The organism is Kitasatospora sp. NPDC059827, assembly GCF_042731675.1.
GTDB lineage: Bacteria > Actinomycetota > Actinomycetes > Streptomycetales > Streptomycetaceae > Kitasatospora.
The window spans coordinates 1-115,343 of sequence record NZ_JBHWIV010000017.1 but is presented as its reverse complement, the minus strand read 5'-3'; the positions used below and the strand labels follow the sequence as shown (position 1 = coordinate 115,343).

Below are 115,343 nucleotides of genomic sequence, written 5' to 3'. Positions count from 1 at the left end.
CAGGACGGTGTCCGGGACGCACCGGGCGTCCCCGCGCTCCCGGACCCAGAGGCGCAGCTGGTCCGCCGTCACCCGGGCGCGCGGAGCCACCGCGACGGCGGCGTGGACGCGTTCCAGGCGGTCCGGGTCGGTGCTGGTGAACATCACCGCCTCGTGCACGTCCGGATGGCTGCGCAGCGGCTCCTCGACCTGGTGGGGGAACACATTGTGCCCCTCGACAACGGCCATCGCGTCCCGTCGGCCCGCCACCGTCAGATAGCCCGCCGCGTCCAGGCTGCCCAGGTCCCCGGTGTGCAGCCAGCCCTCCCGCAGCACCCGCGCGGTCAGCTCCGGGTCCCGCCAGTACCCGGCCATCGCGGTCGGGGTGCGGACGCAGATCTCCCCGGTCCGGCCCGGCGGCAGCGGCGCGCCCTCCTCGTCCAGGATCCGCACCCCGGTGTCCGGGTACGGGCGCCCGGCGGTGGTCAGCAGCCTCGGGTCCAGGTGCTCGTCCGGGCTCAGCCGGGAGACCGGCCCGCACTCCGTCAGGCTGTACGTCTGGTGCAGCACCCGGCCCAGCCGCCGGGTCGCCTCCGCCAGCCGGCGCGGCGAGGGCGGACAGCCGGTGTAGCCGACCCGGCGCAGGCTGCCGGTGTCCGTCCCGGCCAGCAACGGGTGGTCCAGCAACCGGTAGAGCAGGTGCGGCGGCAGGTACACCCGGGACACCCGGTGCCGCTCCACGGCCGCGAGCACCTCCTCGGCCGCGAAGCCCTCCTGCAGCACCACCGTGCCCCCGGCCGCCAGGGCGAGGTCCGCACTCGTGCCGCCGCCGTGCGCGAGCGGGGTGCAGAGCAGGAAGGACGCCCCGGACAGCAGCGCGGGCCGGGGCGGACGGGCGAAGCGGCGCAGCACGCCCTTCGGCCGGCCGGTGGTGCCACTGGTGAACCGGATCGCCATCACGTCCTCGGGGCGGCAGCGCGGCTCCAGCGGGGCGGCGGAGCAGGCCGCGGCGAGCTCGACGAGGTCCGTGCCGAAGGCCGTCGGGCCGAGGGCGAACACCCCCGCGGCGGGCAGCGCCCGCGCCACCGCCCCGGCCACCGCGGCGTACCGGAGGGGGTCGAAGACCAGCGCCGCGGTCTCGGCGAACCCGGCCAGCGCCACCACGTCGGCGACCGGGAGGTCCGGGCCGGGCATCGCCACCCGGCAGCCCAGCAGGTTGGCCGCCAGCCGGACCAGCACCGCCTCCGGGGTGTTCCCGGCGAGCACGGTGACACCGTCCCCGCGCCCGAGCCCGGCCCGGTCCAGCGCGCGGGCCGTCCGGAACACCGAGTCCAGGCACTCCCGGGCGGTCAGCGCCGTGGTGCCGCGGGACAGGGCCGTCCGCCCCGGATCCCGCGCCAGCCCGTCCAGCACCAGCCCGGTGTACGTCCCGCCGGCCTCTGTCATGCCCACCCTTCCGCTGTCTGACGATGCGTCAGTCTAGGGTGCGGCGCCACCACGGGTGCCCGGTGGGTGGGGCCGGCTCCGTGCGACGGTGCGGGCGCCCGGCTTGTTAGGGTCGGCGGTCGATCGGACAGGGAACAGGGGAGCGGTGGACAGCGGCGAGTCGGGGACGGCGGGGGCGACGGGGACGGCAGGGGTGGCGGGTGCGGCGGTGCTGGCGCCGCGTGGGGTGCTGGACCTGCGGGGTGCGGCCGGGGAGCGGTTCGTCGTGGAGTACCCGGCCGGGGCCGTGGTGGTGGTGTCGGGCCTGCCCGGGGCCGGCAAGAGCACGCTGCTGCGCCGCTGGTCGGCCGGTGGTGGGGCCGCGACGGTGGACCCGCGGACGGTGCACGAGGCCTGCGAGGCGGTGATGCCCGCGCGCCTGCCGTATGCCGTCTACCGGCCGTGGGCGCGACTCGAGCACTTCCGGCTGCTGCGGAGCTCGGTGCGGCGCGGTGGACCGCTGCTGGTGCACGACTGCGGCAGCCGCGCCTGGATGCGTCGCTGGCTCGCCCGGGAGGCCGGCCGGCAGGGCCGCGAACTGCACCTGGTGCTGCTCGACGTCGGCGCCGCCACCGCCCTCGACGGCCAGCGGGCCCGCGGACGGCACGCCTCCGCCCGGGTGTTCGCCCGGCACCACCAGGGCCTGGCACGGCTGTCGGCGGCGTTCACCCGGCACACCCGGTCCGGCGGACCGCCGCCGACCCCGGAGGCGGCCTCCGTCCTGCTGCTGGACGCCGTCTCCCGGTCGAGGGCGGAGACGGTCGCCTTCGGGGCGGGCGGCATGATGGCCCGGAACCGGTGAAGGGGTGGCGGATGGTGGAGGACGGGGAACGGGGCGTTCCCGAGTGGGTGTCAGCGGCCGAGCGGGGCGCCGCCCGGCTGGGGTTCGGGAAGAGCTGCACCCGGGAGGTCGGCCGGCTGCTGGCGTTCGCCGCGGCGGCCAAGCCGGGCGGGACGGTCGCCGAGAGCGGCACGGGTGCGGGCGTCGGTACGGCCTGGCTGCGCAGCGGGCTCGGCCTCGGGGCCCGGCTGGTCACCGTCGAGCGGGACGGGCAACTGGCCCGGGAGGCCGCGGCCTTGTTCGAGGGGGACGACCGGGTGCGGGTGCTGCACGGGGACTGGCGGCTGCTGGAGGAACACGCGCCGTTCGACGTGTTCTTCTGCGACGGCGGCGGCAAGCGCGACGACCCCGACCGCGTGGTCGACCTGCTCGCCCCCGGCGGCCTGTTGCTCCTGGACGACTTCACGCCCTCGCCGCACTGGCCGCCCCGCTACGGCGGCGAGGTCGACCGGCTGCGCTTGCACTACCTGACGCATCCGGCGCTGGCGGCGAGCGAAGTGCTGACCACGCCCGGCAGTTCGGCCGTGCTGGCGGTGCGACGGGCCTGACCCCGGCTCGGTGGCGGGGATGAACGGGGGGATGATGGGCGGATGGTGACGATCGAGACCTCCCGGCTGATCCTGCGGCGCTGGCGCGAGAGCGACGTGCCGGTGATGGGCGAGGTGCACGCGGACCCCGAGGTGATGCGGTGGATCGGCGACCGGCGGGTCCTCAGCCCGGAGCTGAGCCGGGCGGCGATCGAGCGGTGGGAACGGGCCTGGGAGGACGAGGGTTTCGGCCTGTTCGCGGTGGAGCTGCGCGAGACCGGTGAACTCGCCGGGTTCGCGGGCCTGGCGGTGCCGCTGTTCCTGCCCGAGGTGCTGCCCGCCGTCGAGATCGGCTGGCGGCTCGGCCGGTCGTTCTGGGGCCGGGGCATCGCCACCGAGGCGGCGACGGCGGCGCTGCGGTTCGGCTTCGAGGACTGCGGGTTGGAGCGGGTCGTCAGCATCGCCCAGATCGGCAACACCGCCTCCGAGCGGGTGATGGCCAAGCTCGGTCTGCGGGTCGAGCGGGAGACCACCGTCCCCGGCAACGGCAACGCCGTCCGGGTCCACGAACTGACCCGCGCGCGGTACCTGGCCCGGGAGTCTGACCGGGAGTCCTGACCGGGAGTCCTGCACCGGCCCCGGGCTCTCGGTCGGGGCGCTGGCGCGGTACGAGCCGGAGGACCTGCTGACCGTGGGCGTCCCGCAGTTCACCGTGGCGGCCGAGCACGATCTGCTGGCCCGCAAGGAACTCTTCGGGCTGACGACGCTCAGCACCCCGTCCGCGACGGAGGACCGGCTGCCCGGCCTCCAGGTCGGCGGGCTGCCGCTGTTCGCCGACAGCGCGCGCCAGAAGGCCACCGCGACCTTCGGCGCCCGCGGGTTCCGGGCTTCCGCGGTGACGGCGATCGGGATCGCGGCGGGCGGCGCGGCCGTGTCGCGGCCGCCGTTCCTGCAGCGCCACGTCAGCGTGGAGTTCGGCGGCCCGTTCGGCTTCCTCGCCGTCCACCGGCTCTCCCGGCTGGTGCTGGCGGCGGGCTGGGTGACCGAGCCGGACGCGGCGGTCGACCCCTGGGCGGACCGGTCGGAGGAGGACGAGGACTGGTGAGGACGGGCGGGTGTCGGTGCGGTGTCCGGAGTGGCGGAATCCGGGTCGCCCGCCGTAACCGCCCCCGGTGGTGCGGGTGCACTGCGAGACTGGGGTGAGCAGAGTCCGTCACGGAGAGAGGTCACACCCCGCATGCCCAGCAGCGCAGCCGTCGACAACCCGTGGTTCCGCCGGTTCAACCCGTCCGACTTCGCTCCCGCCCGGATCGTGATCTTCCCGCACGCCGGCGGATCGGCCAGCTACTACATGGACTACACCAACGCGCTGGCGCCGTACGCCGACGTGCTGGCCGTCCAGTACCCGGGTCGGCAGAACCGCTACGCGGAGCCGACGATCGACTCGGTGCCGGAACTCGCCGAGCAGGTCTACCAGGAGCTGCGCGGCTGGATGGACCGCCCGGTCGTGTTCTTCGGGCACAGCATGGGCGCGGCGGTCGCCTTCGAGGTCACCCGCCGCTTCGCCCGGGACGGCCTGGCCGGGCCGGAGCGGCTGTTCGTCTCGGCCGGCCGCGCGCCGTCGCTGCCCCGGGACAGCGCGGTGCACCTGAGGTCGGACGACGGCATGCTGGAGGAGATCGTCCGGCTCGGCGGTACGGACGAGCGGATCCTCGACGTGCCGGCCCTGCGCGAGCTGATCATCCCGGCGCTGCGGGCCGACTACACCGCCATCGAGACCTACCTGGCCGCGCCGGACGCCGTCGTCCCGCAGCCGATCACCGCCCTGGTGGGGGAGACCGACGCCAACGCAACGGTGGAGCAGGTCGCCCAGTGGGAGCGGCACACCACCGGGGGGTTCAGCCTGCGGGTCTTCCCGGGCGGGCACTTCTACCTGGCGGAGCAGATCGACGCCGTGGTGCGGCTGCTCACCGCGCACCTGCGGGGCTGACGGTACGTCGCGTTCCTGTCCCGGCCCTGGTTCCGGCCCCGTCCCGAGGGGGAGCGGGGCCGGGCCGGGACGTACCGGGCCGTCAGGTGGTGTAGGCGGAGTTGAGCCGGACGTACTCCTCGGTGAGGTCGCAGCCGTAGACGGTGAAGGCGCCGTCGGCGACACCCAGGTCGATCCGGATCACCACCTCGTCGCCACCGAGGTAGCGGCGGGCCGCTTCGAGCAGGGCCTCGCCCGGCTCCTCCGGGTACATCGGGAGCTCGTCGAAGCCGATCCGGACGGCGGCCGGGTCGATGTCGGTCTCGTCCCTGAGCTTGCCGACGGCCATGGTGATGCGGCCCCAGTTCGGGTCGGCCCCGTGCACGGCGGCCTTGACCAGCGGGGAGTTGACCACGCTCTTGCCGACGCGCTTGGCCTGGGCGGCGTCGCGGGCGCCGGTCACCCGGACCTCGATCAGCTTGGACGCGCCCTCGCCGTCCGAGGCGATCGCCCGTACGAGGTGCAACGCGCACTCGTCCAGCGCCTGTTCGAAGGCGGCCGGGTCGACCGGGCCGGCCAGTCCGTTGGCGAAGAGCGCGGCGGTGTCGCTGGTGGAGGTGTCGGTGTCGATGCTGAGCGCGTTGAAGGTCCGGTCCATGACGCGGCGGAACAGGGCGTCGAGCCGGTCGGCGGGGAGGTCGGCGTCGGTGAAGAAGAAGGTCAGCAGGGTCGCCATGTCGGGTTCGATCATGCCGACGCCCTTGGCGATGCCGACCAGTACGGCGTCGCCGCAGCGGACCCGGACCTCCTTGTGGTGGGTGTCCGTGGTCATGATGGCCTTGGCCGCGGCGGTGTAATCGGCCTCCGGGAAGGGCCAGTTCAGGGCGGAGAGCCCGGCGCGGATGCCGTCCATGGGGTACGGGCGGCCGATCACGCCGGTGGAGGCGATGACGAGCTCCTTCGGGGGGATCCCGACGATCCCGGCGACCCGGTCGCGCACCTCGGCGGCGTTGTCCGCCCCGGTGCGCCCGGTGGCGACGTTGGCGTTGCGGGACAGCACGACCATCCCGCGACAGGCCCCCAGGGCGGCCGCCCCGCGGCTGAGCAGGACGCTCGGGCCGGCGAAGCGGGAGCGGGTGAACACCGCGGCCGACCGGCAGGGGACTTCGGAGACGACGGCCGCGAAGTCGTCCTCGACGTCCTTGAGGCCCATGTTGGTCGTGACGGCGCGGAAGCCGCGGGGTGCGACGGGCTGCATGGTGGATCGATCCCTCTCCGAGTGGTCCCGGTGCGGCGCGCGGTGGGCGACCTCGAGCCGGGAGTCGGTGAATAGATTTGCGGAGAACTGAATACATCAAACATCTCGGCATGGTCAATGAGTTATCTCGGTGCATGACTATGCGAACGGGTTCGATGGTCGGAGCGGCCCGCACGAGGGCCCCGCGTTCCGTCGCGTCCGGCCCCTGCCGGTGGCCCGGCGGCTCGACTACTGTGCCTGGTTGATGGACCGTCAACGGATCGTCAGCGGATCGTCGACAGAGCCAGGGAGGCCGCCGCATGCGCCGGATCGCCGTCGTCGGAGCGGGCCAGGCCGGCCTCCAGCTCGCGCTCGGGCTGCTGGCCGACGGCTGCGAGGTGACACTGGTCGCCGAGCGCACCCCGGACCAGCTGCGGGACGGGCGGGTGCTGTCCACCCAGGCGATGTTCGGCCCGGCGCTGCGGATCGAGGCGGCGGCCGGGCTCGACCTGTGGGCGGCCGAGGCCCCGGCGGTGCACTCGGTGGACGCGGCGCTGGTGGTGCCGCCGGGCGTCCGCGCGCTGGAGTTCACCATGACCCTCGACGAGCCGGCCCGGTCCGTCGACCAGCGGATCAAACTGTCCCGCTGGCTGGAGCTGTTCGCCGAGCGCGGAGGCCTGGTCGAGTACCGCTCCCTGGACCGCGCCGGACTGCACGAACTGGCCCGCCGGCACCAGCTGACCGTGGTCGCGACCGGCCGCGGCGAGCTCGCCGGGATCTTCGAGCGCGACCCCCGTCGCTCGCCGTTCGACCGGCCGCAGCGCGCCCTGTCCTGCCTCTACGCGCACGGCGTCGGGGCGCCCGACCCGGCCGCCGGGCCCAGGGCCCGGATGCACGCCCTGCCCGGCCTGGGCGAGCTCTACCTCCAGCCGGCCCTGACCCGCACCGGCCCGTGCGACATCCTGCTCTGGGAGGCGCTGCCCGGCGGCCCGCTGGACGTGTTCGGCGACGGGCCCGCGCCCGACGTCCACCTCGACCGGATCCGCGCCCTGCTGGCCGAGCACCTGCCCTGGGAGGCGGAGCTGTGGCGGGAGGCCGAGCCGACCGACGCCGGGGCCGGGCTGTGCGGCGCTGTCACCCCGACCGTCCGCCGGCCGGTGGCCGAACTGGGCTCGGGCGTCGACGCCGTGCACGTGCTGGGCGTGGGCGACGCGGTGGTGGTCAACGACCCGATCACCGGCCAGGGCGCCAACGGCGCCGCCCGCGCGGCGCAGGCGTACCGGCGGGCGATCCGCGAGCACGGCGACGCCCCGTTCACCGCGGACTGGATGTGCCGCACCGCCGAAGGGTTCTGGCAGCGGCACGCCCGCCACGCCGTCGACTTCACCACCGCCCTGCTGACCATGCCGGACCACCTCCAGGGCGTCTTCGCGGCCGCGGCGGAACACCCGGAGGTCGCCTGTCGGCTGGCCAACACCTACGCCGAGCCGAGCGACCACGCCGCCTGGCTGGCCACGCCCGAGCTGACCGCCGGGTACCTGGCCTCGGTCGGGCGCTGAGCGTCCATACGGGCGGGGGGAGGACCCCGCCCGGGCCGGGGGAGCGTCAGACCAGGTCGAAGCGGGTCGGGCCGCCCTGCGCCCAGATGCCGCGGGAGGCCTGGTCCGGGTAGCGGACGGTCTCCGAACGGGCGCCCAGGACCCGGGTGAGCTGCTGCTCCGGCTCGTGGGCGGCCCAGCCCGGGTCGCCGGTGCCGACGAAGCGGACCCAGGCCTGCTGGAGCTCCCGGGAGACCGCGACGGCCTCCGGGGCGGGCGGGTCGCCGAGGAAGTGCCGGCCCATCGGGCTGTCCAGGGAGCCGAAGGCCAGCGGGACGTCCAGGCCGTGGCAGGCGCCGAACACCCCGCCCAGGGCGGGGGCCGGGTAGGCGAGTCGGAAGAGGTGGGAGGTGCCGCCGGCCGCCGTGTTGCCCTCGGCGAGGTGGAGCGAGGGGATCCGGAACAGCGCGTCGGAGAAGACGGCCTCGACCAGGGTGTCGGGCGTGGCGCCGGGGAAGGCGGCGCGGTAGGCGTCCGGGCCGCCCGGGTGCGGGGCGAGCAGCGCCAGCGCGGTGCGGGCGTCCTCCTCGGTGAAGGCGCCGTGCCGGCCGGCCAGGACGGCGAACAGCCGGAACTCCTCCCGGGCGTGACCGACCAGCAGCTCGATGCCCTCGGCCCGTCCGGCGGCCAGTGCCGTCCAGGGCTCCTCGGTGAGGAGCTCGCCGTCGACCACCGGCACGGTGGGGACGCCGGTGTGGGCGAGCCGGCCCCAGCGCGCGAGGTGCCCGGGGAGGGCCGCGCCGAGCCCGGTGACGGCCTCGGCCAGCTGCCAGGGGTCGGTGGCGGCGAGGCCGGCCGCGGTGGGGGCGGTGCCGAGCCGTTCCGCCAGGGCGGCGGTGATCTCGGCGGCCAGCGCGGGGGTGGCGAGGTTGCCGCCGACGGAGTGGGCGATCGCCCGGTGGAACAGGCCGCGGGCCCGCGGCACGGCCAGCAGCGCGGCCACCGAGGAGGCCCCGGCCGACTGGCCGGCGACGGTGACCCGGGCGGGATCGCCGCCGAACGCGGCGATGTTGTCCCGCACCCACTCCAGGGCCGCGATCTGGTCGAGGAAGGCGCGGTTGGCCGGGGCGCCGTCGAGGAGGGCGAAACCCTCGGCGCCCACCCGGTAGTTGACGGTCACCACGACCAGGCCGGCCCGGGCCGGCTCGGTCGGGTCGTACAGCGGGTCGCCCGCGGTGCCGGAGATGAAGCCGCCGCCGTGCAGCCAGACCAGCACCGGCAACCCGGCCGAGTCCGGGTGCGGGGTGCAGACGTTGAGCGTCAACCAGTCGGTGCCGGTGGTCGGTTCGGCCTGGAGGGGGCCGGACTGGGGGACGACGGGGCCGTACGCGACGGCCTCGCGGACGCCGTCCCAGGGCTCGGGCGGTACGGGGGCGGCGAAGCGGAGCGGGCCGACCGGGGGCCGGCCGTAGGGGATGCCGCGGAAGGCGGCGAGGCCGCGGTCCACGAAGCCGCGGACGGTTCCTGCGGTGGTGCGGGCGACGGGCTGCACGAGCACGGGACGCTCCTCCCTCGGAATGCCTCCGGCGTTGTCGGTCAGTTGTACATCAGCCGGATGGGCGCTGCGTACGTCCTGGAGGCGCTGTACGACGAGGAGGTCCGGCCGGCCCGTGGCGGCGTGGCAGGCTGGGCGGGTACTGCCGCCGCACGGCACCGCACCAGCCCGGCACCGCACGGCGCGAGCCAGGCCCCAGCCCCGCGACCAGGAGCACCCGCATGGACCGATCCGCCGCCCTCCGCCTCGACGCCACCGCCTCCGGGCACCCGGCCGGCATCCTCGACGCCGCCGAACAGGCCGAACGCCGGGGCATGGACCGGCTGGTGGTCGCCGAGACCGCGTACGACCCGTTCCTCCAGCTCGCCCGCGCGGCCGACCGCACAGCGTCGATCGAGCTGGCCACCGGCATCGCGGTGGCCTTCGCCCGCACCCCGATGACGCTGGCCTACCAGGCCTGGGGGCTGCACGCGGCCTCCGGCGGACGGGCCGTCATCGGGCTGGGCTCGCAGGTCAAGCCGCACATCGAGAAGCGCTTCGGGATGCCCTGGGACCGGCCGGCCGCCCGGATGCGGGAGTACGTGCACGCGGTGCGGGCGATCTGGCACAGCTGGCAGACCGGTGAACGGCTGCGGTTCCGGGGCGAGTTCTACACCCACACGGTGATGACGCCGGTGTTCTCGCCCGACCCGGTCCCCTCCGGGGTGCCCCGGATCCTGCTCGCGGGCGTCGGGCCGCTGATGACCCGCACCGCCGGGGCGGTGGCGGACGGCTTCCTCGCGCACCCGTTCTCCTCCACCGCCTACCTGACCGAGCAGGTGCTGCCCGGGCTGGTCGAGGCGCGGGCGCGGGCGGAGGCCGAGGGGGCGGAGTGGACCGGGCGGCCGTTCGAGACCGTCGGCAACGTGCTCACCGCCACCGGCCGGACCGAGGAGGAGCTGGCGGCCAACCGGGCGGGGGTGCGCGAGCGGCTGGCCTTCTACGCCTCCACCCCGGCCTACCGCCCGGTGCTGGCGCAGCACGGCTGGGAGGGGTTGCAGGAGGAGCTGCACACCCACTCGGTGCGCGGGCGCTGGGCCGAGATGACGGCGCTGATCTCGGACGAGGTGTTCGACGCCTTCGCGGTCTCCGGCACGGTCGAGGAGGCCGCCCGGGAGATCCACCGGCGGTACGCGGGCCTGGTCACCCGGCTGTCCGTCAACCTGCCCGAGGACGCGGATCCGGCGCTCGGCCTGGACGTGCTGGCGGCGGTGCGCGCGCTGGGCTGAGCGGAATCGGTCCAGGAACAGCCGTGGAGGGGCGGCACTCGGTCGTGAACTGATCAAGATGCGTCACATTCGGGCAAGCCGCCCTCGGTGCTCCGCCCGGGAGGGAGGATCACGCTGAGCAGGCGGACCGTGTCCGATGGGCAGCGGTCTGTCATGTCTTGGCCATCCGCTCCTGGCCGTCCGCCGACGATCCCGGGGGTGCCCGCGTGTCCGTGTCCGACGATCGCACCGCAGCCGACGACCCGTACGGGCCCTGGGGGCCCGCCGAGGAGGACGAACTCGCCGACCTCGACGAGTTCCTGCGCGTCAGCGCCGAACTCACCGGCTTCGACGTCCCCGAACTCCGCGCCACCGGCATGGCCGACGAACACCACCGCACCACCCTGGCCCACCGGGTCCGCGACGAGCACGCCCTGGTCCACCTCTGGTACGTCGGCGCCTGGCCCGGCGAGGCCCCGAGCTCCACCCGCGCCCACGACCACGGACTGGTCTGGCGGACCTTCCGGGGCAGCCCGCCCGGCGCCGCCGCCCCCGGGTACGGCAGCTGGGCCGAGGCCCCGTCCGGCAGTGCCGCGTCCGGAGGCGCCCCGTCCGGCAGTGCCCCGTTCGGCGGCGCGTCGTCCGGAGGTGAGCAGCGGTGAGCGCCCACTGGGACGCCGTCGTGGTCGGGGCCGGCTTCGCCGGCAGCCTGGTCGCCCAGCGCCTCGGCGCCCGGGGATGGCGGGTCCTCGTCCTGGAAGCCGGCCGGACCGCACCGGGCAGCGCCGACACCTCCGCCGCCCACCGCGCGGCCGGCGGCGGCCCGCCCACCTCGCCCTACCCGCACAACCCCGACGCCCCCTCACCCGACGTCACCGACCTCACCGGCCACCCGGACGGCGGCTACACCGCCGACGGGCACCTGCGCCAGTACGGCCCGCTGCCCTACGCCAGCGGCTACCTGCGTGCCAACGGCGGCACCGGACTGCTCTGGACCGGCCTCACCCCGCGCATGCACCCCGAGGACTTCCGCACCGGCGACCTCGGCCGCGGCCGCAGCTGGCCGATCGGCTACCACGACCTGGAACCCCACTACCGCGACGCCGAACAGGAACTCGGCGTCGCCGCCGACGCCGAGGAACAGCGCCGCGCCGTCGGCCTGCCCCTCCCCGCCGGCTACGCCTACCCGATGCGGGCGATCCCGGCCAGCCACCTCGACCGGCAGCTGGCCCGCGCCCTCGACGGCCGGACGGTGCGCGACCCCGCCATGACCGACCCGGCCCGGCTCGCCGTCACCCGCACCCCGCACGCCCGCAACGGCCTGCCCACCCGGCCCGGCACCGGCCACGGCGCGCCCTGCGCCGGGAGCGCGAGCTGCGTCCCCGCCTGCCCGGGCGGCGCCAAGTACACCCCGCTGCGTACCCAGGCCCGCTGGGCGCCCGCCGTCGAACTGCGCACCGAGGCCGTGGTCAGCCGGGTGCTCGCCGACCCGGGGACCGGACGGGCCACCGGGGTCGAGTACCTGGCCGGCGGCACGGCGCACCGGGTGACCGCCGACCTGGTGGTGATCGCCGCGCACGCGATCGAGAACGCCCGACTGCTGCTGCTGTCCGGCCTGGCCAACCGCAGCGACCAGGTCGGCCGGAACCTGATGGACCACCCCGCGCTGCTCACCTGGGGGCTGATGCCCCGCCAGGTCGGCCCCTACCGGGGGCCCGGCTCCACCAGCGGACTGGAGGCCTTCCGCTTCGGCGGGGCCCGCCGGTACCGGGCGCCGTTCCGGATCGAGATCGGCAACTGGGGCTGGTCCTGGGCCGGCGGCGACCCGGCGACCGAGGCCGTCGCGCTGCTCGCCGCCGGGCTGCGCGGCAAGGAGCTGCGCGAACGCCTCGGCGACCGGCTCGGGCGGCAGTTCTCGCTCCAGTTCGAACTGGAGCAGCCCGCCGACCCGGCCAACCGGGTCACCCTCGACCCGCAGCGGCGCGACCCGCTCGGCCTGCCCGCCCCCGCGATCCACTACGACCTGGACGGCTACGTCCGCGAGGGCATGGCCTCCGCCCGGGCCGTCTCCGACCAGCTCTTCGCCCTGCTGGGCGCCGAGGACCACACCGCCTACCCGGGCGCGGGCTGGCCCGGACGGCTGGAGCACCGCGGCGCCGTCCACGGCTACCGGGGAGCCGGCCACGCCGGCGGCACCCACCTGATGGGCGATTCCCCCGGCAACTCCGTGGTCGACCAGTGGCAGCGCTGCTGGGACCACCCCAACCTGTACGCGGTCGGCTGCGGCTCGATGCCCTCGCTCGGCACCTCCAACCCCTCGCTCACCATGGCCGCCCTCGCGCTGCGCAGCGCCGAGCGGATGCACCAGGACCTGCTGGAGCTGCGGCGGCCGGCCGCCCTCTCCCCGCCCCGCACGCCCGTACCCCCCTCGTTCTCGGAGCCCTCATGACCGGCCTGCCGCTGCCGCCCGTCCCGGAGCCGTACCACCTGCCCTTCCACTACGGCGCCTTGCACAACATCGGCGTCGACTACCTGGTGGACCCGGAACGGGCCCGCCGGCTGCTCGACAAGCGCCACCCCGGGCTGAGCGTCGCGACCTTCGACGGCGGGGCCTGCGTCTCGCTCAACTACCAGCTGTACTTCGCCCAGTACCCGAACGGCGGCGGCATCACCGAGGAGCTGGAGATCAACCTGATCGCCCACCCGGTGTTCGCCGAGGAGCGCATCCCGGTGGTCAACTACGGCCAGTACGCCCGGGGTTACGACCAGACCAAGCTGCTCGGCATCGCCCGGCTGCACGTGCTGTGCGACAACCCGCTCGCCATCGACGCCGGGCGCCGACTGTACGCCGAACCCAAGCACCCCGGCTGGTTCGAGACCACCCTGCCCTCCCTCAACGCGGCCGCCGTGCGCGAACGGTGGAGCATCTCCTGCCGCCGGGGCGAACTCGGGGCGGAGGGGCTGCGCCGCCACCAGGAGGAGATCCTCGCCCTGGACGTCGACCTGGTCGGCCTCACCCCCGAGCCGGTGAACAACACCCCGATCACCGGCTACGGCACCGACGACGAGGGCCGGCTGCTCGCCGGACCGCTCAACGTCCACCAGCCGTACCGCTACTACGCCCTGGACGACCGCACCGCCGACCGGGTCCGGCTCGACCTCGGCAACCCGGCCGAGGAGGCCGCCCGCGACCTCGCCCAGCTGATCGGCGAGGCCCCGGCGGCCGGCGTCTGGACCTACCAGTCCGCGCCGGTGGCCGCGCACCACCGCGCCTACTACGTCCGGTGACGGCACGCCCCTTTCCGGTCGGCAGCACCGCCGTGCGCCGGGACGTCGTGGACGGACGGATCTGGACGGCCATGCCGTACACGGTGCTCAGCACGGCGCCCGCCCGCCGGGAGTGAAATCGCGTCGCGGGTCAGGACGGGCCCCGCTAGTCTCGCGTCCGACATGGACGACACCCACGAGATCGACGGGCTGGGCGACTTCGAGGCGCTCGACCACCTGCACGAGCCCGGGGCCTACCTGCGGCTGGCCCGACGGACCGCCCAGCCCGGGGTGCTGCGCGTGCTGGCCCGGTGCGAGTACTCCTTCGTCTGGCACGAGATCGCCCGTAACTCCGCTGCGCCCGTCGATGTGCTGGTCGCCCTCGCACCCCGGCGGCACGACAGTTGGGACGACAACTGCCTGCTGCGGTTGTTAGCCGCCCGCCCAGAGCTCACCGGCGAGGCCCTGGACGGGGTGGTCGAGCTGGTGGCCGAGCGGCTGCGGGACGGCGAGCGGCCGTACGCCGCGGTGCTGCTGCTGGCCCGGCGGCCGGAGCTGACGGAGGAACGGCTGAGCCGGCTGGGGCACCTGCCCGGTGCCTCCAGCCGGCTCCGCCGGGGGATCAGCCGTGCGCTGGCGGCCCGCCCGCCGGGCTGAGTTCGGCCGTGGGCTGCCCGCCGGCCGCGGCCGGCTCGGGTGCCCGGGCGGCCCAGCGCCCGGCCAGGACGGTGCCGACCACCAGTTGGAGCTGGTGGTAGGCCATCAGCGGCAGCACCATCACCCCCGCCTCCGACCCGAACAGCACGGTGGCCATCGGCAGCCCGTTGGCCAGGCTCTTCTGCGAACCGCACAGCATCGCCGCGATCGCGGCCGGGCGGTCCAGCCCCAGCCCGCGCGCCCCGAGCCCGGTGGCCGCCAGGGTCGCGGCGAGCAGGGCCAGCAGCACCACGACCATGCCGAGCAGGGCGAACGGCGTCGCCTGGTGCCAGATGCCCTGGGCCACCGCCGCGCTGAACGCCGTGTAGACGACCAGCAGGATCGAGCCGCGGTCCACCGGGGTCAGCAGCCGTTTGTGACGGGCCACCAGGCCGCCGATCCACGGCCGCAGCACCTGCCCCAGCAGGAACGGCGCCAGCAGCTGGAGCCCGATCCGCAGCAGCCCGTCCGCCGACAGCCCGGCGTGCGAGCCGAGCAGTCCGGCGACCAGCAGCGGGGTGAGCACCAGCCCGGCCAGGCTGGAGTACGTCCCCGCGCAGATCGCCGCCGGGACGTCGCCCCCGGCGGCGCCGGTCAGCGCCACCGAGGACTGCACCGTGGACGGCACCAGGCAGAGGAACAGCACCCCGGCCTGCAGCTGTTCGGTCAGCGGAACCGGCGTCAGCAGCGCGGTGGCCAGGCCGAGCAGCGGGAAGAGACCGAAGGTGGCGGCGAGCACCAGGCCGTGCAGTCTCAGGTGGCGCAGCCCGGCCAAGGTCTCCCGGGTGGACAGCCGGGCGCCGTACAGGAAGAACAGCAGGGCCACGGCGAGGTCGCAGGCGGTTGCGGCGAACCGGGCCCCGGCGCCGGAGGCCGGGAACAGCGCGGCCAGGCCGACCGTGCCCGCCAGCGCCAGCAGGTACGGGTCGAACCTGCGCCACCACGGTGGGCGCCGGGCGCGGGCCGTCACGGCCCACCTCCGCCGCCGACCGGGCTCCCGGCAAGGCCCCCGGTCAGGCTTCCGGCCAGGCCCCCGACCAGGGACCCGGCGCCGTCGTGGTCGCTGCCCGCGGAGCCGCCGCCCTGCTGGAGGTTGGCCGTGCGGTCGACCTCCAGCCAGGAGTCGGCGTGCGAGTTGTCGACGACCGTGATCAGGCTGCCGCCCGCGGCGGCCGGGGCCGCGCCGACCGCGAGCAGGGCGCACGCCCCGGTCAGCCCCAGGACGGTGGCCCGCAGCGCGGCGGCCGCCGAGGACGGGGCGGGCCGGCGCGGCCCGGGGCTCAAGCCGTCACGTCCGCGAGCCGCCGGGAGCGCGTGATGTTGCGCTCCAGCAGTTCGGTGGACTCCCGCACGCCGACCGGCTTGGCCAGCTCGGCCTGGGAGGGCAGGCGCCCGTCGGCGCTCTTGAGGCCGGTGAGCGCCTCGTCGATCGCCCGGTGGGCCGCGAACAGGCACGGCGTGCTGTAGATCGCGACGTCCACCCCCAGCTCGGTGAGCTCGGTGAGGGACAGCCGGGGGGACTTGCCGCCCGCGATCTGGTTGAACAGCAGGGGCTTGTCGCCGACCTCCTTGCGGATCCGGCGGATCCACTCCTCGCTGCGCACGCCGTCCACCAGGACCACGTCGGCGTCCGTCTCGGCGAGCGCGCGGGCGCGGCGCAGGATGTCCGCCTCCTCGGTGGCGTCGGTGCGGGCGACCACCAGGAGGTCGGTGCGGTCGGCGAGGACGAGTTCGAGCTTCGCCAGGTACTCCTCCAGCGGGAGGACCTGCTTGCCGTCGGCGTGCCCGCAGCGGCGCGGGCGCTTCTGGTCCTCCAGGATCACGCCGGAGGCGCCGATGGCCTCCAGCCGGCGCACCACGTGGCAGGCGACCTCGGGATCGACGTAGCCGTCGTCGATGTCGACCAGAAGGTGGTGCGAGGGGAACGCGCCGCGCAGCCGTTCGACGAAGGCGACCATGTCGGGCCAGGCGATGAAGCCGATGTCCGGCAGGCCGTAGTACGAGGCGGCGAAGCCGAAGCCGGAGACGAACATGCCGTCGTAGTGCTCGGCCGCGATGGAGGCCGAGTACATGTCGTGGACGCCGATCAGGGGCGTGGTGCCCTGGTCCGCGATCGCCGCGCGGAGCCGCTGCCCGGGGCCCGCGGAGGTGGAAGCGTGGAACATGGGTCTCTCCTGACTCGCAAGGATTTTGCCTGAACTTGGCTTTCTCAAGACCAAATCGAGGTGCCATCACTATGCGGTCTTTAAAGGTCCATGGGCAAACCTTTAATAGAGATTCACCCATGTGAGTGAACGAATTTTCGACAATGCGTCAGTCATATGAAGTAAACATTCCGGGTCCGATCTGAGTTCGATCCGAGTCCGGATGACGGCCGGGTGACGGCGGTGCCACGGGCCGCTCAACGGCGCGCGGCGGCGCCGCAACGCGAACCGCCGCCGCAGCGGGCGCTGCGACGGCGGTGGTGGCGGAGGTGGTGGTGGGGCTCCGGCGGGCCCCCGGGACGGTGTCCGGGGGCGTCCGGGGGCGCGTCGGATCTGTCGGGATCGCGCCGGAGCGGGGCCGGGGCCGGGGCTGCTCCGGTGGGGTCAGGCGCTCGGGGTGGGGCGCACGGCGCGGCGTTCGCGCAGGGTGCGCAGGACCCGGCGGGTGGCGCGGGTGGCGACCGGGGGGAGGAGGTCCAGGGCGATCCGGCGGGAGGCCGAGCGCTGGAGCTGGGCGGGCGTCTTGACCTGGTAGTTGAGGCGGAGGACCTGGTGGCCGGCGATGGTGTCCTCGTCGACGGCGTAGTCCTCGGCCCGCCAGTCGCGGGCCAGCAGGGTCCGGCGGGCGGCCGCGGCGTCGCCCCAGGTGCCGTAGAACTTCATCGGGGTGAGCAGCACCGGCTGCAGTCCGCCGGTGAAGACGGCCTCCCAGACGGCGGCGGAGACGCCCGGGGTGTGCTCCGAGCGGTAGTCGTCCAGCGAGATCAGACCGTCCTCGGCGAGCGCGGCCCGGGCCACCAGGATGTCCCCGCTGACGTGCTCGTACAGGTGCGAGGCGTCGACGTGGACGAAGCGGCAGCTGCCCGCCGGGATCCGGCCGTCGGCCAGCACCGAGGTGGGGGCCTGGACGATCTCGGGCAACTCGGCGTGGAAGGCGAGGTAGTTGGACTCGAAGGCGCTGCGGGTCAGGGTCTTGCGGTAGGACATGGACATCTCGGCGGCGTTCTCCGCGTCGGAGGCCTCGGAGTCGAAGAGGTCGCAGACGGTCAGCCGCTCGCCCGGCCGGAGGTGGTCCCCGAGCAGGACGGCGCTGCGGCCGAGGTAGCTGCCCAGTTCCAGGATGTCCCCGCTGACCCCGGCGGCCGTCTGGGCGGACAGCAGATGGGAGAACGCGGCCCGGTCCAGGCCGAAGAACCAGCCCGGGATGTCGTCCCGCCTGAGCGGGGCGGGGCCGGTGGCTGCGGTCTCTTCACTGGGCACGGCTGCCTCCAGGGGGCGGGCGGGGCGCGGTGGTGGATCACGCCGGCGGAGGGTCGCCGTGGTCGTGAGGCAGGCCATCATAGCCACGCCCGGGCCGCCCTGGGGCGGGTTCGGAGGGCGTGGTTCCGCGCCGGGGCGGGGCCGTTCGACGTGCCGTTCGGGCCGGTCGCCCGCGCCCCTTGGGGCGCCCGGGCGGTTCGGGCGCCACCGGTCCGCGGTGAGGCGCTGTCAGGGGGTCACCGCGGACCGGTGCCGCCCGCGGCGCCCTCCAGCCCGGCGATGGTCTCGGCCAGCCAGGCGCGTTCGGCGGCGCCGGAGGCCCGGGCGACCAGCAGCATGCCGCGCCGGAACGGGTTCGGCTCCCGCTCGGCGGTGACCGGTCGGCCGTCCCCGTCGTAGAAGAAGCTGCTCGGCGCCTCCAGGAAGTCCAGTCGGCGCCGGAGCACGGCGGCCTGCCGGGCCGGGTCGGCCAGGTGGTGGAGGAACGCGGCGAGGGTGAAGAAGCGGATCTGGTCGGTGATCTCGGCCTGTTCGGGGTCGGCCAGTCGCCGCAGCAGCTCCGCCCGGCCCTCCGGGGAGAGCTCCAGGGTCTGGCGCGGCGCGGCGCCGCTGCCGGGTTCGGTGCGGCGGTGCAGCAGGGCGGCCTTCTCCAGCCGGGTGATCGCGGGGTAGAGCGCGCCGTCGCTGACCGGACGGACGTGACCGGCCAACCCGGTGATCCGGGACTTGAGTTCGTAGCCGTGCAGGGGCTGGTCGTACAGGAAGCCGAGGATCGCGAGGGTCAGCACGGTCGGAGCCCTTTCGTCGGAGTGCGCCCCATGATGCGCCCCGTACCGCGGATGATGCTACCTCTTGTCGAGGTGCCTCGAATCGATGTATATCCATTCGAGGCAGTCACTCGCTCCGGTGCGGGTGGCGCGACGATGGGGGGACCCGTGCGTGAACAGTCCGTCCGGCTGGCCTTGTTGGCCGGACCGGTCTACGCGGAACTGCTGTCCGGAGTGATCGCCACGGTGATCGGGACGCTCTGGGTGGCCGGCCTCGGCGGGGCCGCCGTCGCCGCCGTCACCCTGGCCGGAACCCTGGAGAACCTGCTGCTCGGACTCGTCCTGGTGGTGTCCTCCGGCGTCAGCGTCCGGCTCGCCCGGGCCCTCGGCGCCGGGGACCGGGACGAGGCCGGGCGGATCACCCGCGCCGCCTGGCGGCTCTGCGCGCTCGGCACCCTCGCCCTCGCCACCCCCGGCTTCCTGCTGCGGGACCGGATCGCGGAGGCCTTCCTCGACGGCGAGGCCGCCGCCAGGGCCGCCGAATACCTCACCGTCGCCTTCCCGGCCTTCGGGCTCTTCTTCGCCCAGCGGGTCGCCGACGAACTCTTCAAGGGCACCGGCGACACCCGCACCCCGATGCGGATCGCGCTGCTCTCCAACGCCCTGCTGCTGGTCCTCGACCCGCTGCTGATCCTCGGCGCCGGCCCGCTGCCCGCCCTCGGCGTGCCCGGCGCGGCGCTCGCCCTGACCGCCTCCCGGGCGATCGCCCTCGCCGTCACCCTGCGCCTGCGGCCCCGGGTCGGCGGGCCGGTCCGGGGCGTCGGCCCGGCGGCCGTCGGCATCCTGCGGGCCGGCGCGCCGTTCGGGCTGGACTTCACCGCCCGGATGGCCGTCGGCACGGCCCAACTCGCCCTGGTCGCGGGCTTCGGGGTGGCGGCGGTGGCCGGGTACGGCATCGGCTACCGGCTGCTGCTCCTGCTCACCATGGCCTTCTACGCGCTGCGCCAGGCCGCCGCCCTCCGGGCCGCCCACCTCGCCGGGGCCGGTGCGCCCGAGCCGCTGCGCGACCTCCGGCGCGCCACCGTCCGGCTCGCCGTCGGGCTGGGCGCCGCGGCGGCGCTGCTGGCGGCGGGCGCGGCCGGCCCGCTCACCGCGCTGTTCACCGACGACCCGGCGGTGACCGCCCAGGCCACGGGGTTCCTCCACCTGACGGCCCTCTACCTGCTGCCGTACGCCCCGGCGGTCGCCCTCGGCGGCTACCACCAGGCGACCGGGGCCGGGCGGGCGTTGGTGGTGTCGGCGGTGTTCGGGCTCGGTGGGCAGTTGGGGGCGGCGGTGGTGCTGTCGCACTGGTGGGGGGTGGACGGGGTGTGGGCCGGCCAGGGGGTGGGCGCGGTGGTGCAGTTGGTGCTGTTGGTGGTGCTCACCCGGCGTCGGGGCAGGGGAGCAGTCCGGGAGGTGCGGGTGGCGCGGGCCCGGGCGCGGGTGTCGGGCCTCCGGGGCAGGTAGGCGGTCCGGTGGTCGGGCGGGGGCCCGGCCACCGGACCCGGGGTGCGGGGCTCAGGACGTCGGGCTCAGGACGTCGGGGTGGTCGCGGTCCGCAGGCGCTCGGCGAAGGCGTGGGCGGCCGCGAGGTCGCGGCTGTCGGGGCGGTGCTTGTTGATCCCGCCGACCAGGCGGAACGGGAGCCAGGTGTCGTGGCCGCGAGCCGTGAAGCCGTCGACGACCCGGAAGCCCTTCGCCGCCAGGGCGCGCTCCGTCGGCCGGGTGAAGGGGCGGAAGCCGGGTTCGGGCAGGCCGCTGGTGGCGAACACGAAGGCCCGGCAGGGGTGTTCGGCGGACGGGAGGACGGACGGAACGGTGCTCACGAAGCGCCGCAGGCGCGGGTGGAGGCGGCCGGTGAAGACGCCCGAGCCGAACCCGACCAGGTCGTAGCCGGTGAGATCGGCCGGGTCCAGCTCCTCCGGTGCGACCACCGGCGCGGCCAGCGGCCGGGCGATCGCCTCGGCGATCCGCCGGGTGTTGCCGTGGGACACCGAGACACACACGATGACGGCCTTCATGGTGAGGACGCTCCCTTCGTTCTTCGTCGTGCAGGTACCGGGTGGACCGGGCAGCGCGGCGGAACGTGACATCGGGGGGTCGTGACATCGGGGGTCGTGAGCCGCCGCGCGGCGCGCGGCCCGGCCCCGGTGCGCCGTCGAGCCCCGTGAGCCGTCCCGAGCCGCCGTGCGCCGTTGCGGAACGCGAGTCCCCCGGTACGGCGCACCACGATGCGCCGCCGGCTCCGGGAACACCGCGCGACACGTCCGAACCACAGGCCCTTTCCTTTCACCTCCGATATCCTCCGTCGCATTTCCGCACAGCCGTCCCGAGCGTCATTGTGGCCACTCTGCGATGTCGGCGGAAATCTGGTTCCGGCCCGTCGGGATCCGACGGCCACGGTTTCGGCCAACCAATTCACAGGCGTCATCAGGGGTTCCGCCCGTGGTCGGGAGCCACATCAGGGATTTCGCCGGTCCGTTTCCCATGAGAATTGCTTTCCGTTCAATCGGAAGGGGTTGCGAGCGGGTGATCCGCCGTGAAGACTGTTCCGCGTTCGTCTTTCGAACGTTCGGTCCGTCAAGGATTGCGCTGTCTCCCGGGGCCGTTGCGGAGAGGGTTCCGCACGGTGGTCGCGGGGGAGGGGCGCAGGGGGGATTGCGATGCCGGGTGGGGCGACCCTGCGGGGTGCGGGCCGACGGGCCCGCAGGCCGGAGTGTCCGGGGTGCCAGTCCGGTCCCGTCGGCCCGGGCCGGGTATTCGGCCGCGCGGGGCTTTCCGGGTAGCGGGAAAAACGGGTCGTATTCGTGCCGTCCGGCCGCCGCGCGCCGTCGTGGCCCGGAACGCCCCCGCGTGCGCCGTCGTCGCGCCGTGTCGCGCCGGGAGGCGCCCCCATTCCCGTTCGTGTCGGGCCGGTTGCTGCCGGACGGCGTTCGGTCGATCGCGGTGTGCGCGCGGTACTTCGCGCTGCGCCGCGCCGCCGGCCGTAAATCCGGCAGAGCGTTCCTCGGCAATCCGGAATTCCTTCACGGGCGCGCCGTCGCGTCCGCACCCGAGAACCAGTCAACGGGAGCCACCGCCCATGCCGTACCCCGTTTCCGCGCCGGTCCGCGAGCGCGTTCCGCAGCTGCTGCGGCGCGAGTTGCAGCACCGGCTCGACACACTCGCGCGCCGCCACCGGGTACCCGGGGCCCAACTGGTCCTGGACACCGGGGCGGAGGTCGTCGCCCTGCACACCGGCGTGGCCGACGCCGCCACCGGCGCGCCCCTCACCGGGGACACCGCCGTGCCGGTCGGGTCGCTCACCAAGCCGTACACCGCGGCCCTGGTGGTGCTGCTCGCCGACGACGGGGACCTCGACCTCGACGACCGGGTCGCCGCGCACCTGCCCGAGTTCCGCCCGCTCCATGATGTGACGATCCGTCAACTCCTTGGCCACACCGGCGGACTGCCCACCGGGCCGGACTCCGACACGGCCGCCCGGAGCACCGCGGCGCACTACCTGGCCGCGGTCTGCACCGCCCGGGACGCGCTGTTCCCGCCCGGGACGGGCTTCTCCTACTCCAACGCCGGCTACGTCGCCGCCGGGCGCCTGGTGGAGACGGTGACCGGGATGCCCTGGCCGGAGGCCGTCGCGACCCTGCTGCTGGAACCGCTGGACACCGTGCCCGCCTTCCTCGGTCCGCTGCCGGCCGGGCCGGTCACGGCGGGGCGCCCGCTTGCCGCCGGACACGCCTTCAACGCCGCGACCGGTCGGGTCCGGCCGGTCCGGCAGAACCTGGCCCCGGTGGAGGCGCCCGCCGGGGCGCTGCTGCTGAGCGCCGCCGACCTGGCCGCGTTCGGCGCCGCCGCGATCGGCCGGGCCAAGGCACTGCCCGCGGACGTCGCCGACGAGCTGCGCCGCCCCCAGCCCGGGGCCCGCCCGGGTGCGCTGGCAGACAGTTGGGGCGCGGGCCTGGCGCTCTACCGGCAGGACGGGCGGCTCTGGTGCGGCCACGACGGCAACGCCATGGGCACCTCCTGCCACCTGCGGGCCGAACCGGACGGCGGGACGGTGGTCGCCTTCACCGGCAACGCGGGCAGCGCCACCGCACTCTGGCGGGAACTCGCGGCAGAACTGGCCGAGTTGACCGGAATCGCGGTGCCCGCCGCGATCGCCCCGGTGGCCGCGGGGGAGCGCGAACCCCGGGGCGTCCCGGCCGAGCCGGCGGAATGCGCGGGCGACTACCGCAACGGCGGGATCCGGTACCGCGTCGAGGCGGCGCACGACGGAGGGCTCACCCTCTCCGTGGACGGCGACCTGCCGCTCCCGCTGCGCTGCTACGCCGACCTGCGCTACGACCTGATCGCGCCCGACACCGGCCGGCCCGAGCCGGGCGGGTGGTTCCACCGCGACCCGGCCACCGGGGTGGTCGACCTGGTGCAGGTGTCCGGGCGCACCGCGCGGCGGACCGGGCCCGCCTGAGCCGCCGCAGGCCGCACCTGCCGTCGCACCGCCGTCGCACCGCCGCCGTACGGCCGCCGTACGGCCGTGCACCCCCACGCTCGCGTACCGCCGCAGCACTGTTCCCGCAGCACCGAGGGCCGGCCTCCGCCCGGGTGCCCGCGCAGCCTCCTCCCCGTCCGGAAGGACCTCCCGCCATGGCCGAGTGGCCCGCCCAGCCCGTGCGTCCGTCCGCCCCGCCGTCGGCCCGCGACACCGCCGGGGCGCCGGACGGCGTCACCGACCCGCGCCCGGCGGGCCGCACCCTCGACGAGCTGTTCGCCGCCCGGGTGGCCGAGGCGCCGCACGCGCCGGCGCTGACCGACGGCTCGCGCACCTGGAGCTACCGGGAGCTGTCCGACCGGGTCGACCGGCTGGCCCGCGCGCTGAGACGGCGCGGCGCGGGCACGGACCGCACGGTGGCGCTGGTGCTGCCGCGCTCGATGGAACTGGTCGCCGCCGAGCTGGCCGTCGCCCGCTGCGGCGCCGCCTTCCTGCCGGTGGACCCGGGCTACCCGGCCGAGCGGCGGGCGCTGATGCTCGCCGACGCCGTGCCCGCCGTGGTGCTGGACGACCCGGACCGGGTCGCCGCGGCGCTGGAGGCGGAGGTGGAGGGAGCTGCGGAAGCAGAGAGAGAAGCCGGAGCCGCCGGGCCCGGCACCGACCACGCGGCGTACGTCATCTACACCTCGGGCTCCACCGGGACCCCCAAGGGCGTGGTGGTCACCCACCGGGGCATCGCCGGGTTCACCGCCGCGGCCGTCGAGCGCTACGCGGTGCGCCCCGGCGACCGGGTGCTGCAGTTCTCCTCGCCCAGCTTCGACGCCTCCGTGCTGGAACTGTTCATCTCCGTCCTGGCCGGTGCCACCCTGGTCGTCCCGCCGGACGGCCCCTGGCTGGGCGCGGAGCTCGCCGCGGTGCTGGACGAGCACCGGATCACCCACGCGCTCGTCCCGCCCGCCGCCCTGGCCACCGTGCCCGCCGGGGCCGGGCGCCACCTGCGCACCCTGATCGTCGGCGCCGAGGCCTGCCCCGCCGAACTGGTCGACCGCTGGGCGCCCGGCCGCCGCATGATCAACTCCTACGGCCCGACCGAGGCCACCATCGTCGCCACCTGGACCGGCCCGCTCGCCGCCGGCAGCGGCACCCCGAGCATCGGCGCGGCGCTCCCGCACGCCCGGGCGTACGTGCTCGACGAGCGGATGCGCCCCCGGCCGGCCGGGACCAACGGCGAGCTGTACCTCGGCGGCGAGGGCGTGGCCCGCGGCTACCTGGGCCGCCCCGGCCTGACCGCCGCGCGTTTCCTGCCCGACCCCTTCGGGCCGCCCGGCGCCCGGCTCTACCGCACCGGCGACCGCGCCCGGTGGACCGCCGACGGACAGCTGGAGTTCCTCGGCCGGCTCGACCGGCAGGTGAAGGTCCGCGGCTTCCGGATCGAACCGGGCGAGATCGAGGCCGCGCTGCGCGCCCACCCGGCCGTCGACCAGGCCGTCGTGGTGGTCCGGGAGGACGAGCCGGGCCGTACCCGGCTGGTCGGCTACGCCACCCCCGCCGACCCGCAGCACGCCCCCGACCCGGCCGACCTGCGGTCCGCGCTGGCCGCCGCCCTGCCGGCCCACCTGGTGCCCTCCGCCGTCGTCGTCCTGCCCGCCCTGCCGCTCACCCCGCAGCTCAAGGTCGACCAGCGCGCCCTGCCCGCCCCCGCCCGCCCCGACACCGCCGAACCGCTCGCCCCGCGCACCGGCCGGGAACGCGCCCTCGCCGCCATCTGGGCGGAGGCCCTCGGCCTCGACACGGTCGGCGTCGGCGAGGACTTCTTCGAGCTGGGCGGCGACTCGATCCTCGCCGCCCGCACCCTGGCCCGGATCGCCGAGCGGCTCGGCGCCCGGCTCACCCTCCGGGACGTCTTCACCGCCCGCACCGTCGCCGCCCTGGCCCCGCTGCTGGACGACCGGCCGGCGGACGCGGCGCCGGAGCCGATCCCGCCCGCCCCGCGCGGCGGTCCGCTGCCCGCCTCCAGCGCCCAGCGCCGGCTCTGGTTCCTCGACGACCTCGACGCCGGCGGCACCGAGTACAACACCGGCGCGGCGCTGCGGCTGCGCGGGGTGCCCGACGTCGAGGCGCTGCGCCGCGCCCTGCACCGGCTGGCCGGCCGCCACGACGCGCTGCGCACCACCTTCGCCACCCTCGACGGCCGGCTCGTCCAGCACGTCGCCCGGACGGCCGAACTGCCGCTGCGCACCGCCGACCTGGCCGCGCTGCCCGCCGAGGAGCGCGCGGCGGCCGCCGAACGGCTGCTGACCGAGGAGCTCGGCCGCCCGTACGACCTGGCGCAGGGCCCGCTCACCCGGGCGCTGCTGGTCCGGCTCGCCGCCGAGGACCACCTGCTGCTGCTCGGCCAGCACCACATCGTCACCGACGGCCGCTCGGTCGCCGTGCTCACCCGCGACCTCGCCGCGCTCTACCGGGCCGAGGCCACCGGCGCACCGGACGGGCTGCCCGAACCCGCCCTCCAGTACCCCGACTTCGCGCACTGGGAGCAGCACCGCCGGGGCGCGGACCCGACCGCCGACCTCGCCCACTGGAAGCGCTGCCTGGCGGACCTCCAGCCGCTCCAACTGCCCACCGACCGGCCCCGGCCCGCGCTGCGCGGCACCGCCGGGGCGGCGCACCGCCACCACCTCCCGGCCGAACTGGTGGCCCGGCTGCGGAACCTCGCGACGGGCCGCGGCACCACCCCGTTCACCCTGTTCGCCGGGGCGTCCGCGCTGCTGTTCTCGCGCTACTCCGGTCAGCGGGACGTCGCCTTCGGGACCGTCACCACCGGGCGCGACCGGCGGGAGCTGGAGGACGTCACCGGCTTCTTCGTCAACACCGTGGTGCTGCGCGCCGACGTGGACGGCAAGGCCACCGTCGACCGGTACGTGGAGGACCTGCGCGCCGTGCTGCTGGACGCCTTCGCGCACGCCGCCGCGCCGTTCGACCGGGTGGTCGAGGAACTCGCCCCGCCCCGGGACCCGAGCCGGACCCCGCTGGTGCAGGTGCTGGTCGTCCAGCAGAGCCCCACCGCCCCGGCCACCGCCGGCGGCCTGCGCTTCGCCGACCACCCGCTGCCCCGCCCGGCGGCCCGGTTCGACCTGGTGCTGGAGTTCACCCCCGACGGGGCCGGCGGCTGCACGCTGACCGTCGAGTACAACACCGACCTGTACGACGGGCGCACGGTGGCCCGGATGAGCCGGCACCTGCACCGCCTGCTGGCCGGCATGGCGGACGGCCCGCAGCGCGTCCTCGACGAACTGCCGATGCTCTCCGAGGAGGAGCAGCGCACCCTGCTCGACTCCTGGAACCCGCCGGCCACCGGCCGGGCCGGGGCACCGGGCGCCGTCCTGCCCGCCCTGTTCGAGGCGCGGGCCGCCGAGGCCCCCGGGCGGACCGCCGTGGTGCACGGACCGGTGCGGCTGGACTACGCGGAGGTCAACCGGCGCGCCAACCGGCTCGCCCGGCTGCTGGTCTCCCGGGGCGCGGGCCCGGAGCGGCTGGTCGCGCTCTGCCTGCCGCGCACGGCCGAACTGCCGGCGGCGGTGTGGGCGGTGCTGAAATCCGGTGCGGCGTACCTGCCGGTGGACCCGGCGTACCCGGCCGAGCGGATCCGGCTGCTGCTGGCGGACGCCCGGCCCGCGCTGGTCCTCGCCACCCGGGAGACGGCGGCCGCGCTGCCCGGGGGGTGCCCGGTGCTGCTGCTGGAGGACTGCGCCGCTGCTCCCGGGGTCGACAGCTCAGGGGCTGACGCGTCAGGGGTTGACGCCTCAGGGGTTGACGCCGACCTGACCGACGCCGACCGGCTCGGCCCGCTGCTGCCGGACCACCCCGCGTACGTCATCCACACCTCCGGCTCGACCGGCCGCCCCAAGGGCGTCGTGGTCACCCACCGCAGCGTCGCCGCACTCGCGGACTGGGCGGCGGAGCGGTTCGGGGCCGACGGGCTGGCGCACGTGGTCGCCGCGACCTCGCTCAACTTCGACGTCTCGGTCTTCGAACTGCTCTGCCCGCTGCTGGTGGGCGGATCCGTCGAGGTGGTCGCCGACCTCACCGTCCTCGCCGACGCCGGAGCCGGACCCGACGGTTCTCGACCGCGCCCGGTCGGCCTGCTCAGCGGCGTGCCCTCGGCGCTCTCCCGGCTGATTGCCGGGGGCGCCGCCCCGGTCGACCCGGACACCGTGGTGCTGGCCGGGGAGGCGCTCTCCGCCCGCGCGGTGCGCGACCTGCGGCGGGCCCTGCCCGGCAGCGCCGTCGCCAACCTCTACGGCCCCACCGAGGCCACCGTCTACGCCACCGCCTGGTTCGCCGGTGACCGGCTGCCGGACCGGGCGCCGCCGATCGGCCGCCCGCTGGGACTGACCAGGGCGTACGTCCTGGACGCCGGGCTGCGCCCGCAACCCCCGGGAGTGGTCGGCGAGTTGTACCTCGGCGGGGGCGGCCTGGCCCGCGGCTACCTGGGGCGCGGCGGGCTGACCGCGGCCCGCTTCGTGGCCGACCCGTACGGCGGGCCCGGGGCGCGGATGTACCGCACCGGGGACCTGGTGCGGTGGAACGCCGACGGGGACCTGGAGTACCTCGGCCGGATCGACCAGCAGGTCAAGGTCCGCGGCTTCCGGATCGAACTGGGCGAGGTGGAGGAGGCGCTGCGGCGCTGCCCCGGCGTGGTCGAGGCGGCCGCCGCCGTCGCGGAGAGCGGCGGCCACCGGCGCCTGGTCGGCTACGCGGTGCCGGGCCCGGCGGGCGGGGTGGAGCCCGAGGCGGTGCGGCGCGCGCTCGCGCTGACCCTGCCGGACCACCTGGTGCCCGCGGCCGTCGTCCTGCTGCCCGCGCTGCCGCTCAACCCCAACGGGAAGCTCGACCGAGGCCGGCTGCCCGACCCGGGGCCGCTCGCCCGGACCGTCCGCCACGTCGCCCCCCGCACCCCCTCCGAGCAGGCGCTCGCCGCCATCTGGACGGACGTGCTGCGGCTGGAGCGGGTCGGCGCGGACGACAACTTCTTCGACCTCGGCGGCGACTCCATCCTCGGCATCCAGGTGGTCGCCCGGGCCCGGCAGGAGGGCCTGCCGCTGACCTCCCGGGACCTCTACCGGCACCAGACCGTCGCCGCGCTGGCCCGCTGCGCGGACGCGGCCGAACGGCCCGCCGCCGTCGTCCCGGTGGCCGCCACCGGGACGGCGGTGCCGACCCCGATCCAGCGCTGGTGGCTGGAACGTTCCGCCGGGCGGGCCGGGCACTTCAACCAGGCGCTGTCGCTGCTGCTGCCCGCGGAGGTGGATCCGGCGGCGCTGGAGGAGGCGCTGAACGACCTGGTCGCGCACCACGACGCCCTGCGGTCCTCGTTCGTGACGACCGGTGGGGCGGAGGCCGTGCACTGGCGGGTCGAGGAGCGCACGCCCCGGCTCCGGCTCGGCCGGCACGCCGGGCCCGACGGTGACACCCCCCACTTCGGTCCTTTCGCGCTGCACGGCGCCGGGCACCGCCCGCTGCTGCGCGCCGTGCTGCACGACCGGGGCGCCGGGCGGCCGCCCGTGCTGCACCTCGCCGTCCACCACCTGGTGGTCGACGGGGTGTCCTGGCGGGTGCTGCTGGAGGACCTCGACACCGCCTACCGGGCCCGCCGCGCGGGCCGGGACGGCGCGGCCGCCCTGCCGCCGAAGTCCACCCCGCTGCGGCAGTGGGCCGAGCGGCTGGCCGGGTTCGCGGCCGCAGGAGGCTTCGAGGACGAGACGGAGTACTGGGCGCGCGCCCTCCCCGCGCCGTCCGCGCACGGCCAGGACCCCGAGCCCTTCCCGGCCGAGGACCGGACGGCCCCCGACGACTACGCCTCGGCCCGCTCGGTGACCGTACGGCTCGACCCCGCCGCCACCGCCGCCCTGCTGCGCACCCTGCCCGAGACCTACCGCACCCGGGCCAACGACGTGCTGCTGTCCGCCCTCGGACGGGCGCTGCGCGGGGCGGGCGGGCCGGCGCAGGTGCTGGTGGACGTGGAGGGGCACGGGCGCGAGGAGCTCTTCGCCGAGCTCGAACTCGGCCGCACCGTCGGCTGGTTCACCACCCGGCACCCGGTCGCGCTGGCCGTGCCGTCCGAGGCCGACTGGGACGCCGTGCTCAAGCAGGTCAAGGAGCAGCTGCGGGCCGTCCCCCGGCGCGGGCTCGGCTTCGACGCCCTGCGCCACCTGGGCCGCCCCGGCACGGCACCGGCCGCGCCCACCGCCCGGATCAGCTTCAACTACCTGGGCCGGATGGATGTTTCGGGCGGAGGTGGCAGCGGTGACGACCGTGCGGACGACGGGGCCGGGCTGCTGCGCGGCACCTTCCGCCCGCTGGAACTGGACGCCGACCCGGGGGTCGAGCGCCCGCACCCCCTGGAGATCGTCGGCCGACTCGTCGACGATGCACTGGAGTTCACCTTCCACTACGCCGAACCCCGGCACCGGAGGGCCACCGTCGAGGCGCTCGCCCGGCGCTACGCCGAGGAGCTCGCCGACCTCGCCCGCTTCGCGGTCGGCCCCGGTGCCGCCGGGCGGACCCCGTCCGACTTCCCGCTGGCCCGGCTCGACCAGGCGGCCGTGGACCGGATCACCGGCGAGGACCCGGGCGCGGTCGCGGACGTCCTCCCGCTGACGCCCACCCAGGCCGGCATGCTCTTCCACGACCTCGCGGACGACGGCGGCGGCGCCTACTTCCAGCAACTGGACTTCGTCCTGGACGGCGTGCCCGACCCCGGCCGGCTGGCCGCGGCCTGGCAGTGGGTCTCCGACCGCACCGAGGTGCTGCGCGCCCGGGTCCGCTGGCAGGACGTCCCCGAGCCGCTGCTGGTGGTGCACCGCAGGGCGGAGCTGCCGGTCACCGAACTGGACTGGCGCGAGGTCCCCGAGCCGGAGCGCGCCACGCGGCTGACCGACCTGCTGGACCGCGACCGGGCCCGCGGCCTCGACCTCGACCGGGCCCCGCTCCAGCGGCTGGCGCTGATCCGGCTCGGCGAGGACCGGGTGCGGGTGCTGTGGTCCTTCCACCACCTGGTGCTGGACGGCTGGAGCCTGTTCCAGGTGCTCACGGACGTCTTCGCCGCCCACGCCGCCCTGGCCCGGTCCGGCCCGGAGGGAGGCGCACTGTCCGGCACCGTCCCGCCCGGCACCGTCCCCGACCGCCGCCCCTACCGTGACTACCTCGCCTGGCTGGCCGGGCGCGACACCGCCGAGGCGGAGCGGCACTGGCGTACCCGGCTGGCCGGGGTCACCGAGCCGACCCCGCTGCCCTACGACCGCGAGCCGCGCGGCAGCCACCGCGCCGAGTCCAGCCGGGCCCTGCCGTTCACCCTGCCCGCCGCCGCGACCCGGGCCCTGGAGGAGCTGGCCCGCGGCGCCGGCCTGACCCTGAACACCCTGGTCCAGGGCGCCTGGGCGATCCTGCTCGGCCGCGGCGCGCACCGCGGCGACGTGCTGTTCGGCACCACCTCCTCGGGCCGCCCGCCCGAGCTGCCCGGGGTGGAGTCGATGACCGGGCTGTTCATCACCACCCTGCCCACCAGGACCGCGGTGCCCGCCGACGGCACCCTGCTGGACTGGCTGCGCGAGCTCCAGCGGGAGCAGAGCGAGGACCGCCGGCACGGCTTCCTGCCGCTCACCCGGCTCCGGGCGGCCACCGGACTCCCCGAGCAGGCCGCCCTGTTCGACAGCATCGTGGTCTTCGAGAACTACCCGGTCGACGACGGCGCGGCGGCCGCCCACGGCCTGCGGCTGCGCGAGCTGGACGGGATCGAGACCACCAACTACCCGCTCGCCCTGCTGGCCCACCCGGGGCCGGAGCTGTCCCTGCGGCTGTGCTACGACCCGCGGCTGTTCGACGCCGGCACGATCCGGCGCACCGCCCGGCAGCTCACCGCCCTGCTGGCCGCGCTGCCCGAGGGCGCCGACCGCCCGCCCGCGCGGATCCCGCTGCTGTCCGCGGGGGAGCGCCGGAAGGTCCTGGTCGACTGGAACGCCACCGCGGTCGAGCGGCCGGAGCGGGACGTCGCCGAGCTGTTCGCCGAGCAGGTGCGGCGGTCGCCCGGGGCGGTCGCCCTGGAGGCGGGCGAGGAGTGCCTGAGCTACCGCGAACTCGACGCCCGCGCGGCCGCCCTGGCCGCCCGGCTGGCGGCGCTCGGGGTCGGCCCGGAGCGTGCGGTCGGGGTCCTGATGGATCGTTCCGTCGCCCTGGTCGTCGCCCAGCTGGCGCTGGTCCGCACCGGCGGGGTGTACGTCCCGCTGGACGGCCGGGCCCCGCGCGAGCGGCTGCACGGGATGCTCACCGCGGCCGGTGCGGACCTGCTGCTCACCGACGCCGACCGGGCCGGCACCGCGGCCGGACTGCGCCCGGACGAGCGGGTGCTGCTGGTCGACGGCGGCCCCGCCGGCCCGGAGCCGGAGCGCTTCGAGCCGGCGCCCGTCCACCCCGACCACCTCCAGTACCTGATGTTCACCTCCGGCTCCACCGGCACCCCCAAGGGCGTCGCGGTGCGCCGCCGGGACGTCGCCGCGCTCGCCCTGGACGGCGCCTTCGCCGGGCACGACCGGGTGCTGGTGCACTCCCCGCACGCCTTCGACGCCTCCACCTACGAGCTGTGGGTGCCGCTGCTGCGCGGCGGCACCGCCGTCCTGGCCCCACCCGGGGACGTGGACGCCGCCGTGGTCCGCCGCGCCGTCACCGAGCAGGGCGTGCGCTGCCTGTTCCTGACCATCGGCCTGTTCCGGGTGCTCGCCCAGGAGGACCCGGGCTGCCTGCGCGGCGCCCGCGAGGTGTGGACCGGCGGCGAGGCGGTGCCGGGCGCCGCGGTGCGCCGGGTGCTGGAGGCCTGCCCCGGACTCACCGTGGTCGACGTCTACGGCCCGACCGAGACCACCACCTTCGCCACCCGCCGGGCCTTCCGCACCGGCGACCCGCTGCCCGCCGTACTGCCGATCGGCCGCCCGCTGGACAACACCCGGGCGTACGTCCTGGACGGCGCGCTCCAGCCGCAACCCCCGGGCACCACCGGCGAGTTGTACCTGGCCGGGGCCGGCCTCGCCCGGGGCTACACCGGCCGGCCGGGGGAGACCGCCGCCCGCTACCTCGCCGACCCGTACGGCCCGCCCGGCGGCCGGATGTACCGCACCGGGGACACCGTCCGCTGGAGCGAGGACGGCGACCTGGAGTTCGTCGGCCGCGCCGACGACCAGATCAAGATCCGCGGGTTCCGGATCGAACCCGCCGAGATCGAGGCCCGGCTGACCGCCCACCCGGCCGTCGCCGAGGCCGTGGTCGGCCTGCGCCAGGACGGCAACGGGCGCAAGCGGCTGGTCGCCCACCTGGTGCTCACCGACACCGTTGGGCACGCCGCGAACGCCGGACCCCCCACCGCCGCCGCCCTGCGCGCCCACCTGGCCGCCGAGCTGCCCGACTACATGCTGCCCACCGCCTTCGTCACGGTGCCCGCACTCCCGCTGACCGCCAACGGAAAGGTCGACCGCCGCCGGCTGCCCGCCCCCGACCGAGCCCCGGCCGACGGCGCCGCCCACCGCGCCCCGCGCACCGACGCCGAACGCGCCCTGGCCGGGATCTGGGCGGAGCTGCTCGGGGTCGAGCGGGTCGGCCTCGACGACGACTTCTTCCTGCTCGGCGGCGACTCCATCCTCAGCATCCAGGTGGTCTCCCGCGCCCGCGCCGCCGGCCTCGCGCTCTCCCCGCGCGACCTCTTCCGGCACCCCACCGTCGCCGCCCTGGCCGCGGCCGCCGGCACCGCCGTGACCGTGGTCGGCACCGAACCGGTCGGCGGCGAGGTCGGCCTGACCCCCATCCAGCACTGGTTCCTCGACGCCGCCCCGGCCGAGGCCCACCACTTCAACCAGTCCGTGGTGGTGGAGACGCCCGGCGCGGTCGACCAGGACGCCCTGCGCCGCGCCCTGGCCGCCCTCCGGGCGCACCACGACGCCCTGCGCTGCCGCTTCACCCCCGGCCCGGACGGCACCTGGCAGCAGCACTGCGAACCCGCCGACGCCACCGCCCCCGCGCTGCTGACGGTCCACCACCGGGACGAGGAGGCGGCCGTGACCGCGGCCGCCCAGGCCGGCTTCCGGCTGGACACCGGCCCGCTGCTCACCGCCCGGCTGTTCCGGCCCGGCACCACCGGCCCGGCCCGGCTGCTGCTCGTCGTCCACCACCTGGTGGTCGACGGCGTCTCCTGGCGGGTGCTGCTGGAGGACCTGGAGACCGCCTACCGGCAGGCCGTCGAGGGCCGCCCGCTGCGGCTGCCCGCCCGCACCACCTCCGTCCGGGAATGGGCCCGCCTGCTGCGCGCCCGTGCCGAGGCCGGCGGCTTCGCCGGGCAGCGCGCCCACTGGGCCGAGGCCGCCCGGGCCTGCGCCGCCCCGCTGCCGGTGGACGGCGAGGGCGCCGACACCGCCGCCGAACTGCGCTCGGTGACCGTCCGGTTGGACCGCGACCGCACCGACCGACTGCTGCGCCAGGTGCCCGCCGTGTACCGCACCCGGATCGACGACGTGCTGCTCACCGCGCTCGGCCGGGCGCTGGCGGACTGGACCGGTCGGCGCACGGTGGCGATCGGCCTGGAGGGCCACGGCCGGGAGGACGGCCTGTTCGAGGGCGTCGACCTGTCCCGTACGGTCGGCTGGTTCACCTCGCTGTACCCCGTCGCCCTGGACGTCCCCGACGCCCCCGGCGGGGACTGGGGCGCCGCGCTCAAGTCCGTCAAGGAGCAGCTGCGCGCGGTGCCGGACCACGGCCTCGGCTACGGCGCGCTGCGCCACCTGGCGCCCGACGGCGGACTCGCCGACGCCCCCGCGCCCGGCATCAGCTTCAACTACCTCGGCCGCTTCGACTGGTCCGCCGAGGGCGCCGCCCTGGTGCGCGCCGTCCCCGGCGGCCTGGGCGGTTCGGAGGCACCCGGCACGGAGCGGCCCCACCTGCTGGACGTGGTCGCCCGGGTCGAGGGCGAGGAGCTGGAGATCGCCTGGTACTACGGCGCCGGCCGGCACCGCGCGGACACCGTCACCGCCCTCGCCGAGGCGATGCTGCGCGCGCTGGAGGGGATCCTCGCGCACTGCGCCGAACCGGGCGCCGGCGGGCGCACCCCCGCCGACTTCCCGCTGGCCCGGCTGGACCAGGCGGCGGTGGACCGGATCGTCGGGGACGGGCGCGAGGTCGCCGACGTCCTCCCGCTGACGCCGATGCAGGCGGGCATGCTGTTCCACAGCCTGCTGGAACCGGCCGGGCGCACCTACGTCAACCAGGTGCAGCTGGTGCTCACCGGGGTCACCGACCCGGGGGCGCTCGCCGAGGCCTGGCAGCGGACCGCGGACGCCAACCCGGTGCTGCGCACCCGGCTCAGCTGGCAGGACACCGCCGAGCCGGTCCAGGTCGTGCGGCGGCGGGCGGTCCTGCCGATCGCCCACCACGACTGGTCGGACCGGCCCGCCGAGCGGGTCGCCCGGGACACCGCCCGGCTGCTCGCCGCCGACCGGGAGGCCGGGATCGACCTGGCCACCGGGCCGCTGCTGCGGCTCTCCCTGGTCCGGCTGGGCGCCGACCGGGTGCGGGTGGTGTGGACCTTCCACCACGTGCTGCTCGACGGCTGGAGCGCGGCCCAGGTCTTCGACGAGGTCTGCGAGCGCTACGCCGCGCTGACCGAGGGCCGGCCGCCGCAGCTCGTCGAACGGGCCCCCTTCGCCGACCACCTGCGCTGGCTCGCCGCCCAGGACGGGGCGCGGGCCGAACGGTACTGGCGCGACACCCTGGCCGGCTTCCCCGCGCCCACCGAACTGCCCCGGGACCGGCGCCCCGCCGGGGCCCACCGGGCCAGCTCCTGTGCCAAGGTGCGGATCGGCCTCGGCGCCGAACTCTCCGAGCGGCTGCGCGACACCGCCCGGCAGGCCGGGCTGACCGTCAACACCGTCCTCCAGGGCGCCTGGGCGCTGCTGCTCTCCCGCTACGGCGGCGGGGACGACGTGGTGTTCGGCACCGTCGTCTCCGGGCGGCCCGCCGAACTCCCCGGCGTCACCTCGATGGTGGGGCTGTTCATCAACGCGCTGCCGACCCGGGCGCGGATCGACGAGCGCCGCCCGCTGCGGGAGTGGCTGCACGCGCTGCAGGGCGCCCAGTCGGAGGCCCGCCGGTACGACTCCGTCTCGCTGGCCCAGCTCCAGAACTGGAGCGAACTGCCCGGCGGGACAGCCCTGTTCGAGAGCATCGTGGTCTTCGAGAACTACCCCTTCGACGCCGGTGCGCTGAGCCGGCACGGCCTGGCGGTGGAGACCGAGAGCGTCCAGGAGCCGACCAGCTACCCGCTCAGCGTGGTGGTCGCCCCCGGCGATTCGGTCGTGATCGACCTCGACCACGACCCGGCCGCCTTCGACACCGCGACCGTCGAGGGCCTCGGGGCGAGCCTGCGCACGCTGCTGGCCGGGTTGGCGGCGGGCCTCGACCGGACCGCCGCCGAACTCCCGCTGCTGGCCCCGGAGTCGGGCCGCGAACTGGTCCGACGCCTCGGCGGCGCGGTGGTCGAGCCACCGGAGCGCACCCTGCCCGAGGCCTTCGCCCGGCAGGCCGCCCGCACCCCCGACGCCCCGGCCGTCCGCTCCGGCGGCACCGTGCTGAGCTACCGGGAGCTGGACGAGCGCTCCAACCGGCTGGCCCGGCTGCTGATCGCGGCCGGGGCCGGCCCCGAGCGCTTCGTCGCGCTCGCGCTGCCCCGCACCGCCGAGCTGGTGGTGGCCCTGCTGGCGGTGCTCAAGAGCGGCGCCGGCTACCTCCCGGTCGACCCCGGGTACCCGGCCGAGCGGATCGCCTACCTGTTCGAGGACGTCCGGCCCGAGGCCGTGATCACCGACTCCGGCGCCGGGCGGCGCCTGCCCGCGGGCGGGTTCACCCGGATCGTGCTCGACGACCCGGACTGCGCCGCCCGGCTCGCCGCCGCGCCCGCCGAGGCGCTGGACGTGCAGGAACGATCCGCCCCGCTGCTGCCCGGGCACCCGGCCTACGTCATCCACACCTCCGGCTCCACCGGCCGCCCCAAGGGCGTGGTGGTCGCCCAGGCCTCCGTGCTGGCCCTGACCGACTGGGCGGCCCGGGAGTTCACCGGCCGCGGCCTGGACCACGTACTGGCCGCCACCTCGCTCAACTTCGACGTCTCGGTGTTCGAGATCTTCTCGCCGCTGCTCGCCGGCGGCTGCGTGGAGCTCGTCCGGGACCTCCTCGCCCTCACCGAGGGCTCCGGGCCCCGGCGGGCCGGGCTGGTCAGCGCGGTGCCCTCCGCCCTCGGCGGACTGCTGGCCGGGAACGCCGTCCGGCTCACCGCCGACACCGTGGTGCTGGCCGGCGAGGCGCTGCCCGCCCGCACCGTACGCCTGGTCCGGGAGGCCGTCCCCGGCTGCCGGATCCTCAACGTCTACGGCCCCACCGAGGCCACCGTCTACGCCACCGCCGCCGACTGCGACCCCGCCGACCCGGCCGACCCCGCTGGCCCCGCTGGCCCGGCCGACCCCGCTGGCTCCGCCGACCCCGCCGACCCCGACCGCGACCCGCCGATCGGCCGCCCGGTCGGCGGCGCCCGGGCCTACGTGCTCGACGGGCGGCTGCGCCCGGTGCCGGTCGGCGCCCCCGGGGAGCTGTACCTGGCCGGCACCGGCGTGGCCCGCGGCTACCTGCGCCGCCCCGGCCTCACCGCCGCCCGCTTCCTGCCCGACCCCTTCGGCCCGCCCGGCGCCCGGATGTACCGCACCGGCGACCTGGTGCGCTGGGGCGCCGACGGCCGACTGCGCTACCTCGGCCGCGCCGACGACCAGGTCAAGGTGCGCGGCTTCCGGATCGAACTCGGCGAGCTGGACGCGGCGTGGGCCCGCCACCCGGTGGGGGCGGCGGCCGCCGCCCGGGTGGTCGAGCAGGACGGCCACAAGCGGCTGGTCGGCTACGCCGTCCCCCGCGACGGCCGGCTGCCCGACCCCGTCGAGTGGCGGGACTTCCTCGGCCGGAGCCTGCCCGACCACCTGGTGCCCGCCCTGGTGGTGCCGCTGGAGCGGCTGCCGCTCGGCGCCACCGGCAAGCTGGACCGGCGCGCCCTGCCCGTGCCGCAGTGGCACACCCCGGCCGACGCCGCCGCGCGGCCGCCCCGCACCGCCGCCGAACGCGCCCTCGCCGCGATCTGGTCCGAGGTCCTCGGCGTGCCCGAAGTCGGCGCCGACGACAACTACTTCGCCCTCGGCGGCGACTCCATCCTGGGCATCCGGATCGTCTCGGCCGCCCGCCGGGCCGGCCTCGCCCTGACCCCCCGCCACCTGTTCGCCCACCAGACCCTGGCCGAACTCGCCCGCGCCGCCGAGGAGTCGCCGAATCCGGGCAGCACCGCCGAACAGGGCCCGGTGACCGGCGACGCCCCGCTCACCCCCGTCCAGCACTGGCTGTTCGACACCCTCGACGGGGACCCGGCCCGGCTCACCCAGTCGCTCGCCTTCCGGCTCGCCCCCGACACCGACGAGCACCTGCTCCGGGCGGCGCTCGCCGCCGTCCTGGCGCAGCACGACGCGCTCCGGCTGCGCTACCGGCGCCGGCCGGACGGCGGGTGGCGGCAGTACGGCAGCGCGCCCGGGCCGGACCCGGAGCTGCGCACCCACCACCTGCCGGGCGCGGCGGAGTTCGAGGCGCTGCGCCGGGAGCTGACCGAGGGCTTCGACCTGGCCGCCGGACCACTGCTGCGCGCCGCCCTCTGCCACCTCGCCGACGAACCCCACCCCGTCCTGCTGCTGGCCGCGCACCACCTGGTGGTGGACGCGGTGTCCTGGCGGCTGATCCTGGAGGACCTGGACACTGCCCACCGCGCCCTGCGCGCCGGGCGGCGGCCCGACCTCGGCCCCAAGACCACCTCCTTCCGCGCCTGGGCCGAACGGCTCGCCGCACACACCGCCGCCGGCGGCTTCGACGGCGAACTCGCCCACTGGCAGCGCCCGGAGGGCGAGGCCGGGGCCGCCCTGCCGACCGACCTGGACGGCGCCGACACCGCCGCCGTCGAGGAGTCGCTGACCGTCGCCCTGGACGCCGAGCGGACCGCCCGACTGCTCCAGGACGTCCCCGCGGCCTACCGCACCCGGATCGACGACGTACTGCTCTGCGCCCTCGGCCGGGTACTGGCCCGCTGGACCGGACACGACCGGGTGACCGTCGCCCTGGAGGGCCACGGCCGGGCGGAACTCCTCGACGGCGTCGACCTCTCCCGCACCGTCGGCTGGTTCACCACGATGTACCCCGTCACCCTGGACGTCCCCCGGGCCGCCGACACCGGCACCGTGCTCAAGGCCGTCAAGGAGAACCTGCGCGCCGTCCCGCACGGCGGCCTCGGCCACGGCGCCCTGCGCCACCTGCGCAAGGCCCCCGGCCTCGCCGGAACCCCGCAGCTCGGCTTCAACTACCTGGGCCGGCAGGACTGGAAGCCCGCCCCCGGCGGCCTGCTGCACTCCCCGTACGGCGCGCTCACCGGCGGGCTCGACCGCACCGCCCGGCGCCCCCACCTGCTCGACGTGCTCGGCCGGGTGGCGGACGGGCGGCTGGAGTTCACCTGGTCCTACTCCCGCGAACGGCACCACCGGGCCACCGTCGACCGGCTCGCCGCCGAACTGCTCGACGAACTGCGGGAGATCGTCCGCCACTGCGCCGAACCCGGCGCCGGCGGCCGCACCCCGTCCGACTTCCCGCTCGCCCCGCTGGACCAGGCCGCCGTCGACCGGCTGGTCGGCACCGGACGGGAGGTGACCGGGATCCAGCCGCTCACCCCCACCCAGACCGGCATGGTGCTGCACGGCCTGGACGAGGCCGAACACGGCCTGTACGTCGAGCAGCTCACCTTCGTGCTGGACGGCGCCCGCGACCCGGAGCCGCTGGCCGCCGCCTGGCAGCAGGTGGTCGACCGCACGCCCGTGCTGCGCACCGCCGTCGCCCTCCACGACGTGCCCGTCCCGCTGCAACTGGTGCACCGGCACGCCACCCTGCCGGTCACCCGGCACGACTGGAGCGGGCACACCGAGCGCGAGCGCACCCGGCGGCTGGAGGCGCTGCTCGCCGACCGGCGCTCCCGCCCGATGGCGCTGGACCGCGCCCCGCTGCTCCGGCTCGACCTGGTCCGGCTCGGGCCGGACAGCATCCGGGTGGTGTGGACCTTCCACCACGTGCTGCTGGACGGCTGGAGCGTCTTCCACGTGCTCGCCGACGTGCTGGCCGCGCACGCCGCACTCCTCGCCGGGCGGGCGCCGGAGCTGCCCGAACGCCGCCCCTTCGCGGACTACGTGAGCTGGCTCGCGGCCCGCGACACCGGCGCCGCCGCCGAGCACTGGCGCGCCGCCCTGGCGGGCCTCACCGCGCCCACCGCCCTGCCCTACCACCGCAGGCCCGCCCCCGGCGACACCGCCCGCTCCGGGCAGTGGCTCTCGCACCGGCTGACCGCGGCCGACACGGCGCTGCTCCAGGCCTTCGCCCGCCGCCACCGGCTCACCCTCAACACCCTGGTGCAGGGCGCCTGGGCACTGCTGCTCGCCCACCGCAGCGGCGACGCCCGGGTGTGCTTCGGCACCACCGTCTCCGGGCGCCCCGCCGACCTGGCCGGCGCGGACGACATCGTCGGCCTGTTCATCACCACGCTGCCCGCGCTGGTCACCGTGGACGGCACCCGGCCCTGCGCCGACTGGCTGCGCGGCCTCCAGGAGGAGCGGGCCGAGGACCGCCGGTTCGAGCACCTGCCGCTCGCCGCGATCCGGGCGCTGAGCGAACTCCCGCCCGGCACCCCGCTGTTCGACAGCCTGGTGGTGCTGGAGAACTACCCCGTCAGCGCGGCCTCGGCCGGCGCCCACGGGCTGCGGATCCGCGACCTGGACGCCCGGGAGGCCACCAACTACCCGCTCACCGTGGTCGTCTCGCCGGGCGAGCGGCTCGCCGTGGAGCTCGGCCACGACCCCCGCCACCTCGACCGCGCGACCGCCGAGAGCCTGGCCGACCAACTGCTGCACATCCTCACCGCGCTGGCCGGCGGCGACGGCGCCGCCAGGCTGGACGACCTCGACCTGCTGCCGCCCCGGGAACGGCGGAGGCTGCTGCACGGACCGGCCCGCCCGGCCCTCGACCCGGTTACCCCGGCCACCCTGCCCGCCCTGGTCGAGGCCGCCGTCGACCGCCGGCCGGACGCGGTGGCCCTGAGCGCCGACGGCTCGGAGCTGACCTACGCCCAACTGGAGGCCCACGCCAACCGGTTGGCGCACCGGCTGATCGCCCGCGGCGCCGGCCCCGGCACCCTGGTCGCCCTGCTGCTGCCGCGCTCGGCGGACATGCTGCTCGCCGAACTCGCCGTCGCCAAGACCGGTGCCGCCTTCCTCCCCGTCGACCCCGCCTACCCGGACGAGCGGGTGGAGGCGATGCTGCGCGACGCGGCCCCCGCGCTGACCCTGGACGCCAAGGAGACCGCCGCCCTGCTCGCCGCCGGACCGGACGGCGGCCCCGAGCACCGCCCCACCGACACCGACCGGACCCGCCCGCTCGACCTCGACGACCCCGCCTACGTCATCTACACCTCCGGCTCCACCGGCACCCCCAAGGGCGTCGTGCTCACCCACCGCGGCCTGGCCGCCTTCGCCGCCGCCGAGGCCGCCCACTACCGGATCGCCCCCGGCGACCGGGTGCTGGCCTTCGCCACCCCCAGTTTCGACGCCTCCGTGCTGGAACTCTGCCTGGCCCTGCCGCACGGCGCCCGCCTGGTGGTGCCCGCCCCCGGGCCGCTGCTCGGCGACCGGCTCGCCGGCCTGCTGCGCGCCGAGCGGATCACCCACACCCTGCTGCCGCCCGCCGCCCTGGCCACCCTGCCCGCCGACACCCCCGGGACCCTGCCGGACCTCAGGACCCTGATCGTCGGCGCCGAGGCCTGCGGCCCCGAGCTGGTCGCCCGCTGGGCCCCGCACCACCGCATGGTCAACTCCTACGGCCCGACCGAGGCCACCGTGGTCGCCACCTGGTCCGCGCCGCTGACGGCGGACGGCGCCGCACCGCCGATCGGCCGCCCGCTGCCCGGCACCGGCGCCCGCGTCCTGGACGCCCGGCTGCGGCCGGTGCCCGACGGCACGCCGGGCGAACTGTGGCTGAGCGGGCCCGGGTTGGCCCGCGGCTACCTCGGCCGGCCCGGACTGACCGCCGCCCGGTTCACCGCCGACCCGTACGGACCGCCCGGCAGCCGGATGTACCGCACCGGCGACCTGGTGCGCCGCGACCACCGGGGCGAACTGCACTTCCTGGGCCGCACCGACCACCAGCTCAAGCTGCGCGGCCACCGGATCGAGGCGGGCGAGGTCGAGGCCGTCCTGGTACGCCACCCCGCGGTGCTGGACGCGGTGGTGAGCGTCCGCGAGGACGAGCCCGGACTGCCCCGGCTGGTCGCCCACCTGCTCGCTGCGCCCGGTGCCGAGCCGCCCACCGGCGCCGAACTGCGGGCGCTGGCCGCCCGCTCGCTGCCCGGCCACATGGTCCCCACCGCCTTCGCCGTCCTCGACCGCTTCCCGCTCACCCCCGGCGGCAAGACCGACCGCGCCGCGCTGCCCGCACCCCGGCCGGTCGAACCGGGCCCCGCCGAGCGGGTGGCACCCCGCACGCCCACCGAGGAGGCGGTCGCCGCGATCTGGGCCGACACCCTGGGCACCGCCGTCGGCGTCACCGACGACTTCTTCCTGCTCGGCGGCGACTCCGTGCGGGCTCTGCTGATCGCCTCCCGCGCCAACGATGCCTTCGGCGTCACGCTCACCCCCCGCGACGTGCTGGTCTCCCGCACCGTGGCCGACCTGGCCGACCTGGTGGAGGACCAGGTGCTGAGCGAACTCGAAGCCGCCGCGTCCGGCGGCCCCGACGATGACGAACGGTGAGGATCCGACGACCATGACGCCTTCGACGCCTTCGACACCCCCGGGGCCCGCACGGCGGGACCGCGCGGCCGCCCTCCCCGCCGACCTGCGGGAAGCGCTCCGGCTCCGGCTGGCCGGGAAGTCCGCCGCCGCCCCGGCGGGCATCCCGCGCGCCGACCGCGACCGGCCGCTGCCGCCGTCCTCCGTCCAGCAGCGGCTCTGGTTCCTGGACCGGCTGCGGCCCGGCGACCCGCGCTACAACAGCGCGCTCGCCGTCCGGTTCACCGGGCCGCTGGACGCCACGGCGCTCAGCGGGGCGCTCGCCGCCGTGGTCGCCCGGCACGAGGCGCTGCGGACCGTCTTCGAGGAGGTCGACGGCCGCCCGGTGCCGACCGTACGGCCGGCCGGGCCGGTGCCGCTGCCGGTCCACGAGGTCGACGGCGCCGACCTCGACGCCCTGCTGCTCGCCGAGTACTCCCGCCCGTTCGACCTGCGGCACGGCCCGCTGCTGCGCGCCCTGCTGCTGCGCGAGTCCGCGCACTCCCACGTGCTCCAGCTGACCGCCCACCACATCGTCACCGACGGCTGGTCGATGGGCGTGGTGCTGGACGAACTGTGCACCGGCTACGCGGCGCTGGCCCGCGGCGAGGCCCCGCAGCTGCCGCCCGTCGCCGTCCAGTACCCGGACTACGCGGCCTGGCAGCGCGAGCAGCACACCGGGCCCCGGGCGGACAGACAGCTGGCCCACTGGAAGGAACGCCTGACCGGAGCGGTGCCCCCCGAACTGCCGCTGGACCACCCCCGGCGCGGCGAGGAGGCCGGCCCCGGCGCCGTCCACCCCTTCACCGTCCCCGCCGCGCTCACCGCCCGGCTGCGCGAGCTCGCCGCCGAGCGGCAGGGCACCCTGAACACCGCCCTGACGGCCGGCGTCCAGGCGCTGCTGGCCCGCTGGTCCGGGCAGGCGGACGTCACCGTCGGCTCGCTGACGCCCGGGCGCACCCGCACCGAACTGGAGCGGGCCGTCGGCTGCTTCGTCAACACGGTCGTGCTGCGCACCCGGGTCGACCCGGCCGGCTCCTTCCACGACCTGCTGACCGCCGCCACCGGGACCGGCAACGACGCCCTCGCGCACGGCGACACACCCTTCGAGCGGGTGGTCGAGGCGGTGGCCGCGCCCCGCGAGGCCGGCCGCAACCCGCTGTTCGACGTCCTGGTGCTGCTGCACCCCGCACCGCCCGCGGCCACCGCCCCGGCCGGCACCGCGATCACCCCGGTGGACGTGCCCCGGCAGGCCGCCACCTTCGACCTCAGCGTGGAGTTCGTCCCCGACGGCGAGGCGCTCACCGGCCTGCTGGAGTACCGCGCCGACCTCATCGACCCGGCCACCGCCCGCCGCACCGCCGACCAGCTGCTCCGCCTGCTGACCGGCGCCGCCGCCGAACCGGACCGCCCGCTCGGCACCCTGCCGCTGCTCTCCCCGGCGCAGACCCGGCAGCTCGTCCACGACTGGAGCGGCACCGGGCTGCCCGTCGAACCCGCCACCCACCCCGACCTGCTGGCGCGCCGGGCCGCCCTGACCCCCGACGCCCCGGCCCTGGTCGCCGGGGGCGAGGAACTCGGCTACGCGGAGCTCAACACCCGCGCCAACCGGCTCGCCCACCAGCTGATCGCCCGCGGCATCGGCCCCGAACAGCTGGTCGCGCTGCACCTGCCGCGCACCGCCGACATGATCACCGCGATCCTGGCCGTCTGGAAGACCGGCGCCGGCTACCTGCCGTTGGACCGCGCGCTGCCCGCCGAACGCGTCGCGTTCCTGCTCGCGGACGCCCGCCCGGCCCTCGTCCTGGACGAGGCGGCGCTGCGCGCGCTGCCCGCCGACGGCCCCGCCACCGACCCCCGCGACGCCGACCGCACCGCCCCGCTCGACCCCGCCAACACCGCCTACGTGCTGTACACCTCCGGCTCCACCGGCCGCCCCAAGGGCGTCGCCGTCCCGCACCGCGCGCTGGCCAACCTGCTCGCCGCCCACCGGGCCGGATTCGTCGCCGAGGCCGGCGGCGGCCCGCTGCGGGTCGCGCTGACCGCCTCGTTCTCCTTCGACACCTCCCTGGAGGGCGTGCTGCTGCTGGCCGACGGCCACCCGCTGCACCTGGTCGACGAGACCACCCGGACGGACCCGGCCGCGCTGGTCGAGTACGTGGTCCGCCACCGCATCGACTTCCTCGACCTCACCCCCTCCTACCTGCGCCAACTGCTGCCCGCCGGGCTGCTCGACGACCCCCGGCACCGCCCCCGGGTGCTGATGCTCGGCGGCGAGGCCGTCGAGCCCCGGCTCTGGCGCGAACTCGCCGCGCACCCGGACGTCGCCGCGTACAACTACTACGGCCCCACCGAGTGCACCGTCGACGCGCTGGCCTGCCGGATCGCCGCCGAGGACCGTCCGCTGATCGGCCGTCCGCTGCCCAACCTGCGGGCGTACGTCCTGGACGACCGGCTCCGGCCGGTGCCGCCCGGGGTCGGCGGCCAGCTCCACCTGGCCGGCGAGCAGCTCGCCCGCGGCTACGCCGGCCGCCCCGGACTGACCGCCGCCCGGTTCACCGCCGACCCGTACGGGCCGCCCGGCACCCGGATGTACCGCACCGGCGACCTGGCCCGCTGGACGGCCGACGGACGACTGGAGTACCTGGGGCGCGCCGACGACCAGGTCAAGGTGCGCGGCCACCGGATCGAGCCCGGCGAGGTCGAGGCGGCCCTGCTGGACCTGCCCGGGGTCGCCGCGGCCGCCGTCGCCGCCGTACCCGACCGGCACGGCCACGCCCGGCTGGCCGCCTACCTGGTGTTCGCCGACGGCGCCGCCCGGACCGCCGCCGACCTGCGGGCGGCGCTGCGCCGCACCCTGCCCGACCACCTGGTGCCCTCCTCCTACACCGCCCTGGACGCGCTGCCGCTCAGCACCAGCGGCAAGCTGGACCGCCGGGCCCTTCCCGCCCCCGAAATCGACCGCACGGAAAGGGAGTTCGTCGCCCCGCGGACCCCCGAGGAGCAGACCCTGGCGGCGATCTGGGCCGAGGTGCTCGGCCTGCCCCGGGTCGGCGTCACCGACAACTTCTTCGAACTCGGCGGCGACTCCATCCTGAGCATCCAGGCCGTCTCCCGGGCCCGCGCGGCCGGGCTGCTGATCGGCTCCCAGGACGTCTTCCGCCACCAGAGCGTCGCCGACCTGGCCGCCGCCTGCCTGGCCGCCGCCGCCCGCCCGGCCGCCGCCACCCCGGAGCGGCCCGCGCCGCGCCGTCCGGACGGACCCGCCCCGCTCACCCCGGTGCAGGACTGGTTCCTCGCCGACCACGGCCCGCTGCGGCACTTCACCATGTCGCTGCTGCTCGACCTGCCGCACCGGCTCGACCGCCCCGCCCTGGAAGCCGCCCTGCGGGCCCTGGTCGCCGCCCACCCGGCGCTGCGTACCCGCTTCACCGACGGCCCCGACGGCCGACGGCAACAGCCCGTGGACACCCCGCCAGACGCCGCACTGCTCGGCACGGCCGACCCGGCCGGCGACCGGGCCGAGGCCGCCGACGCCGCCCGCGCCCGCCTCGACCCGGCCACCGGCACCCTGCTGCGCGCCGTGCTGTTCCCTCCGGCCGACGACGGCGCCCGGCCCCAACTCCTGCTGACCGCCCACCACCTGGCCGTGGACAGCGTCTCCTGGCGGGTGCTGCTCGCCGACCTCGAACGGGCCTACCGGCAGGCCGAGTCCGGTGCCACGCTCGAGCTGGAGCCCGAGCCGGTCCCGTTCACCGACTGGGCCCACCGGCTCGCCGAACACGTCCGCTCGGGCGCGCTCGACCCGGCCCTCCCGTACTGGACGGACCAGGCCGGACAGCCGGCCCGCCCGCTGCCCGTCGACCACCCCGGCACCCCGACCGCCGGCTCCGTCCGCACCCTGCGCACCCGACTGGACGCCGCCACCACCGCGGCCCTGCTGCGCAGCGTCCCCGAGGTCTACCGCACCCAGGTCAACGACGTGCTGCTGAGCGCCCTCGGCCGGGCCCTCGCCGACTGGACCGGCCAGGCGGAGGTCACCGTCGCCCTGGAGGGCCACGGCCGCGAGGACCTGTTCGACGGCCTCGACCTCAGCCGTACGGTCGGCTGGTTCACCACCCGGTACCCCGTCACCCTCGCCCCCGCCGGGACGGCCGACGCCCCCGACTGGGGCGCCACCCTCAAGCGGGTCAAGGAGCGGCTGCGCTCCCTCCCGCACCGGGGCCTGAGCTTCGAGGCCCTGGCCAGGCTGCGCCGGGACGACCCGGCGGCCCGCGCCCTGCGGGACGTCCCGCTGCCGCAGGTCTGCTTCAACTACCACGGCCAGTGGACCTCGCCCGCCGGCGGCGACTTCGCCCCGGCCGGCCCGGCGCCCGGCCGGGAGCTCGCCCCCGGGGAGCCGCTGGACCACCTGCTGGACGTCTCCGCCGTGGTCGCCGACGGCGAGCTGGAACTCACCTGGCACTACAGCGACCAGGTGCACGCGAGCGCCACCGTCCGCGCCCTCGCCGAGGCCACCGCCGCCGCGCTGACCGCCGTCGTCGAGCACTGCGCCCGCCCCGGCGCGGGCGGCCGCACCCCCTCCGACTTCCCGCTCGCCGGGCTGGACCAGGCCGCCCTGGACCGGACCGTCGGCGACGGCCGGGACGTCGAGGACCTGCTGCCGCTCACCCCGCTCCAGGAGGGCATGCTCTTCCACCGCCTGGTCGGCGGCCCCGACGACGTCTACCTCGACCAGGCCGCCCTGCTGCTGGAGGGCGTCACCGACCCGCAGGCCTTCGCCCTGGCCTGGCAGCGGGTCACCGACCGCACGCCCGCCCTGCGCACCTCGGTGGTCTGGGAGGGCGTCCCCGCCCCGCTCCAGCTGGTGCGCCGCGGCGTCCGGCTGCCCGTCACGGTGCACGACCTGCGGGCCCTGGACCCGGCGCAGCGGGCCGAACGCCTGGAGCGGCTGCGCGCCGAGGACCTCGCCCTGGGCCTGGACATCGCCACCGCCCCGCTGACCAGGCTCACCCTGGTCCGGCTGCCGGAGGCCCGGCTGCAGCTGCTCTGGACCTCCCACCACCTGATCCTGGACGGCTGGAGCCTCGCCCAGGTGCTCACCGAGGTGTTCGAGGAGTACGCCGCCGTCACCACCGGCACCGCCCCCGCCCCCGTGGTGCGCCGCCCCTTCGGCGACTACGTCCGCTGGCTGGCGGCCCAGGACGCCGCCGCCGCCCGGTCCCACTGGCGCGGCGTGCTGGCGGGCTTCGCCGGTGCCACCCCGCTGCCCGTCGACCGGGCCCGGCGCGAGGCCCACCGGGCCCGCTCGGCGCAGAGCCACCGCGCGGCCCTGTCCGAGGAGGTCTCCGGGCGGCTCGCCGACACGGCCCGCCGGGCCGGGCTCACCCTCGGCACCGTGGTGCAGGGCGCCTGGGCGCTGCTGCTGGCCCGGTACGCCGGCGAGCCGGAGGTGCTGTTCGGCACCACGGTCTCCGGCCGCCCCGAGGACCTGCCCGGCGTGGAGTCGATGATCGGCCTGTTCATCAACACCCTGCCCACCCGGGTCCGGGTGGAGAGCGGGCGCGCCGCCGCCGACTGGCTGCGCGCCCTCCAGGAGGCCCAGGCCGAGGCCCGGCGGCACGCCGCCGTCTCGCTCGCCGAACTCACCGGGTACAGCGACCTGCCCCCCGGCGGCGCGCTGTTCGACAGCATCGTCGCCTTCGAGAACTACCCCTTCGACGACGCCCGCGCGGCCGGCACCGGGGTGCGGCTGGCGGAGGTCTCCTCCCGGGACGCCACCAACTTCCCGCTGGTGCTGCGCGCCCACCAGGGGGAGCGGCTCGGCCTCGACCTCGGGTACGACCCGGAGCTGTTCGACGCCGACACCGTCCGCGCCCTCGCCGGGCGGCTCTGCCTGCTGCTCGCCGGGCTGGCCGACGGCCTGGACCGGCCGCTGCGCGAACTCGCCTGGACCACGCCCGAGGAGCGCCGCCGGACGACCGGGCCGGTCACCCTCCCGGCCCGGCCCCGGCGCACCCTGGTGGACCGCTTCGAGGCCCAGGCCGCCCGCACCCCGCACGCCCGGGCCGTCAGCCACGGCGCCGAGCATCTCGACTACGCCGAACTGGACGCCCGGGCCTCCCGGTTGGCCCACCGGCTGGCCGAACTCGGCGCCGGGCCCGAGCGGTTCGTCGCCCTCGCGCTGCCGCGGACGGCCGAACTGGTGGTGGCCGTGCTCGCCGTGCTCAAGGCCGGCGCGGCCTACCTGCCGCTCGACCCGGACCTGCCCGCCGAACGCCGCGCCGAACTGCTCGGCGACGCCGCCCCGGTGGCCCTGGTGACGCTCGACCGTACCGACGCGGACGTTCCCGTCCTGGCGCTGGCCGACCCGGCCGTACGCGCCGACCTGGAGCGCCGCCCGGCCGCCCCGCTCGGCCCCCGCCACCGCCCGCTGCCCGACAACCCCGCCTACGCCATCTACACCTCCGGCTCCACCGGCCGCCCCAAGGGCGTCGTGGTGCCGCACGCCAACGTGGTCCGGCTGTTCGACCACACCCGGGAACTCCTCGGCTTCGGCCCGCAGGACGTCTGGACGCTGTTCCACTCCTACACCTTCGACTTCTCGGTCTGGGAGCTCTGGGGCCCGCTGCTGCACGGCGGCCGACTGGTCGTGGTGCCCGCGGACACCGCCCGCGACCCGGAGGCGTTCCTGCGGCTGCTCGCCGACGAGGGCGTCACCGTGCTCAACCAGACCCCGTCCGCGTTCCTGCCGCTGATCCGGGCCGACGCCGAACACCCCGAACTCTCCCGGCGCTTGGCGCTGCGCACGGTCGTCTTCGGCGGCGAGGCGCTGGACGTCACCCGGCTCGCCGACTGGTACGCCCGCCACCCCCAGGACGCCCCGCGCCTGGTCAACATGTACGGCATCACCGAGACCACCGTGCACGTCACCCACGCCCCGCTGGACGCCGCCACCGCCGCCGCGGGCGGCCCGGCCCCGCTCGGTGACGGCCTGGCCGACCTGCGGCTGTACCTGCTGGACGCCGACCTCGCACCCGTCCCCCCGGGCGCGGTCGGTGAGCTGTACGTGGCGGGGGAGGGCCTGGCCCGCGGCTACCTCGACCGGCCCGGGCTGACCGCCACCCGCTTCCTCGCCGACCCCTTCGGCGCCCCCGGCACCCGGATGTACCGCACCGGCGACCGGGCCCGCCGCTCGGCCGACGGCAGCACCCTGCACTACCTGGGCCGGTCCGACCAGCAGGTCAAGATCCGCGGCTTCCGGATCGAACCCGGCGAGGTCGAGGCCGCCCTGCTCACCCACCCCGGCGTCGGCCAGGCCGCCGTGGGCGTGCACCAGGACGCCGCCGGCACCCGCCGGCTGGTCGCCCACGTCGTCGCCGGGGAGGGCGCGACCGAGCCGCCGTCCGCCGCCGACCTGCGCGCCCACCTGGAGCGGCTGCTGCCCGCCTACCTGGTGCCCGCCGGCTACGTCCCGATGGCGGCGCTGCCGCTCACCCCCAACGGCAAGCTCGACCGGCGCGCGCTGCCCGCCCCCGGCCCGGACGGCTACCCGGGCACGGCCGGCCGGGACCGCACCGCACCGCGCACCCCGGCCGAGCAGCTGGTGGCGCGGGCCTGGGCGGCCGTGCTGGACACCGGCGAGGTCGCCGCCGAGGACGACTTCTTCGCGCTCGGCGGCGACTCCATCCTCGCCGTCCGGGCCACCGCCCGGCTGCGCGAGGCCTTCGGGCGGGCGGATCTGTCCCCCCGGGTGCTGTTCGACCACCCGGTGTTGGCCCGGCTCGCCGAGGCCCTCGCCGGCGGCGGGGGAGCGCGGCCTGCCGGAGCCGGCCCGGCGGTCATCCCGGCTGTCATCCCGGTCCTCGCGGACGCCGACGCCGCCGAACCGCCGCTGTCGTACGCCCAGCAGCGGCTCTGGTTCCTCGACCGCTTCCAACCGGGCGGCACCGACTGGACCACGCTGTCCGCGCTGCGGCTGCGCGGCACGCTCGACCGGGGCGCGCTGGGCACGGCCCTGGACGCCCTGGTCGCCCGGCACCCGGCGCTGCGCACCACCTTCGCCGAACGGGACGGCGTGGCCCGGCAGGTGGTCCACCCGCCGTACCCCGTCGAGCTGCCCTGCGAGGACCTCGACCCGGCGGCCCTGGACGCGCTGCTGGAGCGGATCGCCGCCACCCCCTTCGACCTGGCCGCCGGCCCGCTGCTGCGCGCCCGGCTGGCCCGGACGGCGGCGGAGGAGCACGTGCTCGTCCTGGCGGTGCACCACATCGTCACCGACGGCTGGTCGATCGGCGTGCTCGGCCGCGACCTCGCCGAGCTGTACGCCGCCGCGCTCACCGGCCGCCGCCCCGAACTGCCCGAACTGCCCGTCCGCTACGTCGACTTCGCCGCCTGGCAGCGCGGCCGCGGCGACCGCGCCGAGGCGGAGCTCGACCACTGGCGGGAGGCCCTGGCCGAGCTGCCGCCGCTGGAGCTGCCCACCGACCGGCCGCGTCCGGCCGTCCGCGGCACCGAGGGCGCGCTGGTCACCTTCACCCTGCCCGCCGAACTGACCGGGCGGCTGCGCGAGCGCGGCCGGGAGGCCGACGGCACCCTGTACACCGTGCTGCTGGCGGCCTGCCAGGTGCTGCTGGCCCGCTGGTCCGGGCAGCGGGACTTCGCCGTCGGCACCGTCACCTCCGGCCGGGAGCAGGGCGAACTCCACGACGTGGTCGGCATGTTCGTCAACACCCTGGTGCTGCGCGGCAGCGTCCGCCCGGAGGAGCCGTTCCGGGCGCTGCTGGCCCGGGCCCGGGGCACCCTGCTCGACGCCCTGGCCCACCAGGAGGTGCCCTTCGAACGGCTGGTGGACGCCCTCCAGCCGGAGCGGGACACCAGCCGCACCCCGCTGTTCCAGGTCATGGTGGCCCTGCACAACCTCGGCGCCGAGGCGCCCCGGCTGCCCGGGCTGACGGCGGAGCCGCTGACCCCGCCGGTGCGCACCGCCGGCTTCGACCTCTCCTTCGACTTCGTCGAACGCGACGGCGGCCTCACCGGCCACCTGGAGTACAGCACCGGGCTGTTCGACGCCCACACCGCCGAACTGCTGGCCGAGCGGCTGACCGTGCTGCTGACGGCCGTCGCCGACGGCCCGGACACCCCCGTCGGCGACCTGCCGCTGATGACCGCCCAGGAGCGCGAGCGCACCCTGCGGCAGGGGCGCGGCGAACCGCTGCCGCAGGCGCCCGACACCACCTTCACCGCCCTGTTCGAGGCCCAGGCCGCCCGCACCCCGCACGCCACCGCCCTGGTCGCCCGGGACGCCACCCTCGACTTCGCCGCGCTCAACGCCCGGGCCAACCGGCTGGCCCGCCACCTGGTCGCCCTCGGCGCCGACCCCGAGCAGCTGGTCGCGGTCCGGCTGCCGCGCACCTCCGAGCTGGTGGTCGCCCTGTTCGCCGTGCTCAAGACCGGCGCCGCGGTGCTCTTCGTCGACCCGGAGCTGCCCGAGGAGCGCGCCGCCCTGCTGCTCGACGACGCCCGGCCGCGGGCCGTGCTGACCGAACGGACCCTGCGCGACACGGCCTGGCAGGCCCTGCCCGACCACGACCTGACCGACGCCGACCTGACCGACGCCGACCGGATTTCGCCGCTGCACCCGGCCGGCACGGCGTACGTGGTCTTCACCTCCGGCTCCACCGGCCGCCCCAAGGGCGTCGCCGTCGAACACCGCCAGCTGGTCAACCTCTGCCGGGACCACCGGCTCGGCCTGGTCGACCCGCACACCGCCGACGGCGAGCAGCTGCGGGTCGCGCTCAGCGCCTCCTTCTCCTTCGACACCAGCTGGGAGGGCCCGCTGCTGCTCGCCCTCGGCCAGGAGATCCACCTGATCGACGAGGACGTCCGGCTGGACCCACAGGCCTTCTGCGCGCTGGTCGCCGACCGCCGCCTCGACCTGGTCAACGTCACCCCGTCCTTCCTGCGCGAACTCACCGCCGCCGGGCTGCTCGCCCCCGGCCGCCACCACCCCCGGCTGCTGCTGGTCGGCGGCGAGGCCGTCCCCGCCGCCACCTGGCGGCAACTCGCCGCCGCCCACGCCGACTTCGGCGTCACCGCCTACAACGTGTACGGGCCCACCGAGTGCACCGTCGACGCCACCTGGGCCCGCTGCGCCGACCACCCCGAGCGCCCCGTCATCGGCCGCCCCGGCCGGGGCCTGAGCGCCCACGTACTGGACGGCGCCCTGCGCCCGGTGCCGCCCGGCATGCCGGGGGAGCTCTACCTGGCCGGCGCCCAGGTCGCCCGCGGCTACCTGAACCGGCCCGGCCTGACCGCCGCCCGCTTCCTCGCCGACCCGTACGGCCCGCCCGGCTCCCGGATGTACCGCACCGGCGACCTGGCCCGCCGGGACGCCCGCGGCCAGCTGGAGTTCCTCGGCCGCGCCGACGAACAGGTCAAGATCCGCGGCTTCCGGATCGAACCCGGCGAGGTGGAGGCCGCCCTGCTGGCCCACCCCGACCTCGCCGACTGCGCGGTCGCCGCCCGCGAGCACGCCGGGCGCACCGTACTGGTCGGCTACCCCGTCCCGGCCGCCGACCGGGTACCGCCCGCCGACGAGCTGCGGGCCTGGCTGCGCCGCACCCTGCCCGACCACCTGGTGCCCGCCGCCTTCGTCCCGCTGGCCCGGATCCCGCGCACCGTCAGCGGCAAGACCGACCGCCGCGCCCTGCCCGCACCGCCCGCCCAGCCCGACCGCTCCACCCCGTACGTCGCCCCGGCGCCCGGCACCGAGCAGCAGCTTGCCGAGATCTGGGCCCAGGTGCTCGGCGTCGAACGGGTCGGCGCCCGGGACAACTTCTTCGCGCTCGGCGGCGACTCCATCCTGAGCATCCAGATCGTCTCCCGGGCCAGGGCCGCCGGACTGGGGCTGACCACCAAGGACGTCTTCCGGCACCAGAGCGTGGCCGAACTTGCCCTGTTCACCGGTGACCTGACGGAGCGTCAGGTTGACGAGCCGGAGCCCGCCGAGGCGCCGCTCACCCCGATCCAGCGCTGGTACCTGGACGCCCGCCGCCCCGGCGAGCCGCTGCGCTTCACCATGACCCAGCGCCTGGAACTCGCCCCCGGCACCGACCCGACGGCCCTGCGCGCAGCCGTCCACGCCCTGGTCCGGCACCACCCGGCGCTGCGCACCCGCTTCCGCCCCGGCCCGGACGGCTGGCGCCAGGAGGTGGCCGAGCAGCCGCCCGGCGGCCTGTTCACCCACCACCCGGCCGTCGGCCTCGACCCCGCCGCCCTGGAGGCCGAGGTCCAGCGCGCCACCGACGCCGCCCAGCGCTCGCTCGACCCCGTCGAGGGCCGCACCCTGCGCGCCCTGTTCTTCGACCGCGGCGATCGGCAGCCCGGCCAACTCGTCCTCACCGTCCACCACCTGGCCGTCGACGGGGTCTCCTGGCGGATCCTGCTCGCCGACCTGGAAACCGCCCACCACGCCGCCCGCACCGGCGCCCCGGTCGAGCTCCCGCCGGAGGGCACCACCCACGGCCGGTGGGCCGCCCGGCTGGAGCGGCACACCCGCGCGGGCGCCCTGGACGCCGACGCCGCGTACTGGACCCGTACCGGCGCCGCCCCGGCCGGGCTCCCCGCCGGCCGCCCCGGCGCCAACACCCAGGCCGGCGCCGCCACCCTCGCCGTGACCCTGGACCGGGCCACCACCGCGGCCCTGCTGCGCGAGGCGCCCGCCGCCTACCGCACCCAGGTCAACGACGTGCTGCTCAGCGCCCTGGGCCGCACCCTGGCCCGCTGGTGCGGCCGGGACGAGGTGCTGATCGGCGTCGAGGGGCACGGCCGCGAGGACCTCTTCGACGACCTCGACCTCTCCCGCACGGTCGGCTGGTTCACCGCCGAGTTCCCGCTCGCCCTGCGCGTCGACCCGGCCGCCGACTGGCACCACACCCTGCGGGCCGTCAAGGAGCAGCTGCGCGCCGTCCCGCTGCGCGGCCTCAGCCACGGCGCGCTGCGCTACCTCCACCCGGACGGCCCGCTGACCGGCGGCGCCGCCCCGCAGGTCGGCTTCAACTACCACGGCCGCTTCGACCCCGGCAGCGCCGAATCCGGCGGCGGCCCCGGCGCCGACGGCCTGGTCCGTGGCCAACTGCCCCCGGCCGGGCGCGACACCGACCCGGACGAGCCGCGCCCCTACCTGCTGGAGGTCACCGGAGCGGTCCAGGACGGCCGCCTCGAACTGGCCTGGACCTACCCCGCGGAGATCTACGGCGAGGCCACCGTCCGCGGCCTCGCCGAGGAGATGCGCACCGCCCTGCGTGAACTGGCCGAGCACTGCGCCCGGCCCGGCGCCGGCGGGCGCACCCCGTCCGACTTCCCGCTGGCCGGCCTGGACCAGGACCAGTTGGACCGCCTGGTCGGCGACGGCCGCGCGGTCGAGGACGTGCTGCCGCTGACCCCGCTGCAGTCCGGCATGCTCTTCCACGGCCTGGTCGACAGCGACGGCACCGGCGGCACCGATGCCACCGACGGCACCGATGCCACCGACGACCCTGACGGCACCGGCGACGCCTACGTCGACCGGATCGCGGTGCGCCTCGCCGGGGTCGCCGACCCGCAGGCCTTCGCCGCCGCCTGGCAGCAGGTCGCCGACCGCACCCCGGCGCTGCGCTCCGCCGTGCACTGGCGCGGGCTGCCGCACCCCGTCCAACTGGTCGCGCGGCACGCCGAGTTGCCCGTACGGCACCTCGACCTCGGCTTCGACCCGGCCGACCCCGGACAGCTGGCCGCGGTGACCGAACGGCTGCTGGCCGAGGAGCGGGCCACCCCGATGGAGCTGACCACCGCGCCGCTCACCCGGCTCACCCTGGCCGCCCTGCCCGGTGACGAGCTGCTGCTGCTGTGGTCCACCCACCACCTGGTCCTGGACGGCTGGAGCACCGGCCAGCTGCTCACCGAGGTCTGCGAGGAGTACGCCGCGCTCACCGGCGGTCCCCAGGCCCCGCGCCCGGTCCGCCGCCCTTTCGCGGACTTCCTGGGCTGGCTGGCCGAACGCGACCGGCCCGCCGCCGAGGCGCACTGGAGCGCCGCCCTGGACGGCTTCACCGCCCGCACCCCGCTCCCGTACGACCGCCGCCCGGCGCAGGCCCACCGGGCCCGCTCCACCGCCGCCGTCCACCGCGAGCTGGACGAGGCGCTCACCCGGCGGCTGCGCGAACGGGCGGCGGCTGCCGGGCTGACCGTCAACACCGTGCTGGAGGGCGCCTGGGGCCTGCTGCTGGCCCGGCACGGCGGCGGCGAGGACGTCGTCTTCGGCACCACCGTGTCCGGACGCCCCGCCGAACTGCCCGGCGTGGAGGCGATGATCGGCCTGTTCATCAACACCGTCCCCACCCGGGTCCGGCTCGCCCCCGGCGGGGTGCTGCCCTGGCTGCGGGAGCTCCAGGCGCGCCAGAGCGAGGCCCGCGCCCACGACCACCTGTCCCTGACCCGGATCCAGGCACTCGGCGAACTGCCTGCCGGGGAGCCGCTGTTCGACAGCATGCTGGTCTTCGAGAACTACCCCGTGGACGAGTCCGCCGAAGCCCGCACCGGGGTCCGGGTGGTCGAGGTGCGCGCCGACGACGCCACCACCTTCCCCTGGTGCCTGCGCGCCCACCTGGGCGAGCGCCTCGGCCTCGACCTCGGGTACGACCCCGCGCTGTTCGACCACCGGACCGCCGAGGACGCCGCCGACCGGCTCGCCCTGCTGCTCACCGCCCTCACCGAGGCCCTCACCGACGGCCGCGACCTCGACACGCTGGAGCCGCTCACCCCGGCCGACCGCGTCCTGCTGGCCGACTGGCAGGCCACCGCCCGCCCGGCCGTACCCCGCAGCCCGCTGACCGTCCTCGCCGGGCACGTCCGGCGCACCCCCGACGCCCCCGCCGTGCGCGAGGGCGAACACCGGCTGACGTACCGGCAGCTCGACGAGTGGTCCGACCGGCTCGCCGGCCGACTGCTCACCGAGGGGCTGGCCCCCGAGGAGCGGGTCGCGCTGGAGCTGGAGCGCTCGACCGCACTGGTCGTCGCCCAACTGGCCGTCCTCAAGGCGGGCGGCGCCTACCTGCCCGTCGACCTCCGGGCCCCCGAGGAACGCCGTCGCACCCTGCTCGCCCGGGCCGGTGCCACCCGGCGGCTCACCGCCGACCTGGTCGCCGCCGCCCGCACCGACGCCGCCCGCACCGAGGCCACCGGCACCGAGGCCACCGGCACGGCCCTGCCGCCCGCCGACCCCGACCGGCTGGCCTACGTGATGTACACCTCCGGATCCACCGGCGAGCCCAAGGCCGTCGCCGTCCGGCACCGCGACGTGGCCTCGCTCGGCACCGACGGCCGCTTCGCCGACGGCCGCTGCGCCCGGGTGCTGCTGCACTCCCCGGTGGCCTTCGACGCCGCCACCTTCGAGGTCTGGGCCCCGCTGCTGACCGGCGGCTGCGTGCTCGTCGCCCCCGCCGGGCCGGTGGACGCCGCGCTGCTGCGCCGCCTCGCCGGACCGCAGGGCCCGACCGCGCTGTGGCTCACCGCCGGACTGTTCCGGCTGCTCGCCCAGGACGCCCCGGACTGCTTCGCCGGTCTGCGCACGCTGTGGACCGGCGGCGACGTGGTGCCCGCCGCGGCCGTACGCCGGGTGCTCGCCGCCTGCCCCGGGCTGACCGTGGTGGACGGCTACGGCCCCACCGAGACCACCACCTTCGCCACCGCCCACGAACTCGCCGACCCCGCCGCCGTGCCCGACACCCTGCCGATCGGCCGCCCGCTGGACGACCGGCGCCTGCACGTCCTGGACGGCCGGCTGCGGCCCGTCCCGCCCGGCTGCGCGGGCGAGCTGTACCTCGCCGGCGAGGGCGTGGCCCGCGGCTACCTCGGCCGCCCCGGCGCGACCGCCGCCCGCTTCCTCGCCGACCCGTACGGCCCGCCAGGCACCCGGATGTACCGCACCGGGGACGTGGCCCGGCGCCGCCCCGACGGCACCGTCGAGTTCCTCGGCCGGGCCGACGACCAGGTCAAGATCCGCGGCTTCCGGGTCGAGCCCGCCGAGGTGGAGGCCGCCCTCGCCGCCCACCCCGGGGTCACCGACGTGGCCGTGGTCGCCCGCACCGACGGGCCCGGCGCCCGGCGGCTGGTCGCCTACACCGTCGGCGCGGCCGACCCCGAGGGCCTGCGGGACTTCGCCGCCCGCACCCTGCCCGACTACCTGGTGCCCGCCGCCTTCGTCCCGCTCGCCGCCCTCCCGCTCAGCCGCAACGGCAAGGTCGACCGCGCCGCGCTCCCCGCACCGGAGCAGCGGCACACCACCGGAGCCGCCGACCGGACCGAGCCGCGCACCGAGCCGCGCACCGAGGCCGAACGCCGCACCGCCGAGGTCTTCGGCGAGGTGCTGGGCATCCACCCGCCCGGGGTGACGGAGGGCTTCTTCGCGCTCGGCGGCGACTCCATCCTCAGCATCCGGCTCGCCGGCCGCCTCGCCGAGGCTTTCGGCACCGCACTGACGCCCCGCGCGGTGTTCGACCACCCGACCCCGGCCGGTCTCGCCGCACTGCTCACCGGGCGGTCCGGCCCGGGCCGACCGCCCGCCGTCCCCGCCGCCCCCGTGGCGCCCCTGGTCCCGGTCGCCCGGGACGGCGCGGCGCCGATGTCCTACGCCCAGCAACGCCTCTGGTTCCTGGAGGAGTTCGCACCCGGCGGCGCCGAGTACGTGACCGCCCTCGCCCTGCGGCTGCGCGGCCCGCTGGACCTCGACGCCCTCGGCGCGGCGCTGACCGCCCTGGCCGCCCGGCACGAGTCGCTGCGCACCACCTTCGACGGCGTCGACGGCCACGGCGTCCAACTCGTCCACCCGCCGCAGCCGGTGCCGCTGCCCCGCCACGACCTCGCCCAACTGCCGCCCGCAGGAAGGGAGGAGGCCCTGCGCGCCCTGCTCGCCGCCGAACGCGCCCGCCCCTTCGACCTGCGCCGGGGCCCGCTGCTGCGCCCCGCGCTGGTCCGGCTCGCCGACGACGAGCACGTACTCGCCCTGACCCTGCACCACATCGTCACCGACGGCTGGTCCAACGCCGTCCTGCTCACCGACCTGGCCCACCTCTACCGCGCCGCCCTCGACCCGGCCCACCCGCCGCTCGCCCCGCTGCCGGTGCAGTACGCCGACCACGCCCACTGGCAGCGCGCCAACGACGCCACCGACCAGCTCGCCTACTGGAAGGGCCAGTTGGCCGACCTGGACCCCGTCCGGCTGCCGCTCGACCGGCCCCGGCCGACGGTCCGCACCAGCTCCGGGGGCAGCGTCCGGATCGACCTGCCCGCCGACACCGCCCGCGGGCTCGCCCGGGTCGCCCGCGGCGGCGACACCACCCTGTTCACCACCCTGGTCGCCGCCGCCCAGGCCTACCTGGCCCGGCTCGGCGGCGACCGGGACATCGCCGTCGGCACCGTCACCGCCGGCCGCGAGCACCCCGGCACCCAGCGGCTGATCGGCTTCTTCGTCAACACCCTGGTGCTGCGCTCCCGGATCGAACCCCGGCAGCCCTTCACCGCCTTCCTCGCCGAGGTCCGGCAGACCGTCCGGGACGCCTTCGCCCACCAGGACGTGCCCTTCGAGCGGGTCGTCGACGAGGTGCAGCCGGTGCGCGACACCAGCCGCAGCCCGCTCTTCCAGGTACTGGTCGTGCTGCAGAACACCCCCACGGCCGAACTCGACCTGCCGGGCCTGGCGGTGACCGACGTCGAGACCGAGGCCACCGGCACGGCCTTCGACCTGGTGCTGGAGTTCGCCCACGCCGACGACGGTGCGCTGCACGGTCAACTCACCTACAACACGGACCTGTTCGAGCCCGCCACCGCCGAGCGGATGGCCGAGCAGCTGGCCACCCTGCTGACCGCCGTCACCGCCGACCCGCAGTGCGCCCTCGGCTCCCTGCCGCTGGCCGGCCCCGACCGGCTCGCCGCCGAACTCGCCCTGGCCACCGGCGACTTCCCCCCGGTGCCGGAGGCGACCCTGCCCCAGCTGTTCGAACGGCAGGCGGCCCGCACCCCCGACGCCCCCGCCCTGCTCGACGGCGACCGGGTGATCGGCTACGCCGAACTCGACCGGGCGGCCAACCGCCTGGCCCGGCAGCTGATCCGCGACGGCATCGGCCCGGAAGGGCTGGTCGCCCTCGCCCTGCCCCGCTCGGCGGCCGCCGTGGTCGCCCAACTCGCCGTCGCCAAGGCCGGCGGCGCCTTCCTCCCGGTCGACCCCGCCTACCCGGCCGCCCGGCGGGAGTTCATGGTCCGCGACGCGGGCGCCACCGTCCTGATCGACGACCCCGCCCGGGTGTGGGCCGCCGACGGCCCCGACACCGCCCCCACCGACGCCGACCGCACCACCCCCCTCACCCCCGGCCACCCGGCGTACGTCGTCTACACCTCCGGCTCCACCGGCACCCCCAAGGGCGTCGTGGTCACCCACGCCGGACTCGCCTCCTTCGCGGCCGCCGCCGCCCGGCAGTACGCCGTCGGCCCCGGCGACCGGGTGCTCCAGTTCGCCTCGCCCAGCTTCGACGCCTCCGTGCTGGAACTGTGCATCTCCCTGCTCAGCGGCGCCGCCCTGGTCACCGGCGAGGAGGGCCCACTGGTCGGCGAACGCCTCGCCGAGGCCCTGGCCGGACGCCGGATCAGCCACGCCCTGATCCCCCCGGCGGCCCTGGCCACCCTCGAACCCGGCACCGCCGACGCGCTGCCCGAGCTGCGCACCCTGGTGGTCGGCGCCGAGGCCTGCCCCGCAGACCTGGTCGACACCTGGGCCCCCGGCCGCCGCATGGTCAACTCCTACGGCCCCACCGAGGCCACCGTGGTCGCCACCTGGACCGGCCCGCTCACCCCCGGCACCGGCACCGCCCCCGCCATCGGCCACCCCAGCGGCGCCACCCGCGCCTACCTGCTCGACGCCGCCCTGCGCCCCGTCCCGCCCGGCGTGACCGGCGAACTCCACCTGGCCGGCCCCGGCCTGGCCCGCGGCTACCTCGGCCGCCCCGGCCTCACCGCCCGGCGCTTCCTGCCCGACCCGTACGGCGCCCCCGGCGAGCGGATGTACCGCACCGGGGACCTCGCCCGCCGCGACGCCGACGGGCGGCTGCGCTACTGCGGCCGCGCCGACGACCAGATCAAGCTGCGCGGCTTCCGGATCGAACCGGGCGAGATCGAGAGCGCGCTGCGCCGCAGCCCGCTGGTGCGCGACGCCGTCGTCACCGTCCGCACCGACGCCCCCGGCGGCGGCCGACTGGTCGCGTACGTGGTGCCCACCGACCCCTGCGGGGAAGCCGACCCGGCCGGCACCGCCCTCGAACTGCGCGCCCAGCTCGCCGAGTCACTGCCCCCGCACCTCGTCCCCGCCGTGTTCGTCCCGCTGGAGCGGCTGCCGCTCACCCCCAACGGCAAGACCGACCGCCGGGCCCTGCCCGACCCCGGACCGGTGCGGGCCGCGGCCGGACCGCACCGCCCCCCGCAGAACGACACCGAACGCCGGATCGCCCGGATCTGGGCCGACGTCCTCGGCGTCGAACGGGTCGGCGCCGACGACAACTTCTTCCTGCTCGGCGGCGACTCCATCCTCAGCATGCAGGTGGTCTCCCGACTGCGCCGGGACGGCCTGCACCTGGCCACCCGCGACCTCTTCACCCACCAGACCGTCGCCGAACTCGCCACCGTGGTGCGCGCCGCCCCCGACCGCGCCGACGACGGACCGGTCACCGGCGCCGTGCCGCTCACCCCGATCCAGGCGTGGTTCCTCACCACCCCGCGCGCCGCCCACCACCACTTCAACCAGTCCGCGCTGCTCGAACTCGGCCCCGACCCGGACCACCCCGCCCTGCGCGCGGCCCTGGACACCGCCCTGAACGCGCTGCTGGAGCACCACGACGCGCTGCGGATGCGCTTCACCCACGACGCGTCCGGCTGGCACCAGTTCAACCCGCCGCCCGCCCGCACCGAGGACCTCCTGGTCCACCACGACCTGACCGGCCAGTCGCCCGAGTCCGCCGACGCCGCCCTCGCCAAGGCCGCCGACGAGCTGCACGGCGGCTTCGACCTGGCCCGCGGCCCGCTGCTGCGCGCCGCCCTGTTCACCTTCACCGGCGAACCGGACCGTCCGCCGCTGCTCCTGCTGGTCGCCCACCACCTGGTGATCGACGCCGTCTCCTGGCGGGTGCTGCGCGACGACCTGGAGAGCGCCTACCACCAGGCCCGCGCGGGCGGCCCGATCGACCTGGGGGAGCGCGGCACCTCCTTCCGGGACTGGGCCCGGCGGCTCGCCGCCCACGTCGCCGAGGGCGGCCTCGACCACGAACTGCCCTACTGGGAACAGGCGGTGACGGGCCGCGCCGAACCGCCCGCGCGCCCCGCCGACGCCCCCGGTTCCGGCGCGGGCGCCGGCACGGGCGCCGGGACCGCGGCCGTCACGGTGGAACTCGACGAGGCGGACACCGAGGCCCTGCTGCGCGCCGCCCCCGCCGCCTACCGCACCCGGGTCAACGACGTGCTGCTCGCCGCCCTCGCGCTCGCCCTGGCCCGCTGGACCGGACAGCCGCGGATCCGCCTCGACCTGGAGGGCCACGGCCGGGAGGACCTGCTCGACGGCGTCGACCTGTCCCGTACGGTCGGCTGGTTCACCACCGTCCACCCGGTCGGCCTCGACGTCCCCGCGCCCGAACAGCTCGGCCCCGACCGCGACTGGCGCGCCCTGGTCAAGGCCGTCCGCCGGCAACTGCGCGCCGTACCCGGCAACGGGCTCGGCTTCGGCGCCCTGCGCGCCTTCGGCCCGCCCGAGGTCCGCGAACGCCTCGCCGCCGCCGCCCACGGCCAGGTGGTCTTCAACTACCTCGGCCAGTGGGACGCCCGCCCCGAGGCCGGGGGCGGGGGCCTGGTCCGCGCCGAGCTCGGCTCCTGCGGCCAGGACCACGACCCCCGCGACCCCGGCTCCCACCCGCTGGAGGTGGTCGGCGCCGCCCAGCGGGGCCGGCTCGCCTTCACCTGGCACCACCGCCCCGCCGTCCACGACCCGGCCGAAGTGCGCCGGGCCGCCGAGGAGTTCGCCGAGGCGCTGCGCCACATCGCCCGGCACGCCCGGCACGGCCGGCCGGGCCGCTGACCGGCACCACCCCACGAGAACGAGAAGAGGCAGGAACGACATGGACGAGAACACCCGCTTCCAGGTGCTGCGCAACGACGAGGAGCAGTACTCGCTCTGGCCGGTCGACCTCGACGTCCCGGCCGGCTGGCAGCCGGTCGGCCGGGAGGGCACCGAGGCCGAGTGCTCCGCCTACGTCGACGAGGTGTGGACCGACATGCGCCCGCGCAGCCTGCGCGAGCGCATGGAGAACGCCGAGGCCTGACCCGACCGTCCCACCACGAGGAAGAGGAGTCCGTCGTGACCCCCGTGCTGCACACCGAACGCCTGGAGTTCGTCCCCTACCGGCCCGAGGACGAGGACGCCTTCGTCGCCCTGCTCCGCGACGCGGAGGTCTGCCGCTGGATGGGCCAGGACCTGGTGCCCGAACCGCAGCTGCGCACGCTGTTCCGCGCGATCCTGAGCGATGTGTACCCCCAGCGGCTCTTCGACGTCTGGGGCCTGTGGGTGGACGGCGCCTACGCGGGCCACGCGGAGGTGAAGCGGACCGGGAACGTCGACGGTCACGAGCTGGTCGCCGCCCTCGCCCCCGGCTTCTGGGGCCGCGGCCTGGGCACCGAGGTGGTCCGCGGCCTGATCCGTTACGCCGCCGAGGAGTTGGGGCTCAAGGAGGTCTACGGCCTGGTGGGCGCCGAGAACACGCCGAGCCTGGCGATGTGCGAGAAGCTGGGCTTCCGCCACCTGCGGGACTCGGTGGACGAGGACGGCACGGTGGCCAAGGTGGTGGTGGTCTCCACGACCGGCCAGGCCTGACCCGGGACTGACCCGGGCCTGACCCCGGGCCACGCCCCCGACCGACCCCCGGCGTGCTCGGCCGCGCCGGGGGCCGCTGTCAGTGGTGGGTGGCACAGTGGCGGCCATGACACTCATGCCTGACGGGCGGGCCTTCCCGCCGCCGCACGCCGACGAACGCGCCACGCTGGAGGGCTGGCTGGAGTTCCAGCGGGCCACCCTGGTGCAGAAGGTCTCCGGGCTCGACGACCGGCAGGTGCGGCTGGCCTCGGTGCCGCCGTCGACGCTGACGCTGCTCGGCCTGGTGCAGCACCTCACCGAGGTCGAACGCACCTGGTACCAGCGGGTGTTCGCCAGCCGCACGGTGCCGCCGGTGTACGGCCCGGAGAATCCGGACGGCTACGGCCTGGACGAGGCCCGGGGGATGACGGAGGCGCTGGCGAACTGGCGGGCCGAGGTCGAGCGCGGCCGCGAGCTGGCCGGGGGAGCGCCGCTGGACACGCCGGGCTCGCTGGAGCGGCGGATCGCCGGGATCGTCGGCTCGGACACCGTCTCGCTGCGCTGGGTCCTGGTGCACCTGATCGAGGAGTACGCCCGCCACAACGGCCACGCCGACCTGCTCCGGGAGGGCATCGACGGCGTCACGGGCGTCTGAGGGGCACCGGCGCCGGGACGGGCCGCGCGGCCGGGCGGGGGAGCCGCAGCGCCAGCAGGGCGCCCGCCGCCGCCACCCCGGTCGTCGCCAGGGCGACCGGGGTGAGCGCCGCGCCGGGTGCGGCACGGCCGGCGACGGTGGTGGCGAGGGCGATGCCGAGGGCCGGTCCGATGTTCATCACGGTCTGCTGGAGCCCTCCGGCGACTCCCGACTCGGCGTCGGCCGCACCCCGGACGACGGCCGAGGTCGCGGTCGCCATCACCGCGCCGAGGCCGCCGCCGAGCAGCAGGAAGCAGCAGCCGATCGCGGTGTCGCCCGAGTCCGGTCCGAGCCGGGAGGTGAGCAGGGTGCCGGTGGTGATCAGTGCCATGCCCGTGAAGACGGTGGCGCGCACGCCGTGACGCCTCGCCAGCCAGGCCGAGGCGGGCGCGCCCACGATCATCGCCACGGCGAGCGGCAGCCCCCGCAGGGCGTTGTGCAGCGGGTCCAGCCCGAGCACCTCCTGGAGGAAGTAGGTCGCGGGGAAGAGCGTGCCGAGCACCGCCGCCGATGCCGCGAGCAGGACACCGAGCGCCGGCCCGACGGCCGGTGAGCGGAGCAGGGCGGGCGGTACCAGCGGGCAGGCGGTCCGGCGCTCGTGCCGGGCGAAGGCGAGGGCGGCGAGCCCGGCCGTCGCGATGCCGAGGACCGTCCCCGTCGACCAGCCGTCGGTCGGCAGGACGGCCAGGGTGTGCACCAGGCAGACCAGGGCGAGCGCCAGCAGGCCCGCGCCGGGCAGGTCGAGGCCCCCGGCAGTCGGCTCGGTACGGGCCGCGGGCACGGCGAGGGCTGCGACCAGCGCCGCGGCGGCGGGCAGCAGGCCGAGCAGGAAGACCGCCCGCCAGCCGAAGTGGGTGGTGAGCGCGCCGCCGAGCAGCGGTCCGGCGGCGACCGCGAGGCCGAGCGCGGCGGTGCGCACGGCGATCGCGCGGGGTAGCAGGTCGGCGGGCCAGACGGCCCGCAGCATGCCGATGGTGGCGGGCTGGAGCAGGGCGCCCGCGAGGCCCTGGGCGACGCGCAGCGCGATCACCCAGCCGATGCCGGGTGCCAGGGCGATCGCGGCGGAGGTGGCGGCGAAGCAGACCACCCCGGCCACGAAGAGCCGCCGGTGGCCGTACCGGTCGCCGAGCCGCCCGGCGAAGACGAGGAGCGCGGCGACGGTGACGAGGTAGCCGCTGCTGGTCCACTGGACGGCGGCCAGGGAGGCGTGCAGGTCGCGCTGGAGGGTGGGCTGCGCGACGGTGAGCACGGTGCCGTCGACGGCGACCAGGACGGCGCCGGTGATGCTCGCGGCGAGGGCGAGCCCCCGGTGACGGGGGGTCACCGGTCGGCCGGGCCGAGGTGGGCGGTCAGGGTGGCGCGCAGCACGGGTTCGAGGCCGTCGCTGCCGGTGGCCAGGGCGAGGCTGCCCCAGCTGCGGAGTTGGGCCAGGCCGTGCAGGTTGGCCCAGAGCGCGGCGGTGGTGGCGGTCGGGTCCTCGCCCTGTGGGTGGAGTTCGCCGACCAGGGCGACGAGGGTGCGGAACAGCGGCAGGGTGGAGCGGCGCAGTTCGGTGCCGCTGCCCTCCAGCAGGTCGTGGCGGAACATCAGCTCGAACATGCCGGGGTTGGCCGCGGCGAAGCCGAGGTAGCCGCGGGCGAGGGCCTCGATCCGGGCGCGGGGGTCGGCCCCGGTGCCGGCGGCGAGGGCGTCGGCACCGGCCAGGGTGTCGGTGAGCCGGCCGAAGCCGTGTCGTGCGACGGCGGCGAGAAGTTCTCGGTGGGTGGGGAAGTAGCGGCGCGGTGCTCCGTGGGAGACCCCGGCGCGGCGGGCGATCTCCCGCAGCCCGAGGGCGTGGACGCCCTCCTCGGTCACCAGCTCGATGCCGGCGGCCACCAGCCGGGCGCGCAGGTCGCGGTCCTGTTCGGTCATGGACACTGTCTACCGGACCGCCGTAGACAGTGTCTACTCGCCGGGCCGCGGGTCCGCCGGGCAGAATCGCGGGCATGGACGAAGGCGGCGAGTCGGCCTGCTGGCTGGACCGGGTGTGCCCGGAGTGCGGGCGGCTGCGCGAGCGGCCCGGCTCGGGGCCGTGCGAGAACTGCGGCGCGGGCGGGGAAGCGGGTGCGGAGCCGGTCGGCGAGGGGGCCGGGCCGGCCGAAGGGCCGGGCCGGGGCGACGCCTGAGCGCCGCCGCCGGCCCGGCCGGGCAGTGCCGGGGCCGCGCTACTGCGGCGGCTGGTCGCGGAACTGCTCCTTGAGCTTGTCCTGGGCGGTGTCGACCTGGCTCTGGTACTTGCCCTGGGTGCGCTCGTCGACGTAGTCGCCGGCCTTGTCGACACCCTTCTCGGCCTGGTCCTCGTGGCCCTTCAACAGGCCCTTGAGCTTATCCAGCATGGACATGTGGTCACCCTCCTGGATGAGACGCCCCCACCCCTCCAGGATCACCGCCCAGGGCGTCCCGCGCACCTCGCGGCCGCGCGGCGCCCTTGGCAAGGCGGTCCGCGTCCTGTCAAATCGTGAACCCACCGACCGTCGGAAGGAGTCGCCTTGAAGCCCCGCTCCCGTCACCGATCCCGTTTCCGGACGTCCCCGCTCGCCGCCCTGACCGCCGCCGCCCTGGTCGCCCCGTTACTCCTGGTCGGCGCGGGCAGCGCCAACGCTGACCAGGACCCGGCCCGCCGGGGCGCCAAGCTGGCCGAGCGGCTGGTCGGGGCCAGCAGCGCCGAGGACGCCCGGGACACCCTGGTCGCGCTGCAACGGTTCGCCGACCGCAACGGCGGTACCAGGGCGGCCGGTTCGAAGGGCCACGACCTGTCCGCGCGGTACATCGCCGAACAGGCGCGGCGGGCCGGGCTCAAGGTCTCCCGGCAGGACTTCGAGTACACCTTCTTCGACGCCCGCTCCCAGCGCCTGGACGTGCTGTCGCCGAAGGCGGAGTCGGTGCCGGTCCTGGCGATGACCTACTCGGTGAGCGGCCCGGAGGCGGGTCTGACCGCCGAGTTGGGCGTCGCCCCGGTGGGCGCCACCACCGGCTGCACGCCCGCCGACTACCCGGCGGGCTCCGTCACCGGCCGGATCGCGCTGATCCGGCGCGGCGGGTGCAGCTTCGCCGAGAAGCAGGCGGCCGCGGCCACGGCCGGCGCCCTCGGGGCGCTGATCTACAACAACACCGACGGCGAGCTGAACGGGACCCTCGGCGAGCCCACCGCCGGGAAGGTCCCGACCGGCGGGATCGCCAAGGCGGCCGGCGAGGCGCTGGCCGCCCAGGCCGCCGCCGGGCCGGTGCGGGTGACCCTGGACCTCCGCACCTTCATGGAGCAGCGCAAGACCTGGAACGTCATCGCCGAGACCAGGGGCGGTGATCCGGCGAACACCGTGATGATCGGCGCCCACCTGGACTCCGTCCCGGCCGGGCCCGGCATCAACGACAACGGCTCCGGTGCCGCCGGCATCCTGGAGGTCGCGAAGAACCTCGGGACCCGGCCGGTGAAGAACAAGGTCCGGTTCGCCTGGTGGTCCGCCGAGGAGTTCGGCCTCAAGGGCTCCGAGGCGTACGTGAAGTCGCTCGCCGACGCGGACCGGAAGAACATCCGGCTCTACCTCAACTTCGACATGATCGCGTCCCCCAACTACGCGCAGTTCGTCTACAACGGCTCCGGCAGCGCCGGCGGCGGCGCGGGCCCGGAGGGCTCCGCCCAGATCGAGCGGTTCCTCACCGACTACCTGGACGGCCGCGAGCTGCCGCACGACCCGTCCGCCTTCAACGGCCGCTCCGACTACGGTCCGTTCATCGACGCGGGCATCCCGGCCGGCGGCACCGACACCGGCGCCGAGGTGATCAAGACCCCCGAGCAGCAGGCCCGTTACGGCGGCACGGCGGGCACCGCCTTCGACGCCTGCTACCACAAGGCCTGTGACGACCTGGACAACCTCGACCCGGCGGCCTTCGACGTCAACATCGACGTGATCGCCCACGCCGTCGGCACCTACGCCTGGGACCTCTCCTCGCTGCAACGGCCCGTGCCCGGGCAGCGCCCGGCCGCTCGGGCGGCCGCCGGAGCGGGTACGGACACCCCGGGCGGCGCCGGAGCCGGCGATGCCGGAGCGGGCGGCGCCGACGCCCACGCGGTGGCGGCCTGACGCCCGGGTGGGCCCGCTGCCGTCCTCGGGCGGCGGGCCCACCCACCGGCCGTGCGCACACCGTCCATCCGGCACCTCCCGTCGGCCGTCGCCCCTGGTGGGTCAGGGTACGGGCCACCGTAGTGGACGCCACTGACAATCGGCCCCCGGCCCTGTACGGTGCCGCGCGGAGCGCATCCGCCGAGACCCGGTGGGTGCGCCGAGTCCGGTCCTGACACCATGGGACCGAGATCACGACACCGTGACACCCTCGGAGGAGTCAGCAACATGAGCACGCACTACGACGTCGTCGTCCTCGGCGCGGGCCCCGGCGGCTACACCGCCGCCGTCCGTTCGGCCCAGCTGGGCCTGAAGGTCGCGGTCATCGAGGCCAAGTACTGGGGCGGCGTCTGCCTCAACGTCGGCTGCATCCCCTCCAAGGCCCTGCTGCGCAACGCCGAGCTCGCCCACATCTTCACCAAGGAGGCCAAGACCTTCGGCATCAAGGTCGAGGGCCAGGTGACCTTCGACTTCTCCGAGGCCTTCAAGCGCAGCCGCTCGGTGGCCGACGGCCGGGTCAAGGGCGTCCACTACCTGATGAAGAAGAACGGCATCACCGAGTACGACGGCTGGGGCACCTTCGTCGACGACCACACCCTCCAGGTCGCGCTCAGCGGCGGCGGCTTCGACGTGGTCACCTTCGACCACTGCGTCATCGCCTCCGGTGCCACCACCCGCCTGCTGCCCGGCACCAGCCTGAGCGAGCGCGTGGTGACCTACGAGGAGCAGATCCTCACCGAGCAGCTGCCGGAGAGCATCATCATCGCGGGCGCCGGCGCGATCGGCGTCGAGTTCGCCTACGTGCTGCACAACTACGGCGTGAAGGTCACCATCGTCGAGTTCCTGGACCGCGTGGTGCCGCTGGAGGACGTCGAGGTCTCCACCGAACTCGCCAAGCAGTACCGCAAGCTGGGCATCGAGGTGCTCACCTCGACCCGGGTCGAGTCGATCGACGACAGCGACCCGAACGCCAAGGTGCGGGTAACCGTCAGCAAGGACGGGCAGCAGCAGGTGCTGGAGGCCGACAAGGTGCTCCAGGCGATCGGCTTCGCGCCGCGGGTCAACGGCTACGGCCTGGAGAACACCGGCGTCAAGCTGACCGACCGCAACGCCATCGCGGTCGACGGCCGCGGCCGCACCAGCGTCGACCACATCTTCGCGATCGGCGACGTCACCGCCAAGCTGATGCTCGCGCACGCCGCCGAGACGATGGCCGTGATCGCCGCCGAGACGATCGGCGGGGCGGAGACCATGGAGGTCGACTTCGCCATGATCCCGCGCGCCACCTACTGCCAGCCGCAGATCGCCTCCTTCGGCTACACCGAGGCCCAGGCCCGCGACCTCGGCTACGACGTCAAGGTCGCCAAGTTCCCGTTCACCGCGAACGGCAAGGCGCACGGCCTCGGCCACCCGATCGGCTTCGTCAAGGTGATCTGCGACAACACCCACGGCGAGCTGCTCGGCGCCCACCTGATCGGCCCCGAGGTCACCGAGCTGCTGCCCGAGCTGACGCTGGCCCAGCAGTGGGACCTCACCGTCCACGAGGTCGCCCGCAACGTGCACGCCCACCCGACCCTGGGCGAGGCGGTCAAGGAGGCCATCCACGGCCTCGCCGGTCACATGATCAACATGTGACGACCCGGACGTGCCGACGGTGCGGCCCCGCCCGGCGGGGCCGCACCGTCCTCCCGTGTCCTCAACTCCGGCCCGAGATCAGCCCCAGCCGGCCGTCGAAGCGCCGGTAGAGCACCCGGCCCCGGCCGCCCGCCGGGTGGGCGAAGAACAGGAACGGCAGCTCCGCCCCCACCAGCCGCCGGACGGCCTGCCGCTCGGTGAGCGGCGGCGCGCCGTGCGGGCTGAGCGTGATCGGTGCCGTGCGGCGCCCGGACGGGCCGTCCGGCCTGGTCCGGGCCAGCCGGTAGCCGGTGGGGCCGACCCGGTAGACCACGGCGTCGGTCTCGGTGGCCGGGTCGGTGAAGAGGTGGATGTCGTAGTCCATCGCGTCCATCGTCCGGGCGGCCGCCTCGGGCGTGCACCAGACCAGGGCCGGCTCCTTGCGGCGGACGATCCGGTCCGCACCCTCGGCGGCCACCGGGGGAGCGGGCGTCGCGGGGGCGGGCCACGGGCGCGGAACCCAGCTGCCGGTGACGGCCCGGATCCGGCCGAGCAGGGACTCGGCGACCCGGTCGAGCGAGGCGCCCGGCTCGGCGGCGGCCCGCTGGACCCGGATCCGCCGTCCGTCCACCTCGGCGTTCGCCTGCGCCAGCACCCCGCCGGCCACGCTGCTCAGCCGGATCCGCAGTGCCTCCACCAGCGTGCCGGCCCCGCCGGCGCGGGCCGCGGCCGCCGCGATCCGCCCCCGGGCCTCGGCCAGGGCCTCACCCGCCGCGCCGCCCTCGAACGCCCCCACCGTGATCAACCCGCCCATCGCCCAGGCCCTTCCGCCGCCGTGCGCCACGTCCCTCCGGCGCGACCGGCGACCAGGATCCCGGCCCGCCCGGGGCGGCGGCCAGGGCCCAACGACCCCACCACCCCGGGCCGGACAGGGCTTAACTGTGCAACTGCCCGCGCAGCCAGGCCTTGACCTCGGGGGTGACCTCGTCGGTGAGGTCCGCGAACTCGTGGTGCTTGGTCAGGAACTTGGCCACGTACGGGCAGATCGGCACGATCCGCTTCCCGGCGGCCCGGACGTCCGTCAGCGCCTCCTGGACCAGCTGCCCGGCCAGGCCGCGGCCGGCGAAGGCCTCCTCGACCAGGGTGTGGTAGAAGACGCGCTGCCCGTCGTGGTCCAAGTACTCGGTGAAACCGGCGAGTTCGCCGTCGACCAGGATCTCGTAGCGGTGCCGGTCGTCCGACCGCTCGACGACGGGGGTGCTGGGGGTGCTCATCGGGAAAGGCCTCTCGCGGTGCGGGTACGGGCTTGCGGTGCGGGGGCCAGGTTAGCCCCGGCCGGGTGGGGCGGTCGGCTCCGGGCCGTGCCGGGCGCCCCACCCCGCCGCGCCGCGCGAGGGGTCGGCCGACTGGGCCGGACGGGTGCGGGCCGAGGGGCGACGGGCGCCCCGGCCCTCTAACGTGGGCGCGACGGCGCCGGGCCCGGTGGCGTCGCGCCACCGGAGGAGAGCGGAGGGGCCGTTGCGGGTGCGTGCCGCGGAGGCGTTCGGGCCGGCCCGGCCGCCGTCCGACCCGGGGCCCCAGCTGCCGGTGCTGGTCCGGTACGGGCACCGGTCCTGGCTGATCCCCGCCGTGCTGCTGGCGGCGGTGGTGGCCGTGGACGCCCTCACCCCCAGCTCCTTCGAGTCGCTCAGCTGGCTGGCCCTGGTCCCGGTGGTCGCCGCGGGGCTGTGCGGTCCGGCGGTCACCGTGGCCTTCGCCGGTCTCGCGGTCGCCGCCTATCCCGGGCTGAACGGCCTCTGGGGCAAGTCCCACGGGATCGAGGACTTCCTGCTGGTGATCGCCGGCTGCGTCCTCGCGTATCCGCTCAGCGTCTTCCGGGCCCGGGCCGCCGCCTACGTCCGCCATCTCCAGGGCGCCGCCGAGACCACCCGGCAGGTGGTGCTGCGCCCGGTGCCGCCGGGCTGGGGCGGGGTGGACGCGGAGGCCCGCTACCTGGCCGCCGACGTGGAGGCCCGGGTCGGCGGCGACTTCTACGACGTGGTGGCCACCCCGTACGGCGCGCGGGTCGTCCTCGGCGACGTCCAGGGGAAGGGGCTGCCGGCGGTCGCCACGGCGGCCGCGCTGGTCGGCTGCTTCCGGGAGGCGGCCTTCCGGGAGGAGGGCCTGGCGACGGTCGCCTCCTGGCTGGAGGAGCGGGTGCACCGGCAGAACCGGCTCTCCGCCCGGCTGGGGGAGGAGGACGAGCGGTTCGCCACGGCGGTGGTCGTCTGGTTCCCCGAGGACGCCCCCGGGGAGATCCAGGTGGTCAACTTCGGCCACGACTGCCCGTACGTCCTGGGCCCGGACGGGGTCCGGCAGCTGCCGCCGGGTGACGGCGTCCCGCTGGGCCTCGCCCCGCTGGCCGGCCGGCTCCCGCAGGTGCAGCGGCTCCGACTGGGCGTGGACGAGACCGTGCTGATCGTCACGGACGGGGTGACGGAGGCCCGGGACCGCCAGGGCGACTTCTTCGACCTGCGCGCCCACCTGGAGGGCCTGGCCGGCCTGCCCGGGGCCGGGGAGCCGGAGCGCCTGGTGGGGGCCGTCGTCGGCGCCGTCCTCCGGCACAGCGGCGGGCGCCTGACGGACGACACCGCGCTGCTCGCGGTCCGCAACGGCAACGGCAAGGGCAAGGGCAAGGGCAACGGCAGTGGCAACGGAGACGGAGACGGAGACGGAGACGGAAACGGCGCGGCCTCCGGCTGAGCCGGGGACCGCGCCGGTCGGGCGTGCGGTGGGGGTCAGGCCCGGAGCTGGGCGACGGCGAGCGAGGGGCGCGGGATCCGGCTGATCACCGAGCCGATCAGGGTGCCGATCGACACCCCGAACACCGCGGACACGGCGGCCAGCACCGACTGGGCGCCGTTGCCGACCTCGATCTGCGCGGTGTTCAGCAGGCCGAAGGAGCCGGGCACCACGATCCAGAACGCGGGCAGGTAGAGCACCTGCCAGAGCGGTCCGCCGGGCAGCCAGTGCACCACGGTGGCCGCGACCGCGGCGCTGACGGCGCCCGCCAGCCCGCCTATCGCCGCGCCGTGGACCGACCCGACCACCACCTGCACGGTGACGCTGACCGCGATCACCGCGACGATCCACGGGATCGCCGGGGGCGGGGTGTTCACATTGACCACGACGCCGGCCACGGCGATCGCCAGCCCCACCGCGATCACCCACCAACTCGGCTTGGCCACCTGGATGTTGGCCAGCGCACTGGCCGGTACGCCGAGCGCGGTGGTGGCCGCCGCCACCCCGGCGAGGAACAGCGCCAGCTGCACCGCGCCGGACACCAGCCGGGCCGTCCCGGCGCTGGCGGCGCCCGCCGCGACCTCCGACAGCCCGGTGACCAGCAGTCCGCCCGGCAGCAGGATCGCCAGGGTGGCCACGATCGTGCGCAGCGGGCCCTCCAGCAGGCCGGCCCGGGTGAGCGACAGGACGAGCAGGGCCACCAGGAACCCGGCGGTGACCGGCAGCAGCGGGCGCAGCCTGGGCAGCCGGCGGGCCAGGACGGTCAGGCCCGCCACGATCAGCGAGCCGGCCCCGGCGGCCAGCACGTTCGCCGTCACCGGCTGGAGGAACAGGCAGACGCCCACCCCGACCGGCAGCGCCCCCAGGTCCGCCACCCAGGCGGGCCAGCGGGCGGGGGCGAGCCGGATGGCGTCCAGCTCGGCCAGCGCCCGGGGGCCGTCCAGCTCGCCGGCGCGCAGCCGGTGCACCAGGTGCAGGACGTCCGCGGTCTGCTCGAACCGCAGCGCGGCGCCGACCGGCGCGAAGCTGGTGGCCTCCACCGCGTCGAGGGCGACGAACAGGCCGTTGGTGAGCGCGGCGACCCGCACCTCGGGCGCCCCCAGTGCCCGTCCGAGCCCGCGGAGTTCCTCCTCGACCTCATGGACGGGAAGGCCCCCGCCCAGCAGGGCGTCGCCCAGTTCGAGCAGCAGGCGGCGGAGCGGGTCGGCGGGGGCCTCGTTGCCCCGGACCGGCGGAGACTTGCTAGACATGGCAGGTATCGTCCCATCCCGCCCGCTTGGGTCCGAATCTGCCCCGGTCTGATCGTTTCGTGCCGCCGCTGGCGGGCTGCCGCTGGCCCGGGGATCAGTTCACGTAGACCGCCGGGGCGCCGGACTGGCTGGTGTCGGCGACCGGGCCGTAGCTCGCCGAGAAGTAGCCGTCGCCGGGGCAGAGGCCGGAGCCGCCGCTCTTGGCGAAGTGCTCGTTGGTGAAGGTCAGGCTCTGGCCGCCGTTGTCGGCGGCGCCGGTGAAGGCTCCGCTGAGCTGGTAGGTGCAGGTGATGGTGCCGAACCAGCTGTTCAGGACGGCGGTGGCCTGGATCTGCCCGGCGCTGCCGCCGGTCAGGGTGACGGGCAGGCCGGTGCCGTCGTCGATCGAGACGCCGTACGGCAGGGTGTCGACCGTCAGGCTCTGCACCGAGGTGACGCCGGTGACGTTGGCGGTGCAGGAGTCGAAGGTGAGGCCGGTCATGGACTCGGTCGCGGTGCCGGGGGCGGCCGGGTTGGTCAGCACGGTGGCGGACAGCTGGGAGGTCGCGCAGGTGACGCCGGTGGTGCTGGTGGCGGTGGAGTAGAAGGTGGCGGAGCCGCCGGCGAGCGTCGCGGCGAGGGCGTCGCCCGCGGTGACGGCGGCGCCGCCCGTGCTGCCGGTGGTGAGCACGGGGCCGGCGTCGTCTGCCGGGGCAGCGGAGACGGTGGCTGCGGAGGCCGGGGCGGCCGTGGCCAGGGCGAGCGCGGCGAGTATGGCGAGGGCCAGGGGCGCGGTGCGGTGGAGGGGTGCGCGCATGGGAAAGCCTCTTCCTCGGTGAGGGGCGAGAAGGCGAACGTCCGCTGCTCCCAAGGGACTTCCGAGGGTCGGGGGACGGGGGAGCTGACTCCGTTGTAGGGCCGTGTCGGTGGGCCGTCAAGGCGCGGAGGAGAACTTGCTGACGATTCGTCAACAGTGGCGGACCGGGCCTGCCGGCGAGCTGTCAGTGATCGGAGGGCGGGATGTCAGTGCCCTGACAGCGGGGGCCGGAAGACTCCGTGGCGCCCGATCACATGATCAACAACGGAGAGAGCCCGCCCGTGCCCCGACCCCGCCCCCTCATCGCCCTCCGCACCACCACCCTCCGCGCCGCCGCGGCCACGGCCGCCGGCCTGCTGCTGGCCGCCCTCACCCCGGCCGCCGCCTCGGCCGCCGCGCCCGCCCCGCCGGTGCCGGCCCTGACCTGGACCAAGCCCTGCGCCCCGGGCTTCCAGTGCGACACCGCCCGGGTGCCGCTGGACTACCGCGACCCGCACGGCCGCTCCATCGACCTGGCGCTCATCCGCCGCCCCGCCGACGACCGGGCGCACCGGATCGGCACCCTGTTCTACAACCCGGGCGGCCCGGCGATCCCCGGCACCCTGGCGCTGCCCTCCACCACCCCGCTGTTCCCCGAGGACGTCCGCCGGCGCTTCGACATCGTCAGCTTCGACCCGCGCGGCGTCGGCGCCTCCACCACCCTGCGGTGCTTCCCCGACCCGGGCGGCGAACAGGCCCTGCTCGGCGGACTCCCCGCCGGCTACCCGATCGGCGCCGAGCAGCAGTCGCGCTGGGCCGACGCCTACGCGCAACTGGGCCGCCAGTGCGCCGACAACGACGACACCGGCCTGCTCGCCCACCTGTCCACCGCGGACGTCGCCCGCGACCTCGACCTGCTGCGCCAGGCCGTCGGCGACCGCAGGCTCAGTTACCTCGGCACCTCCTACGGGACGTACCTCGGCGCCACCTACGCGAACCTCTTCCCCGGCCGGGTCCGCGCCATGGTCCTGGACAGCGCCGCCGACCCGGTGGCCTGGTCCACCGGCCGCACCCCGCAGGACGGCGCGCTGCCGCCGTTCCTGCGCACCGGCAGCGACCTCGGCTCGGCCCGCGCCCTGGACGACTTCCTCGACCGCTGCGGCGCCGCCTCCCCGGCCGCCTGCGCCTTCTCCGCGGGCAGCCCGGAGGCGACCAGGGCCAAGTACGCCGCGCTGACGGACCGCCTGGCGCACGGACCGCTCACCGTCGGCACCGGGGCGCAGGCCGTCACCTACGACGAGGCGAGCGCCGTCTCGGCCGTCGCGCTGCTGCTGTACTCGGCCCAGCCGCTGCCGCAGCTCGGGAGCCCCGGCTGGGCCGCCCTGGGCGGGCAGTTGCAGAGCCTGTGGACCGCCGCCGACACCCCGGCGGCACCCCTGCCGACCGGCGCACAGCCCGGCCGGACGCAGGTCCTCGGCGTGCTGTGCGCCGACACCGTCAACCCGCCCGCCGGCGCCGACTACCCGGCGCTCGCCGACCTCGCCCGGGAGCGCTCCGGCGCCCTCGGCCCGTACTGGGTCTGGCAGACCCAGCGCTGCGCCGCCTGGCCGGCCGAGGCCGCCCGGGACCGCTACACCGGGCCCTGGGACCGCTACACCGCCGCGCCCGTGCTGGTCGTCGCCAACACCGGCGACCCGGCCTGGCCGTACGAGGGCTCCCGCGCGCTGGCCGACACCCTGGCCCGCGGCCGGCTGCTGACCGTCGACGGCCCGGGCCACAGCGTGCTCGGCAACCCGAGCGGCTGCGCCGCCGGCTACGAGGCGCGCTACCTGGTGGACGGCGACCTGCCGCCGCGCGGCCGGGTCTGCGCGCCGGACGCGCCGCCGTTCCGGTAGCGCTCGGTGACCGGCGGGCGTGCCCGGATTGGTGACGGGTCCGGGCACGCCCCCGTTCAGCGCTCCCCGTTCAGCGCTCCCCGCCGCCGTCCTCGTCCGACGGCTCGTGGCCGCGCGCGTGGTGGCGCCGCAGGAACCAGACCAGCAGGGCGACGGCGACGAGACCGGCGATCGTGATGGCGGCGACCCGGCCGACGGTGCCCTCCACCCTGGTGTACGCGGCCCCGGCGAAGTAGCCCAGCAGGGTGAAGCCGAAGGCCCAGGCCAGCCCGCCGAGGGCGTTGTAGAGCAGGAACCGGCGGTACGGCATCCGGGACATCCCGGCCAGCGAGGGCACCAGCGGGCGGAAGAAGGCGATGAAGCGGCCGACGAACACGGCGGCCGGCCCGCGCCGGCGGATCAGGTCCTGCGCCGTCCCGACCCGCTTCGCGTGCCGCTGCAGCGGGCGGGTGCGCAGGATCGCCGGGCCGAGGTGGCGGCCGATCTCGTAGCCGGCGGAGTCCCCGAGGACGGCCGCGCAGACCACCACCAGGACCATCCAGCCGAGCGAGACGCTGCCCTGGTGGGCGATGAAGCCGCCGAGGACGGCGGCCGTCTCGCCCGGGATGAAGAAGCTGAAGAACAGCGCGTCCTCGGTGAAGACCATGGCGCCGACCACCGCGTACACGACCGGGCCGGACAGTCCGCGCAGCCAGTCGGTGATCGCGTGCATCCGCCGCACCTCGCCGGTGATCGGTCCGCTTTCCGCCCCAATGTAACGCTTGTCCCCCGACTCGCCCCTGGTGGATGCCCGGGCCGGCCCCCGGCGGAGGCCCCGGGCCCGCCCCCGGCGGGTGGACACCGGGGGCGGCTTCCTTAGCGGAACGTAAGATCTGCGCGGCGCTCCTTGCCGCCGCCCCGCGGGCGGCGGCACGCTCTGGGACACCCACCCGCCGTACCAGCCCCCGGAGCCGCCATGTCCCCGTCCGCCGCCGTCCCGGCCGCCCCCGCTCCCCGCCCGCAGCCGCCCGGCGGGGACCGCGCCCGGCGGCGGCGCGCCCTGATCGGCGGGTCCCTGGGCAACCTGGTGGAGTGGTACGACTGGTTCGTCTACGCCAGCTTCGCCGTCTACTTCGCCGACGACTTCTTCCCCGGCAGCGACTCCACCGCCAAGCTGATGAACACCGCCGGCATCTTCGCGGTCGGCTTCCTGATGCGCCCGGTCGGCGGCTGGCTGCTCGGCCGGGCCGCCGACCGGCACGGCCGCAAGAGCGCGCTCACCCTGACCGTCACCATGATGTCCGCGGCCGCCGTACTGATCGCCGTCGCCCCGACCTACGCGCGGGCCGGCTACCTCGGCGCCGTCGTGCTGCTGCTCGCGCGGCTGCTCCAGGGCCTGAGCATCGGCGGCGAGTACGCGGCCAGCGCCACCTACCTCACCGAGGCCTCCGCACCGAATCGGCGGGGCCTCGGCTCCTCCTTCCAGTACGTCTCGATGACCTGCGGCCAACTCCTCGGCCTGGGCATCCTGATCGTCCTGCAGCACACCCTGACCAGCGCCCAACTGCACTCCTGGGGCTGGCGGTTGCCGTTCCTGCTCGGCGCCGTGCTGGCCGTCGTGGTGCTCTGGCTGCGCCGCCGGCTGCCGGAGACCGAGGCCTTCACCGCCGAGTCCGCCGGCCGGGAGCGGGCCGATGCCCGCGGCACCCTGCGCAGCCTGTGGGAGCACCGACGCCAGGCCGCCCTGGTGATGGCCCTGACCCTCGGCGGCACCGTCGCCTACTACACGTACACCACCTACCTGACCAAGTACCTGATCGGCAGCGCCGGGCTCGCCAAGAACACCGCGACCCTGGTCAGCTTCACCGCGCTCGCCGTGTTCGCCGCCGTCCAGCCGCTGGCCGGACTGCTCTCCGACCGGATCGGCCGCCGCCCGCTGCTGATCACCTTCGCGCTCGGCTGCACCGTCGGCACCTACCCGCTGATGACCGCCCTCGGCTCGGCCTCCGGCTACTGGTCCGCACTCGGACTCTCGCTCGTCGCGCTGCTCGTCGTCACCGGCTACACCTCGATCAACGCGGCCGTGAAGGCCGAACTCTTCCCCACCCGGATCCGCGCGCTCGGCGTCGCGCTCCCGTACGCCCTCGCCAACGCGCTGTTCGGCGGCACCGCCGAGTACATCGCGCTCTGGTTCAAGAACAGCGGCCACGAGTCCGGCTTCTTCTGGTACGTCTCCGGCTGCGCGCTGGTCTCCCTGGTCGTCTACGTGCTGATGCCCGACACCCGGCACGCCGTGCTCGACCCCCGGGAGGCCCCGGCGGTGGCCGCCGCGGCGGAGCCCGTACGGTAGTCACCTCAATCCCGGGGAGGGCTCCGTGCACATGCTGCTGGTCGAGGACGACGACCGGATGGCCCAGGCCCTCGCCACCGCGCTCGCCCGGCGCGGCCACACCGTGCGCCGGGTGGTCCGCGCCGCCGAGGCGCTGCGGCACGCCCGGGAGGCCGAGTTCGTCCTGCTCGACCTCGGCCTGCCCGACCTGGACGGCCTCGACCTGCTCCGCAAGCTGCGCACGGTCTGCGCGGTGCCGCTGATCGTGGTCACCGCGCGCGGCGAGGAGCGGGACGTCCTCCAGGGCCTGCGGGCCGGCGCCGACGACTACGTGGTCAAGCCGTTCCGGATGGCCGAACTCATCGCCCGGATCGACACCGTGCGCCGCCGCACCGGCGGCGCCGCCCCCGAACCGGCCGGCGGGCAGCGGCAGGTGCGCACCGGGGACGTCACGATCGACCTGGCGGCCCGCAGCGTGACCGTGGACGGTGTCGAAGTCCGGCTCACCCGGCGCGAGTTCGACGTGCTCGCCCTGCTCGCCGCGCAACCCGGCGACGTCCGCTCCCGCGAGGAGATCCTCGACCGGATCTGGGGCGACGCCTTCCTCGCCTCCTCCCGCTCGCTCGACGTGCACGTGGCCGGCATCCGGGCCAAGACCGGCCGGGCCGCCCTGCTCCGCACCATCCGCGGCTACGGCTACCAACTCGGCGCCCTGGACGGCCGGTGAGGCGCCGGCTGCTGGCCGTGCTCACCGCGCTCATCGGCACGGCCGTGCTGCTGCTCGCCCTGCCGCTGGCCGACTCCTACGCCCGCGGCCGCACCGAACACCTGCTGCTGCAACGCCGGGCCGACGGCGTCCGCTTCGCCGAACTCGCCGACCGGATCCGCACCGACGCCGACCGCCGCGAACTCGACGCCGAACTCACCCGCTACGCCCAGCTCTACGGCGCCGCCGTGACCGTGGTCGACACCGTCGGGCACACCGTCGGCCGGGCCGGCCCGGCCCCGGTCGGCCCGGCCGCCCGGCAGGCCGAGGACCGCGCCCTGACCGGCCGCTCCACCGAGGCCCTGCCCACCGTCCTCCCCTGGGGACCGGACACCGTGGTGCTGGCCGAACCGGTCGGCCAGGACGAACGGGTCGGCGGAGCCGTCCTGTTGACCGTCCCCACCGGCGCGGCACGGCACGACGTGCTGGTCCGCTGGACGCTGATCGCGGCCGGCGCCGTCACCGCCTTCGCCGCCGCCGCGCTGGTCGCGGCCGGCATCGCCCGCTGGCTGCTGCGGCCCGTCCACGAACTCGACCGCGCCGTCGCCACCATGGCCGACGGCCGCTTCGAAGCGCGCGCCGCCGTTGCTGCCGCCGCCGACACCGGCCCGCCCGAACTGCGGCGGCTGCGCGAGCACTTCGACGGCATGGCGGCGGCGGTCGGTGAATCGCTGCGCCGCCGGCGGGACTTCGTCGCCGACGCCTCGCACCAGCTGCGCAACCCGCTGGCCACCCTGGTTCTGCAACTGGAGAACGCCGAGCCGTACGTCGAACCGGGCCCCGGCCGCACGGCGCACGCCCTCGCCCTGGACGAGGCGGACCGGCTGGGCGAGCTGCTGGACGGCCTGCTGGCCCTCGCCCGGCTGGAGGCGGCCGCCGCGCCGGTCGAGGAGCAGGACGTCTCCGCGGCCGTGGCCGAGCGGGTGGCGGCCTGGGCCCCGGTGTTCGAGGCGGGCGGCCCGGAGCTGACCGCCGACGTCACCCCCGGGCTGCGCGCCCGCACCCTGCCCGACGCGGCCGGGCGGATCCTGGACGCCCTGCTGGACAACGCCGGCAAGTTCGTCCCGCCGGGCGCCCGCGTCCGGGTGACCGCCCGGCCCGGCCCGGACGGCGGCGCGGTGGTCCGGGTTCGGGACACCGGCCCCGGTGTCTCGGCCGCCCAACTCCCGCTGCTGCTAGGGAGGTTCGCCCGAGCGCCGGAGCACCAGAACCTCCCCGGCACCGGCCTCGGCCTGGCCATCGCGGACGAACTCGCCCGCGCCGGCGGCGGAACGCTCACCGTCGAGCCGACGAGCCCCCACGGACTGACCGTCGAGTTCCGGCTGTCCGCGCCCTGAGCCCTGAGCCCTGAGCCCTGAGCTCCGCAGCGGGTTCAGCGGTACCAGGCGCGGAGGGCCGTAGCGGTCTCCCGGACGTCCGCGCGCCCGTCCCGGATGCGGGCGGCGAGCTCGGTTGCGGCCTTCGGCCCGACGGTGACGGTGACGCCGGAGGCGGTGAGGTAGGCGGCGGCGACGACCGCGGCGAAGTGCTCGTTGCCGGACTCCAGTGCCGGGACCCGGATGAGCTGGTGCATCAGCGCGGCCGCGCGCTGGTGCGGGCCCTCGTACACGGGGACGTCCATGACCTCGTCGGCGTGCCGGGCGACGGCGGCGGTGAGGGTGCCGTAGTCCGTGATGTCGGGGTCGGTGGGCAGGAAGCGGTGGGCGATGTCGAGCAGCCAGGCCCGGTCGATGCGCAGGATCACGCCGCGTCCAGGGCGGGTCCGCGCCGTCGGCGCGCGTGCTGTTCGGGGGCCTGGTGGAGCCGGCGCCGCTGCCCCGGCCGGACGTTCAACCGCATGAGGTGCAGCGTAGCCAGCCGTAGCGGCCGCTATCAAACGGGCTTGACGGTGCCTCGGTCGCGGCTCCGGGCTCACTCGTGGGAGCTGATCACCCCGCCGGTGCTGAGCACGATGTACACGCCGTTGGCGTCGAGCCCGGCGTCGTGCTGGTCGGACTCGACGGTGCCCATCACCGCGTTCTCGTTGCCGATGATGTCGGCACGGTAGTGGAGTTCGCCGACCTTGGTGACCTTGGCCGTCCACCCGCCCGCCAGCTTGAAGGTGCCCGGGCCCTGGTGGGCGCCGCCCGTCCAGGCGTGCACCGTGCCGTCCATCGCGAGCACCACGAACATGCCGTTGGCGTCGAGCCCGGTGTCCCGGCCGTCCGCCTCGATCGTGCCGAGCACCTGGCCGGCGTTGACGATCTTGCCGACGTAGTGCAGGTCGCCGAGCTTCTGCACCTCCAGCTTGCTGCCGTCCGGCAGGCTCTGGCCGGCGACCGGGGGCGCGCCCTTGCCGGCGCCCGCCGGCGGCGTGCTGCGGTGCGCGCCGGTCGGCGTGGCCGGGGCGCCGCTGCCGTGCGCCCCGGGGGAGGCGGGAGCGGGTGAGGCGGGGGCGCCGGACGCGCTCGGCGTGGCACTGTCGGCGGGGCTGCCGGCAGGGGCGGTCGGCGTGGTCGCCGGGCCGGTGACGGCCGGGGCACCGGTGGGCGCGGCCGCGGTGGCCGAGTCGGCGGAGCTGCTGCACGCGGTGGCCGCCGGGACCAGCAGCGCGACGGTCAGGACGGCGCCGGCCAGGGTGCGGGCGCGGCGGGTGGTCGAACGGGACATCTGGTCCTCCTGGGCGAAGTTCGGTTGAGGGCATGCTCGTTGCTCGCACCGACCCGGACGGGGGCGGACCAGAGGCGTAGCGGCGTGCACGATCGAAGTTAGTCCGGCCACGCGACGGAATGGAGCCCTCCGTGTCACCGGATCGTCACGCCCTACCGATCGCTCGGACCCGTCCGGGCCCCGGAGCGGACTTCGTCCTGCCGGGCCGAGGCCGGTACGGTGCGAACGCCGACCTGCTGTCCCGCATCGGAGTGCACCCGAGGAGTGATGGGAAATGCGTGTTGTTCTCCTGCAGCCACCGGCGTGGCAGCTGGAACACCCGGCCGGCACGATCGCCGGCGTCCTGGGAGTGCCGCGCATCGTGTTCGGCGACCTCGTCCGCGCTCACATCCGCCAGGGGACCGAACTCGGGACTCGATGCGATGACGTCTTCCGGTCCGGCGGACCGGTGCCGGACCAGCTCGTCAGCGCCATCGCGCACGACCACCTGCGCCAGGCGGCCCCCGCGGCCTTCCTCCTCGAAGGGCATCCGCTGAACACCGCCCAGGCACACGCCTTGGACGAACTGCTCCACGAACTGGGCACGCCCCTCGACCGCGTGCTGCACCTGCGACTCTCCGAGCACGAGGTCGACCGTCGCGTGCGGCGCCAGGCCGCCCGCCGCCTGTGCCGCGAGACTTCGCTCCACTGCTACGAACCGGGGGAGGACGACCCGCCGGGCAACGGCCTCTGTGAGGTCTGCGGCGGTGGGCTGTACCAACGTGCGGACGACACGGAGGAGCGCATCCGCGACCGATTCAGGTTCCATGACGCGACAGCGGAGTCCGTCGTCCAGCACTACGCCGGTCAGGACCTCGTCGTCACGGTCGATGCCGCCGGTACGCACGAGCAGATAGCCGGGCGCGCGTTCAGCGCGCTCCACGCACCCGGCCGCTGACCGGGCTTCGGCGGCGGCGGCGGTGGGCCGGCCGTCGGACGGTGGGCGCCGGCCGCACGCCGTCAGGCCGGCGCGGGCCCGACGGGGTGCTGCTACCCGTACACCGAGCGGTAGTAGGCCGCCGCCCCCGGGTGCAGTGGGACGGCCCCGGTGGAGACGGCGAACCGGGGTTCCAGCCGGGCGCCGGCCGTCACCGAGCGCAGCAGGGTGGCCCACCGGTCGAAGAGGATGCCGAGCAGCCGCCGTACGGCGTCCTCGGGGACGCCCGGGCGGGCGGTCAGGTAGTTGCCGACGCCGAGGGTGGGGACGGGGCTCGCCAGGCCGTAGGCCCCGGCGGGCAGGGTGACGGCGGTGTACACCGGGCCGTAGCGCTCCCGCAGCAGCGCGGCGACGGCGTCCAACGGTACGAAGCGCAGCGGCAGTTCGCGGGCCAGTGCGGCGACCGCGGGGGTCGGCACGCCGCCGGACCAGAACACCGCGTCCAGCGTGCCCTCGCGCAGCGCGTCCAGGGACTCGGCCAGTCCGAGGGACTGCTGCCGTACGGAGATCCCGGCCCGGCGCAGCAGCCGCCCGGCCGTCACCTGGTTGCCGGAGCCGACCGCGCCGGTGGCCACCCGGCGGCCCGCCAGGTCGGCCAGCTCGTGCACCGGCCCGTCGGCGGGGGCCAGCAGGTGCAGGTAGTTGACGTACACCCGGGCCAGCGCCGTCAGGCCGAGCGGACGGTCGAAGGTGTCCCGGCCCAGGACGGCGTCCTCGGCGACGTCGGCGGTGGTGAGCGCGAGGTCCACCGAGCCGTCGGCGAGCTGTTGCAGGTTGTCGACGCTGGCCGCGCTGCTCACCGGGGTGAGGGTGAGTCGGCCGCTCGCGTTCACGGCCTCGGTGAAGGAGTGCCCGAAGGCGTTGTACGGCCCGCCCTCGGGCCCGGTGGCCAGCCGCAGCGCGCGGGGCGGTGCGTGCTCGGCGGAGCAGCCGGTCGCAGCGCCCACGGTGAGGGCCGCCGCCAGGGCCGCGCCCAGCAGGGTGCGGCGGTGCGGAGCGCTGGCGGTCATGGCGGGAAGGGTAGCCCGGCCCGGGAAATGCGGACACCGCCGGGCCCTGGGAGCAGGACCCGGCGGTGCCGGGGGTGTTGCGCGGGCGGGCCGTCCGTCAGGCGCGGCGGCCGCGCTTGCGACGGGCGAGGAAGATCGCTCCGCCGCCGACCGCCAGCAGGGCGACGGCCGCGGCCGCGATCGGCCCGGTGTTGGAGTCGGCGCCGGTCTCGGCCAGCGGCGGGCCGGAGACGCTGCTGGTGGCCCCGGCGACGGCGGTGGAGCCGTTGGCCGAGGTCGCCGAGCCGGCCGGGGTGGTGGCGGAGGAGCCGCCGGTGGGCTGTCCGCTCGGGCTGTCGCCGCCGACCGGGGCGCCGGTGGTCGGGTCCAGGATCAGGGTGGCCGACTGCGGGTTCTTGAAGTCGAACATGCCCTCGATGGAGCCGGCGTGCTCGTCGAAGGAGGAGTCGCCGATCCGGCCGGTCTTCCAGTTGTCCTCGACGAAGCGCAGGACCGAGGTCTGGTCCGTCTGGGTGTGGTCGACGAAGTTGGCCTTGGCGTACGGGGAGACGACCAGCAGCGGCAGGCGCGGGCCGAAGCCGCAGCGGTCGGCGTAGCCGCCCCAGCCGGCGTCCTTGCCGCACTGGCCGGCGCCGCTCAGGCTGTCGTTGGCCGGGTCCTTGGAGCCGTTGACCGGCTCGGCGAACTTGTGGTCGTACCAGCCGTCCGAGTCGTCGTAGGCGATGACGACGGCGGTGGAGGCCCAGTCCTTGGACTTCTGCAGCTTGTTGACGGTGTCGACCACGAAGTGCTGCTCGTCCAGCGGGTCGGAGTAACCGGCGTGGCCGTCCTGGTAGTTGGCGGCCTTGAGGTAGCTGACGGCGGGCAGGCTGCCGTGCTGGAGGGCGGCGTCGAAGTCGGTCAGGTCGTACTGGTGGTTGGCCTGGCCGGCGTGGCCGATCTCCTCGACGTCCTTCGGAGCGAGGTGCTTCGGGTTGGCCGTGGACTTGTAGTACTGGAAGGGCTCGTGGTGCGGGTTGTAGTCGGTCTGCGAGGCGCCCACGATGTTCTTGTGCGCGGAGTCGCAGGCCGCCTTGCCGTCCTTGGTGCCGGTCGGCTTGAAGCCGCCCTGGAACCAGCCCCAGCTGACGCCCTTGTCGTTGAGCAGGTCTCCGACGTTCTTGCCGGTCATCACCAGCTGGTTGTGCGCGGGGCTGGAGCAGTCGTCGTAGCCCGGGTCCGGGTCGTTGATGACGGTGCCGATGCCCTTGGCGTCCGGGGAGGCCACCACGTAGGCGTCGGTGGTCTGCTGGCCGGTCTTCGGGTCGACCGGGTAGCCGCCGTGGGTGTTGCCGGTGACCAGGTTGATCGCGCCGGGGGTGGAGGGCCCGTAGTTGGTCCCGAAGGAGTTGTCGCTCATCGCGAAGTGCTGGGCGTAGTTCCAGTAGCCGGTGACGGTGTTGCCGTCGTAGTAGTCCATCACCAGGCCGGGCGCGGTGTACATCGGAGCCTTGCAGCTCTCGATGTCGGTGTGCTCGACGAACTTGTCCATCTTGCCGCCGTCGAAGGCGAGCTGCTCGTCCTTGTAGGTGTGGTCCTGGTCGCAGGTGACCGCCTGGGACGGGCTCAGCCGGACCGGGTTGTTGCGGTTCGGGTTCTTGTGCAGCAGGTCGTCGCTCAGGCCGTCCACCTTGGGGGTGTCGGGCTTGGCGGTGAACTTCACCTTGTCGTCGGCGGTGTTGGCCGCGTTCGGGTAGGTGCCGAAGTAGTGGTCGAAGGAGACGTTCTCCTGGAATATCACCACCAGGTGCTTGACCGGGGTGGCGGTCTGCGGGCCGTCGGCGGCGAAGGCCGCGGGGGCACCGCCGAAGGCGGTCAGCGAGGCAGCGCCGATCAGGCCGGCACCATAGCGGAGCCACCTGTTGCGGGAGGGAACTGCGGGCATGGTCGGATCCTCGACGTCATCGTCATGTGTGTCAGAAGTAGGGGCCGTGACGCGCGTAGCACGAGCGGCGCGGCGGCTAGACGCTAGAGCGTAGCGGTGAACACGGTTGACGAGTGCATGTGAACACGCGGTAAATCGCCGAGGTACGGAACTCTTCGCCAGGACTGCCGCCGGGAAGACAAGTCCGTTGAATGCCCCCCGAATCCGACGAATACGGGACGTCTTCCGACGGTTTCCGGCCAGAAATGTCGCTTCCATCCCGGCCGGGGCCGCTGACGGACCAGGCGCGAAACCGTGGTCGATCTCACGGAACGTCCCCGGCCCCGGCCCCGCTGCGCGAGCGGGACCGGGGCCGGGGCCGGGAGGCCGGAGGCGGGGCTGGAGCTGGGAGGCCGGGGGCAGGGGTGGTCGGGGTGCCCGCCCCCGGTCTCAGGTCAGGCTCCGGCCGCCGCAGACTCCGCCTGGACGCCCTGGAGCGCGGCGACCAGGGCGTCGACGTCCTGCACGGTGTTGTACAGGGCCAGCGAGGCCCGCGCCGCGCTCTGCAACCCGTAGGCGGCGAGGGCGGGTTGGGCGCAGTGGTGGCCGGCCCGGATGGCGATGCCCTGCTGGTCGAGCGCCCCGGCGAGGGCGATCGGGTCCGTCCCGGCGAGCAGGAAGGTGAGCACCCCGATCTTGCCCGGGGCCTCGCCGATCAGCCGTAGCCCGGGCACCGTGCGCAGCGCCGCGGTGGCGTACGCGGTGAGCTGCTCCTCGTGCGCGGTGGCGGCCGCGCGGTCCAGCCCGGCGACGTACCGCAGGGCGGCCCGCAGCCCGGCGACCCCGCCGATGTGGCCGGTGCCGGCCTCCAGGCGGTGCGGGACGGGGGCGTAGCTGGTCTCCTCGAAGCTCACCGAGTCGATCATGTTGCCGCCGCCCTGCCACGGGGGCATGGCCTCCAGCAGCTCCCGCTTCCCGTAGAGCGCGCCGATCCCGGTCGGGGCGAAGATCTTGTGCCCCGAGAAGGCGTAGAAGTCGGCGTCCAGCGCGGTGACGTCCACCGGGAAGTGGGCCACCGCCTGGGCGCCGTCGACCAGCACCTTGGCGCCGTAGCGGTGGGCCAGCGCCGTCATCTCGGCCACCGGCGGCACCGTCCCCAGCACGTTGGAGGCGTGGGTGAGGGCCACCAGCTTGGTCCGGAAGCCGAGCAGGTCCCGGTAGGCGTCCTGGTCCAGCTGCCCGTCCGGGAGCAGCGGGATCGGGACGACCCGGGCCCGGCGCTCCTTGGCGATCAGCTGCCAGGGCACCAGATTGGAGTGGTGCTCGGCGGCGGAGACCAGGATCTCGTCGCCGACGCCGAGGTTGGCCCGGCCCCAGGTCTGGGCCACCAGGTTGACGGCCTCGGTGGTGCCCCGGACGAAGACGATCTCGTCCGGGTCCGGGGCGCCGAGCAGCTTGGCGGCCTCGGCGCGGCCCTCCTCGTAGATCTGGGTGGCCTGCTTGGCGAGAGTGTGCGCCCCGCGGTGGACGTTGGAGGTGCCCGCCGAGTAGTGCTCGCCGACCGCCTCGACCACCTGGCGGGGCTTGAGGGTGGTGGCGCCGTTGTCCAGCCAGACCAGCGGGCGGCCGTTGACCTCGCGGTGCAGCTGGGGGAAGTCGCGGCGGACGGCCTCGACGTCGAAGCCCGCGGCGGGGGCGGTGGGCGGTGACGTCCGGTCGGCCCGGGTGGGCAGCCAGTAGCGCGGGCCGCCGGCGGCGTGGGCGAGGGCCTCGGGGAGCGGGAACGGGGGCGCGGCGGCGGGGGAGGCGGTGAGTCCGCCCGGTGCGGCCGGTGCGTCCTGGGCTCCCGGCGCGGTCCGGGCTCCCGGAACGGCCGGTGCGCCCGGGGCCGCGTTGACGCCGGTGCCGCGCCCGAATCCGTCAGGAGTAGTCATGGTAGTTGGACACCTCGACGTTCTGCAGCACGGCGACGGCGTCGTCCACCAGCGCGGCGGTCGAGAAGTAACTGGTCACCAGGTAGGAGGTGATGGCCTGCCGGTCGACGCCCATCGCGCGCACCGCCAGCCCGGGCTCGACCTCGTCCGGGACCTTGGCCGGCCGCAGGCCCACCACGCCCTGGCGCTCCTCGCCGACCCGCATCAGCAGGATGTTGGTGGTGCCGGGCGCCGAGTTGGCCGAGCCCTTGAGGTCCAGCTTGTCGGAGGGCAGCAGCGGCACGCCGCGCCAGGTCAGGAACGGGCTGCCGAACAGCTCGACGATCTGCGGCGGCACCCCGCGCCGGGTGCACTCGCGGCCGAACGCGGCGATCGCCCGCGGGTGGGCCAGGAAGAAGGCGGGCTGCTTCCAGACCCGGGCGAGCAGCTCGTCCAGGTCGTCCGGGGTGGGCGCGCCGCCGCGGGTGCGCACCCGCTGGGTGGGCACCACGTTGTTGAGCAGGCCGTACTCGGGGTGGTTGAGCATCTCCCACTCCTGGCGCTCGCGCAACGCCTCGACGGTCAGCCGGAGTTGGGCCTGGACCTGGTCCATGTCGGAGTTGTAGATGTCCGCGACGCGGGTGTGCACCTTGAGCACGGTCTGGGCGATGCTCAGCTCGTACTCGCGCGGGGCCTCGTCGTAGTCGACGAAGGTCTCCGGCAGGTACGGCTCGCCGGAGTGGCCCGAGCTGAGGTCGATCGGGTGCTCGGCGTCGACCTGGCCCCTGGCGTCCGCGAACTCGTCCAGCTGGGCGCGCAACGAGGGCTCCCGGGCGGCGAGTTCGGTGAGCAGGCGGCGGTCCAGGGTGAGCACGGTACAGGAGCTGACGGCCTTCACCCGGTACGGCATCGCGGTGCCGGCCGCCCAGGCGGCGGCGTCGAAGAAGTCACCGTCGCCGAGCACGCCCAGCAGGGCGTCCTGACCGTACTCGCCGGTGGCGCGCTTCTCGGCCCGCCCGGAGGAGATGATGTGCAGCTGCTCGGCCGGGGCGTCGGCGTCGACGATCAGCTCGCCGGGAGCGACCTCGCGCTCGGTGAACCCGGCGGCCAGGGCGGTGAGCACCGGGCCGTCGACCTGGCTGAGGAAGGCCAGTTCGCGCAGGTCCTCGGGGATGACCCGGGCGGCGCCGGAGCCGTCGACGTACGTGCCGACCAGGCCGTCGCCGAGGATGAAGCCCCGGCGGCGGTTGACCCGGAAGACGCCCGCCTCCAGGTCGACCCAGGGCAGCACCCGCAGCAGGTAGCGCGGGGTGATCCCGAGCATCTGCGGCACGGTCTTGGTGGTGGTGGCGAGGTTGCGGGCGGCGGAGGTACTCAGGCTCTGCTGGCTGGTCTGGTTCTGCGGAACGGCCTCGGTGGTCACGGCTGGTCCCCTCTGCGGCAGGTGTGGGAGGACGGGATCCGACGGGGTGTCGGACCGCCTCGCCGATTCTTGCCGCTGCAACGGAGTGCCGTGGGCACGTTTGAGGGCACCGGATAGCGGACAGGCCGCTGCGCGAATGACCGACTCACGGCCGCCAAACTCACTCGATCGAGTGAGTTTCCTATAACGGGCACCGATGCTTCCCCAAGCACGGCTTGGAAGCACGGGGGGCGGTCGGAGGCGCACGGCAGGGGCACCCCGGACCGTCCCGATCCGGGCCCTAGACAGCTCAGGCGTAGACCGCGATCCGCGGCTCGACGGTGCCCCGGGCGGGCGCGTGCAGGACGGTGAGCCGGTAGCTCTCGGTGAGGGTGTGGCCGGAGTGCAGGACGATCTTCGCCGGGACCAGCGCGGTGTACAGCGTGCCGGTCTGGCTGGCCAGCGGCACGGTGTGCCAGCTGCCGTCCGCCCCGCGCATCTCCAGCCGGACGTCGGAGGGGCTGAGGAACGGGCCCCGCGGGGGCGACTCGACCAGGATCTGCGGGGCGACCGTCTGATCCTTCGGGGTGTCGTTGCGGTAGCGGAAGGTGATCCGGTGCGGCGCCCGGTCGGTCGGCAGCGCGGAGTCGGGCAGGTCCACGAAGCGCACCGGCGCGGCAGCGGCCGGACCGGAGGCGGCTGCCGTGGTGGCCGAGGTGGCCATGGCGGCCGGGGGCGCGGCGGCCGCCCGCGCGGGCGCCGTGAGCGCCGTGGCGGGCAGGACGGCGAGGGCGGCGGCGGTCAGCACCAGAGCCCGACGGGGGATCGTCCTGGACGGCATGGCGCCTCCTTCGGTCGAGGGGCGGCTGGGGGCCGGTCGCCCGGCGGACGGTGTCCGCGGGGCCACGGACGGTCGCCGGCCGGGCGTTTCGTACTCCACCACCTTGCACGTGCCCGGCGGATGGCGCATCCGCCGGGCACGTGCCCCTCATCGGGGTGATCAGCGCAGCGGGCGGCAGAGCAGCGCGTCCGGGACGCCGTACTGGAGCCCGCGCCAGGTGTCGGCGACACCGGCGACGTACTCGCCGTCGGCGCACTGGCCCTTGTAGAAGCCGGGCGCCCAGTCACCGGCGAGCGAGCCGCCGTTCGCCGGCCGGTTGTCGCCGCGGTCGAACCAGACCGTGCGGCCGGTGCTGGGCAGCGCGGTGGCGGCCGGGGCGCAGAGCAGTGCGGACATCGCGTTGTTGTGGACGCCGTAGCCCACGGCGAAGGTGTTGTCCGGGCACTGGAGCTTGTCGTAGCCGGAGGCCCAGTCGCCGCCGGTGACGTAGCGCTGGTCGGTGACGGTCACCCAGTCCCCGGTGCCGAGCGGCGGCTGCCCCGCGTCGGTGCACAGGCCCCGGCTGCTGCCGCGGCCGAGGCCGGCCAGCCGCTGGCCGTCGGGGCAGTCGCCCTTGCGGTTGCCGGGGCTCCAGTCGGGCCGGGCCAGCATCCGGGCCGAGACGTTCTGGTCACCGTGGTCGAGGTCGAGCATGTTCCAGCGGGCGACCGGGGCGACCGGCCCGGTGTACGAGGGGGCGTTCACCAGCTTGTTCCAGTCCGCGGCCCGCCAGTCGCCCGGGTCGTTCAGGCCGAGCTGCCGGCCGCCGGTGTCGTAGGAGAGCAGCGCCCAGCTGTCGTTCGGGACGCCGTCGTGCTGCCAGCCGACCAGCGGCCAGACCGCGAAGTCGGTGTCGTTGGCGGCCAGGACGTCGGTGAAGCGGTCGAACCAGGCCTGCTCCTTGGCGTCGGTGGAGCCGCGCCCGCCGGCGCCGAACTCGCTGACCCAGACCGGGGCGGTGAAGTGCTGGCCGTCCTGGGTGACGAACAGCGCCTCCTGGTTCACCACCTGGGCGAGCTGCTCGGGGGTGAAGTCCTCGTAGCGCGGGTCGGAGGTCGAGCCCGGGCCGCTGCCCGCGCCGGTGTTGGCCGGGCCGGTGTAGGCGTAGAAGTGCGCCGCGTAGACCAGTTTGTCCGACCGGATCAGGGTGTTGGACAGGTTCGCCACCGGGGTGAGCATCGGCCGGCCGTGGGAGAACCCGGCGGCGGGGATGCCGTACCAGTTGATGCCCTCCATGACGACCAGCAGGTCCGGGTCGGCCTGGAGGATCCGGTTGCCCGCCTCCTCGAAGGCCGCGTACTCGTCGTGGGCGTCGCCGAGGCCCCAGTTGGGGTCGTCCCAGGTGTCGCGGCGCACCTCGTTGCGCAGGTCCGCGCCGACCACCCGCTTGTCGGCCTTGTAGCGGTTCGCCATGAACACCCAGTCGTCCTCCCACTGCTGGGTGCTCTGACCGCTGTTCCAGCGCTCGTTGCCGTCCAGGCCGCAGCAGAAGCGGTAGCTGGTGGTGTGGTTGTTGAGGACGACCGCGAACCCGTCGGCGGTCAGCGCGGCCACCACGGCGTCGTAGACCTGCAGCGGGGTGCTGCCCCGGAGCTGCGGGTTGGCGGCGACGGCGGCGTCCGGGACGGCGGCGGTGTCGTGGATCATCGCGTTGGCGAACGGCAGCCGGACGGCGTTCAGGCCCAGGCCGTGGAAGCCCGCCAGGATCCGGTCGATCGGGGCCCGGTCCAGCCCGAGCGGGATGTTGTACGAGACCTGGCCGGCCTGGTTGTCCGCGGGGTCCGTGGTCGAGCCGCTGCCCTCCCAAGTCCCCTGTGCTCCGGCCCAGTTGCCGGCCTTGAGCTTGAACCGGTCGCCGTTGGCGTCGACCACGTACCGCCCCCGGGTGCTGAGCGGGCCGGTCCAGGAGGCGGCCGGCCGGGCGCCGCTCGACGCGGGCGCGGCGAGGGCGGTGGTCGGGGCGGCGGGGGCGGCCGCCTGTGCGGGTGGGGCGGCGACGATGAGCGCGGCCAGCAGGCCGGCCACCGCGAGCGCGGCGGTGCGGGCCTTTCGAAGGGGTGTCACGGATGCTCCGGCGAGGGTGACGGGGGCAGGGCTTGTCGACGGTACGTCAGAACCACCGTCCAGGACGAGGCCCGTGGGCCGCTCGCAGGGTGGAGCGGGCGCAGGGCGGAGCGGGGTGCGACCACGCACCGTGCACCGGTCGATCTCGTCGCCTCGGCCTACGCGACCACCCCGGCCCGTGGGCGTCCGGCGGGGGTCGCCGAGGAAATTCCGGGATTCCTGAATCGAAGCCCGAGAACGGGGAAGGCGCAGCATGCCTCCGCACCAGCGAAGGAACCCACCGGGAGGGCGAAAGAACGGAGCTCGTCGTGATCGTCCTCGGAGTCATCCTCCTCATCATCGGATTCGTCAGCGGCATCTCCATCCTGTGGACCGTCGGCGTCATCCTGCTCCTCATCGGCCTCGTCCTGCTGGTCATGGGCACGGTCGGCCGCGAGGTCGGCGGCCGCCGCCACTACTGGTAGGCGCCCACCGTTTCCGGCCCGACTCCGTTCGAGGAGTCGGGCCCGAGCGCTTATGACAACAGCATTGACGTGAAACGACACCGCCGGTTTCATGGCTCGCACTTCCCCCACCCCCGGGCGCCCCCCGAACATCCGCGCCCGCCCCACCCCCCCACGAGCAAGGCGGTGATCCGTTGGCATCGACGCTGAGGGACGACACGGGCAGCGGCCCGAGAACCGGCGCGCAGCACGGCGCCATGCACAGGTCCATCGGCCTGCTGGACGGCGCGGCCATCGCCGCCTCCAGTACGGCCGCCACCAGCAGCATCGGGATCGGCCTCGGTCTGATGGCGGGCGTCGTCGGCCTGCACCTGCCCGCGATCATGCTGCTGGCCTTCCTCCCCGTACTCGCCATCGCGGGCGGCTACGGACGCCTGAACGCCGTCGAACCCGACGCCGGCAGCAGCTACCGCTGGGTCGGCCGCACGCTCAGCCCCTGGCTGGGCTTCCTCACCGGCTGGGTGAACACCGTCGGCACCGTGGTCTTCATGGCCTACACCACCACCGTCACCGGCTCGGCCGTCATCCAGCTCCTCGACCAGGCGCACCTGCGCAGCATCGCCGGACTGCGCCTGGACGCCGACTCCACCGTCCAGTGCACCCTGCTCGGCCTGGTCGTCCTGCTCGGCGCCGCCCTGGTCGCCGTCCGCGGCCTCGACCTCGCCGCCCGACTCCAGAAGGCCCTGCTGGTCTTCGAGTACGCCGTGCTGCTCGGCTTCTGCGGCTACGGCCTGTTCGCCGGCGACCAGCCCTTCTCGCTCCACTGGTTCAACCCCTTCGACCTGCCCTCCTTCGGCGCCCTGGCCCAGGGCATGGTGCTCGCGGTGTTCTGCTACTGGGGGTTCGAGTCCGTGTTCAGCGTCGGCGAGGAGGTCCGCGACCCGCGGGACGCCTCGCGCGGCGGCTTCCTGGCCCTGGTGGTCATGATGCTGCTCTTCCTGCTCGCCGGGACGGCCTTCCAACGGGTGCTCCCGCTCGGCGAGTTGGCCGACAACGGCGCCCACGGCCTCACCTATTTCGGCGCCGCCCTCGCCCACCAGCCGCTCGCCGCACTGCCGTTGATCGCGCTCACCTTCTCCGCGGTGGCCTCGCTCCAGGCCTCGGTGATCCCGACCGCGCGCGGGATGTACGCGATGGGGCGCGACGGCGTGCTCGGCCCGGTCTGGACCAGGCTGCACCCCCGGCACGCCACCCCCGCCGTCGGCACCCTGCTGGTCACCGGCTTCGCCGCGCTGCTCGCCCTCGCCTCGATCGCCATCCCGACCGTCAACGACCTGATCTCGGCCGCCGTCAACGCGATCGGCATCATCGTCGCCCTCTACTACGCGCTCACCGCCATCGCCTCCGCCGTCCGCTTCCGCGGCCTGCTGCGCACCGACCTGGTGCAGGGCCTGCGCGCGGTGGTCGGCCCGCTGCTCGGCGCGGTGACACTGCTCGCCGTCGGCGGTTACCTTGCCTGGACCTTCTACGACTCCACCGACCACTTCGAACTCGCCGCCGACAACGGCTGGTTCGAGCTGACCGTGGTGGCGCTGATGATCGTCACCGGCCTCCCGTCGGCGGCCTGGGCCCGCTGGCGGCGCCGCTCGCCGTACTTCCTCGACCCGACCGCCTGACCCGACCGCTCGACCCGACGGCCCGACCCGACGGCCCGACCCGACGGCCCGACCCGACGGCCCGATCCGACCGTCCGGTCCGACCGTCCGATCCGACCGCCCTGCCGCACCAGCACGAAGGAGCACCGCCCATGACCGAGGCCGACCTCGTCCTCACCCACGGCCCCGTCCACACCGGCGACGCCGCCCGCACCCGGGCGAGCAGCCTGGCCGTGACCGGAGGGCGGATCACCGCCGTCGGCCACGACGAGGTCCACCAGCTGATCGGGCCGCGCACCGAGGTCGTGGACCTCACCGGCAGGCTGCTGCTGCCCGGCTTCCAGGACGCCCACGTCCATGCGGTCTACGGCGGCGTCGAGTTGGCCGCCTGCGACCTCACCGGCACGGTCGGCGTGGCCGAGTACCTGGACCGGATCCGCGCCTACGCGGAGGCGAACCCCGACCAGGAGTGGATCACCGGCAGCGGCTGGTCCCTGGAGAGCTTCGAAGGCGGCCTGCCCACCCGGCAGTTGCTCGACTCCGCGGTCCCCGACCGCCCGGTCTACCTGACCAACCGGGACCACCACGGCGCCTGGGCCAACACCCGGGCCCTGGAGCTGGCCGGCCTCACCCGGGACACCCCCGACCCGGCCGACGGCCGGATCGAACGCGAACCCGACGGCACCCCGGCGGGCACCCTCCAGGAGGGCGCCACCACGCTGGTCGCCCGCCTGGTGCCGCCGGCCACCGCCGCCCAGCGGTTGGCCGGCCTGCTCCGGGCCCAGCGCCTGCTGCACTCGCTCGGCATCACCGGCTGGCAGGACGCCCTGCTCGGCGAGTTCAACGGCCAGCCGGACCCGTCCGACGCCTACCTCGCCGCCGCCCGCTCCGGCGAGCTGACCGCCCGGGTCACCGGCGCGCTCTGGTGGGACCGCGCCCGCGGCGCCGAACAGATCCCCGAACTCGTCCGGCGCCGCGCCGAGTTGAGCCACGGCCGGTTCCGGGCCGGCTCGGTGAAGATCATGCAGGACGGCATCGCGGAGAACTTCACCGCCGCGATGACCAGCCCCTACCTGGACGGCTGCGGCTGCGCCACCGCCAACTCCGGCCTCAGCTTCGTCGATCCGGCCGCGCTGTGCGGGTACGTCACCGAACTCGACGCGCTCGGCTTCCAGGTGCACTTCCACGCCCTCGGCGACCGGGCCGTCCGCGAGGCGCTGGACGCCGTCGAGGCCGCCCGGGCGAAGAACGGCCGACGCGACACCCGGCACCACCTCGCCCACCTCCAGGTGGTCCACCCGGACGACCTGCCCCGCTTCGCCCGGCTCGGCGCCGTCGCCAACATCCAGCCGCTGTGGGCCGCGCACGAACCGCAGATGGACGAACTCACCATCCCCTTCCTCGGCCCCGAACGCGCCGCCCGGCAGTACCCGTTCGGCGGGCTCCAGCGGGCGGGCGCCACCCTCGCCGCGGGCAGCGACTGGCCGGTGAGCAGCCCCGACCCGCTGGCGGGCCTGCACGTCGCCGTCCACCGGATGGAGCCCGGCGCCACCCACGGCCGGGTCTTCCTGCCCGAGCAGCGCCTCGACCTCGCCTCCGCCCTCGCCGCCTACACCGCCGGCTCCGCCCACGTGAACGGTCACGACGACGCCGGCACCCTCGCCGTCGGGCACCTCGCCGACCTGGTCGTGCTCGACCGCGACATCCTCACCGGCCCCCCGGAGGAGATCGCCGAAGCCCGGGTGCTGCGCACCTACGTGGGGGGTGAGCTCGTCCACGCGGCCGAGTGAGCGCGGGCGGCCGCCCGCTCAGGCCGGGTCGACGCGCCCCAGTCCGCCGCTCAGCAGGTCGAAGGCGAGCTCCGCGGCCCGGACCGCCGCCGGGTAGTGGTCGTCGGCGGAGGTGCCGGCGGCCAGGTGCTCCTGGTTCACGATGGCGAGCTCCCGCTGCACCACGATCACCTGGACGGCCACCAGGCGGGCGGCGAGCGGGTCGACGCCCGCCTCCCGCAGGGCCGCGCTCAGGGCTTCGGCGCCGCGTCCCGAGTAGCGCGCCAGCCGTGCGGCCAGGCTCTCGGTGTCGCTGATCAGGCGGAGGAAGGCCATCACCTCGGGGTCGTCGCACAGGCCGGTGTTCGGATCGCGCCGGGCCAGGGCGTCGAGGTGGGCGGCCCGCAGCGCCTCCAGCGGGGGGAGGCCGTCCGGGCGGGCGCGGACGGCGCGGGCCGCCTCGTCCTCGTGGTCGGCGAAGCGCTGGAGGACGAGGTCCTCCTTCGTCGGGAAGTAGGCGAAGAGGGTGCGCCGGGAGACGTCCGCCGCCTCGGCGATCTCGGTGATCGACACCTGGTCGAAGCCCTTGTCGAGGAAGAGCCGGATCGCCGTCGCGGCGATCGTCTCCCGGGTGCGTTCCTTCTTGCGTTCCCGCAGGCCCATCTGCTGATTCATGCACTCAGTCTACCTCGTGGTAGACTGAGTGCAGAATTGCACCTGGTTTCTTCTTGCGGAGGTTGCTGTGCAGACCGAAGTCATCGTCGTGGGGGCGGGCCCGACCGGGCTGATGCTGGCGAACGAGCTGACGCTGGCCGGGATCCCGGTCGTCGTCACGGAGAAGCTGCTCACCCGGAGCACCCAGTCCCGGGCCGGCAGCCTCCAGCCGCGCACCGCCGAAGTGCTGGACCTGCGGGGGCTGCTGGAGCCGCTGCTCGCGGAGCTGCCGCCCCGGAAGAGCTCGGGCGGGCACTTCGCCACCCTGCCGGTCGAGCTGGACTGCACGCCGTGGCGCACCCGGTACCCGCACCCGGTCGCCGTCCCGCAGGCCGCGCTGGAGGCCCACCTCGAAGGGCTCCTCGCCGAGCGGGGCGTACCCGTGCTGCGCGGCCGCGAGGTGACGGCGATCGCCCGGGACGCGGACGGCGTGACCGTCGGCTGGCGGGCCGAGGACGGCGGCAGCGGCGAGCTCCGGGGCCGTTACCTCGTCGCCTGCGACGGCGGGCACAGCTCCGTCCGCCGGCTGCTGGGCGTGGACTTCCCCGGCCGGGAGCGGCGGATGTCCGCCGTGGCCGCGGACCTCACGCTCGCCGCGCGCTCGGCGGAAGTCCGCACCGAGCCCGGGCACTTCAGCGCGTTCGCGAAGTCGGCCAACGGCTTCCACTCGATCCTGCACCCCATCGGCCCGGACCTGTACCGGATGCTGTTCGGCAAGCTCTCCGGCGACGGCCCGGACCACGCGTCACCGGTCTCCGCGGACGAGGTCCAGGAGGCCCTGCACGCCGTGTACGGGCCCGGGACGCAGCTCGGCGAACTGCGCGCGGCCTCCCGGTTCGGCGATGCCGTGCGCCAGGTCGAGCGCTACCGCGAGGGCCGGGTGTTCTTCGCCGGGGATGCGGCGCACATCCACATGCCGATCGGCGGACAGGGCGTCAACCTGGGCGTCCAGGACGCCGTCAACCTGGGCTGGAAGCTCGCCGGCACGATCAACGGCTGGGCCCCCGCCGGGCTGCTCGACAGCTACCACGAGGAGCGGCACCCGGTCGCCGCGCGGGTGCTGCGCCACACCCGGGCGCAGAACGTGATCATGAACCCGGGGCGGGACGAGGAGCTCGCCACGGTTCGCGAGTTCGTCACCGAGCTGCTGCGGCTGCCCGACGCCCACCGGTACGTCTCGGGCATGATGTCCGGCCTGGACCTCCAGTACCCGGGGGTCGGCCCCCGGCTGATCGACCTGGAGCTGACCACCGAGGACGGGCCGGTGCGGGCGAGCTCCCTGATGGGCTCCGGCCGCGGCCTGCTGCTCTCCCTGGACGGCACCCGGCGGTCGGTCGGCGACCGGTCCGACCGGGTCGAGCACGTCCTGGCGAAGTCCGACGAGGACGTCGACGGGGCCGGGGCCCTCCTGATCCGCCCCGACGGCTACCTCGCCTGGACCGACCGGGACGGCACGCCGCTGGACACGGCCCTCGCCCGCTGGTTCGGCTGACCGGCACCGGCTGAGCGGCACCGGCCGGGCGCTGCGACGGCGGCCCGCCGCGGGGCCTCCTCCCTCAGCCGGCCGCCAGCCGGGCCGCCGCGGCGTCGAGCAGCAGGTCGAGGGCGTACGGGTAGCCGCTGCGGCGCATGTCGGTGGAGAGCAGGTGGGCGGTGGCGGCGATGTGGGGGTGGGTGGCGGCGTCGAGGCGGGCGTAGGAGGCCTGCCAGACCTGGAGGTCGGCCGTGGCCGCGGCGGCGGGGAGGGCGAGGGCGGCGGCGTCCAGGGCCGCGAAGCCGAGGCTCTGGTCGACGAAGGCGTGGTAGATCGCGACGGCCTCCGGGTCGGGGAAGCCGGCGGTGCGCAGCACGCCGAGGATCGTCTCGACGGCGGCCGTCTCGTGGCCGCGTCCGGTGGTGCGGTGGGCGGCGAGCAGGGCGGCCTGGGGGTGGGCGAGGTAGGCGGTGTGGATCCGCAGGCCGATGGCGCGCAGGTCGGCGCGCCAGTCGCCGGTGGGGCGCCAGCCGGCCTGGGCGCGGCCGATGAGTTCGTCGGCGATGGCCAGCAGCAGGTCGTCGGTGCTGTGGAAGTAGCGGTAGACGGCGCTGGGGTCGGCGCCGAGCGCGGTGCCGAGCCGGCGGACGGTGAGCGCCTCGGCGCCGTGCTGCCCGACCAGCCGCAGCGCGGTGTCGATGATCAGCTCCCGGGAGAGCACCACGCCCTGTTTGGTGGGTCGCCGTCGACGGCGCTGGGGCTCGGGGACCACGCGTTCGCTCATGCCCCGCAGGTTATGTCAGCGGTGTTGACGCAGGACAGGGGTGGGCGGTGCCGTTCGCGGCCGGACCGTGGGGGAGGTCGAGCGCGGGCAAACGTTGCTCCTGGGGCTGGTGGGTTGGAATGAATCGTGGACAGTTCTGTGCAAGCCGTGCCGAATTCCCGGGGCATTCGTAGTGCCGTTCGAGGTTCGGTCACCCTCCGTGGTCGGGCGGCTTTGTCGACATGGCGCTCATTCTGTGCCGAGAGCTTGTCCGGGTCGGGATTCCCGCTGATGGGAGGGGGTGGGAGTTGACCATCCGTCAGGAGAGCCGTGGTGGATACGTCTGACAGGTCATCAAAGTTCCACGATCGACCACCCGGTTGGGTGAATTCCCTTTAAGCTCACGTTAACCACGGCGGATTCAGGCCACGCTGTGGGCTCCCTCATGAAGTCGGGCCATTTGGGCTCTTTGGACGATGAGAGCAGGGATGAACACAACGAATGAACTGATGAACGGCGCCACGCGCGGCCCGGACCGGTCACGGCCGGGCCGCTCCGGACGCCGCGTCGTGGGCCGGATCGCGGCGCTCGCCGTCGTCGTCGGCAGCAGCTCGCTGGCGGCGGTCCCGGCGGCGGTCTCGCAGACCGGCGACGGGACGGTCACGGTCCGGGTGATCCGGGCCGTGGACGACTCCGGTACCTGGACGCCCGCGCTGGAGCCGAACATGGCGGGCGTCAAGGTGACGCTCACCGACGACGCCGGGGTGTCGATCGACGGCACCACGGCGGCGGACGGCACGGTCACCCTGGCGCCCGCGACCAGCAAGGCCACCGGCGGCAAGTACCGCGTCCAGGTGGTGAATCCGAAGCCGGGCGTGCTGTTCCCGGCCTTCGCCTCCCGCCAGGGCCTGGACGGCGCGCCCAACCAGCTCAGCTCCAACGAGGAGTTCGTCGACCTCAGCGGGGGCAAGAGCGTCTCCTACACCACCGGGCTGTGGAACCCGGCGGACTACTGCCAGAAGAACGCGCCGCTGGTGACCGCCTGCCAGACGCCCACCTACCAGGGCAAGTCCCAGCGGACCCTGGTCTCCTACCCGTACGACTCGCGCGGTCAGGAGGGCCCGGGCAAGGACGTCGTCGCGACGAACGTCGCCACCGACGCCGACACCGGGACGATCTTCGGCATCGCCTGGAACAAGGCCGACAAGCGGGTGTTCTCCGCGGCGACGGCCAAGCGCACCACCGACTACGGCCCCGCCGGCTCCGGCGGGATCTACGTCACCGACATGAGCGACCCCGCCAAGCCGGGGAGGACGAGCGTCTTCACCACCGTCCCGAACGCGGGTGGCACCGCGCACGGGGCCGGGACGGACGACGCCTTCCTCGACGTCCCCGGGAAGGAGAGCCTGGGCGGCATCAAGATCACCGACGACGGCAAGGACCTGTTCGTCGTCAACCTGAACGACCGCAAGCTCTACCGCTACGACGCCACCGCGCCGACGGCCTCGGCACCGAAGGCCGCCTACCCGATCCCGGACCCGGGCTGCCCGTCGGCTGCGGACTGGCGCCCCTACGGTCTGGGGCTGCAGGACGGCACCGGCTTCCTCGGCGGGGTCTGCTCCGGCGAGTCCACCGGCAAGCTCACGGACGTGCGCGCCCTGGTGCTGCCGTTCGACCTGGGCACCGGGGCGTTCGGCAAGCCGGTGCTCGACCAGCCGATGGACTACCCGCGGCAGTCCACGGTCGGCAGCGGCCCGTGCGACGGTGCCGGCTGGTTCGCCTGGACCAGCACCTTCCCGGCCTCGCAGAACGGCAAGGTCTGCGGCAACAGCACCATCGCGTTCCCCGAGCCCGAGCTCGGCGAGATCCTGTTCGAGACCGACGGCTCGATGCTGCTGGCCTTCAAGGACCGCTTCGCCGACCGCGGACCGGGCGCCCCGGCGCCCAACTCGGCCACCGTGATGTCCGGCGGCGACCTGAACAAGGCCTGCCCGTCGAACGGCACGTACGTGATGGACGTCAACCTCGGCTGCGGCAAGACCGTCCGCGGCGCCCGGTTCTTCTCCACCGGCTGGGACGAGGTCGGCCACCACAACACGGTGTTCGCCGGCATCGCGCTCTCGAAGGTCGAGAGCACCGTGGCGGGCTCCGCCTTCGACCCGGACCACACCGCGGTCGGCTACGGCACCTCCTTCATGGAGCGCGCGGACGGCAGCCACGCCCCGAAGTTCGGCCTGCGGCTGACCCCGGCGGGGACCAGCTCCCCGTTCGGCAAGGGCGCGGCCATGGGTGACCTGGAAGTGCTCTGCGACCAGGCGCCGCTGCAGATCGGCAACCGGGTCTGGTACGACCCTGAGCGCAAGGGCATCCAGAACCCGGGCCAGACCCCGGTCAAGGGCGCCACCGTCAACCTCTACGACGAGTCGGGGAAGGTCCTCGGCACCACGAGGACCACGGCGCGCGGCGAGTACTACTTCGACAACAGCAACGTCCCCGGAGGCCTCAAGCCGCACACCAAGTACACCATCCGGATCGACAACCCCGCCGACTACGCCAAGGGCGGCCCGCTGTACCACTGGGTGCCCACCGACCACGACGTCGGCGACAACCACTTCATCGACTCGAAGGGCATCGTCCCCGCCGGCGCCAAGTTCCCCGAACGGGCGCTGACCACCGGCGGACCGGGCGAGAACGACCACACCTTCGACTTCGGCTACCGCCAGCAGGAGGGCGCGCTCAAGCTGGTCAAGAACGACCAGGACGGCAAGCCGCTCGCCGGCGCCAAGTTCCAGCTCTGGCACGAGACCAACGGCACCGACGGCCTCCAGGCCACCGGGGCCAAGCCGGACACGCCCGTCGGTGACCCGTGCACCACCGGCAAGGACGGCATCTGCCAGGGCGCCGGCGTGCCCGGGACGTACTACTGGCAGGAGTTGAGCCCGCCCGACGGCTACTCGGCGCCCGACAACACGGTCTTCGGACCGCTGGTGCTCACCGCCGACAACCTGGAGGACGGGGTCGGCGTCACGGCCGTCAACAAGCTGATCCCCACCCCGACGCCCACCGCCTCGTCGACGCCGACCCCGACGCCGACACCGACGACGACCCCGCCGAGCACGCCGCTCCCACCGGCGCCCGCTCCCGGCGGCGAACTCCCGCACACCGGAGCCAGCAGCGGCATGCCGCTGATCGCGGCCGGCGGCGCGGTGCTGATCGCCCTCGGCGCGGGACTGTTCCTGGTGGTGCGCCGACGCCGGGGCCAGCACCAGTAGCCCTGCTGTCGGCCACCCACCCCGGCCTGACGGGGTGAGGCCCGGACCGGGCGGGTACGCGGACCGAGAGGACCGCGGACCCGCCCGGTTCCCGTACCCGGCCGGCTCGCCTTCTCACCCGCCGGCTTCCTGCCGCCCGCCCGCAACGACCGATCGGAGCACACCCCCGCATGACCCGGAAGACGAAGGCCCCCGCCGTCGAACCGCCTCGGCGCCGCCGCCCCCGCTGGTTGACGGCGCTGGTCGCGTTCGCGGTGTGCGCCGCCGTCGCGGGCGGCGTCGCCGCCTACGAGACGACCTCCGACCAGGCCTCGGAGCGGCCGGTCAGCAGCGACGAGGCCGCCCGGCTGGCACTGTCCCGGCTGAACCTCTACCAGGCCAGCCCCGTGAACGTGGTGCTCACCGCGGACGAGGGCGGGGGAGTGCGGATCCGGGTCGAGGGGGTCGTCGACTACCGCGCCCACCGGGGCGCCGGCCGCTACACGTCCACCGGAGCGAGCGGACCGCTCGACCACGGGCTGGTGGTCTGGGACACCGGCGGCCTCGGCCTCGCCCCCGAACCCGCGGGCGACGGGAGCCCGCCCTGGCAACAGGCCGAACACGTCCCCCGTTCCGGCTGGTCGCCGCGCTCGTACACCGCCGACCCGCTGGACGCCGGCCTCCAACTGCTCACCCAGCTCGGCGCCGACCGCCCCGACAACCCGGTACTGCTCGCCCAGTCCGGCGCCCGCTGGCTCGGCCAGGACCGGATCGACGGCCGCAGCTACGACCGCTTCTCCGGCCCGCGCGCCCAGGGCGCCGCACCGGACGGCAACCGCTCGCCGCTCACCTACTGGGTGGACGGCGACGGCTCGCTGCGCCGGGTCACCATGCGGATGGCGAGCCTGGGCACGCCGGCCACCGTGGAGTTCTCCGGCCGCAACGCGGACGCCAAGCTCCCCGAGGCGCCCTGGCTGACCAGTTGACGAATCGTCAAGTCGCCTATCAGGTACTGGAGATGGCGAGACCGGCCGCCCGTCCGGAGAAGATGCACCCGCCGAGGAAGGTGCCCTCCAGGGCGTTGTACCCGTGCACGCCCCCGCCGCCGAAGCCGGCCACCTCCCCGGCGGCGTACAGGCCGGGGACGGGTGCCCCGTCGGCGCCGACCACCCGGGAGTCCAGGTCGGTCTGCAGACCGCCGAGGGTCTTGCGGGACAGGATGTTGAGCCGTACGCCGATCAGCGGGCCGTGCGCCGGGTCGAGGATCCGGTGCGGCCTGGCGACCCGGGCGATCCGGTCGGTCAGCGACCGGCGGGCGTTGCGGATCGCCATCACCTGCACGTCCTTGCTGAAATCGTTGCCCAACTCCCGGTCCCTGGCAACGATCTGACGTTCAATCAGGGCGGCATCGAGCTTCGGGCCGCGGGCGATCCCGTTCATCGCCGCGACCAGCTCGGGCAGGGTCCGGGCGACGACGAAGTCCTCGCCGTGCTGCTTGAACCGCTCCACCGGGCCCGGGGCGCCCTTCGCCAGCCGGCTCCGCACCGCGAACGCGAGGTCGCGTCCGGTCAGATCGGGGTTCTGCTCCGAGCCGGAGAGCGCGAACTCCTTCTCGATGATCGACTGGGTCAGGACGAACCAGGAGTAGTCGTGGCCGGTGGCCAGGATCTGCTTCATCGCACCGATCGAGTCGGCCCCCGGCACGCCGGACATCCCGGTCAGCCGGCGCCCCTCGGCGTCGAACCACATCGAGGACGGGCCGGGCAGGATCCGGATGGCGTGGTCCGGCCAGACCGGGTCCCAGTTGTGCACGCCCTCGGTGTAGGCCCACATCCGGTCGCGGTTGACCACCCGGCCGCCCGCCCGCTCGGTGATGGCCAGCATCCGGCCGTCGACGTGGGCGGGCACGCCGGAGATCAGGTGCTCGGGCGCCGGACCGACCCGCTCGGTCGGCCAGTTGGCGCGCATCAGCGCGTGGTTGTGCCCGATGCCGCCGGAGGTCACCACGACCGCCGCCGCCCGCTCCTCGAACGGGCCGGTCACCTCGCGCGAGGACTTGACCCCGCGCGCCGAGTCGTCCGGCGCCAGCACCGAGCCCCGGACGCCGACCACCGCGCCGCCCCCGCCCTCCTCCGTCAGCAGCTCGTCCACCTGGTGCCGGAAGGCGAACCGCACCAGCCCGGCGCGCTCCGCCCGCAGCACCGGGCGCAGGAAGGCCTCCACCACGCCGGGCCCGGTGCCCCAGGTGATGTGGAAGCGCGGCACCGAGTTGCCGTGGCCGGTGGCCGAACCGGCACCCCGCTCCGCCCACCCCACCAGCGGCACCACCCGGTGGCCCAGCTCCCGCAGGTAGCCGCGCTTGCCGCCCGCCGCCCACGCCAGGTACGCCTCGGCCCAGCGCCGGCCCCAGACGTCCTCGTCGTCCGGGCGGTCGAAGCCGGCCGAACCGAGCCAGTCCTGCCGGGCCAGCTCCAGGGAGTCCTTGATCCCGGCCCGCCGCTGCTCCGGACTGTCGACGAAGAAGAGCCCGCCGAGCGACCAGAACGCCTGGCCGCCGAGATTGCGCCGGTTCTCCTGCTCGACGACCAGCACCCGCCGGCCGGCCTTGGCCAGCTCGTGTGTCGCCACCAGTCCGGCCAGGCCGGCCCCGACCACGATCACCTCAGGCTGGAACGGCATGCAGCTCTCCCTCGGGGGAATCCGCCGTCGCCCGGGCGCGACGGCCGTACGGTCCCCATGGTCACGGGCGGGCCGCGGGGGCGGGCACTAGGCTTGTCAGGTGGTGATGAAGAAGACTGTGCCACCGGAGCACGGCACACGGGTAGGGGGCGCGTCGTCGGCCGCCCGGGCAGCTGCGGACCGGCCCGCAGCCGACTGCCCTGCCGCCGACCGCTCCGCCGTCGACCGCCCTGCCGCCGACCGCTCCGCCGCCGTGGCGCGGATCCTGGCGGACGAGCCCGGCATGGTCGAGGCCGCCCTGGCCGCCGTCACCCGGGAGATCCCCGCCTACGCCAACCTCGACGCCCGCCAGCTCGAAGAGGTCCGCTCCCTGATCGTCTGGACCCTCCGCCGGGTGCTCGCACTGTGGTCGGTGGACGGCGCCCTGGACGCCGACGACCTCCGGATGTTCCGCGGCGTCGGCGCCGTCCGGGCCCGTGACGCCCGCCCGCTGGCGGCCGTACTGCGCGCCTACCGGGTGGCCGCGCTGGCCTTCTTCGACCGGATCGGCGAACGCTTCCCCGACACCGTCCCGTCGCGTGACCTCAGCGCGCTGGCCCGGGTCTGGCTGACGGTGCTCGACCAGTCCTCGGAGGCGGTCTTCGACGGCTACGAGTCCACCGGCCGCATCCTCAGCGAGGACCGCGAACGCGCGCTGCGCGGCCTCCTCGCGGACCTGCTGCTCGGCCGGCAGAGCCACGCCGGCACCCTGCGCGCGCGGCTGCGCGAACTCGACGCCGAACTGCCCGCCACCTTCGACCTGTTGGTGGTCTCCCCGGCGGCCGGTGCCGCCGGTGCCGCCGACGACGCGGCACGGGCGGCCGCACTGGCGGCCACGGCCCTCGACCCCCGGGCCGCAGCCGACCGGGTCCCAGCCGACCGGGCCGGCGACCTCGAACTCACCTCGCTGCACACCGTCATGGACGGCGTCGGGGTCGCCCTGCTCAAGGCCGTCGACCCGGCGGCACTGGACCGCCTGACCGGCGCGCACGCCCTCACCGGCGCCCGGCTCACCGGCGTCACCGCCGCCACCGCCCCACGCGACTACCGCCTGGCCCTCCACGGCCTCCGGCACGCCCCACCACCGGTGCGGACCGAGCGCCGGGTGCTCGACCGCGGCGACCTGGAGGTGGTGGCCCTGGTGACCGGACACCCGGACGCCGCCCCCGCCCGGGTCACCGAGGCCGTACTCGGCCACCTGGCCCAGGACGACGACACCCGCCGGACCCTCGACGCGGTCATCTACGCCGACGGCGCCGCCGGCGCGGCCGCCCGCCTCCACCTCCACCCCCAAACCGTCCGCTACCGCCTCCGCCGCCTCGCCACCACCACCGGCCGCGACCCCCGCACCCCGTGGAACCGCTTCGTCTTCCAGACCGCCCTCCTCACAGCCACCCCCTGACGCCCCACCCGGAGGACCGCGGCCCGGCCGTCACCCCCCGGGGGTAGCGGTCCCACCAGTGCGGGTCGCGGGCCGGGACGTACTCGCCGCCGCCGGGCGAGTCGACGTACTGCTGGAGCAGGTCACGGGCCAAGGTGTCGAGCACCCAGGCGAGTTCGAGCCGACTCAGCAGCTCCACCGGTAGGGCGTCGACGCCGTGCGCGGCACCGAGCAGGGCCCCGGCGGTGGCGGCCACCGAGCTTCCGTCCGGCGCTCCGGCCGCGAAGCGCAGCGCCGCGTCCACGGTGTCGCGGCCGGGGAAGCGGGAGACCACCAGGAGCGCGCCGAGCAGGGCCGAGGAGGCGGTCGCCTCCGGGGCGATCCAGGCGAGCTGCCCGGGGTCCGGGCCGGCAGCGGGTGCTTTCAGCAGGTCGAGGACGACGTCCGGGCCCGCCGAGTGCGGCGCGGGCAGGGACCGGACCAACGCGTCGACCGGGTGGTCGTCACCCGGCCGGGAGGCCGTCCAGGTACGGAAGGGGTCGTCCTCGGCGAGGCAGCGGGACACCAGCCAGGCCGCGCCGAGCGCCGCTTCCTGCGCGTCCGGGGCGCCGTGGGTGAGCGCGGCCGTCCCGCGGATCACCTCGCCGGCAGTGGGCCCGAAGAGGCGGTGCACCAGCCCGAGGGCCAGGCCCCGGGTGAGCGCGTGGGCGCCCCGACTGCCGGTGACCGGCTTCGTCGGGGAGCCCGGCACCAGGCCGGTCAGCGCCGCCACGGTCGCCGGGGCGCTCCCGCGGCGCTCGCGCAGGGCGGGCACCCGCGCGAGCCAGCCGTCCGGCCAGCCACCGCCGCCCCGCGTCCAGCGCTCGGCGATCCGGGCCGGCTCGATGCCTTGCAGGAAGGCCCAGCGGCAGTACGCGTGCCAGACCACGGACGGCGCGTGGCAGATGCCCTTGTGGCTCATCCGCACCGAGGCACGGATCGCCCCCTCGATGGTGAACGCCGCCAACTGGGTGCCCACCCCGACCCGCAACGGCCCCTCGGCGGGCCATCGGCCCCGGACCACACCCGCGGCGTCCCCCAACGCCGCGCCGAGCACCAGTCCCCGCACCCGCCCCTCGTCCACCACGATCTCCGGCACCGTCCCGCCCCTCCGTCTGCCCGACACCCCGCCGCACCATCCCAGCACACCCCCACCGGAGCGGGGGTGTCAGTGACGGTTCGTAGGTTGCCCGCGTGAACATTGATGATCTTCTCTGGCAAGCGCGCCGCCACGGCGGCGTCTACCCGCGGATGGTGCGCAGTCTCCTCGACCTGGGGCGGCTGGACCTGTTGATCCGGGCGGCGCAGGAACGCGGCGACTGGAACTGCGCGGAGGCGGCGGCGCGGGAGCTCTGCGCGGCCGGGGAGTTCGACCGGGCACTGGCACTGATGGACCCGTTCACCGACATCGGCTGGCGGGCCGCCGAATGGCTCACCGCGGAGCTGATGATCCGGCGCGGCGAGGGCGACGAGGCGCTCGCGATGGTCCGCCCGGACGCGGCCGAACAGGGCGACGGCCACGTGAGCGCACGCTACGCGGAACTGCTGGTGAAGGCCGGGCGGGCGGACGAGGCCGTCGACCTGCTGGTACCGCACCTCGGGGAGTTCTGGCTCCGGTCGCACCTGGTCGAGGTTACCGAGGGCCAGGGCCGTGACGACCGGGTCCTGGACGCCCTCACGCAGGCTGCGGCGCGCATGGAGGGCACGGGGGGCGTGCCGTGCGCGAGCTGCGGTCAGTCGTGCGGGGCGCACCGGAGCGAGCGGTGGCACGTGCTGCTCCTGACCTCCCGGGTCCTGGAACGCGCTGGGCGCACGGACGAGGCCGTCGAGGTCCTGCGCACCGAGATCGCCTCGGGCCGCCGTCACCCCGTCAACTTTCCGGAGTACTACGCGGAGCTCCTCGCCCGGCAGGGCCTGACCGAGGAGTTGGCGGCGCTCGCCGTCAGCGAGCGCTACTCCGCCTTCGACGTGTACGCGAAGGCACTGGAGGACGCCGGCCGGGCAGGCGAGGCCGAGACCCTGCTGCGCGAGGCGATCGAGGCCCACGACCACCCGAACGATCGTGCGGCGCTGATGCGTCTCCTCGTCGGGCAGGGGAGGGTCGACGAAGCCGTGGAGACCGGCCGGCCCACCTACGACTACTACGACTGCGGGAACCTCCTCCACTGGGCGCTGGAACTGCTCGTCGACGACGGCCGCCCCGACCGGGCGCTCGAACTGCTGGAGGGGCTCACCGGTGCGTACGCCGAGGGGCATCCGGAAAGCATCCTCCAGCTGCGGTTCTGGCTGTTGGGCGAGGCGGGCCGCTGTGCCGAGGGTCTCGCGGAGGCCACCGCCCTCAACGAGCGGGAGCCCGGGGAGTGGGACACCGTGGTGGCGCGGCTGCTGGAGCGGGACGGCCGCCCGGAGGAGGCCCTCGCGCTGCTCCGGGCGTCCACCCGGCACGGGGTCGACTTCGACCTGACCGAGACGCTGATCAGACTGGGCCGCCCGGAGGAGGCCCTCGCCGCCGTCCCGACGATCGCGGAGGCGCGCGCGGCCGCCGAACGGCGGGAGCGTGAACTGACCGAGCAGGGGGAGCAGGACGACCCGTGGGCCGGTGTCGGCGCAACCGCGCAGGCACCCCCGTTCTGATCCCTCGACCGGCCGGTGTCCGCGAGCCAGGAGCAACGGCTGCGCGTGGGTACGGAGTTGCGGCGGGAGGCGGCAGAATCGTGCCATGCGCATTCTGATCGTCACGGCCGGTTCACGCGGAGATGTCGCGCCCTACACCGGGCTCGGGCGGCGGCTGCTGGACGCGGGCCACCAGGTCGCCGTGGCCGCCCACGCGTCCTTCGCCGGGCTGCTCGCCGACTGCGGGCTCGAACACCGGCCGGTGCCGGGAGACCCGCACGAGCTGGTCCGGGAGTTCTCCCGGGCGGCGCTGCGGGCCTACACGGACGGGCTGGCCGACGGGGTCGCGGAGGCGGCGGCGGGCGGGGCCGATCTGGTGCTCACCGCCTTCGGCCCGGCACCGCTGAGCCGGGCGGCCGGCGAGGCGCTCGGCGTCCCCGTCGTCGGCACCTACCTCGCCCCGTCGTTCGCCACCCGGGAGTTCGCGCTGCCCAACGCCCGGAACGCGGACGACCTGGGGCCGGAGGGCAACCTCGCGGCGGGCCGGGACGTGCTGAGGCGCGCGGAAGGGCTCTTCGCGGACGCCGTGACCAGGCTGCGCGCCCGGCTCGGGCTGCCCGCCGACCCGCCCACGGCCGACACCCGTCCGGCCTTCCACGGCTACAGTCCGCTGGTGCTGCCGCGCCCCGCCGACTGGCCGTCCCGGGCCCGGGTGGCGGGCTACTGGTGGCCCGCGCGGCCGGCCGGCTGGCAGCCCCCGGCCGACCTGCTCGACTTCCTCCGGGCCGGCCCGCCCCCGGTGTTCATCGGGTTCGGCAGCATGGCGGTCGGGGACGGGGAGCGGCTCAGCGGGCTGATCGCCACGGCGGTCGAGCGGGCGGGCGTACGGGCGGTGGTGCAGGCGGGCTGGGCCGAGCTGACCGGCTGCGGCGACGACGTCCTGACCATCGGTGACGTCCCGCACGACTGGCTGTTCCCCCGCACCGCCGCCGTCGTCCACCACGCCGGAGCGGGCACCACGGCGGCCGCCCTACGGGCCGGGGTGCCCGCCGTCGCCGTGCCCGTCATGGCCGACCAGCCGTTCTGGGCGGCCCGGCTGCACACCCTGGGCGTCGCCCCCCGCCCCGTCCCGTTCCAGGACCTCACCGCCGAAGCCCTCGCCGACGCGATCACCACCTGCCTGACCGACCCGACCCACCACCACCGCGCCACCCACCTCGCCCGCGAACTCGCCACCGAGGACGGCGCCGCCCCCCTGCTCGCCCACCTCGACTCACTGCCCGGCATCCCGAACGCGAAGCCGCGGTAGCGCCGGCCTGACAAACGCTCACAGAGGGCGGACACGTTGCCCGGTCCGGGGAGTCGGAACGGCAACCGGACCAGGTCCCGGCGGGTTCGCCTCCGGCTGCTGCCGGGCCCCGGGCGGCGTCGGGTGGGGTGGCGTGAGAGGCTCCTGGCATGGAACAGCGCGTACTCGGCCGGACCGGCCGTCCCGTTTCGGTGGTCGGACTCGGCACTTGGCAGCTCGGTGCGGACTGGGGTGACGTCCGGGAGGAGGACGCCCTGGCCGTGTTGGAGGCGTCGGTGGAGGCGGGGGTCACGCTCTTCGACACCGCGGACGTCTACGGGGATGGTCGCAGTGAGCGGCTGATCGGCCGGTTCCGGAAGGAGCGGCCGGACGCGGAGGTGTTCGTCGCGACCAAGTTCGGCCGCCGGGTCGAGCAGCGGCCCGAGCACTACCGTCTCGCCAACTTCCGTGCCTGGGCGGACCGTTCGCGGGAGAACCTGGGCGTGGAGCGGCTGGACCTGGTGCAGCTGCACTGTCCGCCGACGCCGGTCTACTCCTCGGACGAGGTGTTCGACGCCCTGGACACCCTGGTGGCCGAGGAGCGGATCGCGGCCTACGGGGTGAGCGTGGAGACCTGCGCGGAGGCGCTGACCGCGATCGCGCGCCCGGGCGTCGCCAGCGTGCAGATCATCCTGAACGCCTTCCGGCTCAAGCCGTTGGAGAGGGTGCTGCCCGCGGCGGAGGCGGCCGGGGTGGGGATCCTGGCGCGGGTGCCGCTCGCCTCGGGGCTGCTCTCGGGCCGCTACAGCGAGCGGACCGTCTTCGGCGCGGACGACCACCGCACCTACAACCGCCACGGCGAGGCCTTCGACCAGGGCGAGACCTTCTCCGGCGTGGACTTCGCCACGGGCGTCGAGGCTGCCCAGGAGTTCGCCGCGCTCGCACCCGAGGGCGCCACGGCGGCGCAGACGGCCCTGCGGTGGATCATCCAGCAGCCCGGGGTCACGACGGTGATCCCCGGCGCCCGCAACGTGGCGCAGGCCCGCTCCAACGCCGCGGCCGCCGAGCAGGCCTCGCTGCCCGCGGCCACGCTCGACGCCGTAGGGGAGCTGTACGACCGTCGCATCCGGCCGCAGGTGCACGACCGCTGGTAGGAGCGTCGTCGGCGGTCGCCGCCGGGTCTGGAGGGGATCGGTGGCACTACCGGTACTGGTCGAGGTCCGGTACCGGCCGGACCAGATGGCGGATCCCGGCCGTCTCACCTCCGTCGAGGACGTCGATCGCCTGATCGACGAACTCCTCGACGGCTCGGCGTACGAGAACCTGGCTCAGCTGACCCACCTGGCCAGGGGGATCGTCAAGCCGAGAGTTCCGGGCCACGACTTCCCGGCGGTCCCTGATCACGACTTCCAGGTCGGAGTCGACCGCGAGCAGAACGTCGGGGTGCTGCTCTTCATCGACAGCGGTGGGAACTTCGTGACGGCGGGCCCCCCGGAGTCGCGGAACGCCCCCGCGTACTACCTCGCGGGGCACTGGACCGAGTTCCGGGACCAGGTGGAGGTCCCCGTCGACCTGGTGCGGGCGGCGGTGAAGGAGTTCCTGCTCACCGGCGGTCGGCGCCCCACCTGCGTCGCCTGGAAGAACCAGTACGAAGCCGACGATCGGGAGCCGGCTCCGTGACCTCGCCGACGTCGCCGGCCTCGCCGGCCTCGTCGCTCCACTGAGCGTCAGCGCGTTCCGGCGGGAAATGTCACCGGTCTGCTACGCGCGTCGAAGCGGGGAACCCCGGTGGGGTGGTTGACGTCCTCGACCTCGAAGAACACGCAGGTGGAGCCGGGGGAGGGGTCGTTGATGGACATCAAGGCGCGCATGGGGAACGTGGGCAACCGGTCGCGGGCGGCCGTCGCGGTGGCGGTCGTCGTCGCCGCGGCGACGGCTTGGGCGGTTCCCGCGGTCACCGCGACGGTCCCCGGCCATGACCGGAACGTCGCCCAGGCGCAGGACGGGTCCGCCGAAGGGCAGGGCGGCCAGGACGGCGCCCAGGGCAGCGGCGGCGGTGCGCAGTCCGGCGGCATACCCGAGGGCATAGCCCACGCCTCGGAGGCCGGGGGCAACGCCGTCAACATCACCATCGACGACGGCCCGGACCCGGTCTGGACCCCGAAGGTCCTCGACGTGCTCAAGCGGTACGGGGTGAAGGCGACCTTCTGCATGATCGGACCGCAGGCCAAGGCCCACCCGGACCTGGTCAAGCAGGTGGTGGCGGCCGGTCACCGGCTCTGCGACCACACCGTGGACCACGACACCACGATGGACAAGAAGCCCGTCGCCTACCAGGAGCGGGAGATCCTGGACGCGAAGAAGATGATCGAGCAGGCCGCGGGCGGCGCCGAGGTCATGTACTACCGGGCGCCCGGCGGCTCGTTCACCCCCGACAGCCGGCGGATCGCCGCCGCGAACGGCATGCGCCCGCTCGGCTGGAACGTCGACTCGAAGGACTTCGAGAAGCCCGGCACGGCGGCCATCGTCGAGACGGTGAAGAAGGAACTCGCGCTCGGCCCGACCGTCCTGTTCCACGACGGTGGCGGCGACCGGCAGCAGACCGTCGAGGCCCTCGGCCAGGTGCTCACCTGGTTGAAGAGCCAGGGCCGCGCCACCGGCTTCCCGGTCCGGACCACTCCGTGACCGTCGCCGTCCCGGCCGGCCGGGCTAGCGGATCCCGGAGGCCCGGTCCCGGAGTTCGCGCTTGAGGAGCTTGCCGCTCTGGTTGCGGGGCAGTTCGGTGACGAAGAGGACCTTCTTCGGCACCTTGAACGGTGCGAGTCGGCTCCTGACGTGGGCGATCAGTTCCGCCGCGGTGGGGGCGGGACTGCCGGGCCGGAGCACGACGAAGGCGGTGACCGCCTCGATCCACTTCTCGTCGGGGACGCCGATCACCGCGACCTCGGCCACGGCGGGGTGGCTGTAGACGGCCTCCTCGACCTCCCGGGAGGCGACCAGCACCCCGCCGGTGTTGATGACGTCCTTGATCCGGTCGACCACGGTCAGGTAGCCGGCTTCGTCGGCGACCACCAGGTCCCCTGAGTGGAACCAGCCGTCCTTGAAGGCCTCGGCGGTCTGCTCGGGCGAGTCCCAGTAGCCGAGGCACAACTGCGGTGAGCGGTAGACGACTTCGCCGGGGGTGCCGGGCGGCACCTCGGTGCCGGTCCGGTCCACGACGCGGGTCTCCACGAACAGCACCGGGCGTCCGCAGGAGGCCGGGCGGTCGAGGTGCTCCTCCGGCCGGAGCACCGTGGACAGCGGGCCGATCTCGGACTGGCCGAAGCAGTTGTAGAAGCCGACCTGCGGGTAGCGGGCGCGCAGCCGGTCGAGCACCGCCACCGGCATGATCGAGGCGCCGTACTGGGCCTTGCGCAGGGAGGACAGGTCGTGCCGGTCGAGGTCCGGGTGGTTGGCCAGCGGAACCCACACGGTCGGTGCCAGGAACAGCGAGCCGATCCGGTCGCCCTCGATCCGGCGGAGCAGCTCGGGGATGTCGGGCGACTCCAGCAGCAGGACGGAGGCGCCGACGGCGAGGTACGGGAGCAGGAAGACGTGCAGGGCCGCCGAGTGGTAGAGCGGCATGCAGATCAGCGGCCGGTCGTCCTCGCGCAGGTCGAGGGCGTGGAGGGCGGACAGGTAGGCGTGCACCAGGGCGCGGTGGGGCATCATCGCGCCCTTGGGGCGGGAGGTGGTGCCGGAGGTGTAGAGCAGCTGGGCGAGCTCGGTGTCGGCCGGACCGGTGCCGAGTTCGGGCACGGGGCCGGCCGACGCGGCCTCCAGCAGGCCGGTCCCCGGGAACCCGGTTCCCGGAAGCGAGGCCTTCGGCGACCCGCTCCCCGGTAGCCCGGCCGGGTCCTCCCGCAGGGGCAGCACGTGTTCGACGGCCAGGCCGTCCCGGACCCGCTCGACCTCCGGCGCGAGCGCCGGGTCGCTGAGCACCGCGCGGGTGCCGGACTGGCCGAGCAGGTAGCGCAGTTCCTCGCCGGTGAGGGCGTGGTTGACCGGGACGTGCACCAGTCCGGCCCGGGCGCAGGCGAGGAAGGCGATCGCGTAGGCGTCAGAGTTGCGCCCGTACGCGGCGACCCGGTCGCCGGGCCGCAGCCCGAGCCCGAGCAGGTGCCCGGCGGCGCGGCTGACCGCCTCGTCGAGCTGCCGGTAGGTCCAGCTGCGGTCGGCGAAGGTGAGGGCGACGCGGTCGGGGGCCCGGCGGGCGCTCCGGCGCAGCAGCCCGTCGACGGTGCCGGCTCGGGGGTCGTCGCTCATGGTCACGGTCACGGTCTCGCTTTCGTACGGCGGGGCGGTGGGGCGGTGGGGCGGTGGGGCAGTGGGGCGGCTGAACGGTTGGCGGCTGGGCGGCTGCGCCCGGTCCGGACGACCGGAGCGGGCAGGAGCAGCCTGCCCGGTCCGGACCGCTCGCACCAGGGCCCGCGCCCGGCCGGTGCGCCCGCCCGGCCGGTCCGTGTGGTGCGTGTGGTGCGTACGGGCGTGTGCATCGGCCCTGACCGGGTAGGTGCCCGGGTAACCATCGATTCCGGGGCCCGGCACCGTGCCGGGCCGAAGGGTGCTGCGAAGACGGTCACCGTTCGTATGCGACGGCCCGACCTCGGAGGAGAATCGACGCCATCGGGCGGGGAATCCGACGAGGAGGCCGGCCATGAAGAGCCTTGAACGCCGCTACGCGGTGACCCTGCCCGGGTCGATCGGCGGGCACGCTCCGCCGCCGGTCGTCGTGGTCCGCATCACCGAGGCCGTGGGCCCCGGCGGCGGACCGGTCTGGACGAACCACGTCGGCGACCTCCGGGTGGAGATCATCGGCGAGGTCGCCACCGTCCTGTCCGCCCCGGACGGCACGGGGCGGCACCCCTGCCTGCACGCGGTGGCGCTGCCGGACCGCCTCGCGCCGTAGCGCGCACACCTGTACGTGCCTGTGGGCGCCTGCGCACCTGCACGTACCCGGGGCGGCGGGAGGCTTCGACCTCGCCGCCGACACCCTTGCCGCCGACACCCGCGTCTCCGGCACCCTCCCGCCGGGCCTGGCCCGGCAGTACCACCGCCGGCTCACGGCGCACCAGCACGAACCGCTGATCCGGGCGGCGCTGGAACAGCTCGCCCACGGCGAGCTCTGAACCGGGCCCGGCGCCGGTCGGCAGGGGGCGGGTGGGTTC

70 protein-coding genes (1 of these 70 running past the window's edge) are annotated in these 115,343 nt (G+C 75.5%); 40 read left to right on the top strand and 30 right to left on the bottom strand.

The window, feature by feature from the left end:
* Positions 1 to 1,425 carry the 5' portion of an AMP-binding protein gene (locus ACFV8H_RS14000; RefSeq protein ID WP_380399438.1) on the bottom strand. It extends 120 nt beyond the left edge of the window, so the window shows 1,425 of its 1,545 coding nt (coding positions 1-1,425); it begins with the start codon at positions 1,423 to 1,425; its stop codon lies beyond the left edge, outside the window.
* A gap of 145 nt (positions 1,426 to 1,570) precedes the next feature.
* Here ACFV8H_RS14000 and ACFV8H_RS13995 point away from each other — a divergent pair, with 145 nt between their 5' ends.
* From ACFV8H_RS13995 to ACFV8H_RS13975, 5 genes are all read left to right on the top strand, one after another.
* On the top strand, positions 1,571 to 2,266 hold the full coding sequence (locus ACFV8H_RS13995) for an AAA family ATPase (RefSeq protein WP_380399436.1): 696 nt from the start codon (positions 1,571 to 1,573) through the stop codon (positions 2,264 to 2,266).
* Positions 2,267 to 2,277: 11 nt separating this feature from the next.
* Entirely contained in the window at positions 2,278 to 2,853 is a 576-nt protein-coding gene (locus ACFV8H_RS13990; RefSeq protein ID WP_380399434.1) for an O-methyltransferase, read from the top strand.
* A gap of 42 nt (positions 2,854 to 2,895) precedes the next feature.
* Positions 2,896 to 3,450, top strand: a complete 555-nt coding sequence (locus ACFV8H_RS13985) for a GNAT family N-acetyltransferase (RefSeq protein WP_380399432.1) — start codon at positions 2,896 to 2,898, stop codon at positions 3,448 to 3,450.
* A 73-nt stretch (positions 3,451 to 3,523) separates the two neighbouring features.
* Positions 3,524 to 3,937, top strand: a complete 414-nt coding sequence (locus ACFV8H_RS13980; protein ID WP_380399430.1) for a hypothetical protein — start codon at positions 3,524 to 3,526, stop codon at positions 3,935 to 3,937.
* A gap of 132 nt (positions 3,938 to 4,069) precedes the next feature.
* Positions 4,070 to 4,822, top strand: a complete 753-nt coding sequence (locus ACFV8H_RS13975; protein ID WP_380399428.1) for a thioesterase II family protein — start codon at positions 4,070 to 4,072, stop codon at positions 4,820 to 4,822.
* Between the two features lie 82 nt (positions 4,823 to 4,904).
* Here the strand turns inward: ACFV8H_RS13975 and argJ are convergent, their stop codons facing one another.
* Entirely contained in the window at positions 4,905 to 6,059 is a 1,155-nt protein-coding gene (gene argJ, locus ACFV8H_RS13970) for a bifunctional glutamate N-acetyltransferase/amino-acid acetyltransferase ArgJ (protein WP_380399426.1), read from the bottom strand.
* 299 nt (positions 6,060 to 6,358) lie between these two features.
* On the opposite strand from argJ, the gene ACFV8H_RS13965 reads away from it, so the two are divergent.
* Positions 6,359 to 7,597 carry a styrene monooxygenase/indole monooxygenase family protein gene (locus ACFV8H_RS13965; protein WP_380399424.1) on the top strand — a complete coding sequence of 413 codons (1,239 nt, stop codon included), beginning with the start codon at positions 6,359 to 6,361 and terminating at the stop codon, positions 7,595 to 7,597.
* A gap of 46 nt (positions 7,598 to 7,643) precedes the next feature.
* Here ACFV8H_RS13965 and ACFV8H_RS13960 read toward each other — a convergent pair whose 3' ends face one another.
* Positions 7,644 to 9,134, bottom strand: coding sequence for a carboxylesterase/lipase family protein (locus ACFV8H_RS13960; RefSeq protein ID WP_380399422.1), 1,491 nt, complete (start codon positions 9,132 to 9,134; stop codon positions 7,644 to 7,646).
* A 218-nt stretch (positions 9,135 to 9,352) separates the two neighbouring features.
* Between ACFV8H_RS13960 and ACFV8H_RS13955 the strand changes: the two genes are divergently transcribed.
* The 5 genes from ACFV8H_RS13955 to ACFV8H_RS13935 all read left to right on the top strand — a co-directional run bounded on the left by ACFV8H_RS13955 (position 9,353) and on the right by ACFV8H_RS13935 (position 14,302).
* Positions 9,353 to 10,399, top strand: a complete 1,047-nt coding sequence (locus ACFV8H_RS13955; protein WP_380399420.1) for a TIGR03617 family F420-dependent LLM class oxidoreductase — start codon at positions 9,353 to 9,355, stop codon at positions 10,397 to 10,399.
* A gap of 212 nt (positions 10,400 to 10,611) precedes the next feature.
* On the top strand, positions 10,612 to 11,040 hold the full coding sequence (locus tag ACFV8H_RS13950; protein WP_380399418.1) for a hypothetical protein: 429 nt from the start codon (positions 10,612 to 10,614) through the stop codon (positions 11,038 to 11,040).
* Positions 11,037 to 12,827 carry a GMC family oxidoreductase gene (locus ACFV8H_RS13945; protein ID WP_380399417.1) on the top strand — a complete coding sequence of 597 codons (1,791 nt, stop codon included), beginning with the start codon at positions 11,037 to 11,039 and terminating at the stop codon, positions 12,825 to 12,827. Before ACFV8H_RS13950 ends, ACFV8H_RS13945 begins: the two co-directional genes overlap by 4 nt.
* Positions 12,824 to 13,666: a hypothetical protein gene (locus ACFV8H_RS13940; protein WP_380399415.1), complete on the top strand. Its 843-nt coding sequence runs from the start codon at positions 12,824 to 12,826 to the stop codon at positions 13,664 to 13,666. Before ACFV8H_RS13945 ends, ACFV8H_RS13940 begins: the two co-directional genes overlap by 4 nt.
* A gap of 162 nt (positions 13,667 to 13,828) precedes the next feature.
* Positions 13,829 to 14,302, top strand: a complete 474-nt coding sequence (locus ACFV8H_RS13935) for a hypothetical protein (protein WP_380399413.1) — start codon at positions 13,829 to 13,831, stop codon at positions 14,300 to 14,302.
* On the opposite strand, the gene ACFV8H_RS13930 is transcribed toward ACFV8H_RS13935, so the two are convergent.
* From ACFV8H_RS13930 to ACFV8H_RS13910, 5 genes are all read right to left on the bottom strand, one after another.
* Positions 14,268 to 15,311 (bottom strand): bile acid:sodium symporter family protein, encoded by a 1,044-nt coding sequence (locus ACFV8H_RS13930; protein ID WP_380399412.1) that lies wholly within the window; start codon positions 15,309 to 15,311, stop codon positions 14,268 to 14,270. The genes ACFV8H_RS13935 and ACFV8H_RS13930 overlap by 35 nt on opposite strands.
* Positions 15,308 to 15,625, bottom strand: a complete 318-nt coding sequence (locus ACFV8H_RS13925) for a hypothetical protein (RefSeq protein ID WP_380399410.1) — start codon at positions 15,623 to 15,625, stop codon at positions 15,308 to 15,310. Before ACFV8H_RS13925 ends, ACFV8H_RS13930 begins: the two co-directional genes overlap by 4 nt.
* Entirely contained in the window at positions 15,622 to 16,506 is an 885-nt protein-coding gene (locus ACFV8H_RS13920; RefSeq protein WP_380399408.1) for an oxaloacetate decarboxylase, read from the bottom strand. Before ACFV8H_RS13920 ends, ACFV8H_RS13925 begins: the two co-directional genes overlap by 4 nt.
* A gap of 423 nt (positions 16,507 to 16,929) precedes the next feature.
* Positions 16,930 to 17,805, bottom strand: a complete 876-nt coding sequence (locus ACFV8H_RS13915) for a class I SAM-dependent methyltransferase (protein ID WP_380399406.1) — start codon at positions 17,803 to 17,805, stop codon at positions 16,930 to 16,932.
* Positions 17,806 to 18,041: 236 nt separating this feature from the next.
* Positions 18,042 to 18,593, bottom strand: coding sequence for a PadR family transcriptional regulator (locus tag ACFV8H_RS13910; protein WP_380399404.1), 552 nt, complete (start codon positions 18,591 to 18,593; stop codon positions 18,042 to 18,044).
* 147 nt (positions 18,594 to 18,740) lie between these two features.
* On the opposite strand from ACFV8H_RS13910, the gene ACFV8H_RS13905 reads away from it, so the two are divergent.
* The gene (locus tag ACFV8H_RS13905; protein ID WP_380399402.1) at positions 18,741 to 20,081 is read left to right on the top strand and encodes an MATE family efflux transporter; all 1,341 of its coding nucleotides are present in this window, start codon (positions 18,741 to 18,743) and stop codon (positions 20,079 to 20,081) included.
* Between the two features lie 65 nt (positions 20,082 to 20,146).
* On the opposite strand, the gene ACFV8H_RS13900 is transcribed toward ACFV8H_RS13905, so the two are convergent.
* A complete protein-coding gene (locus tag ACFV8H_RS13900) occupies positions 20,147 to 20,635 on the bottom strand; it encodes a flavodoxin family protein (protein WP_380399400.1) in 489 nt (162 codons plus the stop codon).
* 1,061 nt (positions 20,636 to 21,696) lie between these two features.
* On the opposite strand from ACFV8H_RS13900, the gene ACFV8H_RS13895 reads away from it, so the two are divergent.
* The 6 genes from ACFV8H_RS13895 (at position 21,697) to ACFV8H_RS13870 (ending at position 63,643) form a co-directional block, all read left to right on the top strand.
* Positions 21,697 to 23,079 (top strand): serine hydrolase domain-containing protein, encoded by a 1,383-nt coding sequence (locus ACFV8H_RS13895; protein WP_380399398.1) that lies wholly within the window; start codon positions 21,697 to 21,699, stop codon positions 23,077 to 23,079.
* 176 nt (positions 23,080 to 23,255) lie between these two features.
* Positions 23,256 to 42,050 carry a non-ribosomal peptide synthase/polyketide synthase gene (locus ACFV8H_RS13890; RefSeq protein WP_380399396.1) on the top strand — a complete coding sequence of 6,265 codons (18,795 nt, stop codon included), beginning with the start codon at positions 23,256 to 23,258 and terminating at the stop codon, positions 42,048 to 42,050.
* A 13-nt stretch (positions 42,051 to 42,063) separates the two neighbouring features.
* A complete protein-coding gene (locus tag ACFV8H_RS13885) occupies positions 42,064 to 62,217 on the top strand; it encodes a non-ribosomal peptide synthase/polyketide synthase (protein WP_380399394.1) in 20,154 nt (6,717 codons plus the stop codon).
* Between the two features lie 40 nt (positions 62,218 to 62,257).
* The gene (locus tag ACFV8H_RS13880; protein WP_375897473.1) at positions 62,258 to 62,461 is read left to right on the top strand and encodes an MbtH family protein; all 204 of its coding nucleotides are present in this window, start codon (positions 62,258 to 62,260) and stop codon (positions 62,459 to 62,461) included.
* A gap of 35 nt (positions 62,462 to 62,496) precedes the next feature.
* Entirely contained in the window at positions 62,497 to 63,009 is a 513-nt protein-coding gene (locus ACFV8H_RS13875) for a GNAT family N-acetyltransferase (RefSeq protein WP_380399392.1), read from the top strand.
* Between the two features lie 106 nt (positions 63,010 to 63,115).
* Positions 63,116 to 63,643 carry a DinB family protein gene (locus ACFV8H_RS13870; RefSeq protein ID WP_380399391.1) on the top strand — a complete coding sequence of 176 codons (528 nt, stop codon included), beginning with the start codon at positions 63,116 to 63,118 and terminating at the stop codon, positions 63,641 to 63,643.
* On the opposite strand, the gene ACFV8H_RS13865 is transcribed toward ACFV8H_RS13870, so the two are convergent.
* Positions 63,630 to 65,006 (bottom strand): MFS transporter, encoded by a 1,377-nt coding sequence (locus tag ACFV8H_RS13865; RefSeq protein WP_380399389.1) that lies wholly within the window; start codon positions 65,004 to 65,006, stop codon positions 63,630 to 63,632. The genes ACFV8H_RS13870 and ACFV8H_RS13865 overlap by 14 nt on opposite strands.
* Positions 65,003 to 65,593, bottom strand: coding sequence for a TetR/AcrR family transcriptional regulator (locus ACFV8H_RS13860; RefSeq protein ID WP_380399387.1), 591 nt, complete (start codon positions 65,591 to 65,593; stop codon positions 65,003 to 65,005). Before ACFV8H_RS13860 ends, ACFV8H_RS13865 begins: the two co-directional genes overlap by 4 nt.
* Before the next feature lie 74 nt (positions 65,594 to 65,667).
* On the opposite strand from ACFV8H_RS13860, the gene ACFV8H_RS13855 reads away from it, so the two are divergent.
* Positions 65,668 to 65,847 carry a hypothetical protein gene (locus ACFV8H_RS13855; protein WP_380399385.1) on the top strand — a complete coding sequence of 60 codons (180 nt, stop codon included), beginning with the start codon at positions 65,668 to 65,670 and terminating at the stop codon, positions 65,845 to 65,847.
* A gap of 39 nt (positions 65,848 to 65,886) precedes the next feature.
* Here the strand turns inward: ACFV8H_RS13855 and ACFV8H_RS13850 are convergent, their stop codons facing one another.
* Positions 65,887 to 66,063 carry an antitoxin gene (locus ACFV8H_RS13850; protein WP_380399384.1) on the bottom strand — a complete coding sequence of 59 codons (177 nt, stop codon included), beginning with the start codon at positions 66,061 to 66,063 and terminating at the stop codon, positions 65,887 to 65,889.
* A gap of 147 nt (positions 66,064 to 66,210) precedes the next feature.
* Here ACFV8H_RS13850 and ACFV8H_RS13845 point away from each other — a divergent pair, with 147 nt between their 5' ends.
* Positions 66,211 to 67,803, top strand: coding sequence for a M28 family metallopeptidase (locus ACFV8H_RS13845; RefSeq protein WP_380399382.1), 1,593 nt, complete (start codon positions 66,211 to 66,213; stop codon positions 67,801 to 67,803).
* A gap of 267 nt (positions 67,804 to 68,070) precedes the next feature.
* On the top strand, positions 68,071 to 69,477 hold the full coding sequence (gene lpdA / locus ACFV8H_RS13840) for a dihydrolipoyl dehydrogenase (protein ID WP_380399381.1): 1,407 nt from the start codon (positions 68,071 to 68,073) through the stop codon (positions 69,475 to 69,477).
* 61 nt (positions 69,478 to 69,538) lie between these two features.
* On the opposite strand, the gene ACFV8H_RS13835 is transcribed toward lpdA, so the two are convergent.
* Together ACFV8H_RS13835 and ACFV8H_RS13830 are read right to left on the bottom strand one after the other, a co-directional pair.
* Positions 69,539 to 70,270, bottom strand: coding sequence for a sigma 54 modulation/S30EA ribosomal C-terminal domain-containing protein (locus ACFV8H_RS13835; protein WP_380399379.1), 732 nt, complete (start codon positions 70,268 to 70,270; stop codon positions 69,539 to 69,541).
* Positions 70,271 to 70,391: 121 nt separating this feature from the next.
* On the bottom strand, positions 70,392 to 70,730 hold the full coding sequence (locus tag ACFV8H_RS13830) for a GNAT family N-acetyltransferase (RefSeq protein ID WP_380399378.1): 339 nt from the start codon (positions 70,728 to 70,730) through the stop codon (positions 70,392 to 70,394).
* A 250-nt stretch (positions 70,731 to 70,980) separates the two neighbouring features.
* On the opposite strand from ACFV8H_RS13830, the gene ACFV8H_RS13825 reads away from it, so the two are divergent.
* On the top strand, positions 70,981 to 72,198 hold the full coding sequence (locus ACFV8H_RS13825; protein ID WP_380399376.1) for a PP2C family protein-serine/threonine phosphatase: 1,218 nt from the start codon (positions 70,981 to 70,983) through the stop codon (positions 72,196 to 72,198).
* A 35-nt stretch (positions 72,199 to 72,233) separates the two neighbouring features.
* Here ACFV8H_RS13825 and ACFV8H_RS13820 read toward each other — a convergent pair whose 3' ends face one another.
* Together ACFV8H_RS13820 and ACFV8H_RS13815 are read right to left on the bottom strand one after the other, a co-directional pair.
* Positions 72,234 to 73,487: a threonine/serine exporter family protein gene (locus ACFV8H_RS13820; protein WP_380399374.1), complete on the bottom strand. Its 1,254-nt coding sequence runs from the start codon at positions 73,485 to 73,487 to the stop codon at positions 72,234 to 72,236.
* A 94-nt stretch (positions 73,488 to 73,581) separates the two neighbouring features.
* Positions 73,582 to 74,283, bottom strand: a complete 702-nt coding sequence (locus ACFV8H_RS13815) for a Tat pathway signal sequence domain protein (protein ID WP_380399372.1) — start codon at positions 74,281 to 74,283, stop codon at positions 73,582 to 73,584.
* Positions 74,284 to 74,564: 281 nt separating this feature from the next.
* Here ACFV8H_RS13815 and ACFV8H_RS13810 point away from each other — a divergent pair, with 281 nt between their 5' ends.
* A complete protein-coding gene (locus tag ACFV8H_RS13810; protein WP_380399370.1) occupies positions 74,565 to 76,157 on the top strand; it encodes an alpha/beta fold hydrolase in 1,593 nt (530 codons plus the stop codon).
* Between the two features lie 70 nt (positions 76,158 to 76,227).
* On the opposite strand, the gene ACFV8H_RS13805 is transcribed toward ACFV8H_RS13810, so the two are convergent.
* A complete protein-coding gene (locus ACFV8H_RS13805) occupies positions 76,228 to 76,869 on the bottom strand; it encodes a DedA family protein (protein ID WP_380399368.1) in 642 nt (213 codons plus the stop codon).
* A gap of 243 nt (positions 76,870 to 77,112) precedes the next feature.
* Here ACFV8H_RS13805 and ACFV8H_RS13800 point away from each other — a divergent pair, with 243 nt between their 5' ends.
* From ACFV8H_RS13800 to ACFV8H_RS13790, 3 genes are read left to right on the top strand one after another with little or no spacing between them, the layout of a single operon-like run.
* Positions 77,113 to 78,486 carry an MFS transporter gene (locus ACFV8H_RS13800; protein WP_380399366.1) on the top strand — a complete coding sequence of 458 codons (1,374 nt, stop codon included), beginning with the start codon at positions 77,113 to 77,115 and terminating at the stop codon, positions 78,484 to 78,486.
* Between the two features lie 25 nt (positions 78,487 to 78,511).
* Positions 78,512 to 79,192 carry a response regulator transcription factor gene (locus ACFV8H_RS13795; RefSeq protein WP_380399364.1) on the top strand — a complete coding sequence of 227 codons (681 nt, stop codon included), beginning with the start codon at positions 78,512 to 78,514 and terminating at the stop codon, positions 79,190 to 79,192.
* Complete coding sequence (locus ACFV8H_RS13790; RefSeq protein WP_380399362.1) at positions 79,189 to 80,568, top strand: sensor histidine kinase; 1,380 nt, start codon at positions 79,189 to 79,191, stop codon at positions 80,566 to 80,568. Before ACFV8H_RS13795 ends, ACFV8H_RS13790 begins: the two co-directional genes overlap by 4 nt.
* A 35-nt stretch (positions 80,569 to 80,603) precedes the next feature.
* Here ACFV8H_RS13790 and ACFV8H_RS13785 read toward each other — a convergent pair whose 3' ends face one another.
* Positions 80,604 to 80,975, bottom strand: coding sequence for a fic family toxin-antitoxin system, toxin component (locus ACFV8H_RS13785; protein WP_380399360.1), 372 nt, complete (start codon positions 80,973 to 80,975; stop codon positions 80,604 to 80,606).
* Between the two features lie 167 nt (positions 80,976 to 81,142).
* Entirely contained in the window at positions 81,143 to 81,880 is a 738-nt protein-coding gene (locus ACFV8H_RS13780; protein WP_380399359.1) for a hypothetical protein, read from the bottom strand.
* Between the two features lie 274 nt (positions 81,881 to 82,154).
* Here ACFV8H_RS13780 and ACFV8H_RS13775 point away from each other — a divergent pair, with 274 nt between their 5' ends.
* Entirely contained in the window at positions 82,155 to 82,817 is a 663-nt protein-coding gene (locus ACFV8H_RS13775) for an adenylate kinase family protein (protein WP_380399357.1), read from the top strand.
* Positions 82,818 to 82,909: 92 nt separating this feature from the next.
* Here ACFV8H_RS13775 and ACFV8H_RS13770 read toward each other — a convergent pair whose 3' ends face one another.
* The 6 genes from ACFV8H_RS13770 to ACFV8H_RS13745 form a co-directional block, all read right to left on the bottom strand.
* Positions 82,910 to 83,866 (bottom strand): TAXI family TRAP transporter solute-binding subunit, encoded by a 957-nt coding sequence (locus tag ACFV8H_RS13770; RefSeq protein ID WP_380399355.1) that lies wholly within the window; start codon positions 83,864 to 83,866, stop codon positions 82,910 to 82,912.
* 97 nt (positions 83,867 to 83,963) lie between these two features.
* A complete protein-coding gene (locus ACFV8H_RS13765) occupies positions 83,964 to 85,790 on the bottom strand; it encodes a phospholipase C (protein WP_380399353.1) in 1,827 nt (608 codons plus the stop codon).
* Between the two features lie 434 nt (positions 85,791 to 86,224).
* Positions 86,225 to 87,703, bottom strand: coding sequence for a SufS family cysteine desulfurase (locus ACFV8H_RS13760; protein ID WP_380399352.1), 1,479 nt, complete (start codon positions 87,701 to 87,703; stop codon positions 86,225 to 86,227).
* Positions 87,690 to 89,105 carry a family 2B encapsulin nanocompartment shell protein gene (locus ACFV8H_RS13755; protein WP_380399350.1) on the bottom strand — a complete coding sequence of 472 codons (1,416 nt, stop codon included), beginning with the start codon at positions 89,103 to 89,105 and terminating at the stop codon, positions 87,690 to 87,692. Before ACFV8H_RS13755 ends, ACFV8H_RS13760 begins: the two co-directional genes overlap by 14 nt.
* Positions 89,106 to 89,394: 289 nt before the next feature.
* Positions 89,395 to 89,925 (bottom strand): signal peptide protein, encoded by a 531-nt coding sequence (locus ACFV8H_RS13750; RefSeq protein ID WP_380399348.1) that lies wholly within the window; start codon positions 89,923 to 89,925, stop codon positions 89,395 to 89,397.
* Positions 89,926 to 90,084: 159 nt separating this feature from the next.
* The gene (locus ACFV8H_RS13745; RefSeq protein WP_380399346.1) at positions 90,085 to 92,028 is read right to left on the bottom strand and encodes a glycoside hydrolase family 5 protein; all 1,944 of its coding nucleotides are present in this window, start codon (positions 92,026 to 92,028) and stop codon (positions 90,085 to 90,087) included.
* Between the two features lie 308 nt (positions 92,029 to 92,336).
* Here ACFV8H_RS13745 and ACFV8H_RS13740 point away from each other — a divergent pair, with 308 nt between their 5' ends.
* The 3 genes from ACFV8H_RS13740 to ACFV8H_RS13730 all read left to right on the top strand — a co-directional run bounded on the left by ACFV8H_RS13740 (position 92,337) and on the right by ACFV8H_RS13730 (position 95,916).
* The gene (locus tag ACFV8H_RS13740) at positions 92,337 to 92,492 is read left to right on the top strand and encodes a DUF6131 family protein (RefSeq protein WP_380399345.1); all 156 of its coding nucleotides are present in this window, start codon (positions 92,337 to 92,339) and stop codon (positions 92,490 to 92,492) included.
* A 236-nt stretch (positions 92,493 to 92,728) separates the two neighbouring features.
* Positions 92,729 to 94,147 (top strand): APC family permease, encoded by a 1,419-nt coding sequence (locus tag ACFV8H_RS13735; protein WP_380399343.1) that lies wholly within the window; start codon positions 92,729 to 92,731, stop codon positions 94,145 to 94,147.
* Between the two features lie 131 nt (positions 94,148 to 94,278).
* Positions 94,279 to 95,916, top strand: coding sequence for an amidohydrolase (locus tag ACFV8H_RS13730; RefSeq protein ID WP_380399341.1), 1,638 nt, complete (start codon positions 94,279 to 94,281; stop codon positions 95,914 to 95,916).
* 18 nt (positions 95,917 to 95,934) lie between these two features.
* Here ACFV8H_RS13730 and ACFV8H_RS13725 read toward each other — a convergent pair whose 3' ends face one another.
* Entirely contained in the window at positions 95,935 to 96,570 is a 636-nt protein-coding gene (locus tag ACFV8H_RS13725; protein ID WP_380399339.1) for a TetR family transcriptional regulator, read from the bottom strand.
* 67 nt (positions 96,571 to 96,637) lie between these two features.
* Between ACFV8H_RS13725 and ACFV8H_RS13720 the strand changes: the two genes are divergently transcribed.
* Positions 96,638 to 98,101, top strand: coding sequence for an FAD-dependent monooxygenase (locus ACFV8H_RS13720; protein ID WP_380399337.1), 1,464 nt, complete (start codon positions 96,638 to 96,640; stop codon positions 98,099 to 98,101).
* Positions 98,102 to 98,165: 64 nt separating this feature from the next.
* Here the strand turns inward: ACFV8H_RS13720 and ACFV8H_RS13715 are convergent, their stop codons facing one another.
* Entirely contained in the window at positions 98,166 to 98,867 is a 702-nt protein-coding gene (locus tag ACFV8H_RS13715; RefSeq protein WP_380399335.1) for a TetR/AcrR family transcriptional regulator, read from the bottom strand.
* 467 nt (positions 98,868 to 99,334) lie between these two features.
* Here ACFV8H_RS13715 and ACFV8H_RS13710 point away from each other — a divergent pair, with 467 nt between their 5' ends.
* On the top strand, positions 99,335 to 102,118 hold the full coding sequence (locus ACFV8H_RS13710; protein WP_380399333.1) for an SdrD B-like domain-containing protein: 2,784 nt from the start codon (positions 99,335 to 99,337) through the stop codon (positions 102,116 to 102,118).
* A gap of 170 nt (positions 102,119 to 102,288) precedes the next feature.
* Complete coding sequence (locus ACFV8H_RS13705; RefSeq protein WP_380399331.1) at positions 102,289 to 103,083, top strand: hypothetical protein; 795 nt, start codon at positions 102,289 to 102,291, stop codon at positions 103,081 to 103,083.
* Between the two features lie 19 nt (positions 103,084 to 103,102).
* Here ACFV8H_RS13705 and ACFV8H_RS13700 read toward each other — a convergent pair whose 3' ends face one another.
* The gene (locus ACFV8H_RS13700) at positions 103,103 to 104,776 is read right to left on the bottom strand and encodes an FAD-binding dehydrogenase (protein WP_380399329.1); all 1,674 of its coding nucleotides are present in this window, start codon (positions 104,774 to 104,776) and stop codon (positions 103,103 to 103,105) included.
* 106 nt (positions 104,777 to 104,882) lie between these two features.
* Here ACFV8H_RS13700 and ACFV8H_RS13695 point away from each other — a divergent pair, with 106 nt between their 5' ends.
* The gene (locus ACFV8H_RS13695; RefSeq protein ID WP_380399327.1) at positions 104,883 to 106,217 is read left to right on the top strand and encodes a helix-turn-helix domain-containing protein; all 1,335 of its coding nucleotides are present in this window, start codon (positions 104,883 to 104,885) and stop codon (positions 106,215 to 106,217) included.
* Here the strand turns inward: ACFV8H_RS13695 and ACFV8H_RS13690 are convergent.
* Complete coding sequence (locus ACFV8H_RS13690) at positions 106,201 to 107,334, bottom strand: ADP-ribosylglycohydrolase family protein (protein WP_380399325.1); 1,134 nt, start codon at positions 107,332 to 107,334, stop codon at positions 106,201 to 106,203. The genes ACFV8H_RS13695 and ACFV8H_RS13690 overlap by 17 nt on opposite strands.
* A gap of 95 nt (positions 107,335 to 107,429) precedes the next feature.
* Between ACFV8H_RS13690 and ACFV8H_RS13685 the strand changes: the two genes are divergently transcribed.
* From ACFV8H_RS13685 to ACFV8H_RS13665, 5 genes are all read left to right on the top strand, one after another.
* Positions 107,430 to 108,869, top strand: coding sequence for a hypothetical protein (locus ACFV8H_RS13685; protein ID WP_380399323.1), 1,440 nt, complete (start codon positions 107,430 to 107,432; stop codon positions 108,867 to 108,869).
* 85 nt (positions 108,870 to 108,954) lie between these two features.
* Complete coding sequence (locus tag ACFV8H_RS13680) at positions 108,955 to 110,157, top strand: glycosyltransferase (RefSeq protein WP_380399321.1); 1,203 nt, start codon at positions 108,955 to 108,957, stop codon at positions 110,155 to 110,157.
* 149 nt (positions 110,158 to 110,306) lie between these two features.
* The gene (locus ACFV8H_RS13675; RefSeq protein ID WP_380399319.1) at positions 110,307 to 111,290 is read left to right on the top strand and encodes an aldo/keto reductase; all 984 of its coding nucleotides are present in this window, start codon (positions 110,307 to 110,309) and stop codon (positions 111,288 to 111,290) included.
* Positions 111,291 to 111,330: 40 nt separating this feature from the next.
* Entirely contained in the window at positions 111,331 to 111,816 is a 486-nt protein-coding gene (locus ACFV8H_RS13670) for an Imm1 family immunity protein (RefSeq protein ID WP_380399317.1), read from the top strand.
* Between the two features lie 171 nt (positions 111,817 to 111,987).
* Positions 111,988 to 112,821, top strand: coding sequence for a polysaccharide deacetylase family protein (locus ACFV8H_RS13665; RefSeq protein ID WP_380399316.1), 834 nt, complete (start codon positions 111,988 to 111,990; stop codon positions 112,819 to 112,821).
* Between the two features lie 24 nt (positions 112,822 to 112,845).
* Here the strand turns inward: ACFV8H_RS13665 and ACFV8H_RS13660 are convergent, their stop codons facing one another.
* Positions 112,846 to 114,441: an acyl-CoA synthetase gene (locus ACFV8H_RS13660; protein WP_380399314.1), complete on the bottom strand. Its 1,596-nt coding sequence runs from the start codon at positions 114,439 to 114,441 to the stop codon at positions 112,846 to 112,848.
* 391 nt (positions 114,442 to 114,832) lie between these two features.
* On the opposite strand from ACFV8H_RS13660, the gene ACFV8H_RS13655 reads away from it, so the two are divergent.
* A complete protein-coding gene (locus ACFV8H_RS13655) occupies positions 114,833 to 115,084 on the top strand; it encodes a DUF6296 family protein (RefSeq protein WP_380399312.1) in 252 nt (83 codons plus the stop codon).
* Positions 115,085 to 115,343: the final 259 nt, after the last annotated feature.

Bases quoted from the DNA above. Each gene is read 5' to 3' on its own strand.
- ACFV8H_RS13665 (WP_380399316.1), top strand. From the start codon at position 111,988: ATGGACATCAAGGCGCGCATGGGGAACGTGGGCAACCGGTCGCGGGCG.
- ACFV8H_RS13975 (WP_380399428.1), top strand. From the start codon at position 4,070: ATGCCCAGCAGCGCAGCCGTCGACAACCCGTGGTTCCGCCGGTTCAAC.
- ACFV8H_RS13780 (WP_380399359.1), bottom strand. From the start codon at position 81,880: ATGTCCCGTTCGACCACCCGCCGCGCCCGCACCCTGGCCGGCGCCGTC.
- ACFV8H_RS13800 (WP_380399366.1), top strand. From the start codon at position 77,113: ATGTCCCCGTCCGCCGCCGTCCCGGCCGCCCCCGCTCCCCGCCCGCAG.
- ACFV8H_RS13815 (WP_380399372.1), bottom strand. From the start codon at position 74,283: ATGCGCGCACCCCTCCACCGCACCGCGCCCCTGGCCCTCGCCATACTC.
- ACFV8H_RS13705 (WP_380399331.1), top strand. From the start codon at position 102,289: ATGACCCGGAAGACGAAGGCCCCCGCCGTCGAACCGCCTCGGCGCCGC.
- ACFV8H_RS13775 (WP_380399357.1), top strand. From the start codon at position 82,155: ATGCGTGTTGTTCTCCTGCAGCCACCGGCGTGGCAGCTGGAACACCCG.
- ACFV8H_RS13715 (WP_380399335.1), bottom strand. From the start codon at position 98,867: ATGAGCGAACGCGTGGTCCCCGAGCCCCAGCGCCGTCGACGGCGACCC.
- ACFV8H_RS13900 (WP_380399400.1), bottom strand. From the start codon at position 20,635: ATGAAGGCCGTCATCGTGTGTGTCTCGGTGTCCCACGGCAACACCCGG.
- ACFV8H_RS13955 (WP_380399420.1), top strand. From the start codon at position 9,353: ATGGACCGATCCGCCGCCCTCCGCCTCGACGCCACCGCCTCCGGGCAC.
- ACFV8H_RS13760 (WP_380399352.1), bottom strand. From the start codon at position 87,703: ATGACTACTCCTGACGGATTCGGGCGCGGCACCGGCGTCAACGCGGCC.
- ACFV8H_RS13835 (WP_380399379.1), bottom strand. From the start codon at position 70,270: ATGGGCGGGTTGATCACGGTGGGGGCGTTCGAGGGCGGCGCGGCGGGT.
- ACFV8H_RS13750 (WP_380399348.1), bottom strand. From the start codon at position 89,925: ATGCCGTCCAGGACGATCCCCCGTCGGGCTCTGGTGCTGACCGCCGCC.
- ACFV8H_RS13820 (WP_380399374.1), bottom strand. From the start codon at position 73,487: ATGTCTAGCAAGTCTCCGCCGGTCCGGGGCAACGAGGCCCCCGCCGAC.
- ACFV8H_RS13890 (WP_380399396.1), top strand. From the start codon at position 23,256: ATGGCCGAGTGGCCCGCCCAGCCCGTGCGTCCGTCCGCCCCGCCGTCG.
- ACFV8H_RS13895 (WP_380399398.1), top strand. From the start codon at position 21,697: ATGCCGTACCCCGTTTCCGCGCCGGTCCGCGAGCGCGTTCCGCAGCTG.
- ACFV8H_RS13660 (WP_380399314.1), bottom strand. From the start codon at position 114,441: ATGAGCGACGACCCCCGAGCCGGCACCGTCGACGGGCTGCTGCGCCGG.
- lpdA (WP_380399381.1), top strand. From the start codon at position 68,071: ATGAGCACGCACTACGACGTCGTCGTCCTCGGCGCGGGCCCCGGCGGC.
- ACFV8H_RS13675 (WP_380399319.1), top strand. From the start codon at position 110,307: ATGGAACAGCGCGTACTCGGCCGGACCGGCCGTCCCGTTTCGGTGGTC.
- ACFV8H_RS13870 (WP_380399391.1), top strand. From the start codon at position 63,116: ATGACACTCATGCCTGACGGGCGGGCCTTCCCGCCGCCGCACGCCGAC.
- ACFV8H_RS13940 (WP_380399415.1), top strand. From the start codon at position 12,824: ATGACCGGCCTGCCGCTGCCGCCCGTCCCGGAGCCGTACCACCTGCCC.
- ACFV8H_RS13655 (WP_380399312.1), top strand. From the start codon at position 114,833: ATGAAGAGCCTTGAACGCCGCTACGCGGTGACCCTGCCCGGGTCGATC.
- ACFV8H_RS13770 (WP_380399355.1), bottom strand. From the start codon at position 83,866: ATGACCGCCAGCGCTCCGCACCGCCGCACCCTGCTGGGCGCGGCCCTG.
- ACFV8H_RS13805 (WP_380399368.1), bottom strand. From the start codon at position 76,869: ATGCACGCGATCACCGACTGGCTGCGCGGACTGTCCGGCCCGGTCGTG.
- ACFV8H_RS13920 (WP_380399408.1), bottom strand. From the start codon at position 16,506: ATGTTCCACGCTTCCACCTCCGCGGGCCCCGGGCAGCGGCTCCGCGCG.
- ACFV8H_RS13830 (WP_380399378.1), bottom strand. From the start codon at position 70,730: ATGAGCACCCCCAGCACCCCCGTCGTCGAGCGGTCGGACGACCGGCAC.
- argJ (WP_380399426.1), bottom strand. From the start codon at position 6,059: ATGCAGCCCGTCGCACCCCGCGGCTTCCGCGCCGTCACGACCAACATG.
- ACFV8H_RS13735 (WP_380399343.1), top strand. From the start codon at position 92,729: ATGCACAGGTCCATCGGCCTGCTGGACGGCGCGGCCATCGCCGCCTCC.
- ACFV8H_RS13725 (WP_380399339.1), bottom strand. From the start codon at position 96,570: ATGAATCAGCAGATGGGCCTGCGGGAACGCAAGAAGGAACGCACCCGG.
- ACFV8H_RS13710 (WP_380399333.1), top strand. From the start codon at position 99,335: ATGAACACAACGAATGAACTGATGAACGGCGCCACGCGCGGCCCGGAC.
- ACFV8H_RS13730 (WP_380399341.1), top strand. From the start codon at position 94,279: ATGACCGAGGCCGACCTCGTCCTCACCCACGGCCCCGTCCACACCGGC.
- ACFV8H_RS13880 (WP_375897473.1), top strand. From the start codon at position 62,258: ATGGACGAGAACACCCGCTTCCAGGTGCTGCGCAACGACGAGGAGCAG.
- ACFV8H_RS13885 (WP_380399394.1), top strand. From the start codon at position 42,064: ATGACGCCTTCGACGCCTTCGACACCCCCGGGGCCCGCACGGCGGGAC.
- ACFV8H_RS13695 (WP_380399327.1), top strand. From the start codon at position 104,883: ATGAAGAAGACTGTGCCACCGGAGCACGGCACACGGGTAGGGGGCGCG.
- ACFV8H_RS13765 (WP_380399353.1), bottom strand. From the start codon at position 85,790: ATGCCCGCAGTTCCCTCCCGCAACAGGTGGCTCCGCTATGGTGCCGGC.
- ACFV8H_RS13850 (WP_380399384.1), bottom strand. From the start codon at position 66,063: ATGTCCATGCTGGATAAGCTCAAGGGCCTGTTGAAGGGCCACGAGGAC.
- ACFV8H_RS13700 (WP_380399329.1), bottom strand. From the start codon at position 104,776: ATGCCGTTCCAGCCTGAGGTGATCGTGGTCGGGGCCGGCCTGGCCGGA.
- ACFV8H_RS13680 (WP_380399321.1), top strand. From the start codon at position 108,955: ATGCGCATTCTGATCGTCACGGCCGGTTCACGCGGAGATGTCGCGCCC.
- ACFV8H_RS13985 (WP_380399432.1), top strand. From the start codon at position 2,896: ATGGTGACGATCGAGACCTCCCGGCTGATCCTGCGGCGCTGGCGCGAG.
- ACFV8H_RS13860 (WP_380399387.1), bottom strand. From the start codon at position 65,593: ATGACCGAACAGGACCGCGACCTGCGCGCCCGGCTGGTGGCCGCCGGC.
- ACFV8H_RS13965 (WP_380399424.1), top strand. From the start codon at position 6,359: ATGCGCCGGATCGCCGTCGTCGGAGCGGGCCAGGCCGGCCTCCAGCTC.
- ACFV8H_RS13990 (WP_380399434.1), top strand. From the start codon at position 2,278: ATGGTGGAGGACGGGGAACGGGGCGTTCCCGAGTGGGTGTCAGCGGCC.
- ACFV8H_RS13855 (WP_380399385.1), top strand. From the start codon at position 65,668: ATGGACGAAGGCGGCGAGTCGGCCTGCTGGCTGGACCGGGTGTGCCCG.
- ACFV8H_RS13935 (WP_380399413.1), top strand. From the start codon at position 13,829: ATGGACGACACCCACGAGATCGACGGGCTGGGCGACTTCGAGGCGCTC.